Genomic DNA, 114,576 nt, shown 5'->3' on the forward strand with positions numbered 1-114,576 from the left:
CCAAGTCGCGCCACCGACTAGCGTGGTGTCCGTGTTTCGTGCCGCGGCCCTGGTGCCCTCCCCACCGTTGCTCGTCCCCGAACTGACGGGCTCCAGTGCTGCCGAGACGGCCGATCTTCGTGCCGCCGCGGTCGAGGCGGTAACGCAGCTGACGTCGAAGGTCGACCGGTGGATGTCGATCGGTGTCGATCGGACCGAAGGAACGTACGACGCGACCACGGTCGGTACGTTTCGCGGCTTCGGCGTCGACGTCGTGGTGCGACTGTCCGATCGACCGTCGTCGACTGCGCCGGACCCGGAACTGCCGTTGTCCGTCCTGATCGCCGGTTGGTTGCGCGGAACGAGCGATCCCGGCTCTGCGGTCGAGGTCCGGACGGTCCCCGCGGACGCGAGCGCCCAGAGGTGCGCGACACTCGGTGCGGAGCTGCGGCGCGAACTCGACGCGTCCTTCGAGAGCTGGGGCATTCTGGTGCTGGCAGACGGCGCGAACACGCTGACGGCGAAGGCGCCGGGCTCGTTCGACGAGCGGGCCGAAGCGGTTCAGCAAGGGATCGACGACGCCCTCGCCGCGGCCGACGTCGATTCGCTGGCGAACCTCGACGCGGACCTGTGCGCGGCGGTCGGCGTAAGCGGACGGGCGGCATGGCAGGTACTGGCGGCTGCGGTCGGCCCGGACATCATCGCAGGTACCGAGCTGTATCGCCGGGCTCCCTTCGGAGTCGGGTACTACGTCGGAACGTGGTCCCGTGTCTGAGGAACCCGGCTCGTACGACCCGGCCACGACCCCGATCGCGGTGATCGGACCGACGGCCACGGGCAAGTCCGATCTGGCACTGGATCTGGCCGAGACACTGAGCGGCGAGGTCGTCAACATCGACGCGATGCAGCAGTACCGGGGGATGGACATCGGGACCGCGAAACTTCCGATGGCTGAGCGTCGCGGCATACCGCACCACCAATTGGATGTGCTCGAGGTCACCGATATCGCGACCGTTGCGCGCTACCAGGCCGCTGCCGTGTCGGACGTCGACGACATCCGATCTCGAGGTCGGCGACCGATCATCGTCGGCGGATCGATGATGTACGTGCAGTCGCTGCTCGACGAGTGGGCCTTTCCGGCCACGGATCCGGTCGTCCGCAAGAAATGGGAAGACGTGCTCGAACGCGACGGGGTCGAGGAGATCCATCGCGCGTTGACGGCGGCCGATCCCGAGGCCGCGGCGTCCATTCTGCCCACCGACGGTCGTCGTATGGTCCGCGCGCTGGAGGTGGTGGAGCTGACCGGGAAACCGTTCGCTGCGTCGGCACCCAGGATCGGTGAACCACGTTGGGGCACAATCATAGTGGGGGTCGATCGCGACACTGCCGAACTGGACGAGCGAATCGATACCCGCACCCGACTGATGTTCGACACCGGACTGCTCGACGAGGTGGAAGGTCTGCTCGAGCTCGGATTGCGTGACGGGGTCACGGCGTCGCGGGCGATCGGGTACGCGCAGGCTCTCGAGGTGTTGGCGGGGGACTACGACATCGAGCATGCCCGCGAGCGCACGTTCATCGGTACCAGGCGTTACGTGCGACGGCAGCGTTCCTGGTTCCGCCGCGACGACCGGGTGCGCTGGCTCGACGGTGCGTCGCCCACGTTGACCTCGGACGCTCTGGCTGTCATCGACCCCCCGTAGACTCGGCAGCATGGAATTCGCCAAAGGCCATGGAACCCAGAACGACTTCGTCGTACTGCCGGATCCGTCAGCCGAGCTCCAACTCACCAGGTCGGCGGTCGCGGTGTTGTGCGATCGACGCCAGGGCATCGGTGCCGATGGCATTCTGCGCGTGTCCAGAGCCGGTGTGCTTCGAGATGCGGGTGTGCTCGATCGACTTCCGTCGGGTGTCGAGCCCGACGACTGGTTCATGGACTATCGCAACGGCGACGGCACGATAGCCGAGATGTGCGGCAACGGTGTTCGCGTGTTCGCCCACTATCTGCGCGTACACGACCTCGAACATCGCGATCAGTTCGTGGTGGGTTCGCGGGCCGGTGCCCGCGCGGTGACGGTGCACTCGTTCGACGACACCGACGCCGATGTCACGGTCGCGATGGGCGATGTCACGTTGATGGGCTCGAGTTCGGTGACCATTGCGGGTGGCTCGTACGAGGGCGTCGGGATCGATGTCGGCAACCCGCATCTGGCCTGCGTCGACGGCACACTGACCCGTGCGACTCTCGGCGCGCTGGACTTGTCCGCACCGCCCACACTGGACTCCGAATTCTTTCCCCGCGGTGCGAACGTGGAGCTGCTGACCAGGCTGGACGACGGCGGCGTCGAGATGCGGGTGTTCGAACGTGGCGTCGGCGAGACTCGGTCGTGTGGCACCGGGACGGTGGCAGCAGCCGCAGCGGCTTTGTCCTACGAGGGCCTCGAGACCGGTGAGGTGAGCGTCGGCGTACTGGGGGGCCGGGTTCGCGTGAACATCGACCATGTCGGTGCGACCCTCCGCGGACCCTCGGTCCTGCTCGCCCGCGGCGAGATCGACGACCGATGGTTCGAGGCCCAGAACTGACGTCTCCGCCGGTCTCTGTGTGGCTGGAGCCGAAACCCGCGTGCACACGCTGGGCTTTTCGTGGATCATGGGAGATGTATGACGAACTCACATGAAACATCACCTGCGGGCGAACCGATCGACGAGAATGCCGACGGTTCACCCGACACCGCATCTGCATGGACCCGCGAAGAGTCCGACGCATGGTCGAGGCGGCTGGCCCGTTCTCCGCTGAACGACGACGACTCTCCGTCCTCGGGCGACATGCAGCTCGAAGAACGTACGGCCCTACGACGAGTGGCCGGACTGTCCACCGAGCTGACCGACGTCACCGAGGTCGAGTATCGACAGTTGCGCCTCGAACGTGTCGTGCTGGTCGGAGTGTGGACCACCGGTACGGCCGCGCAGGCGGAGTCCAGCATGACCGAACTTGCGGCGCTGGCCGAGACGGCAGGCTCGGAGGTACTCGAAGCGTTGATGCAACGACGCGACAAGCCCGACGCTGCGACGTACATCGGTTCCGGTAAGGCAAAAGAGGTCCGTGACATCGTGCTCGCGACCGGAGCCGACACGGTGATCTGCGACGGCGAACTGACCCCCGCTCAGCTCAATGCGCTGGAGAAGGTCGTCAAGGTCAAGGTCATCGACCGGACCGCATTGATCCTCGACATCTTCGCTCAGCATGCCACGTCGCGAGAAGGCAAGGCGCAGGTCGCGTTCGCGCAGATGGAGTACATGTTGCCCAGGCTTCGCGGCTGGGGTGAATCGATGTCGCGTCAGGCCGGTGGACGCGCGGGCAGCAACGGCGGTGTCGGTCTGCGCGGACCGGGCGAAACGAAGATCGAAACCGACCGCCGACGTATCCGTGAGCGAATGGCCAAGCTGCGCCGCGAGATCAAGGGGATGAAGCAGGCCCGCGACACCAAACGGGAACAGCGGCTGAGCGGCACGGTGCCGTCCATCGCGATCGTCGGTTATACCAACGCGGGCAAATCGAGTCTGCTCAACGCGTTGACCGGTTCCGGTGTGCTGGTTCAGAATGCGCTGTTCGCCACCCTCGATCCCACGACGCGTAAGTCGACTCTCGAGGATGGCCGCGCGATCGTGCTGACCGATACCGTCGGCTTCGTTCGGCATCTCCCGACTCAATTGGTCGAGGCCTTCCGCTCGACGCTCGAGGAGGTCACCGACGCCGATCTGCTGCTGCACGTGGTCGACGGATCGGATCCGCTCCCGCTCGATCAGATCAAGGCCGTCCGTGAAGTGATCACCGACGTGGTTCGCGAGCAGGATGCGAAGATGCCGCCGGAATTGTTGGTCGTCAACAAGATCGACGCTGCCGACCCCGTGCAGCTCACGCAGTTGCGCGGCCTGCTCGACGGCGCACGGTTCGTCTCGGCCAAGACCGGTGAGGGTATCGACGCACTGCGCGATCACCTCGGCGAGATTCTGTCCGAGCCCGACGTACTGGTGGACGTCCTCGTGCCGTACACCCGCGGCGATCTGGTTGCGCGGATCCACACCGACGGTCGAATCGTGCAGTCCACGCACGAGGAGGACGGCACTCGCGTCGAAGCTCGGGTGCCGCAGTCTCTGGCAGCTGCGCTCGTCGAGTTCACGGCTGTCGTCCCCAGCGCCTGACGTCGATGCGGTCGTGGTTGCTGGTAGGTAGTGCTGCTGTGTTTGCCACCACGTTCTCCGGAACGGCGTTCGCTGCTCCGATCGGCCCGGAAACGTACTGTCTTCCCACCGATCCCGGGCTCGCGGAACTCTCCGGGCTGACGTCGATCGACGGTGTCCTCTACGCGATCGGAGACAGCGGAGCCGACGATCGGGTCGCGGTGCTCGACGCGAACTGTGCTGTGGATCGGTGGATCGATGTACCCGTCGACCCGTACGACGTCGAGGACATGACCGCGTACGACGGCTCGCTGTGGTTGGCCGACATCGGCGACAACCAGATGCGCCGCGACACAGTGGCATTGACGCGAATGAACCCGACGACAGGCGTGGGTGAACTGCACCGGCTCACCTACCCCGACGGTGCGCACGATGCCGAGACGGTGTTGATCGAACCCGGCGGCCGACCGGTGATCGTCACCAAGGAACTCTCGGGCGTCAGCGGGGTGTACGTACCGACCGGCGACGAATCCGTCACCGAACTGAGCAGTCCGGGACCGACGGCCCTCCGCAAGGTCGGCGACATGGCGTTCTCCGCTACCGGGACTGTCGGTGGTCCACCGTTCGTGGTCGGATCGATTCTGGCGACCGGGGGAGCGGTGAGCGCCGACGGCACCGTCGCCGCGGTGCGCACGTATACCGATGCGTACCTGTTTCATCCGTCCGATGGCGACATCGCGTCCGCGTTGGTGGACCCGAACGCGCCACGTGCAGCGGTCGCGCTACCCGATCAACCACAGGGCGAGGCACTGACGTTCCTGGACGACGGAAGTCTGCTCCTGGGATCGGAAGCGGGATTCGGTCCGACGGACGGAACGCTGCCACCGATCCTTCGCCTTCCCGATGCACAGTTCGTCGAGCTTGCTGGCCCCGAACCCGCTGCGCGGGAGTCGGTATCGCCGACACCGAGCGCAGATCGGTCCTCGGATACGCCGGCAGCGACGGACTCGGAATGGGGATTCCGAGCGGCCGTCGCTGCCGGGGTGGTGCTGATCGCCGGAGCGGTGGGATTCACCGTCCGGCGATCGATGCGTTCGCGTTAGAAGTCGAGCTTCAGGCGTCCAGATCGGCTTCGACGAGTGCGACCACCTTGTCGAGGGCTGCCTGGTCGTCACTGGTGACGGTGACTTCGGTGCCCTTGGTGGCTCCGAGCGTCATGATCATCAGGGCCGAACCTGCGTCCACCGGCTCCGAATCGGCCACTGCGAGGGTGACGTCCACGCCTGCTTCGGCGACGGCGTCGGCGATCAGTGCTGCGGGACGAGCGTGCAGACCGATCGAGGATCCGACGGCGACTGTGGTGCTGGGCATGTGCTGCTCCTTCGTAGTGGGTTCGTTGCGATCGTAGCGAGTGTCAGACGGTGGCGAGTGCCGGATCGATTTCGGCCTCGGTCGGGGCGTTCTTGCCCTTGATGAACTGCTTGGCCGAGACCACCAGGAACGCCGAGACGATGGTGCCGACAGCGAGAGACACGACGAACCAGATCAGGTTTCCGATGGCGAAGAATACGAAGATTCCGCCGTGGGGCGCGCTGAGGGTGACGTCGAAGGCCATGATCATGGCACCGGTGACTGCGCCACCGGCCATCATCGAGGGAATGACGCGGAGTGGGTCGGCCGCAGCGAACGGAATTGCGCCCTCGGAGATGAATGCTGCGCCGAGGAACCATGCAGCCTTGCCGTTCTCACGCTCGGCCTCGGTGAACAGACGCGAGCGAACGGTCGAGGCGAGTGCCATGGCCAGGGGCGGGACCATACCGGCAGCCATGACAGCGGCCATGATGCGCAGTGAGGCGGTGTCGGTGACCGACAGACCTGCAGTTGCGAATGCGTAGGCCGCCTTGTTGACCGGTCCGCCGAGGTCGAAGCACATCATCAGGCCGAGAATGATGCCTAGGATGATCACCGAGGAGCCGCTGAGGCCGTTGAGCCAGTTCGTCAGTCCGCTGGTGATGGCGGCGAGTGGCTTGCCGAGCAGCAGGAACATGATGGCGCCGACGATGAGTGTGGCGAACAGCGGGATGATGACGACGGGCATCAGACCACGAAGCACCGCGGGGATCTTCCACTTGCTGATCCACAGTGCGACGAAGCCTGCGATGAGACCACCGACGAGACCGCCGATGAAGCCGGCACCGACGAGTACCGCCACTGCACCTGCGGTGAAACCTGGAGCCAGACCTGGTCTGTCCGCGATGGCGTACGAGATGTAGCCCGCGAGCGCCGGGACCAGGAAGCTGAACGAGAGTGCGCCGATCTGGAACAGGACGGCACCGAGGTAGGCGAGGATGCCGCCGTCCGGCAGGGCGGTGAGCGAGTTGTTCACGACGATGTCTTCGGCGACATCCTTGATCTCGTAGCCACCGAGCAGGAAGCCGAGAGCAATCAGGAGGCCACCTGCAGCGACGAACGGAATCATGTAGCTGACGCCGGTCAGCAGGATCTGCCGAATGCGAGTGCCCCAGCCGAGTTCGCCGGCGGAGTCATTCGAACCCGCCGCAACCGCCGTGCCGCCGACGCGAGCCGAGTCCGGGTTCAGCGCTGCGCGCAGGGCTTCGGTGAGCATGACGTCGGGTTCGTTGATGGCGCGCTTGACGCCGGAGGAGATGACGGGCTTACCGGCGAATCGCTCGCGGCCCTTGACACCCACATCGGTGGCGAAGATGACGGCCTCGGCACCGGCGATGATTGCGGGGTCCAACGGGGTGCTGCCGCTCGATCCTTGGGTCTCGACGTGCACGGTGACTCCGGCACGCTCGCCGGCTGCAACGAGAGAATCGGCAGCCATGTAGGTGTGCGCAATTCCGGTGGGGCAGGCCGTAACCGCGACGATGTGCTTCGGGGCCGACGCCTCTGCCGGGGTGGCGGCCGCGCTGTGCTTGGCGGTGGACACCGTAGCTGCCGAAGCCGTTGCTGCCGTAGCCGCTACGGCGGGCTTTGCTGCGGGGTTGATGACACCGTCGACGAGCGAGACGATCTCTGCTGCCGAGGACGCGTTGCGCAGCGAAGTGACGAACTCCGGCTTCACCAGTGCTCGCGCCAGGCTAGAGAGCAGTTTCATGTGTGCCGAACCGGCACCGGCCGGAGCAGCGATCAGGAACACCAGATCTGCGGGGCCGTCGGGGGCCCCGAAATCGACCTTGGGGTTCAGGCGAGCGAAGCCGAGCGACGCGCTCGTCACCGACTCGGAACGGCAGTGCGGAATGGCGATGCCGCCGGGCAGGCCGGTGGCCGACTGTGCTTCGCGAGCGAGTGCTGCGTCGCGCAGGGCGTCGGTGTCGGTTGCGCGACCCGCAGCTGCCAGGACGCCTGCCAGGCGTTCGATGACGGCAGCTTTGGATTCGCCCAGATCGGCGTCGAGGAGGATCAGATCCTCGGCGATGATCGGCTGATCTTCGGTGGGGCTGGACATGTGAGGGCTCCTAGATACGGTTCGAAGAAGGGGAGAGCGTGGACGGGGTGACGGACGTGGAGATGTCGAGCGCGCGAACCGTCACCGATGTCGGGTGGGTCTGCTCGGGCAAGGGAAGCGTGGTGCCTGGAAGTGCGGTGGCGGCCGTTCCGTAGGCGACGGCGCGGCGAAGTTTGTCTGCGTCGGAGCAGTTTTCGGCATCGGCGAGGATGTAGCCGGCGAGCGAGGAATCACCTGCACCGACCGTACTGACCGCGGTGATCGGGGGCGGGCTGGCGTACCAGGCACCGACGGGGGTCACCAAAACGGCTCCGGCGCTGCCGAGCGTGGCCAGCACTGCGCCGACTCCTCGGCCGAGAAGGATCGAGCTGGCGGCGATTGCCGCAGTGGGGTCACCCTGTGCTGCAGCACTTTCCAGCTCCTCGGAATCGTACCCGGTCAGTTGGGCCAGCTCCTCGGAATTGGGTTTGATGAGGTCCGGCGCCGACGCCGGAAACGCTGCTGCGAGAGCAAGCAGGGGTTCGTCGGACGTGTCGACGGCGACCTTCGCAGAGGTGGCCCGCAGTGCAACCACGAGCTCGGCGTACCAGTCGACGGGCAGTCCGGGCGGGAGGGAACCCGACAGTACGACCCATTCGGCGTTCGTTGCGAGCGAGAGGATCCGCTCACGCAGCTCGGCACGGGTCTGCTCCGACACCGTGGCGCCCGGCTCGTTGATCTTGGTGGTGGTACCACCGATTTCGCTGACCGTGATGTTGGTTCGGGCGGGCCCCGACGTCGGAACCGCAGAGAACTGCACTCCTTTCGCGTCCATCGCGTCGAGCAGTGGGTCGCCGACGTTTGCCGGGAGAACCGCCAACGCCTCGACTCCGGAGCCGCCGAGGACACGAGCGACGTTGACGCCCTTACCGCCCGGGTCGGTGGCCGACGTCGATGCCCGGTGCACGCCACCGCGGACGAGCGGTGCGTCGAGTGTGACCGTGCGGTCCATACTCGGGTTGGCCGTGAGAGTGACCATCATGCGATCACCACCTCGATTCCTTTGTCGCTGAGATTTTTACGGTCGATGTGCGTGATGTCGCTGTCGGTGACGATGACGTCGATGGACTCCACTCGGGCGAAACTCACCAGGTGCTCGCGGCCGATTTTCGACGAATCTGCCAGTACGACAACATGATTTGCGGCGTCGACCATCGCGCGCTTGACTGCGGCCTCGTCACTGTCCGGGGTGGACAGTCCGTGCCCGACGCTGATGGCGTTGGTGCCGATGAACGCGACGTCCACCCGCAGCCATTCGAGGGCTCGCAAGGCTTCGTCGCCGACGGCCGCCTGAGTGGTTCCGCGTACGCGTCCGCCGAGCAGACGAAGATTGATGCTCGGCATGGTTGCGGCCCGAGCGGCAATCGGCACCGAGTTTGTCACGAGCGTCAGCTCGCGATCGTGGGGTAGTAGCCCCGCCAGCCGGCCCGTGGTGGTGCCGGCGTCGAACACGGCGCTGCCGCCCACCGGCGGCAGGAAGGACAATGCCGCGGCTGCGATTGCGTCCTTCTGGTCTGCCCGAGTGAATTCGCGCTCGGAGACTCCGGGCTCGAGTGTGGTCAGTGTGGACGCGGGTACTGCTCCACCGTGGACGCGGCGCACGACTCCCATGCGGTCGAGAGTGGCGAGGTCGCGTCGCACGGTTTCGGTGGTGACGCCGTACGTGGCAGAAAGATCGTTGACGGAGACGCGGCCGTGCGTACTGATCAGTTCGGCAATCGCGTGCTGTCGTTCTTCGGCGTACACCTGCGTCTCCTTCCCGGTTGATGTTGCTTTATGTTGTTTTACGCCCGTGTGTGTTGACATGTCAAGGCTTTGGAGTAATCTCGGTCACAACACAGGTAAGCAATTGAGTTCGCCACAGCTCGCCGAACAGTACGAAGACCTTTTGTTCACGCAGGATTCGAGGAGGACCACATGACGGGATCGGTTAGCACCGCGTCGACCGGACACGCAGACACGACAGTCGATGCTGCCGGAACCGGAGCAGCGGAGACGACACTGCGCGGGACGCCCGTGGTGCCCGGTGTCGGATACGGTCCCGTCATTCGCCCCGGTGCCCGTCCGTCCATTCCGGCCGACACCGGCGAGGTGGCCGAGGCCGATCGGGAGTCCGAGAAGGCCGTGTTCGATGCCGCAGCGAATGCCGTCGCCGCTCGACTGCGCGGTCGTGCGGAGCTCGCGACGGGAGCGGCGTCGGAGGTTCTGTCGGCAAATGCTGCAATGGCGACCGATCGCGGATGGCTCGGTGCCGCTCGCTCCTCGATCGCCAAGGGCAGTTCTGCCGTCACTGCGACGGCCGCGGCCACGGAGAAGTTCGCCGCCATGTTCACTCAGCTCGGCGGTCTGATGGCCGAGCGAGTGACCGACCTACGCGACATCCGCGACCGCGTGATCGCCGAAATTCTCGGTGTTCCGGAGCCCGGTGTTCCCGTGCCGGCCGAGCCGTCGATCCTGTTCGCCGACGACCTGGCTCCGGCCGACACCGCGGGCCTCGACCCCACCCTGATCGTCGGACTTGCGACCTCACTCGGGGGTCCGACCAGCCACACCGCGATCATCGCCCGCCAGCTCGGTATCCCGTGCATCGTCGCCGTGGCAGGCCTCGATGACGTCGCCGCAGGCACGAACGCATCTGTCGACGGAACCAGCGGCCGCATCGACCTCGAACCCGACGCCGACGCGGCCCGCTCTGCGGTGGTCTCCGCCCGCGACGAACTCGACAGAGTGTCGCAGTGGGTCGGCCCCGGCAGGACTGCCGACGGGCACGCGGTCGACATCCTCGCCAATGTGCAGGACGGTGCGGGTGCCCGTGCGGCGCGATCGAGTGCGGCGGACGGTGTCGGTCTGTTCCGCACCGAACTGTGCTTCCTGGATCGCGATTCCGAACCCACTGTCGACGAGCAGGCCGAGATCTACGCCCAGGTGCTCGACGCCTTCGAGGGCAAGAAGGTCGTCGTGCGCACCCTCGACGCCGGCTCGGACAAACCGCTGAGGTTCGCCACTCATCCCGACGAGGCCAACCCGGCACTGGGCATTCGTGGCATTCGCATCGCCGAGGCCGATCGCGGCATTCTGTATCGCCAGCTCGACGGGATCGCTGCGGCAGCGAAGGCAACCGACTCCTCCCCGTGGGTGATGGCCCCGATGATCGCGACCGCGCAGGAAGCGAAGGACTTCGCCGCCGACGTTCGTGAGCGTGGGCTGACGCCCGGCGTGATGATCGAGGTGCCCGCTGCGGCACTGCTCGCCGAACACATCCTCGAGCACGTGGACTTTCTGTCCATCGGCACCAACGACCTGGCTCAGTACACGATGGCCGCAGACCGCATGTCTGCTCAGCTCGCCGGTCTGACCGATCCGTGGCAGCCCGCGGTATTGGCCCTGGTCGCGCACACTGCCGCCGCCGGTGCCAAGGCCGGTAAGCCGGTCGGAGTCTGCGGCGAGGCCGCGGCCGATCCGCTGCTGGCCTGCGTGCTGGTCGGACTCGGCATCACCTCTCTGTCTGCTGCGTCGGCGGCCGTCGCGCACGTGGGTTCCAAGCTGGCCACGGTGACGCTCGATCAGTGCAAGGCCGCAGCTGCGGCTGCCTTGAAGACCGACAGCACTGCCGCCGCCCGAGAGGCAGTGAGCGCGATCCTCGGCTGACGCAATAGTCTTTTCCCATCATGAGAAATCTGGGTTGGACGCTGCACGGAAACGGAAGAACCGTCGAGGCCGGGGCGGTGGTGGCACCGGACGAGCGGCTGTCGTGGCCGCGCACCATCGGTATCGGGATGCAGCACGTCGTCGCCATGTTCGGTGCAACGCTGCTCGTTCCGACGATCACCGGCTTCCCGGTCTCCACGACGCTGTTGTTCTCGGGCATCGGAACGGTGCTGTTTCTCGTCATCACCAGAGGCCGCGTGCCCAGCTACCTGGGGTCGTCCTTCGCATTCCTGGCTCCACTCGGTGCCACCCAGGCCAACGGCCCGGCCGCGCAACTCGGCGCCGTGCTGTGTGTCGGTGTCGTGCTTGCGGCCATCGGCTTCGTGGTCAAGTTCGCCGGTCGGCGAGTTCTGGACGCCGCGATGCCGCCGGTGGTGACCGGCGCAGTGGTCGTGTTGATCGGACTCAATCTGGCCCCGGCCGCAACGACGTCGTTCGAGGCGCAGCCCTTGATCGCTGCCGTGACGCTGGTTGCCATTCTGCTGGCCACAGCCGTGGGACCCGGACTGCTGGGCCGGCTCGGGATTCTGCTCGGCGTCGTGGTCGGCTGGGTCTTCGCGGCCGTCACCGGGGGAATTTCGCAACTACGCCTGGATGCCTTGAGCGCCGCGAGCTGGATCGGCTTGCCCGAGTTTCGTGGACCGTCGTTCGAGCTGTCGGTGATCCTGGTGGCGTTGCCCGTAGTCATCGTCCTCGTGGCCGAGAACGTCGGACACGTCAAAGCAGTCGCGGCGATGACCGGCAAGAACCTCGACGACGTCGCCGGTGACGCGCTGATTGCCGACGGGTTGGCGACCACCCTGGCCGGTGCTGCCGGCGGCTCGGGTACCACCACGTACGCGGAGAACATCGGGGTCATGGCCGCCACCCGCGTCTACTCCACGGCCGCGTACTGGGTCGCGGCCTTCACCGCGATAGTGCTCGCGTTCTCGCCCAAGTTCGGTGCCCTCATCTTCACCGTTCCCGACGGGGTCATCGGCGGGGCAACACTGGTTCTGTACGGACTCATCGGGCTGCTGGGCGTTCGCATCTGGACCGACGCCAAGGTGGACTTCGCCGATCCGGTCAACCTGATCGTCGTTGCCGCGGCACTGGTCGCGGGTATCGGCGACCTCACGCTGTCGGTCGGTTCGGTCGAACTCGGCGGAATCGCGTGGGGTTCGCTCGGCATTCTGGTCGGTTATCCGATCGTTTCGGCGCTCGCGAAAAGTACCGCGTCTCGGCGGACGTAGCGGGGGCGGTCACGGATCGCGCACGTTTTGGTCATCGACCCCCGGTGCACCGCGAAAGTAGTCTTGAACGGTGACGTCAGTCGCACCGACGACCGCGCTGTGACACCCCTTTCTCGCGGTCGACGACGGTGCGCACCGAACAAGGAGATCTGCGTGGAACGCACACTTTTCGAGCCCGAGCACGAACTGTTCCGGGAGTCGTACCGGAAGTTTCTCGAACAGCACGTAGCCCCCAATCACGCGAAGTGGGAAGAGCAGAACATCGTCGACCGCGGCGTCTGGGTCGAGGCCGGCAAGCAGGGCTTCCTCGGAACGGCCGCACCGGAGGAGTTCGGTGGCGGTGGCGTCAAGGACTTCCGCTACAACGCAATCGTCACCGAGGAAACCACCCGCGGCGGCTACAGCGGCATCGGCTTCACCCTGCACAACGACGTCGTCGCGCCGTACTTCATCGAGTTGGCGAACGACGAACAGAAGCAGCGCTGGCTCCCCGGATTCTGCTCGGGTGAGCTGATCACCGCGATTGCCATGACCGAGCCGGGCACCGGAAGCGACCTGCAGGGCATCAAGACCAAGGCCGTTCGCGACGGCGACGACTGGGTACTGAACGGATCGAAAACGTTCATTACTAACGGAATCAACGCCGATCTGATCATCGTCGTGGCGTGCACCGACCCCGAGAAGGGTGCCCAGGGCTTCAGCCTGCTGGTCGTGGAGCGCGACATGCCAGGTTTCGAGCGCGGCCGCAATCTCGACAAGATCGGGATGAAGGCCCAGGACACCGCCGAACTCAGCTTCACGGACGTTCGCGTGCCCGCAGCCAATCTGCTCGGTGAAGAAGGCATGGGCTTCATCTACCTCATGCAGAATCTTCCGCAGGAACGGCTCTCGATCGCTGTTGTCGCCGCCGCGGCCATGGAATCGGCCCTGGACATGACCATCCAGTACTGCCGAGATCGCAAGGCCTTCGGTAAGTCGATCGGCAAGTTCCAGAACACCCGCTTCGTGTTGGCGGAGTTGGCCACCGAAACCACCGCCACCCGCATCATGGTCGACAAGTTCATCGAACTGCTCAACGATGGCAAGTTGACCGTGCAGGAAGCCGCCATGGCGAAATGGTGGACCACCGAGAACCAGGTCAAGCTGATCGACCGGTGCCTGCAGTTGCACGGCGGCTACGGCTACATGAAGGAATATCCGATCGCCAAGGCCTACATGGATTCTCGGGTGCAGACCATCTACGGTGGCACGACCGAAATCATGAAAGAGATCATCGGCCGCGGATTGAATCTATGATCCGCTGATCCGAAAAGCACGAGGGCCGCAGCACACTGTGCTGCGGCCCTTCGCGTTTCGGTGCTGTTCTCTACAGCTTGCGCATCACGGTGACGACCTTGCCGAGGATGGCAGCGTTGTTTCCCGGAATCGGCTCGAACAGCGGGTTGTGCGGCAGCAGCCACACCTCGCCCTTCGACCGCTTGAACGTCTTGACGGTCGCTTCACCGTCGATCATCGCCGCCACGATGTCTCCGTTGTCTGCCACGGATTGCTGACGAACCACCACCCAGTCGCCGTCACAGATGGCTGCATCGATCATCGACTCGCCCACGACCTTGAGCAGGAACAGCGAACCCTGACCGACCAGCTCGCGGGGGAGCGGAAACACGTCCTCGACGGCTTCCTCGGCCAGGATCGGTCCACCGGCGGCAATTCGTCCCAGAACCGGCACGAACGTCGGCGTCGGCAAGCGATCCTGTTCCTCGGACGATCCGTCGACCGCGGCAGCAGCCTGATCGGCCTGTACCTCGTCGAGTCCGCGGACGTCGACCGCGCGAGGGCGGTTGGCGTCGCGCCGCAGGAATCCTTTTCGCTCCAGAGTGCGCAACTGATGGGCAACGGACGACGTCGACGTCAGGCCGACGGCATCACCGATCTCACGAATGCTGGGCGGGTAGCCGCGCTCGGTCACCGAAGCTCGGATGACCTCGAGCACCTTTCGCTGTCGCTCCGTCAGGCCGGCGCTGATGTCGGTGCCGACTTCCATGGCCTTGGGCGTCGGTTCCGCGGCAGGCTTCCCTGCGGCGGCCTTCGTAGGCACGGACGTGGTCGCCTTGGAACCGGTCGTCTTGGAACCCGTGGTCGACCTCGTCGAGGTCTGGTCCTTCATGCTGTCGGCCTCCTGCTGGTGTCCTGGATCCGGTCTGCGTGGTTCGGTCTGCGCGGACTGGAGTTGATGGTGTCGACTCGTGTGGCGTGTGGTTTCTGACACGAATCTAGCGTGTATCAGCTGTTGAATCAAACATCTGTTCGACTCGTGTCGCGTTTTCTGCAGACTTTGTCGGAGGCTCGTGATAGAACTTCGAACAAGCGTCCATCGAACGCCTGATCGAACAATCGATCCAACGAGCGAAGACGAGGTTCCGATGACCATCATCACCGATCGCCCCACCACCGCAGGTGTCCGTAGCCGGTCCACTGTCGTCGAACGTCGTCGCCGTGCTCGTCCTGCGTTGCGGAGCTCCATCGCGATGCGCGGTGCGTACACGACTCCGTGCCTGCCGGTTCTGGAGTCGTCCTGGACCGATGTCACCGACCGCGAGGCAGCCGATCGCGACTTCGACGAGACCTCGGCGCACTTCGCCGGTCAGCCGGTCCGGCTGCGATCGCTGGTGCTGTGGGTGCTCGCAGCCGTCGTCGTTGCCGGTGGCCTGATCGGCATCGCGAACCTACGAGCCGATGCGCCCGGCGCTGGGGTGCAGCCCGCAGGCGTCGTCGAGGTTCACGACGGTGCCGTGGTCGAGTACGCGCCCGGCAGATGACCACCGGCCCCATCGCACACGCCGATGACTGAGTATCCTCGACTGATTGCTCCGACACGCATGTTCGATGTCGGCGCATCGGCTACGACGGAGGCTCCTTCATGCATTGCCCGTTCTGCAGGCATCCCGACTCACGCGTGGTCGATTCGCGTGAGATGGACGAGGGGCAGGCAATTCGGCGTCGTCGCTCCTGCCCGGAATGCGGTCGGCGATTCACCACCGTCGAGGCCGCCGTGCTCGCAGTCGTGAAGCGGAGCGGAGTGACCGAACCGTTCAGCCGTGAAAAAGTCGTCAAAGGAGTGCGCAGGGCCTGCCAGGGCAGAGATGTCGACAACGACGCGCTGAATCTCTTGGCTCAGCAGGTGGAAGACGCCATTCGTGCCGCCGGCTCCGCCGAAATTCCCAGTAACGAGGTGGGGTTGGCCATTCTCGGTCCGCTACGCGACCTCGACGAGGTCGCGTATCTGCGATTTGCGTCCGTGTATCGCTCGTTCAGTTCGGCCGAGGATTTCGAGAAAGAAATCCACGAACTGCGCAAGCACCGCGAATCTGCGGACATCGACTGACGGTTCGACCTTCAGCGGGCCTCATCCGCGATTGCCTTCTCGATGCGTTTCTCCGAGACCGGATACGCAGTCCGAATTCCTTGCGCGAACAGCCCTACCCGCAATTCTTCGATCATCCAGAACAGCTCCTGCACGCCAGCGCTGTTCTTTCGGCCCTCCGGAAGCGAATCCAGCAGCCGCCCATACGAGGCGTAGACGCGGTCGAGTACGTCCATCGCGGCCGCATCACGGCCTGCGCTGCTCGGAAGTGTGGCCAACCTCTTGGTCGCCGCAGCGAGGTATCGCGGCAGGTCTGCCAGCCTGCGTGAACCGAATTCGGTGACGAACCCGCGAAAGATCAAGCCGTCGAGCTGTTCCCGAACATCGTCGGCGGGCTCACCCGAGGACACCTGTAGCTGCGCCGACAGCGCGAGAGCTGCCGTCAGCACGGGACGCACCAGGGCCAGCACCGCGGCGGTGCGCTGTGGCACCTCGGCATTGACCGATGCGCGAAGTTTCTCGAAAGCCTCCGGATCTCGGACCGGTCCACCGTGTGCGTCCATTGCTTCCTCGACCGCAAGGACTCGACACTCCTCGAGGAGCGCATCGACTCCGCCGTACGGATTCTGGCCGAGCGCAAGACGTTCCGCGGTCGGCAGGCCGGCCAGCAGAGCTTTGGTTCCTTTCGGTGCCGTCGACAACAGTAGGGCCCGAGTTCCGGAGCGCATGGCTGCTCGCTGCTGGGCGGGCGTGCTCAGGACTCGAACCGCAACGCCGGGTCCTTCCGGCACCAACGCCGGGTAGCCGGTGACCTTCTGTCCGCCCACATCACGGGTGACGGTCGACTCGAGTCGGCCCAGAGTGCCCGAGGTCCACGCGAGAGTAGGCGCGCGCTCGGCGTCGCCGACCGCACTCGCGACCTGACGACCGACTTCGCCGGACAGGCTGGTGCGCAGAACCGTCAAATCCTTGTTGCTACCCAACACCTTTCCGGCCGGGTCGACGGCTGCGAACGTCATCTTCAGGTGGTCGGGCAGACCCGCGGCGTCGAAGTCCTTCGCGGTGATGTGGCACTGGGCAGCCCGCGACAGCTCGCGTGCCAGTGCCGTCACCAGAGTCTCCGCGCGAGGCTTCATGACCGCCAAGGCCGCGGCGGCGAAATCGGGGGCGGGAACAACGTTGCGGCGTAAAGCTTTCGGCAGCGATTTGATCAAGGCCGTCACCAACTCCGCGCGCATTCCCGGAACCAGCCAGTCGAATCCGACCGGTTGTACCTGTGCGAGAAGAGCGATGGGAATTCGTGCGGTGACTCCGTCGGCGGCCGTACCCGGCTCGAACTGGTAGGTCAGCGGAAACTGGATCTCACCCTGTCGCCACGCATCGGGATACGCACCGGTGAGCACCGAGGCCGCGTCGGAGTTGACGACTGTGTCCGTTGTGAAATCCAGCAGGGACGAGTCCTGTCGACGGGCCTTCTTCCACCACGTGTCGAAGTGTCTCGCGGACACTGCTTCCGGGGCGATACGGGCATCGTAGAAGTCGAACAGTGCGTCGTCGTCCACGACGATGTCTCGCCGCCGAGCACGATGCTCGAGTTCACCCACGTCGTCGAGCAGAGCCCTGTTCTTGTGGAAGAACGCGTGCTGTGTCTTCCATTCACCCTCTACCAGTGCATGTCTGATGAACAACTCTCGGGACGCCTCGGCGTCGATGCGGTGGTAGTTCACCGGTCGCTGCGTGACCAGAGGAATGCCGTACAGCGTCACCCGCTCGTAGGCCATCGCGGATTCGCGCTTGATGGACCAGTGTGGTTCCGAGTACGTCCGCTTGACCAGGTGCGGTGCGAGCCGCTCGGCCCATTCGGGTTCGATGCGAGCGGCCATCCGGCCCCACAGGCGACCGGTCTCCACCAGCTCGGCGGCCATGACCCAACGCGGGGGCTTCTTGAACAGCCCGGATCCGGGGAAGATAGCAAAGTGCGCTCCTCGTGCGCCCAGGAACTCGCGCTTGTCACCCTCCCGGAGTCCGACGTGGGAGAGCAGCCCCGACAGCAATGATTGATGGAGCGCAGTCTCGGTGGAATCTGCATCCGGCACCGTCCAGCCGAGCCCGCGAGTGATCTGGCGGAGCTGGCCGTGTAGATCCTGCCACTCGCGAATTCGCAGGTAGTGCAGAAATTCGGTGCGGCACATGCGTCGGAACTGGTTGGACGACAGCTCGTTCCGTTGTTCGCGCAGGTACGTCCATAGCTTGACGTACGCCAGGAAGTCGGAGTTCTCGACTGCGAAGCGGGCGTGTTTTTCGTCCGCCGCCTGCTGATGCTCGGCGGGTCGTTCCCGAACGTCCTGAATCGACAGGGCCGCCACCACCACCAACGCGTCTCGCAGCGAGCCGTTGCCGTTGGCCTCGACCAACATCCGGGCCATTCGTGGATCGACCGGCAGCGCCGAGAGTTCCCGGCCGATGGGGGTGAGTTCTGCGGTGCCGTCCTTGGTGGCCGGCTTCAGCGCCCCCAGTTCTTCGAGTAGGCCGATGCCGTCCCGAATGCTGCGAGGGTCAGGCGGCTCGACGAAGGGAAAGGCATCGATCTTGCCCAGCCCGAGTGCGGTCATCTGCAGGATCACCGATGCCAGGTTGGTACGCAGAATCTCCGGCTCGGTGAACTGCGGCCGCGACTCGAAGTCCTCCTCCGAATACAGCCGGATGCAGATGCCGTCGGCGACGCGACCACAACGCCCGGCCCGCTGCCGCGCCGATGCCTGAGAGATCGGCTCGATGGGCAGTCGTTGAACCTTGGTGCGCAACGAGTATCGCGAGATTCGGGCCGTACCCGGGTCCACCACGTAGCGGATGCCGGGGACCGTCAACGATGTCTCCGCAACGTTGGTCGAGAGCACCACGCGCCTGCCCGAGTGCGGAGAGAACACTCGATGCTGTTCCGCCGCAGAGAGTCTCGCGTACAATGGAACGATCTCGGTGTTGCGCAGATTGCGGTCGTTCAATGCGTCTGCCGTATCGCGGATCTCGCGTTCACCGGACAGGAAGACCAGAATGTCGCCATCGCCCTCGGCCATCAGTTCGTCGACAGCCTGGCAGGTGGCATCGACAGGATCGAGGTCGATCGTGGTGTCACCCGCGTCGACAGTCAGTGGCCGGTAGCGCATTTCGACCGGGAACGTGCGGCCGGACACCTCGATGATCGGCGCGGGCACGCCATCGCGGGCGAAGTGTTGGGCAAATCGTTCCGGATCGATCGTCGCCGAGGTGATGATGATCTTCAGATCGGGTCGCCGGGGGAGTAGCTGCGCGAGGTAACCCAGGATGAAGTCGATATTGAGGCTGCGCTCGTGGGCCTCGTCGATGATGAGGGTGTCGTACTGGCGAAGCAGCCTGTCTCGCTGGATCTCGGCCAGCAGAATGCCGTCGGTCATCAGCTTGACGAGGGTCGAATCCGACGACTGATCGGTGAATCTCACCTTGTAGCCGATGGATTCGCCCAATGGTTCACCGACTTCCTCGGCGATGCGCTCGGCCACCGTGCGAGCGGCGAGCCGGCGCGGTTGAGTGTGACCGATCGACCCACGAATTCCGCGACCGAGTGCAAGACAGATCTTCGGAATCTGAGTCGTCTTACCCGAGCCGGTTTCACCCGCGACGATCACGACCTGATGCTCGGCGATGGCGGCAGAGATGTCGTCCTTGCGGAGACTGACCGGAAGAGACTCGGGGAAATCGAGCGTGGGGACCGCGGCTCTACGATGGGCGACCACCGCTTCGGCGCGAGCGACATCGCGCTCGAGCGCGGCGAACGCGTCGTCGGTGCGGGCCTTGTCCAGTCGCCGCCGCAACCGGTTCTCGTCGCGGATGGTGACGTCTGCCAGACGTAGGGCGAGAGATTTTCGCTGACCGGACGGATTCGAGGTAGACATACTCACACCAGGATATCCGTATCGACGCAACCTTCGTGAATGCCGGCCGCGACTGTGCCAGGATCGCCGCATGAGCATCTCGCACGATGTGACCGCGGAGCCGCGCACGCCGGTACCGATCAGGACGCTGCGGGTGTTGTTCGCGGCCCTCACCGCCGCGGCGCTCGTCTCGATCATCGTGAACAAGCTCGGCTCTCCGACGTTCTCGTTGGTCAACTACTTCAGCTACTTCACCGTGATCAGCAACGTCCTGACGGTGCTCGTACTCGTCGTGGGCGGCGTGATCGATCCGCGGTCTTCGGGTTGGCAGCTCTGTCGCGGAGCAGTGACGCTGTACATGGTGATCACCGGCATCATCTACGCAGTCCTTCTCGCGAACATCGATGTCGGCGTCGCGGATCCGTGGACCAACAACGTGGTGCATCGCATCATGCCCGTGATCTTTCTGCTCGACTGGATACTCGCTCCACCGCGGCGGCAGATCTCCGAGTCGCGCAGTCTGACGTGGTTGCTGTTCCCGCTGATCTACGGGGTCTACACCTTGGTCCGTGGACCCGTCGTCGACTGGTACCCCTATCCGTTCCTCGATCCGCGCAGTCAGGGATACCTCGCGCTGGCCGTCGGGCTGGTCGTTCTCACCGTCGCCTTTGCGTTGATGGCCCTGGCGGTGAATGCCGTCGGGCGGCTCGCAGGACGGTGGAGGTACGGATCGGACTCGATCGAAGCGGACTCCACTACTGTGTAGCGCATGTCTTCCGACCTGGATCCAGCCGCCACCACACACTCCTCTGCGCTGTGGCACGGCTTCGCCGACATGGGCAACGTCACCGCCAACGGGCCGTTCGTCGTGTCGCGAGGCGAGGGCGCGTACATCTTCGACAACAAGGGAACGAAGTATCTCGACGCGACTGCCGGTCTGTGGTTCACCAACGTCGGGCACGGACGTCGGGAGATCGCCGACGCCGTCGCCACGCAGCTGAGCTCGATTGCCCACTACTCGAACTTCGGCGACTTCGTTCCAGAGACCACGCTGGCTCTGGCCGATCGCCTCGCTGCCATCGCACCGGTTCCCGGCAGCAAGATCTTCTTCACCTCGGGTGGATCGGACTCGATCGACACCGCCGCGAAGCTTGCACGCCGCTACTGGGTGGAAATGGGACAGCCGTCCAAGAAGCTGATCGTCGGTCGGCAGAAGGCGTACCACGGCATGCACGTTGCGGGCACCTCGCTGGCCGGCATCCCGGTCAACAAGGAGAACTACGGCGAGCTCATGGCCGACGCCAGGACGGTTTCGTGGGACGACGCGAAGTCACTGCTCGCGCTGATCGAGGAGGTCGGTGCCGAGAACGTGGCTGCGTTCTTCTGCGAGCCGGTGATCGGAGCAGGCGGAATCTACCTGCCGCCGGAGGGCTACCTGCGCGAGGTTCGGCAGATCTGCCGCGACAACGACGTCCTGTTCGTGGCCGACGAAGTGGTCACCGGGTTCGGACGCATCGGCGGTAGCTGGTTCGCGTCGACGAGTTTCGAGCTCGAACCCGATCTGATGACGACCGCCAAGGGGCTGACGTCGGGATACGTGCCCATGGGTGCGGTGTTCATTGCTCCGAAGATTGCCGAACCGTTCTTCGCAGGCGGAGTCTGGTGGCGTCACGGCTACACCTACGGCGGCCACGCAGGCGCGGCTGCCGCAGCGATGGCCAACCTCGACATCATCGAGCGAGAAGAACTGCTGACGCACTCCAAGCGCATCGAAGCCGCACTGCACACGCACCTCGCGCCGCTGGCCGAACACGAACGGGTCTCGGAGATCCGCAGCGGTATCGGCGCAGTTGCCGCAGTGCAACTCGCCGACCCGGGCGAGGCGCTGCCGTTCGTCAAGACTCTTCGTGCGCATGGGGTTTCGGGCCGAGCGGCCGGTCAGGGCGCGATGCAGATATCGCCCGCGTTCGTCATGACGGACGCCGAGATCGAAGAGATGGCCGCGCGAATCCTCAGCGCGCTCGGCTGAACCGGAGCCTGTCGCGCAGCTGCCGACCCCGCGAGGGCGGGGGAGCAGCTGCTGGCTCCGGTTCGCTCGACAGTGCCGCGAACCGCTGGTGTAGCTGATCGCGTACTTCGTCGGGGGCATAGGCACGCCGCTTACGCTCGGACCGCACCACCAGCGCCCCCGTAGCTGCGACGCCGGCCATCCCGGCGAGGCCGAGAGCTTTCCACACGTTCATTCGGCAACCGTACCGTCATGACGTGCGGTCTCCGGTGCGCCAAGACCTAGGGTGAGAGTCATGAACCCGTCTCGAATCAGCCTCGATACCGCCGTCGATGCCACCAGGACGGGCGACATCTGGATCTTCCGTGGAGAGTCGACGGCCGACCGGGCAATTCAGGCGTTGACCAACAGTCCGGTCAATCATGTCGGAATGGCCGTCGTGATCGACGACCTGCCGCCGCTGATGTGGCACGCAGAACTGGGAAGGTCGTTGCAGGACATGTGGACCGGCAAGTTCCAGCGCGGCGTGCAGCTCCACGATCTGCGCGCGGCCGTCACCCAGTGGGCCACGAAGTACCAACAGCGTTGCTGGCTGCGGCAATTGGACGAACCAGTAACGAAAGAGCAGGAAGATGCCCTGCTGCGCACGATAGCTCGCATGGACGGAACAGCGTTTCCCACCACCGCCGCGCTCGCCGGTCGGTGGTTCCGGGGGCGGGTGCCGACGCTGCGGCGACAACGAGAGCAGGATGGAGCCACCCTCGAAACCGCCTACTGCGCAGAGGTGGTCGCCATGACCTACGACTCGATGGGATTGCTCACCGGCAACAAGAAGGCCAACTGGTTCGACCCGGGAAAGTTCTGGAGCGGTGATCGACTCCCTCTGGCTGCGGGCGTCCGGCTGGGCGAGGAAATCGAGGTGGACGTGCCGCTCACACCGTGATCGGCGCGTCGGTCACGGTGCGTCCGCCCAGTTCGACCCAGCCGCTTTCGTCGAAGGTCGTGCGTAGCTGCGAGCCTGCGCCTTGCACGATGTGCAGGCCGCGGCCGAGTTCCCCGGTGAGCCGGACGGCGGCGGCACCGGTTGCCTCGTCCTCGGCGATGCCCATCATGGGGGCGAACATGCGTGATCGCAGCGCCCCGTTCTCCTCGTCGGTCCACGCCCAGACGTAGTGGTGCCCACTGTCGTAGGCGCTGGGATCGGCCGAGGCTACCTCGGCTGCATCGCGAACCTGATGCAAGGTGAAGTCCGGTGCCCAGTCGGCGCGGGCGCGAACCCAGGTGGAATCGTTGTCGTAGCGGATTCTCAACGGTGCGGCAGGGACGGTGAGCACATCGACCGAGTGTCCCTGATCGCGAAGCCACCACGAGAGTCCGACGGTGGGGTGACCTGCGAAGGGGAGCTCCACCGCGGGGGTATAGATGGTCGCCGAGGCCGTACCCGGCTCGGTGCGATCCACGAACACCGTCTCGCTGAAGCCGAGATCGGTGGCGAACTGCTGTCGGTCTACCTCGTCGACGTCGCCCGCGGCCACGATGCCCAGCGGGTTGCCGAACCTGCCGTCGGCGTCGGTGAACACTCGGACGACGGACACCTCGGTAGCCATGCCCGGACGTTATCAGCCGGCCGTGATCACGATCTCGTCGAATACGATCTCGCCTGCCGCATCGGATTCCGGGACGTCGACGACCCCGTCCAGCGACCAACCGTGGTCTCCGTCCGGATCCTCGAGTACCTGACGCACCGTGGTGGATTCCGCACCGATATTCAGGGTGAACAGCGCAGGACCACGGGCCGAGGGGCCGGTTCCGATCTCGCCGTACTCGGCGAAGAACGGATCCAGCTCGGTCTCCCAATCCGGACCGTCGTCCAGTTCGTCGAGCGCATTCCACTGGCGCCGCGCCGCCAGATCCACCCGGCGGAAGATCGCGTTACGGGCCAACACCCGAAATGCTCTGGGATTGGCCGAGATCGGACGCGGCGCGTCGGATCCGTAGGCCTCGACGAGGGCCTCGGGCTCGGCACCGGGGTCGGTCAGGTTCTCCCACTCGTCGAGCAGGCTCGAATCCACCTGTCGGACGAGTTCGCCCAGCCATTCGGTGATGTCCTGAACCTCTTCGGTTCGAGATTCCGGCGGAACCGTCTGGCGCAGTGTGCGATACGCGTCGGCGAGATAGCGCAGCACCAGTCCCTCCGATCGCATCAAACCGTAGTGACTGATCAGCTCGGCGAAGGTCATCGCTCGCTCGACCATGTCGCGTACGACGGATTTGGGCGACAGTCCGATCTCGGAGAGCCAGGGGTGGGTGCCGCGGTAGATCTCGAACGCCGGAACCAGGAGTTCTGCAAGAGGTTTCGGCCAGGTGACCTCCTCGAGCAACTCCATTCTCTCGTCGTACTCGATGCCGTCTGCCTTCATCTGTGAGACCGCCTCACCGCGCGCGGCATGCTGCTGAGCCATCAGGATCTGGCGAGGATCGTCGAGCGTCGATTCGATGATCGACACCACGTCGAGTGCGTGGGAGGGGGATTCGACATCGAGCAGCTCGAAGGATGCGACCGCGAAGGTGGACAGCGGCTGGTTGAGCGCGAAATCCGGCTGTAGGTCCACGGTCAGTCGAGCGTGTCGGCCGTCGGCGTCCGGTTCCTCGAGCTGCTCGACGATGCCCGCGTCGACCAATCCGCGGTACAGCGAGAGCGCACGCAGGATGTGTTTGCGTTGAGCGGCCCGAGTTTCGTGGTTGTCTTCGAGCAGGTGGCGCATTGCGTAGAAGCAATTGCCAGGCCGCGCAATGACATTGAGCAGCATGGCGTTGCTGACCGAGAATCGAGAGGTGAGCGGCTCGGGGCTCGCTGCGATGATCCGCTCGAATGTCGGCTCACCCCACGAGACGAAACCGTCGGGTGCCTTCTTGCGCTGCACTCGCTTGAGCTTCTTGGGATCGTCGCCGGCCTTGGCCACCAGCCGTGCATTCTCGATATCGTGCTCCGGGGCCTCGACGACGACCGTGCCGAGCGTGTCGTATCCCGCCCGGCCCGCGCGTCCGGCGATCTGATGGAACTCGCGGGCTCGGAGCTTGCGGGTCCTGATGCCGTCGTATTTCGTGAGTCCGGTGAACAGCACGGTCCTGATGGGAACGTTGATACCCACGCCCAGGGTGTCGGTACCACAGATCACCTTGAGCAGGCCGTCCTGCGCGAGCTTCTCGACCAAGCGCCGATACTTGGGCAGCATGCCTGCGTGGTGCACGCCGATGCCGTGTCGAACCAGCCTCGACAGAGTCTTGCCGAATCCGGTGGTGAACCGAAAGTTTCCGATGGCCTCGGCGATCTCGGCTTTCTCCTGTTTGGACGCGACGTTGACGCTCGTCAACGCCTGAGCGCGTTCGAGAGCCGAGGCCTGCGTGAAATGCACCACGTACACCGGCGCGAGGTGCGTCTGCACCAGTTCTTCGATGGTCTCGCTGATCGGTGTCGTCACGTAGGAGAACATCAACGGAACCGGACGCTCGGTGCCGGAGACGACCGTTGTGGTTCGGCCGGTGCGCCTGGTCAGATCGTCTCGGAAGAACGACACGTCGCCCAGCGTCGCCGACATCAGCAGGAACTGAGCGTGCGGCAGCTCGATCAACGGAACCTGCCAGGCCCACCCGCGATCGGGTTCCGAGTAATAGTGGAATTCATCCATGATCACCTGGCCGATGTCCGAACCGGCACCCTGGCGCAGGGCGAGGTTCGCCACGATCTCGGCGGTGGCGCAGATGATCGGGGCTCCGGAGTTGACGGACGCGTCGCCGGTCATCATGCCGACGTTCTGAGCACCGAAGATCTCGCAGAGTGCGAAGAACTTCTCACTGACGAGTGCCTTGATCGGCGCGGTGTAGAAACTGCGGATGCCCGCGGCCATCGCGGCGTAATGGGCCCCGATGGCCACCATCGACTTGCCGGACCCGGTGGGGGTGGCGAGGATGACATTGGAGCCGGAGACCAGCTCGATGAGAGCTTCTTCTTGCGCGGGATAGAGCGTCAGACCGCGATCGGCGGTCCAGGTGGTGAAGGTGTCGAACAGGACGTCCGGGTCGACGCCGTCGGAATTCTCGGCGGAGACATCGGGAATCAGTTCGGTGAGGAGCACCTCTACAGGCTATGTGGGATATGCCGTCGGTCCCGCATCGACACCGACCATCGGTGGCCGAGACGACGCGTCAGGTCGCGCTGCGCTCGTCCGATCCCATGGCACCGAGAACGGCCATCCGGGTGCTGGCGCTTCCGCTGATCATGTCCTCACCGACGCCGGTGATGAGCAGGTTCCGCCACCGCACCTCGTCGAAGGTCAGCGATGGGGTCGAGTCGATGAAGTCCTCCACGACCTGTAGAAAGCGCATGGGGTCGTCACGGAACGGAAAATGTCCGGAGTTCTCGAACACCTCGAGCGTCGATCCCGGCATGGCCGAGTGAGCGAGCCGCGCATGGCTGACCGGAATGACGGAATCCTGATCACCCCAGACGAGCAGGACGGGCAGGTTTTCGGTGAGGTAGCAGCGGTCCAGCATCGTGACCACCTGACCGCGCCAGTCCACCACCGCGCGCAAGGTCCGCAGATACGCCTCGTACGTGGTCGGTGCCGGCAGCTCGCTCAACACCCGAATCAGGTCCGGGGTGTCGTGCAGCAGCGAACCGGGTCGCAGCGGTGAGCTGTGCAGCTTGCTCAGTATCCCGCCGGCCAGCTTGACCGCGGGAATCGCGCCCGGCAGGCGAAGTAGTTTGACCGCCTCGCTCAGGAACGGCATCGACGCGAGCCGAAGAATGGGGTGCACGTCCTTGGTGACGCCACCGGATGACACCAGCGCCAATCTGTCGACCATGTTGGGAAACTGATAGGCGAACTGCATCGCAACGCCACCACCGAGTGAATGACCGATGACGGTGACGTGCTCGATGCCGAGAACCGAGAGCAGGTCGCGCATACCGTTCGCATACGCGGCGACGGAGTAATCCGCGCGGGGTTTGTCCGAGCGTCCGTGCCCGAGAAGGTCCGGTGCAATCACCGTGTAGTTCTTCGCGAGGTGTGGAATCACCTCGCTCCAGGTCTCGGAGTTGTCGCCGATCCCATGGATCAGCAACACCACTGGGCCCTCACCGGCCATGCGGAACGCTCGACGGTATCCGTGAATGGTCCGGAAGATCAGCCGTGGTTCTTGATCGGGAACCGGGCGGAGCTTGCGACTGCGCGGACTGGTAGCCATCTGCGCCTCCTGACATTCCCTGGTGTGCCGCACGTGCGACGCAGTACGGCGTGGCCGTGTACGAGTGTGTTGACGGTACATACCGGAGTACGTGTCGCTACGACTCTCGCACGAGATGACGTTCAGGGCAGAACATCGAGCGTATTTGCGGTTACAGGTATGTTTCGATCCGCTCCCGCTGTCCGATCCTACCGTTGCTACGACTCGTCGCTGTGACTACTCACACTGTCGGAGGGGTGCCTTCTCAATTCGGGTCGGTGTCGTCGCCCTCGTCGAGCCCGGCTTGCTCGGCAAGGAAACGCTCGAATTCGGCACCCAGTTCGTCCCCGCTCGGCAGCGGCTCGTCACCGGCCAGCAATGTCGACTGTTGCTCCTGTGCGGCCACGTACGTGTCGTACTGACGCTCGAGCGCCTGCACCACCGATTGCACCTCGTCGTTTCCGGTGATGTGCTCGTTCACCTGCTCGCGCACTCGCGCCGCGGCCTCGCCGAGCGCAGCGAGCGGAAGATCGAGCTCGGCGGCTTCACCGACGTTCTCGAGCAGAGTTTCGGCTGCGCCCGGGTAGTCCGTCTGAGCGAGGTAATGCGGAACGTGCACCGAGAAGCCCATCGACTCGTGGCCGTGCTGAGCCATCCGAAGCTCGAGCAGCGAGGACGCACTTCCTGGCACCTGCAGGTCGCCGGCCCAGCTGTTGCCTTCCTTGACCAGCTCCCGGTCGCTGGCATGCGCTGTGACCCCGAGCGGGCGCGTATGCGGAATAGCCATCGGGATGGATCCGAGACCGATGGTGCGCCGCACACCGAGCTGCTCGGCGAGAAGGCGGACCGCGGTGGTGAACTTCTCCCACCGCAGATCCGGCTCCATGCCGGCCAGCAGCAGGAAGGGCGTGCCGGCTCGGTCCTTGACTGCATAGAGATTCAACTCGGGTGCGTCGTAATCCGAGAAATGATCGGATTTGAACGTCATCGTCGGCCGACGGGACCGGTAATCGATCAACTCGTCGACGTCGAACGACGCCACCAGTTCGGATTCGAGGCTCTCGCGCAGGTGAGTCGTCGCCAACTTCACGGCGTGACCGGCGTCGGAGAATCCCTCCAAGCCGTGCACGAGGACGGGTCCGACGCCGTCGTCGGAGAAGATTTGCGGTGCCGGAAATTCCAGCTCGTACATCTTCGACTGTTCGGTCATGGCCGGGCCCCTTTCGGATCGACTCGTCGGTACTTCGATGCGAGATTCGGGTCAGAATACGCCGACCCTTCGTATGCACCGCGTACGCGCCGACGTCGAACGTGGCGAATCACTGATGAAAAGAACAACTGGATGGCCGTCGTTCATTCCCCAGTGGTCGTCGGGCATCGAGGGACGCTCGTCACCGGTCGAAGTTGGCCAACGCGCGGATCTTGTTGGTGACATCCAGCGCGGCAACCTTGTACGCCTCGGACAGCGTCGGGTAGTTGAAGACGGCGTCGACGAGGTAATCGACGGTACCGCCGCATCCCATGACCGCCTGTCCGATGTGCACCAGATCCGTCGCACCGGACCCGAAGATGTGCACTCCGAGAATGGACCGGTCTTCGGTGGAGACGAGCAACTTCAACATTCCGTACGAATCGCCCGCAATCTGGCCGCGCGCCAGTTCGCGATACCGCGACACTCCTACCTCGTACGGGATCGACCCCTTCGTCAGATCGACCTCCGTCGCACCGACGTAGGACACCTCCGGGATCGAGTAGATGCCGATGGGCTGGAGATCGGTCAGTTTCGCGCTGGACTCACCGAATGCGTGATAAGCCGCCAGTCTGCCCTGATCCATCGACGTCGCGGCCAGCGCCGGGAATCCGATGACGTCGCCGACGGCGTAGATGTGATCGACCTTGGTCTGGAAATGCTCGTCGACGAAGATGCGGCCGCGCGCGTCCGCCTCGAGTCCTGCGTTCTCGAGGTCGAGTGCCGTGGTCAGGCCCTGCCGGCCGGCCGAGTACATCACCGTCTCCGCCGGAATGCGCTTCCCGCTCGCGAGCGTGGTGACCGTTCCGTTCGGTCCGACGTCGACCGCGGTGACGGCCTCACCGAATCGGAACGTCACGGCGAGATCGCGAAGATGGAACTGCAGCGACTCGATGATCTCGCGGTCGCAGAAGTCGAGCATCGAATCTCGCTTTTCGACGACCGTGACCTTGGTACCGAGGGCCGCGAACATCGATGCGTACTCGATTCCGATGACGCCCGCCCCGACGACCACCATCGATGCCGGGATGAACTCGAGGTTCAGGATGCCGTCGGAGTCCAACACCCGGTAGTCGTCGAATGCGACGTCCGCGGGACGCGCCGGCGCGGTTCCGGTGGCGATCACCACGTTGGCGGCAGTCACGGTGATGCGCTCACCGCGTGACTCGTCCTCGATCGCAATGGTGTGCGCGTCGACGAACCTGCCGATACCGGTGATCAGTTCGATGCGGTTGCGCAGCAACTGCGAGCGCACCGTCTCGATCTCCCTGCCGATGACGTGCTGGGTGCGAGCGAGGAGATCGGCGGGAGTGATGTCTGCCTTGACTCGATAGCTCGCCCCGTACAGCTCGCGCTGGTTCATACCGGTGAGGTAGAGAACGGCCTCACGCAGCGTCTTGGACGGGATGGTCCCGGTATTGACGCACACTCCGCCGAGCATGTGTCCCTTCTCCACGATGGCGACTCGCTTGCCGAGCTTCGCAGCCGCGATGGCCGCCTTCTGGCCGCCGGGGCCGGAGCCGATGACCACCAGGTCGTACTCCATGGGTTCAGACATTGCTCATAGGTACCGGGCGCACGCAAAGACTGCGTGCCCACTCGGTCACAACCTTGTGAACTCCGCGGTTCGGTACGCCGAACCCATGCAGATGTCGCCACGTGCTGATGCGTTGTGCGAGGCTGGACCGAGCCCGCAACACACGATTTTCAGTGGAGGAACACATGCCGCAGCAGGTCCGCGCCGTCGTCGCCAAGAGCAAGGGCGCACCCGTCTCCATCGAGACGATCACCATTCCCGACCCCGGCCCGAACGAGGTCGTCGTGAAGATCCAGGCGTGCGGGGTGTGCCACACCGACCTGCATTACCGCGAGGGCGGCATCAACGACGAGTTCCCGTTCCTGCTCGGACACGAAGCCGCCGGCATCGTCGAGACCATCGGAGATCGCGTCGAGCACGTCGAGGTCGGCGACTTCGTCGTCCTGAACTGGCGCGCGGTCTGCGGGGAATGCCGGGCCTGCAAACGCGGCACCCCCTGGTACTGCTTCGACACCCACAACGCCGCCCAGAAGATGACCCTCGACGACGGCACCGAACTGACCCCGGCGTTGGGGATCGGCGCGTTCGCCGAGAAGACCCTCGTCCACGAAGGCCAGTGCACCAAGGTCGCCGCCGACGCCGATCCCGCCGTCGTCGGACTGCTCGGCTGCGGGGTGATGGCCGGGCTCGGGGCCGCGATGAACACCGGCCACGTCTCCCGCGGGGATTCGGTGGCGGTGATCGGCTGCGGCGGTGTCGGTGACGCCGCGATCGCCGGAGCGCGCCTGGCCGGGGCGTCGACGATCATCGCCGTCGACCGCGACAAAGGAAAACTCGACTGGGCTCTCGACCTCGGTGCCACCCACACCGTCGACGCCTCCGCCGTCGACGCGGTCGAGGCCATTCAGGAGTTGACCGGCGGGTTCGGTGCCGATGTCGTCATCGACGCCGTCGGCCGACCGGAAACGTGGAAGCAGGCCTTCTACGCCCGTGATCTGGCCGGCACCGTGGTCCTCGTCGGGGTGCCGACCCCGGAGATGACCCTCGAGATGCCGCTCATCGATTTCTTCTCCCGCGGCGGATCGCTGAAGTCGTCCTGGTACGGCGACTGCCTGCCCGAGCGCGACTTCCCGCAGTTGGTGGATCTGTACCAGCAGGGCCGGTTGCCGCTCGAGAAGTTCGTCTCCGAACGCATCGGCATCGACGACGTCGAGGCCGCGTTCGACAAGATGCATCAGGGCACCGTGCTGCGGTCGGTCGTGGTCCTGTGAGCGGGACCTTCCGAGTCCAGAACGTCGTCACCTCCGGGACGTTCGCTCTCGACGGCGGCGAGTGGGATGTGGACAACAACATCTGGCTGGTCGGCGACGACGACGAGGTAGTCATCGTCGACGCCGCCCACACAGCCGCACCGATCGTCGACGCCGTCGCCGGCCGCACCGTGCGCGCGATCGTGTGCACCCACGGTCACAACGACCACGTCACCGTCGCCCCGCAACTCTCGACCGAGTTGGATGCGCCGATTCTGCTGCATAACGCCGACGACATGCTGTGGGAGCAGACCCATCCCGGCGTCGGGCACATGCTCCTCGAGGACGGCCAGCGGATCACCGTCGCCGGAACCGACATCCTGGCGCTGCATACCCCCGGGCATTCACCCGGCTCGACGTGCCTGTACCTACCCGAAGCAGGGGAGTTGTTCTCCGGCGACACCCTCTTCTCGGGCGGCCCGGGAGCCACCGGACGCTCGTTCTCGGATTTCCCGACCATCATCGGATCCATCCGCGATCGGCTCTTCGCTCTACCCGTCGACACCCGCGTCAACACGGGCCACGGTGACGGGACGCGCATCGGCGACGAAGCACCGCACCTCGAGGAGTGGATCGCCCGCGGGAGCTGAATTCGCGACACTGCGGCGGGTCGCCTGCCGCGTTCGAGGTAATCGGAATGAGACAGTGGTGGGGCGCCGGAGCGTGTGCTGCGGCGTCCCACCGACTCGAAGAGGACGTCTTGTGAGCCCCGCCGCACGCAGAACCCGCCTGTCCATCGCCGCGACCCCGGCAGCGATCGCAGCTCTCGTGCTGGTCGGCTGCAGCTCCACCGTTACCGGCACTCCCGAGCCCAGCGCGGGTGCCCCCACCTCGTCGTCGCAGTCCGGAGTGGACCTGGACACGTTGCTGATCGACCCGTCCAGCTTCCCGGCACCGTACGCCGCCCTGGTGCTGCCCCAGCAAGCGATCTCGCAGGCGGCACCCGATCTCAGCGGTATACCTGCCGGTGCCGAGGTCAGCCCAGCTGGATGCAAACCTGCCGATCAGGATTTCGGCCCTACCGGTACGGCCATGATCGTCGGCACCGACAACGACAGCCGGTCGACCATCTCGATCGAATTGACCGCAGTGGACGAACCGCTCTCGGCGCGCAAGGAGCAGCTCGAACAGTGCGGCGAGGTAACGGCAACCAAATCGGGCGCAACCTCGACGGTGACCTCCACATTGACCCCTGCACCCCCGATCGATGCGGACGACACCTTGGCCGTCCGTCAGACGGTGGCGTCGGGAGCCGGTGGCGACGCGGTCACGCAGTCGATGCTGACGCTCATGGCACAGATCGACAACGTCCGGGTGTCGGCGACCTTCATGTCGTTCGGTTCCGAGACGCCCGACGCGATGACGCTCGACGAGCTCTTCACTGCGGCGGTGCAGAAGGTCAAACAAAGCTGATGCGCGCCTAGCAGAAGTGGCCGACAGACAACGGTCGACAACTGCGCGTGCGGCACGGTTCGTGCACAGGAGGCCGGTGCTCCACAGGGCAGTACGGAGGCCCAGCTCACGCCGAATTCTACGAAGCCGGTGCCGCAAGAATTTCGGTTCATGAACACACCGATGAATTCTCACGACAATGTCCACTCTCGCCGCCACGTCCGACTCGGCGACGCCGGCGATCTGATGGCGGCGGTACCGGCCATGCTCGGCTTTCATCCCCACCGTTCGATCGTGCTCATCGCGGTCGAGGACGGTGGCGCGGGCGTCGGACCCACGATGCGCCACGACTTGGTGCTGGCAGGTGAGCACATCGATCGTCGCGCCGGCAGCGGCACTCGTACGACCCCGGAGATGCTCGACGTCATCGGCTATCTCGCGGGCTATTGCGCGTCGGAGAACATCCCGGCCGTCATTGCGGTGTTCGTCGACGACCGGCTCGATCGGGCCGTCCGCGGTGTCCATCTGCTCGATGTCGAGGCCGTGGTGGGGGAGCTCGTCACCACTCTTGCATCGTTCGGGATAGAGCTCAGTTGCGCCCTCGCGACGGCGGAGATCGCCGACTCCGCGGTGTGGTGGTCGCTGTCCGGGCCCCAGCGGCACGGCCGGATGTCCGATCCGTCGACGTCGCCGCTGACCGTCGCCCGCGTACTCGACGGCTACTCGGTACGACGGTCGAGGCGAGAGCTGGCCGAGACCATCGCGCCGGGCCCCGAGGGCACAGTACGGGCCGTGGCCGCCGAAATCTCGCGGCTCGGTCGAAGCGGACGTTCTCGCAGCGACGAGTTGACGGCTGTCCTGTCCTACGTTGCGCGGGCCCCGTACGACACCGAATTGGACCCGGTCGACATTGCTCGGATCGCTGTCGCGATTCGTGTGGTTCAGGTTCGCGACGCGCTGCTTGCCTTGACGCTCGGCGACGATGCGGGGTTCGTCGAGGAGTTCTGGGCGATGATCTCCCGTGTGCTGCCCAGGCGCGAACGAGCGATTGCTGCAACGCTTCTGGCGTTCAGCGCGTATGTGCGCGGCGACGGACCGATGGCCCGTATCGCGATCGATGCGGCCCTGGAAGCGGATGAGAAGTACAGCCTGGCGCTCTTGCTGGACAGATCCCTCAGTGTCGGTGCCGGCCCGGAACTCGTTCGCGAAGTCGCCGAAAGTGGATTCGCCTGTGCACGTGCGTGCGGCGTTCGGCTACCCGGCGATCCGTTCGGCCGACGCTGATCGCGCTGCGAGCGCGTCAGTGTGCGGCGTGGGAACGATCGCCGAGTTGCTGCAGAAAGGCCCAGGCGTCGGCCACGATCCGATCGAGATCGGTGAGCTCGGGCGACCACTTCAGCTCCTCCATCGCTCGTGCGCTGGAGGCGATGAGAACGGCAGGATCGCCCGCGCGACGGGGAGCGTGTTCGACGGTGATGGGCAGCCCGGTGACCCTTTCGCAGGACGAGATCACCTCGTGCACAGAGAATCCGGTACCGCTACCGAGGTTGTAGACGGTGTGCTCACCCGGTTGCGCCGCGTCGACCGCAAGAATGTGCGCTTCGGCGAGATCAGCGACGTGTATGTAGTCGCGGACGGCCGTGCCGTCGGGAGTGGGCCAGTCCGTGCCGAATACCGAGATCTTCTCGCGCTGCCCGAGCGCAACCTGCAGCACGAGCGGGATCAGATGGGTTTCGACGACACGATTCTCACCGAAACCGTTGTACGCACCGGCGACGTTGAAATAGCGGAGGCTTGTGGCGGCCAGACTGTACGCCGACGCATAGGACGTGATCGCATGGTCGATCGCGAGTTTGGTGGCACCGTAAGGATTGGTAGGCCGGGTAGGAGCATCCTCGGTGATCGGCGTCTTCTCGGGTTCGCCGTACGTGGCAGCGGTCGAGGAGAACACCAGTTTCGGAGTGCCGGAGGCACGCATCGCGTCGAGCAGGGCCAGCGTGGTGACCACATTCCCGCTCCAGTACTTGTCGGGTGCGACCACCGACTCGCCCACGAGCGACTGCGCGGCAAAATGCAGAACGGCATCGAACCCGCCGCCGCTCAGCACCTCCGCAGCCACATCTCTGACGTCACCCTCGACGAACGTGGCACCATCGGGCACAGCGTCCCGGTTCCCGGTGGACAGGTTGTCCACGACGACGACGTCGTGGCCGCGCTCGAGGAGCACGGCTGCACACACACTGCCGACGTACCCCGCACCACCGGTAACCAGAAGCTTCACTGTTCGCTCTCCCTCACACGCTCGCGGCGCAGCCGGCAGTGTGAGGTCAGACCCTCTTCACCTGGACGGCATGCGCCATTTCGTCGGATATGTCGACACCGCTGTGTCCTGGCACGGTGATCGTGACGGACCCGGGCTTGGCCTCGACTGTAACCCGCGCGTCGGGAACGACGCCCGCTTCACGAAGCTGGGCGATCACTTCGGGATCGGACTGAACGTGCTCGGCCAGACGGCGTACGACCACTGCGGTCGGCTGGCCGACCGGCACATCGGTGAGACGGATGAGGGCCTCGGGTGCAAGGGTCGACTGACCGAGACCGAGCTCGGCCAACCCGGGGATGGGGTTCCCGTACGGCGATGTGGTCGGGTTGTTCAGCACGGCGACCAGACGACGCTCGACTTCCTCGCTCATCACGTGCTCCCAACGGCACGCCTCGGCGTGTACGTCTTCCCAACGCAGACCGATGATGTCCACCAGCAGCCGTTCCGCCAAGCGGTGTTTACGCATGACGGCAACTGCCAGACTGCGACCTTTCTCGGTCAGCTCGAGGTGCCGATCTCCTGCGACGGACAGCAGGCCGTCGCGCTCCATTCGCGCAACGGTTTGGCTGACGGTGGGACCACTTTGTTCTAGCCGTTCGGCGATTCGCGCGCGAAGCGGAATCACACCCTCTTCTTCCAAATCGTAGATCGTCCGGAGGTACATCTCCGTGGTGTCGACCAGATCCTTCACACTCAACCCCTTCGTCGGGCTCGATCCTACCGTCAGCGCCCCGAAATCGGCGCTGCACCCAACTGGCACGGGCGCGGCGCACCACAACGGTGCTCGTCGTTTCCCGTGGCTTCTCACAGGGGGACATGAAGGACAACACCGGAACCGTGCCACACCATCCCACCCGACAACGTAGTTTTGTCCGTATGTCTGACAAGGCGACACGCGCCGCCGAGTACATCCCGAACGACCCCGCGGACATCGTCGTGTGGAGCAAGGATTATCTCGGCTACCGGTGGAGCGACGACCACCCGATGAATCCCACTCGACTCGATCTGACCATGGCACTGGCCACCGACATCGGAGTGCTCGCGGGAGTCGAACTCGTCGAACCCTCGGCCGCCCCGGATTCCGAGCTGCTCCGATTTCACACCAGCGCCTACATCGAGGCGGTCAAACGAGCACCGTCGCAGGGCCCGGCCCTTCGTGATCCCGACGACGTCGTCCATGGGCTCGGTTCCGACGACAATCCGGTGTTTCCGCAGATGCACGAGGCCAGCGCAATGCTCGCCGGTGGATCCCTCGCCGCAGCGCGCGAGATCGCGTCGGGTCGTGCTCGCCGCGCGGTGAGTATCGGTGGCGGCATGCACCATGCCATGGCGGACTGGGCCTCGGGCTTCTGCGTCTACAACGACGCCGCGATTGCCATCTCGTGGTTGCTGGACAACGGATTCGACAGAATTGCGTACATCGACGTCGACGCCCATCACGGTGACGGCGTCCAGGCAGCGTTTCTCGGCGACCCCCGCGTACTCACCGTCTCCCTGCACCAACATCCGGCGACACTGTGGCCGAACACCGGTTGGTCTACCGAGGTGGGAACCGAAGGCGGTGAAGGAACCTCGATCAACGTCCCGTTGCTGCCGGGCACCGCAGATCGGTTGTGGTTGCGTGCGTTCCACGCGATCGTCCCCGGCGCCATAGGGGCGTTCAAGCCCCAGATCATCGTCAGTCAATGCGGTGTCGACAGTCACCGCGAGGATCCCCTCGCGGATCTCGCCCTGACCGTCGACGGCCAGAATGCCGCATTCCTGGCCATGCGCGATCTCGCCGACAAGCACTCCGAGGGCAGATGGTTGGCCGTCGGCGGCGGCGGATACGGCCTCGTGCGTGTGGTCCCGCGCTCGTGGACGTACCTCATCGCCGCTGCGCTCGGCTGCGAGATCGATCCGACATCAGCGCTGCCGGACACCTGGCGTGAGCGAGTGCGGACGATGGCACCGAGTGTCGACCTCCCCCAGACCATGGGTGACGGGGGAGATGTGGACTATCCCGCCTGGGACGGACCCGGTGGGTCGCTCGCCGGAACCGACGGCACCGACAGGGCGCTCGAACGCGTCGACTCGGCGATCACAGCCACCCGTCGAGCAGTGTTTCCGCTGCTCGGACTCGATCCGGAGGACCCGCGTGACTGATCCGACCGGCACCTCGTCGCCGGATTCCCCGTCCGACGAACCTGCCGCTGAGCCCAGCGCACACGACCTGGCACGAGAGCGCGCGGAAACGTCGTTCCCGCGCCATTGGGTTGCCGACGTACTGACGTCCGACGGTGGCGTCGTGCATCTTCGTCCCATCGTCCCGTCGGACTCCGAGCGCATCGTCGCCTTCCACGGGCGACTCTCCGAGCGGACCAGGTACCTCCGGTACTTCGGTCCCTACCCCACCATGCCCCAGCGCGACGTGCTCAACTTCACCACCGTCGATCACCACGACCGGGTTGCGTTCGTCGCCGTGCTCGGTGACGACATCATCGCGGTCGGCCGGTACGAACGTCTGCCCGAGGGCGACGGCAACTCGGCCGAAGTGGCCTTCGTCGTCGCCGACGCACACCAGGGCCGCGGACTCGGACCGATTCTGCTCGAACATCTCGCAGGGGCTGCGGCCGAGAACGGCGTCGACATGTTCGTGGCAGAGGTGCTCGCCGAGAACCGGAACATGGTCACGGTCTTCCGGGAGGCGGGCTACCAGGTCAGCAGGTCCTTCGAGGGCGGCGTGCTGCGGCTGGAATTTGCGATCGATCCGAGCGAGGCACTGCTGTCGGTGCGCAATTCACGTGAGCGCGCCGCCGAGGCCCGCAGCGTCCGCAACGTGCTCAGTCCCCGTTCGGTGGCCGTGATCGGAGCATCGACGGACAGCTCGAAGGTGGGCAATGCAGTGCTCGCGAATCTGTTGGCCGGCAACTTCACCGGCCCCGTCTATCCGGTCAACGCAGACCACCGATCGGTCCGCGGCGTTCGTGCCTACGCCACGGTGCACGACATTCCCGACCCCGTGGATCTCGCGATCGCCGCGGTTCCGGCCGACGCCATCGACGCAGTACTCGACGACTGTCTCGACAAAGGTGTGAAAGCACTGTTGGTGGTCTCGGGCGGATTCGGCGAGACCGGTCCTGCGGGGCAGGAGAGCGAGCGCCGACTGGTGCTCGCAGCGCGGGCGCACGGGATGCGATTGATCGGGCCCAACGCGCTCGGAGTGGCGAACACCGACCCCGAGTTCGGTTTGAACGCCACGCTCGCTCCGCATCTGCCGACGCCCGGCAACGTCGGTTTCTTCTGTCAGTCCGGCGCTCTCGGCATCGCGATCCTGGACGAGGCGGCCAACCGCAGGCTCGGTCTTTCCACATTCGTCTCGGCAGGCAACCGCGCCGACGTGTCCGGCAACGATCTGCTGCAGTACTGGGACTCGGACCCGGCTACCGAGGTGATACTGCTGTACCTCGAGAGCTTCGGTAACCCCAGAAAGTTCACCAGAATCGCCCGACGGGTGGCGCGCAGCAAGCCCATCATCGCCGTCAAGAGTGGACGCGGAGCCGTTCCGCCCGCACATGCGATCGGTGCCGACATCGACGATTCGATCGTCCGCGCTCTGTTCGCACAGGCCGGAGTCATCCAGGTCGACACGATCTCCGAGTTGTTCGACTGCGCCGTCCTGTTCGGTAATCAGCCTCTCCCGGTCGGGCCGAGAGTCGCAGTCGTCGGGAACTCGACGGCACTCGGCGTGCTGGCGGTCGATGCTGCGCGGGCCAAGGGATTGCACGCGAGTACACCCATCGATGTGGGGCCTCAAGCCGGTCCCGAGAATTTCGCCGAGGCCGTCTCGTCGACGCTGGCCGCGTCGGACATCGACGCTGTCATCGTCGTGTTCGTGCCCCCTGTTGCCGTCGAGGTCGAACCGTTCGCGGCGGCCCTGGGAAACGCAGTCCGGGGATCCGACAAGCCCGTGCTGTCCACGTTCCTCGCCACCGAGGGTATTCCCGACGTACTGGCCGTACGAGGGCCGAGCGGTCATCCGATTCGTGGTTCGGTTCCCTCGTACTCGAGCCCGGAGCGGGCGGTTGCTGCTCTCGCCGCGGCATGGCGCTACTCCTCGTGGCGTTCGCGACCGGTGTCGAACCTGGTTCGGCCCAAGAGCATCGATTCCGAGGGTGCGAAGAACCTGGTCGAGCGATGGCGTTCGGCCGGTGATCGTGGACGCTGGCTCTCGGATGTCGAGACCGCAGAACTGCTTGCCTGCTACGGGTTGGAGGTGGTGCCGTTCCGCGTCGTGACCGACGAGGACGAGGCCGTTGCCGCAGCCGACGAGCTGGGCTACCCGGTAGCGGTCAAGGCGACGGGGGAACGGTGGCGGCACCGACCCGATCTCGGGGGAGTGCGGCTGGACATGGCGGACGCTTCCGCAGTTCGGGTGGCGTACCGCAATCTGGCAGCCGATTCGGGCGAACCACTGCTGCACGTGCAGCGGATGGCGGTCAAGGGAATCGGCTGCGTCGTACGGGTTCAGGACGACCCGTCGTTCGGCTCGCTCATCTCGTTCGGTCTGGCCGGAGTCATCTCGGACCTGTTGGGCGACCGGGCGTTTCGGGTCCTTCCGTTGACCGAGGACGAAGCTGCCCAGTTGATCGACGCGCCCAAGGCTGCGCCGCTGCTGTCCGGGTATCGCAATGCGGTGCCTGTCGACAAGAAGGCCTTGATCGACCTGGTTCAGCGGATATCCGCACTCGCAGAGGACATCCCCGACATTCGGGATATTTCGTGCGAGCCGGTGCTGGCGTCCGCCGAAGGCGCGCACATCACCGATGCGCGCGTGCGCATAGGGCCAGAACCGACCAAGGCAGATCTCGGCCCACGTCGGCTGCGCTGACCGAGACCGGCTTCGAAACGGCGGAAGCCGAGTCGACGTCCCCGGGTGGGGAATGTCGACTCGGCTACCGCATGCGTCGGCTGGAACCGGGATGGTTACCGCTGCCCCACCGGTCGGTGGCTGCGGTCAGCTGGCGTAGGACCGCAGCTTCTCGGCGCGATCGCCCTGCCGCAGCTTGACCATCACCTCGCGCTCGATCTGACGAACACGCTCGCGGGAGAGCCCGAACAGCTTGCCGATCTGGTCGAGGGTGCGGGGCTGCCCGTCGTCCAGGCCGTAACGAAGCCGAATGACCTGCTGCTCACGCTCATCGAGCGTGCCGAGTACTACTCGAACATCGCTGTGCAGCAAACCGGCGATGACGGCATTCTCGGCAGACGTCGCTTCCGAGTCCTCGATGAAGTCGCCGAGTGGCGCTTCCTCGTCGCTGCCGACCGGCATGTCCAGGCTCACCGGATCGCGGCTGTGGTCGAGCAGGTCGGCGATCTTCTCGACCGCGATGCCCGATTCGCTGGACAGCTCCTCGTCGGTCGCCTCACGGCCGAGTTGCTGATGTAGCTCACGCTTGATTCTGGCCAGCTTGTTGACCTGTTCCACCAAGTGGACAGGTAGCCGGATCGTGCGACTCTGATCTGCCATGCCGCGGGTGATGGCCTGCCGGATCCACCAGGTGGCGTACGTGGAGAACTTGAATCCCTTGGCGTAGTCGAACTTCTCCATCGCACGAATCAGGCCCAGGTTGCCTTCCTGGATCAAATCGAGCAGAGGCATACCGCGACCGGTGTACCGCTTGGCAAGGGAGACGACCAGGCGCAGATTGGCCTCCAGCAAGTGGCTGCGAGCGGCGCTTCCGTCGCGAACGATGATGGCGAGGTTGCGCTTCTTGACCGCGCTCAGACGCTTGGTATTTTCGAGGACCTGCTTGGCATACAGACCAGCCTCGATCCTCTTGGCAAGATCGACTTCTTCGGCAGCCGTCAGCAGTGCCGTGCGACCGATGCCGTTGAGGTACACGCGAACGAGATCGGCTGCCGGGCTCTGGGCGTCCAGATCGGCATCGGTGGGCCGTGGACGAATCGTGGTGCTGGGGCTGGTCATGACTTGCCTCCTGGTCGGTGGTGTCTCACAGGGTTCAACGCTCGGGAGACTCCGATAAGTTCCCACGCCGATCCTTCTGATACCCGCGTGACCAGGGATTACGTCATGGTTGTCCTGAGAAGTTGCTGAGAACTGACACCGGTGGGAACGGTGACTCGCCGGCGGCGCTCCGCGGCGGTCTCATCGAACCGGCAGAACCAGTCCGTGCCGCACCAGCCCCTGCATCATCGTCACAGCATGCGCAGCCAGATCGTCGGGGTCCTCGTCGTGCGCAGCAGCGAGCAGCTCGACCAATTCACCGACCGGCAGGCCATCGGGTCGAAGCCCGGCGAGCAGTGCTGCACCGAGTTCGTCGACGTCGTGCTGCCACTGCGGGCCGTTGCCTCGGTGAACTCGCACCGCCACCTGAGCCCAACCCTCGTCGCCGGGTAGATAGACGCGTTCGAGTGCCGTGTGCGGGTCAAGGGTGAGCACCGAATCGAGAATGTCGTTCTCGCGCAGCCAGTCCAACCGCGCGAAGTACTCGACCGATTCGTTGCCGAGTGGGTCGGTGAAGCCATGAGTGAGTTCCTCGGCCAGAAGATCGGTCGGTGTGTCGGTACTGCGGAGGTAGACGAAGCCGAATCCGATTCCCTCCACGTCGGCGGCAGCGAAATGGTCCAGCCAGGACTGCGCAACTGCGGCGGCGTCGGGATCGCGGGGGTCGAGACCACCGTCGCGCATCCAGGTGCCGACGTAGAGAGCGGGATCGGCGACGTCGCGTTCGACTACCCAGGCGTCGACCCCGTGCGCAGGCAGCCACGACGCGACCCGTGTGCGCCAGTCCTCACCTCGAACATGGACCCAGGACGCCAAGATGGCAGCCGTGCCACCCGGGGCAAGGTGTGCCGGGGCCTGCCCGATCATCAGCGCGCTTGCACCGTCGAGATCGAGGCCGGAATCACGATAGGAATGCTGCACCTCGGCGCGCCCGACGACGAACGGTGGATTGGCCACGATGCGATCGAACCTGCGCCCCGCCACCGGCTCGAACCACGACCCGTGGAGCAGCTCGACCTGAAGGCCGTTGAGCGCCATCGTCGCTGCGGCGAGATCCATGGATCGTGGGCTGATGTCGGTTGCAGTCACCTGCTCGGCATAATCGCAGGCGTGGACGGCTTGGACGCCGCAGCCGGTGCCGACGTCCAGAACGGTCGAGACCGGAGCCGTGGGCGTCCCCCGCAGCAGTGACAGGGAGGCCTGGCCGACGCCCAACACGTGGTCGGCTGCGGTCTCGGCTGCTCGCATGCTGCCGTCCGGATCCGAGACGATCCACCGCGTGCCGTGGCCGGCATCGAGCGGTCGAATGTCGAGCAATGTCCGCACCGTAGACCCGGTTCGGTCGAGAATGCCCGCCTCGATCGCGGCGCGGACCGTCAGGGGCGCAATGGCGTCCGCGACGTCCGATTCGGGACAATCGTCCACGAGAAGGAACAGGCGCACCAGAACGCCCAGCGGGCCGCCGCCCTGGCTGGCGTTGCGAACCGGCACCGGCTCACTGCGCCCCAGAGCGGCATGCGCGTCATCTCCCAGCAGCGCCAGAACGCCATCGGCGTCGTAACCGGTCCGCTCGAAGGCCTGCCTGAGTTCGACGGCTGCGGCGGCGAGCAAGGATCTGGAGTTCGATGCGGTCACGGGGCAAGTGTCGCATCGAGTATCGCCGAGGTGTCAGTCGTCGCCTGGTTCGATCACGCGGTGGTTGCTCGACTCCAACTGCGGCGCGTCGATGGTTCGGTAGTCGTACCGGCTCATTTCGTCCTTCGTGCGCGGCGGTCGATCGTTGGCGATCAACACCGCCATCCACGGCAGCGGAATGGACACGCCGACTATCGCCATGGAGATCCACGGATTCATCCACATTCCGTAGGCGAGGGCAGCCAACACCAACGCCGGGATGCGGAAGGACATGATGAACATGTACTTGCGTACACGCTTCTTGTGTTGCTCTTCGACCGACTGCTGTGCCTCGGTGATCAGGACAGGCCCATCCGGCGAGTCGCTGTACGCGCTGCCGTCGAACCCTGGGGTTCTTGTCATAACTCCACTGTGGCACTACTGCTCACAGAATGCTTGCGACGAGCGTGTGCAACCGGTTACCCCTCGCTGGATCGACGGATTAATCTGTGTCCATGAGCACTCAGACGAAGGATCGTCCCGATATCGCACCGGACGAAACCACCGAGGACGACCGGCCGAAGTTCTTCCACTACGTCAAGAAGAACAAGATCGCCGAGAGCGCGGTCATGGGTACGCACGTCGTCGCTCTGTGCGGTGAGGTGTTTCCCGTCACCAAGTCCGCGAAGCCCGGTTCTCCCGTGTGTCCCGACTGCAAGAAGATCTACGAGGGCTTGAAGAAAGGCGAGTGACGACCTATTCGGCTGTGGTTCCGGGGCGATCCGGCCGAACTCTGTCTCCCGCCAGCTTGATCGGACCCGTGGCGAGCCGTCGAGCAACGGCTGTCACCGGTCCCGACGGCTTTTCGTCGGTGGCTGCCTGCGCCGCGATCCATTCGCGCATCTGATCCATCCGAGTTGCCCGAGCCGGCCAGAACTCCTGGATAGTGGCGTTGAACTCGGCTCCGAGAACCACGGCGAAGCCGAGGAAGAACGTGAACAGCAAGAATGCGATCGGCGTGGCCAGCGCGCCGTAGGTGTACCCCGTGCTGGTCACCCAGGTGAGGTATCGGCGGAGCACTGCACTGGCGATCATGAAGAACACGCCGGCGAGCAGAGCTCCACCGAGCAGTCGATGCCACGGCAACGAGGTGTGCAGCGCGAGCTTGTACAACGTGGTCAGACCCACGATCAGCAGCAGCCCGACCGCCGGGTAGTAGAAGAAGTCGATCAGCTCGCTCCCGAAAGTGATCCACGAATCGGGCAATATCTGCTGGACGTAGACCGGCCCCAGTGCGACGAGCGGGAGCACGAACACCGCAATGATCAGAAAGCCGACGTACAGCAGCAGCGCAAAGAACCTTTGCCAGACGGGGTTTCGCGCGTCGGCCTGCCCGTGCGCTTCGACGATCGAGTCCACGAACGTCGATATCGCCGACGAGCCGGCCCACAGTGAGAGCAGGAAGCCGACCGAGACGATCTCGCCGCTACCCTGCGCGAGGACGTCTCGGACGGTCGGAGCGATGATCTGATCGACGACACTGCTGCTGAAGAGCGTGTTGCTGAAGGTGATGATCTTGGACTCGATGATGTCGACGGTGTTGGGGCCGAACCACCCGCCGACGAATCCCAGGCTCCCCAGTACGCCGAGAAGGAGGGGCGGCAGCGAGAGGGTCTGCCAGAATGCTGCCGTCGCGGCCTTGCTGAAGATCGAGTCGTCCCACGCTTTGCTCAGGGTGCGCAGCGTCACTTTCCACACCGCACGTATCGGCTTTCTCGCCGACAACCGTTCCGGTGTCGGCGTTTCGCCTGCTGACTGATTCATGGTCACTCCAGCATTCCTGACGAAAGGCATCTTCGCCTAACGACCGACCCGCCGTGTCGCGTCCGGTTCACCCCAGCGATGCGGGATCGGTCGGTGGGGAGCGATAGGCTCCTCGGCGGACACTGCAGGGCTACCGAGAGCGCGAGGAATTACATCGATGCCAGGAACCGGCGGCCAGTGAGCGCTGACATGTTCGATCCCACACCACGATCCGAGCAGGTGGCCGCCCCCGTGAGCGGGGGAGCGCCGCTGCGCGCATGGCAGCGGCGTGCGCTGACGAAGTACCTGGTGGCATCACCGAAGGACTTCCTGGCCGTGGCGACACCCGGTGCTGGTAAGACGACGTTCGCTCTGCGCGTGGCTGCGGAGTTGCTGGCCCATCGCACGGTCGATCAGGTGACCGTCGTAGCGCCCACCGAGCACCTCAAGCATCAGTGGGCGGAGTCGGCGGCGAGGGTCGGGATCGCTCTGGACTCACGCTTCTCGAACTCGACCGGGCAGACCTCCAGCGACTATCACGGCGTGGTCGTGACGTACGCACAGATTGCCTCGCATCCCTTCAAGCATCGGGTACGGACCGAGGCGCGCAAGACTCTCGTGATCCTCGACGAGATTCACCACGGCGGCGACGCGAAGAGCTGGGGTGAGGGCATCCGTGAGGCTTTCGGCGACGCCACCCGACGTCTCGCACTGACCGGTACGCCGTTCCGTAGCGACGACAGTCCCATCCCGTTCGTCAACTACGAACCGGACCAGGACGGGTTGATGCGGTCCAAGGCGGACCACTCGTACGGGTACTCCGACGCATTGGCCGACGGCGTCGTCCGGCCGGTGGTCTTTCTCGCGTATTCGGGTGAGGCGCGCTGGCGAGACAGTGCGGGTGAGGAATACACCGCCCGACTGGGCGAGCCGCTCAGCGCCGAGCAGACCGCACGGGCGTGGCGCACCGCGCTCGACCCGCAGGGCGACTGGATGCCTGCCGTGTTGTTGGCTGCCAACACACGTTTGGCTCAGCTGCGTGCGGGCGGAATGCCCGACGCGGGCGGGCTCGTGATCGCCACCGATCAGACGGTGGCGCGGGCGTACGCGAAGCTCATCGAGGTGATCACGGGGGAGACGCCGGCCATCGTCCTCTCGGACGATCCGACATCCTCGGCCCGCATCGCCGAGTTCGGCAAGAGCGATCAGCGGTGGATGGTTGCCGTTCGCATGGTGTCCGAGGGCGTCGACGTTCCGCGTCTGGCCGTCGGCGTGTACGCAACCAGTGCGTCGACTCCGCTGTACTTCGCGCAGGCGATCGGTCGATTCGTGCGTTCACGTCGGAAAGGTGAGACGGCGAGTGTCTTCCTGCCGTCGGTACCGGTGCTGTTGGATCTGGCGTCGCAGCTCGAGGCGCAACGCGATCACATTCTCGGCAAGCCGCACCGTGAGAAGGACGGATTCGACGACGAGCTTCTGGCCGATGCGAACAAGCAGAAGGACGAACTCGGCGAGGAGGAGAAGGCGTACACCTCGTTGGGCGCGGACGCCGAACTCGACCAGGTCATCTACGACGGTTCCTCGTTCGGAACCGCCACGTTCTCGGGTAGCGACGAGGAAGCGGACTATCTCGGGTTGCCCGGTTTGCTCGACGCCACGCAGATGCGCGATCTGCTGCGTCAGCGCCAGCAGGAACAGATCGACAAGCCCGCGGCCGGCCCTGCCGTTCCGGCTCCTCCCGTCGTCAACGACAGGGCCGCCAGTGCGGGCCAGCTGGCCGGACTGAGGCGTGAACTGAACAGTTTGGTCGCGGTGTACCACCATCGCACCGGAAAGCCGCACGGTGTCATTCACGGCGATCTGCGACGCATCTGTGGTGGCCCGCCGACGGCCATGGCGTCGGCGGATCAGTTGGGTGAGCGGATCGCCCAGTTGCGAAAGATGTAGAGCTCGATTGCGAAAAATGTGTCGCCGACACGAAAAAACGGACGGTCTGCAGACCGTCCGTTTTTTCGTGAGATTCGATCGTGGCGAACCTGTGTCCCCCGACGTCTCGGTGGGTTACACCGTGGAGTCCGATTCGGTCATCACCGTTGCGTTCACTTCACGCAGACGGGCTTCGTGCTCGGCGGCGTGGTGACCGCAGAAGAGAAGTTCTCCACCGGTCGAGAGCACGACTCGCGCGCGGGCCCCTGCACCGCACCGGTCGCACCGGTCCGCTGCTGTCAATTGTGGGCTGGTCAATGTTCCGGGCATGACTCCTCCGTACTGGCTTGCGGGTTGTCCCGTTCGCCTGGGGCCGGTCCGCCGCGTCGGTATGGCGCGGTTCGTTCACTCTGTCAGACGTATGGCGGTCACGCGTTGTTCCCGAGCGCGTTTTCTTGTGTTGTCACTAACACGAAACATGCCTCACGAGCTGGAACGTCGTGAAATCTGTTCGCTGAGAGCAGACACGGCTCGCAGCGAGCCGCGGCAGTAGGGTCGCCTGTGTGGCTTCGACTTCTCCTTCGCTCTCCGGCGCATCGAAGCTGGGTATTCCGTCGCTGTTCGTGATCGGCGCGGTGTGCATGTACGTCGGTGCGGCGATCGGTGTATTCCTGTTCGACACCGTCGACCCGGCCGCGGTGGCATGGCTGCGTGGTTTCGGCGCGGCTCTGGTGTTGGTGATCTGGCGGCGGCCCTGGCGGCACCGCGCGGGTGCGGGCGGCACGTGGTCCGGGCGGCGACTGTGCACGGCAGCCGCGTTCGGCGGTGCGACGATCGGCATGAACGCGATGTTCTACGAGGCCATTGCCCGGCTGCCACTGGGCGCGGCCGTAGCGATCGAGTTTCTCGGGCCCATCGCGGTCGCAGCAGCCGGGTCGAGGAAGCCGGCCGACGTCTGTGCGCTTCTTCTGGTCGTCGGGGGCGTCGGTGCCATTGCCTCGGCGCAGTTCGAGGGCGGTGAAGTGGGCCTCGTCGGAATCGCCTTCGCGCTGGGCTCGGCGGCGCTGTGGGCCGCCTACATCGTCCTGGGCAAGTCCGTTGCCGATGCGGGTCAGGGTCTCGACGACATGGCGGCCGGGTTCGGCATCGCCTCGCTGGTCCTGGCCGTGCCGTTGTTCGGTCCGTTTGCGCTGGCGCATGCCGATGCCCTGGGTGACTGGCGAATCTGGGTTCTGGGGTTGGGCGTCGGTCTACTGTCGAGTGTGGTTCCGTACGTTCTCGATCAGTACGTCCTGGTGCGAGTCGGGAGGGCGCGATTCGCTCTGCTGCTGGCGCTTCTACCGGCGACGGCCACGGTGGTCGGTGCCGTGGTGCTGACTCAGATTCCCACGACCCTCGAGGCCGTCGGAATCGTGGCTGTCATCGCGGCGGTGGTGGTCGGTGGCCTCCCATCCGGCAGAGATCGAGGCGTTGTCGACGTTCCACCGCCCTGACAGGGGCGCCACCCGGCAGAATGAAACGGTGACAAGTAAGCAGGACGACCTCGTTCACATCTGCACCGCAGGGGAGTGGCTGTCGATGCGGGGGCAGTCCGAATACGTGCCGGACTCGTACGGGGAGGTAGGTTTCGTTCACCTGTCGACGCCCCAGCAGGTGCATCTGCCTGCAAATCGACTGTTCCAGGGGCGAGAGGATCTCGTTCTGCTTCGTCTGGATCCGACTCGACTTAATGCACCCGTTCGATGGGAACCCGGCGTGCCGTCCGATCCGGAGTCCATGCGCTTTCCACATCTGTACGGGCCGCTACCGATCGCGGCCGTCACGGCGGTGCTGGACTACCGGCCCGGACCGGACGGGACATTCGTGGAACCATCGATCTGACGACGCCGAATGGGAGGCGACACCGCCGACACCCGCATACCGTCCCCCCGAAAACGACGACGACCGCCGATCTCGAGGATCGACGGTCGGCGTTCGGTGAATCGGGTCACTCAGTCCAGGTAGTCGCGGAGAACCTGGGAACGGGATGGGTGACGCAGCTTGGACATCGTCTTGGATTCGATCTGGCGAATTCGCTCACGGGTGACCCCGTACACCTGGCCGATCTCGTCGAGGGTGCGCGGCTGGCCGTCGGTGAGGCCGAACCGTAGACGAACCACGCCGGCTTCGCGCTCGGACAGGGTCTCGAGAACGGACTGGAGCTGGTCCTGCAGCAGCGTGAACGAGACTGCGTCGACGGCGACGACAGCTTCGGAGTCCTCGATGAAGTCACCGAGCTGGCTGTCGCCCTCGTCACCGATGGTCTGGTCGAGGGAGATCGGCTCACGCGCGTACTGCTGGATCTCCAGCACCTTTTCGGGCGTGATGTCCATTTCCTTCGCGAGCTCTTCCGGAGTGGGCTCGCGACCCAGATCCTGAAGCAATTCGCGTTGGATGCGGCCGAGCTTGTTGATGACCTCGACCATGTGAACCGGGATACGGATGGTGCGGGCCTGATCGGCCATGGCCCGAGTGATGGCCTGTCGGATCCACCAGGTGGCGTACGTGGAGAACTTGTAGCCCTTGGTGTAGTCGAACTTCTCGACCGCGCGAATGAGACCGAGGTTGCCCTCCTGAATGAGGTCCAGGAAAGCCATGCCGCGACCGGTGTAGCGCTTGGCCAGGGAGACGACGAGTCGAAGATTGGCCTCGAGCAGGTGGTTCTTGGCGCGGTTGCCATCACGGCAGATCCACGTCATGTCTCGACGCTGCGCGACGGGGAGCTTCTCGCCCTTCTCCGCGGACTCGCGCATCTTCTCGACTGCGAACAGGCCCGCCTCGATGCGCTTGGCCAGTTCGACCTCTTCCTCCGCGTTGAGTAGGGCGACCTTGCCGATCTGCTTGAGGTACGCACGGACCGAGTCCGCCGACGCGGTGAGCTCGGCATCCTTACGAGCCTGACGCAGGGCCTCGGATTCCTCCTCGTCCCATACGAAGTCGCCCGACGCCTTGTCCTCGGCGGTCGGCTCGCTGGTGGCGTCCTCTTCGGTGTCGTCACCCGCTGCAACGACCTCGACCACATCGTTGGCGGCAGCAGCCAGATCGCCTTCGGAGATGTCGATGTCCTCGATTCCGGGTGCGCTCTCGTCGGCGTCGTCCCCGGAAGCGGGAGATGTTGCTGTCTTCTTCGCTGCGGCCTTCTTCGCCGGTGCCTTCTTGGCCGCGGCGCGCTTCGCCGGAGCCTTCTTTGCCGGTGCCTTCGCAGCGGGTGCCTTGACAGCAGGTGCAGGTGCCGCAGACTCGGTCTCGGAATCTACGGTCTGACGGATATCGGTGGCTGCCACGTACGCCCTTTCGTGACGAAGTCGTGCGGCGTCACGCCAGAGTTGTTTCCGGCGGAGAGGTCTTCGGATTCTGGCCGGCTGCGTACCGGCACACACCATTGTAACGACCTCTCAGGAGTTTGTTACCGACCCTCGTCCTACGCGAGTGGCGACGCCGCGTGTCAGTGGGCCGATCCAGCGGATGTGCCGGTCTCTGCAGACGGCACGGCGCTGTCCGCTGCGAGGGCGGCACCGACGATCCCGGCAGTGTTCAGCAGGGTTGCGGGCACCACGGGAGTGCGGTTCGTCAGGTGCGGAATCCACTTCTCGCTCTTGCGACTGATGCCGCCGCCGGCAATGAACAAATCCGGCCACAGCAGCGCCTCGAACGTCTGCAGAACCTTCGAGACTTCCTTGGCCCATTCCTTGTACGACAACCCTTGATTTTCCTTCACCGACGACGCTGCCCGGTGCTCGGCTTCCTTGCCGTCGATCTCCATGTGTCCGAATTCGGTGTTGGGCAGCAGCACCCCGTTGTGCAGCACCGCCGAACCGATCCCGGTGCCGAATGTCAGGAGCACGACGACACCGTCCTTGCCCTTGCCGCCGCCGTACTTGTCCTCGGCGATTCCGGCCGCATCGGCGTCGTTGAGCACGGTGATCTTCTCTGTTCCGATGGCCTCGGCGAACAGTGCTCGGGCGTCGGTGTCGATCCAGGACTTGTCGATGTTGGCCGCTGAACGAGCCACGCCGTTGGTCACCACGGCGGGAAGTGTGACTCCTACCGGACCGGTCCACTCGAAGTGCGCGGCGATCTCCGCGACGGTACGAGCGACGGCATCCGGGGTGGACGGCTGGGGAGTCTCGATCTTGTAGCGGTCGCCGACGAGGTCCCCGGTGCTCAGGTCGACGATCCCGCCTTTGATGCCGCTGCCGCCGACGTCGACGCCGAATCCGTGGCGTGCTGCCCCGCCGAGGGGGTTGTCCGAACCTGCCTGTGTCATGTGGATGCCGCTCCTGGCCTGATCGAATCCGTGTGGTGCCGTCGCTTCCGAACAATAGTGCCGTTTCGTACTTCGCGGAACGTCGACGTGTCCGGTGAGTCGCTGCAGTGGTGCTCGGCCGTCGGTGTGTGTTGCGATGTACGTGTGCCGAAATCAGACGGATCGCAGAACGACACCGCCAGTACACAATTGCCCGGCACGACGGTGCCGCCGGGAGGGCCGGACACCGAATCGAACACGCGAGACGTGGACGTATTGCGCGAGGTTGCCGAACGCGTCGCGACGCGTGCCGCCGAGCACGTGCGATTGCGGCGACCGCAGGTGTTCGGTGACGGTTCGAGCGCCGATGACGACGCAGTGCAGTCCAAGAGCACGCCGACCGATCCGGTGACCGTCGTGGACACCGAGACCGAGCGTGTGCTGCGGGAGTTGCTGGCGCAGCTGCGGCCGTCGGATTCGATTCTGGGGGAAGAGGAAGGGAGCGAGAGCGAGTCGCTCGACGGTGTGCGGTGGGTACTGGACCCGATCGACGGGACCGTGAATTTCATGTACGGAATCCCGGCCTACGCGGTGTCGGTCGCCGTTCAGATCGACGGCGTCAGTGTGGCGGGGGCTGTGGTCGACGTTGCTCGCGATCTCGTCTACTCCGCGGCGAAAGGTCGCGGTGCCACCGTACGGGGGCCCGACGGCACACTGGAGCAACTGCGATGCTCGGACGTGGCCGAATTGTCGATGACGTTGTTGGCCACCGGATTCGGCTACGGGTCGGGTCGTCGTGCCGTACAGGGCGCGATCATCTCCGAATTGTTGCCTCAGGTACGCGACATCCGCCGGATCGGATCGGCAGCATTGGATCTGTGCATGGTCGCGTCCGGAGCGGTCGACGCCCATTTCGAACACGGGCTCAGTCCGTGGGACTGGGCCGCTGGTGCGCTGATCGCGGCAGAGGCCGGAGCAGTGGTGCGGCTGCCCGCTGCCAACTCGACGAGTGCGCACGGCTCTGCGACCGTGGCTATGGCACCCGGAATATCCAACGCGTTCCTGGCCGCGTTGCGCAGCGCAGGCGCGCTCGATCCGATTCCTGGTTGAGGAGTCGCGTCGACGTCAGCAGCGCGATTCGCGCGCTGCGGAGAGTAGGTCGGCATCGAGCGGCTGCGGCTCGGCATTCGGTGCTGTACCGGCAAGTGTGCGCAGCACTTCTTCGGCGTCGTCGTTGGGCTGGATCGCGCTGAAGTAGGTACCGAGAGCGAGATCGACCGAGTCGTCGGTGCGGGCATCCTCGATGAGCTCGGCGCAGGGCGCGACGAGCCACACCGCACTCGCCGCGGCCACTCCGGCTGCACCGAAGCGAATCTGGCCCTGGCACTGCATGTTCTGATCGACATAGACCGGATCGTTGCCCACCTGAACGTCCGGTGCGCTTGCGAAACCGTAATCGACGAGCTGGGCCGCCACCAGAGCTGCCTGGCCGCGCTCACCGTTGGCGTTGAAGACACGCACCTTCGATGCGGACAGAGCCGCCGGCGCGACGTCGAGCAGCGTGTCGGGGTCTACTTCGTCACCCAGGGGTGCGGGCTGCGTGCCGTCGGTGGCCGCCGTCGTGGTCGGCGTATTGCACTCGGCGGTTGCCGAGGTGGCCTCAGATGTGGTGAACACCTTGACCCAGACGAGCACGCCGAGGAGTGCCAACACCGTGAACACGGCGATGATGGGAAATGCCCGGCGGCGACGGAACGGACGACCTCGATCGTCGGTCGAACGGCCTTCGGTGATCAGAGAAACCACAGTTGATCTTCGCCTTTCCTTCGGCTGCCGCCGACACCGGTCACTGGGTCGGTTCAACCGACGCGTGCCTACTGTAGATGCCCGCGCTGCCGGGCGGCGGCACACTCGGCCCAGCCTGTTCCGGATACGGAGCGCAACTCCCGTTCAGGAGCTGAAAACCCGCACTGGGAAGCCTTCGGTGGACCGCGGAATGAAGACGGCCGCCTCGGTGTTGTTGCGGCGTGCATGCAGGTGAAGGACTGACCGGCGATTCGGTTTCGAGTTTGTGACCGGCTTCGGCTATTGTCTGGCGGCCGCGGTGCTTCGAGAAACGGACGCCGGTGCACCATCGATCTGGTGAGCGAGGTCTCGATCGGGTTTCAACCGGCGAGTTTTGGGAACTACCCGGTGTAGTTTCGGGCACCGCGCGACGACGAACGATTCGATCAGTTACGAACAATCGGTGGGAGTGAGCAAGCGCCCTCTTCACAGCCGACGGCCACAAGCCGACCACAACGGCAGCTCCCACCACACACACGCACGAAGATGAGGGGTACGAGAACAATGGCAACCGACTACGACGCACCGAGAAGAACAGAATCCGACGACGTCTCGGAGGATTCGCTCGAAGAACTGAAAGCTCGGCGCAACGAGGCCCAGTCCGCAGTGGTCGACGTGGACGAATCCGATACCGCGGAGTCGTTCGAGCTCCCGGGTGCAGACCTGTCCGGTGAGGAGCTCTCGGTTCGAGTGGTTCCCAAGCAGGCGGACGAGTTCACCTGTTCGAGCTGCTTCCTGGTTCACCACCGAAGCCGGCTGGCCAGCGACGCCAACGGCGTGCTGATGTGCCGCGACTGCGCGGCGTGATCTTCTCCGCACAGACCTGATCAGCTGCTCGGGTCTGTGCGTCGGTTCCCCGGCAGTCGGTCGGGTAGGAGGTCAGCGTGCCTCGACACCGTGAGCGGACAGCACCGCAAGTAGCGCCTCGGGGCGTTTGGTGCTGATCAACCAGTACGGTGTCGGGTCGTCCGGATCGTCGAGAACCACGATCACCATCTGCTTCACCCAGGTGCGGTGCTGAACGAAAGCCAGCGGATCGAGCTGTCTCCCCAGTGCCGCACTTTTTGCTGTTCCAGGGACGATTGCTGCTTTGGCCGCAACAGCGAGTGGCAGGTGTGCTTTCCCTACCCGCAATTCGACGTCGGTCGAACCTGTTTCGGCCACCACCTCGACGCGCAGTCTGCTGAAGGCGAACAGCGCCCAGGCGACCAGTGGCAGCAACACGACGTACGGCAACCATGCCCGGATTCCCGGTGCACCCATATGGATCTCTGCCGCCAGCAACACCGCTACCCCGGCCCCCGCCGCCCACCACCAGATCGGCACCCAGAGCCGCTCGGAGTAGAGCACCGAGTCGGTGGGCCCGCTGCTGGGAGTGGAGTTGCCGGACTCGGAGTTCGCGGGTTCGGTCTGTCGATCTGCAGTCACGAGCACCAGGGTAGTCGCCACATCGAGACACGAGCGGGCCAGCGTAGTCTCGTTCGACGTGAGCGACGAAGTCCCCGAGGCAGGCAAGGATCCCTCCGCAGACCCGAACCCGAATCCGGTGTGGCCTGCATCTCCGCTGACCGAGGTGCGGGTTCGCCGACTCGACCCCGAGTTACCGATTCCCGCCCGTGCGCACGAGGGTGACGCGGGTGTGGATCTGCGGATCACAGCTCCGGTCACGATCGCGCCGGGCGAACGAGTGCTGGTGGGAACCGGTATCGCGGTCGCTCTTCCGCTGGGAACCGTCGGGCTGATTCATCCGCGCTCGGGCCTGGCGGCGAAATCGGGTCTGTCGGTCGTCAACACCCCGGGCACGATCGATGCCGGATACCGCGGCGAGATCAAGGTCTGTCTGATCAACCACGACCTGCATTCCCCGATCGTGCTCGACCGGGGTGACCGGGTCGCGCAGCTGATCGTCCAGCGGGTCGAGCTGGTGACGTTCGTCGAGGTCGACGAGCTGGACGACACGGTTCGGGGGGCCGGTGGTCACGGGTCGACCGGCGGTCATGCGAGTCTGAAGCAGTGAGTTCCGCCGCGGCGTCGGTCGGTGGCAGGCACCAAGGAAGCAATCGAGAAGAAGAGAGCTGAACATGTTCGGACGGCGTAAGAAGAACGACGCCGGCAGTGCCTCCGCACCCGATGCGGAGTCATTCGTCGATGGAGTCGAGGACGAGCAGCCCGCGGACACCAGCGCCGATGGGCCCCACGATCTGGAGGACCTCGACGACGATCGCGAGACCGTGGCAAAGACGCGTCTCGACCTCGGCTCGGTGTTGATTCCGCTTCCGGAAGGCGGCCAGCTTCAGGTCGAAATGTCCCAGGCGGGCAGCCCGCAGGCGGTGCACATCGTCACCCAGTTCGGTCGTATCACCATCGCTGCGTATGCGGCGCCCAAATCGCCCGGTCAGTGGCGCGAGGTGGCAGCAGACCTGGCGACATCGCTTCGCAACGACAAGGCCGAGACCACGGTCGAGACGGGCCCCTGGGGACGGGAGCTGCACGGCGTCACCGCCAATGCCGATCTTCGATTCATCGGAGTCGACGGCTATCGGTGGATGGTGCGATGTGTGCTCGCCGGGCCGTCGGGTGCCGTGGGTGAAGGGCAGCCCCTCGTCCAACTCGCACATACGATTCTTCGGCAGACCGTGGTCGACCGCGGAACCGATCCGCATCCCGTTCGAACACCGCTGCCGGTGGTGCTGCCACGAATCCTGGCCGAGCAACTTGCTGCTGCCGCGCAACAGCAGGCGGCGGCACAACAATCGCCACCGCCCCAGGCCGTGGAAACCGAACCCGCTGCGCCGCAGCAGAACTCGGTACCGCAGCAGAACTCGGTACCGCAGCAGAGTTCGGTACCGGAGCCGACGGCGGCGGAGCGCGACCGAGCACCGCGTCGAGGAGCGTCGGGATCGGCCATTCAGCAACTGGGCGGTTGAGGCGACCGTAGGTCGAGGCCCTCGACAGCCGCACGGCCCAGACATCCTGCGTCGTGGCCGATCATGTCCAGCGTCACCGTTCTGAGCGCGCAGTTCGGTAACGCCCGCGCCCAGTTCCGCGCCACGTCGATCGGATGTACCGCGTCGTCCACCGCGCCCACTACGACCGTCGGCAGCTCGATCCGCGCCAGCTGGTCCAGCTCGAGGCTTCGGTGTTGCGCCGCCTCGTCCAAGGCGTCGGGAAGGGCCGGCCACTGAGCGGCCCAGGATCGACTCAAGGTGCGAGCAAGCCATGCGGGGCTCGACGACGTCATGGCCGCGGTGACGGCATCGAGCCCCACCTCGCGCAGCGATCGAGCGGTGAACTGTGCGCTGAGGGCTGCAGGAGAGCCGGCCGGGTCGCCTGTCCATGCCGGTAGAACGAGCGCCAGTGCTGCGGTGTTCGACGCGTTGGTCGCGGCCCATCGTGCCGCGACCGCGGCACCGAGGGAAATTCCCGCAACAACGATTCGACCGTGCCGACGCGTGGCGGCGTTCAGCGCGCCGACGTAGCTCTCGACCACACCGGTGGGATCGGGTTCGACTGCGATGGTGGTCAATCCCACACCGGCGAACGCTGCCGAGAATGCGTCGTAGGCAAACCGGGCGTCCGATCCCGTACCAGGTAGAACGACCGCGGCGAGGGTGTCGAATCGGCTGTGCACGACACGATTGTGCACGGCTTCGGTTCCGGGCGTGGCGTTGGTTGGTCAGTGTGACACTTCGGGTCTACAGTGGCGAAGTACCCGCCCTGACGAGGCAAACCCCCACGTCGCCGCAGTTGCTTCAGTGAGTGGAGCCTGCGGAACGACTCACACCGCTGGAGCGCACAATGGCACCCGCTGCCGCAGGATACTTTCGCCGGTTGACGCGAAAGTTGACCGAGGACATCGATCAGCTCGACGCTGAGGAGATGGCCGAATCTTCCGAAGCGTCCGGTGCCCGACGTGCATGTGACTGCTCGCGCGGCGAGGAAGTCACGATGTTGGGTCGGTTGCGCAGCGTGGAAGCGTGTTCCAAGGCCGCCAACGCAAACATCGAGGCGGAGTTCTTCGATGGCACCGATGCGGTGACCCTCGTGTGGATCGGCAGGCGAAAGATTGCGGGTATCGAGCCCGGTAAGACCGTGCTCGTTCGTGGACGCGTCGGCGAGCGCGATGGACGCAAGATCGTCTACAACCCGTACTACGAACTGCGCGACGACAGCTGACCGTCGCAGGTATGGCACTCTCGTTGTCGTGACCAACAGTGACGATGCCGTACCACCTCCCGCGACGCCGGAACCCGCGACCGATGCGACGACGTCGGAGAGCGTCGAGAAGGTGGCCCCGACCGTACTGGAACAGCTCGGCGGTCTGAGCGGGCTCGTCTATTCCACGTTGCCGGTCATCGTGTTCGTTCCGGCGAACAGTTTCTTCGGGCTCGGCGTCGCCTTGTGGTCCGCACTCGGGGTCGCCGCTGCAGTTCTGGTGTGGCGTCTGATTCAGCGCACACCCATTCAGCCCGCGATCTCGGGCTTCTTCGGCGTCGGCATCTGTGCGTTCATCGCGTACCGAACCGGAGATGCCAAGGGCTACTTCCTGTTCGGCATCTACACATCGCTGGTCTACGGCGGGGCCTTCGTGTTGTCGGTGCTCGCCCGCTGGCCGCTGGTCGGAGTCATCTGGGGCTACCTCAACGGCAAGGGAACCACGTGGCGTCGCAACCGCTCGGCTGTGCGTTTCTACGACGTGGCGACGATCGCGTGGGCAGCGGTGTTCGCTGCCCGATACGTCGTCCAGTCGCAGCTCTACGATTCGGATCAGACCGGCTGGCTGGCCGTTGCACGAATCGGGATGGGTTGGCCGCTCACCGGAGTGGCGCTGCTGGTCACGCTCTGGGCTGTGCGACGGGCCGATCACACGCTCGAGGTTGCCTCGAGTGTGGATCGGACCGACGGAACCCTGCCGTCAGATCAGGCCGACCGCAGCACGTAGTTCGTTCTCCACTTCTTTGGCCGCGACGAACAGTAGTTCGTCGCCGCCCTCGAGTGGATCGTCGTGCTGCGGCACGATCACCCGGCCGCCGCGCAGAATCGTCACCAAGGCGGCGTCCCTGGGCAATTGGAGCTTCCGGACCGGCTTTCCTGCGAGCGGAGTGTTCTCCGGGAGCGTGATCTCGACGAGGTTCGCCTGGCCCTTTCGGAACGTCATCAGATGCACGAGGTCTCCGACCGAGACTGCCTCTTCGACCAGCGACGCGAGCATCCGCGGCGTCGATACCGCGACGTCGACGCCCCATGCGGAATCGAACAGCCACTCGTTGCGTGGGTCGTTGACTCGGGCGACGACACGATCGACACCGAACTCGGTTTTGGCCAGCAGGCTGAGCACCAGGTTGGCCTTGTCGTCGCCGGTAGCAGCGATCACCACGTCGTAGTTCTCGAGATGAGCGGCTTCGAGCAGGCTCAGCTCGCATGCATCGGCCAGCACCCATTCGGCTTCCGGCACTGCTGCTTGATCGACGTGGTCGAGTTTGCGTTCGAGGAGCATCACGTCGTGTTCGCTGCGGATGAGCTCGCGTGCGATGGACCTGCCGACTGCGCCGGCACCGGCGATGGCGACTTTCATGGCTTCCCGTTCGGGTCGGTGGGGGAGATGAGGTACGTGCGGGTGTGCATCAGTCGTCCGACGGCGGCGGGTTGCCCGCCAACGCGATGGCCTCGGCGACGGTGCCTGAGACAGCGGCGACGTAGACCTCGTCACCGGCCTGGATGACGGTGCGCTTGTCCGGTAGCAATCCGACGCCGAAGCGGATGACGAATGCCGCCCGCGACCGCGTCGACTCTTCGAGGACCGAGAGCTTCTTGCCGATCCAGGCGTCGTGGAAGTCGAGGAGCACAACGGCCACGCTGCCGGACGGATCGCGCCATTTCGTGGTCGGGTCGTCACGAAGCAGGTTGTGCAGAAATCGGTCGGTCGCCCACGGCACCGTGGCCACCGTAGGGATGCCGAGGCGTTCGTAGACGGCGGCGCGTTTGGCGTCGTAGATCCTCGCGACCACTTTGTCCACGCCGAACGTCTCGCGCGCGACGCGGGCGGAGATGATGTTCGAGTTGTCGCCCGAGGACACGGCGGCGAACGCCTCGGCCTTCTCGATTCCCGCACTCACCAACACATCTCGGTCGAACCCCATGCCGACGACGCGATGTCCAGCGAAGTCCGGGTCCAGGCGCAGAAAGGCTGTTTCGTCGCGGTCGATGATCGCTACCTCGTGGCCGATGCGCTCGAGCGCCCCGGCCAGCGAGGCGCCGACGCGGCCACATCCCATCACAACTACGTACAACGCCCAGCTCCGTCCCGATCTCGATGGTCGACCACTGTCGACCGACACTGCCACTACGGGCAGGCGTGCACCAACGTATCGGGGATTCGTCACCGGATCGACCGAGGGTCGGTTTCGACGCAGTTTCGGGCGCGTGGTTGAGACGTCCGCAGGCGGACGGCCTACGCTTCTGTCCGTGTCCAAGGTCTCGACTGCCGCCAAGCGGCTAGTGCTCGGTAAGCCGTTCCGTAGCGACAAGCTCGGTCATACGTTGCTTCCCAAGCGGATCGCGTTGCCGGTGTTCGCCTCGGACGCCATGTCGTCGGTGGCCTATGCACCGGAAGAGATCTTCCTGGTGCTGTCGGTGGCGGGCATTTCGGCGCTCACGTTCACTCCGTGGATCGGTCTCGCAGTGTGCGTGGTGATGGCCGTCGTCGTGGCCAGCTACCGACAGAACGTGCACGCCTACCCTTCCGGCGGCGGTGACTACGAGGTTGCGACCACCAACCTCGGGCCGGCCGCCGGTCTGACGGTCGGCAGCGCGCTGATGGTCGACTATGTGCTGACCGTGGCGGTGTCGATCTCGGCGGCCGCGTCCAACATCGGGTCGGCGGTGCCCTTCGTGGCCGAGCACAAGGTGCTGTTCGCAGTGGTGGCCATCGTCTTGGTCACCTCTGTCAACCTCCGCGGCATCCGGGAATCAGGCACGGCGTTCGCGATTCCGACGTACGCCTTCATGGGCGGCATGTTCTTGATGCTGGGGTGGGGCCTGTTTCGGGTCTACGTTCTCGGCGACGACATCCATGCCGAATCGGCGGCCTTCGATCTGAAGGCCGAGGATTCGCACCTGTACGGCATTGCGTTCGCGTTCCTGGTAGCGCGTGCGTTCTCGTCCGGTTGTGCGGCACTGACCGGTGTGGAGGCGATCAGCAACGGGGTACCGGCCTTCGAGAAGCCGAAGTCGCGCAACGCAGCCACGACGCTGCTTCTGCTCGGCGTGATCGGCATCACGCTGCTGATGGGCATCATCGTGCTCGCGCAGAAGATCGGTATCAAGTACGCCATGGACCCCGACTACCAATTGGTCGGCGCGCCGGAGGGCTACGAACAGAAGACGCTCATCGCTCAGTTGGCGGAGGCGGTCTTCAGCGGATTCCCCATCGGATTCTTCTTCATCACCACCGTCACCGCCCTCATCCTCGTTCTTGCGGCCAATACGGCGTTCAACGGTTTCCCGGTACTCGGCTCGGTGCTGGCGCAGGATCGCTACCTCCCGCGGCAGCTGCACACACGCGGTGACCGCCTGGCCTTCAGCAACGGCATCCTCTTCCTGTCCGGAGCCGCGATCGTCTTCGTCGTCGTGTTCGGTGCCGAGGTCACCAAGCTCATTCAGCTCTACATCGTCGGCGTGTTCGTGTCCTTCACCCTCAGTCAGACCGGGATGGTTCGGCACTGGACCCGATTGTTGTCGACCGAGACCGATCCCGAGCAGCGCCGCCGCATGCAACGGTCACGAGTGGTCAACGGTGTGGGTCTGGGAATGACCGGCACCGTCCTCGTCATCGTGCTGATCACCAAGTTCGCGGCGGGCGCATGGATCGCGATCGTCGCCATGGTGGCGATCTTCATCCTGATGCGCATGATCAGGAAGCACTACGACACCGTGGCGCGCGAGCTCGAGAACGAGGAATGGGACGGAGTTCTCCCCAGCCGAACCCACTCGATCGTGTTGGTGTCGAAACTGCACATGCCGACACTGCGAGCGTTGGCGTACGCGCGGGCGACCAGGCCCGACAACCTCGAAGCAGTAACCGTCAACGTCGATGAGGCCGACACCCGTGCGCTGGTGCGCGAATGGGAAGCAAGCGACGTATCGGTGCCGCTCAAGGTCGTCGAGTCGCCCTATCGAGAGGTGACCAAACCGGTTCTGGACTACGTCAAGCGTGTTCGACGCGACTCACCGCGTGATGTCGTCACCGTCTTCATCCCCGAATACGTCGTGGGTCACTGGTGGGAGCAGGTCCTGCACAACCAGAGTGCGCTGCGACTGAAGTCCCGCCTGCTGTTTCAACCCGGAGTGATGGTCACCAGCGTGCCCTGGCAGTTGCGTTCGTCCGAGAAGGCCAAGCGCGAGGTGCTCGGCAACGCACCGGGTGCGTCGCGTCGCGGCTACGAGCCCCCGGCGGGCAAGTGACCGAGAGCTGGTTCGGCCTGCTGCTCGAGGTCGAAGTCGGTGCGCCGGGCCACGGTGGGTTCTGCGTGGCTCGCCACGAAGGTCGAGTCGTGTTCGTTCGTCATGGGCTGCCCGGTGAGCGGGTGGTGGCCCGGGTGACCGAGGACCGAGGCGGATCGTTCTGTCGAGCCGATGCCGTCGAGATCCTGTCGGCGTCCGCGGACCGGGTGGACACGCGCTGTCCCATCGCCGGACCGGGCGGCTCCGGCTGCTGCGATTACTCCCACGCGACTGCCGATGCGGGTCGTCGGATGAAGTCGTTCGTCGTCGCCGAGCAACTTCGACGCGTCGCCGGTCTCGAGCGCGAGGTGCGCGTCGAGGAATTGCCGCGGACCGGCGACGGCACCGGGTGGCGCACCCGCGTTCGACTTGCCGTCGATTCCGGCGGGCGGCCGGGCTACCACCGCTATCGCAGTAGTTCGATCGTCAACGCATTATCTTGTCCGCAAATGGATTCCGCAGCGTTCGAGGGATTGTCGGACCAGCAGTGGCGGCCGGGTGCCGAACTGCAAGTGGTGCTCGACGGAGCCGGTACGCGGCACGTCGTAGAGATCGCACCGGCTCAGCTGTCGACCACCGGGCGCAGATCCCCGGGTCGCCGCGGGGCATCGGCCCGTCGGGCAGCGTCGTCTCGGGCGCGAGCGGAGAAGGCCGTGATCGGGTCGGGCCGGGTGACGGAATACGTCTCGGACAGGGCCTGGACCCTCGACGCCACCGGCTTCTGGCAAGCCCATCGAGGTGCTGCCCAGGTCTACACGGACGTGGTGGCGGAATGGGCGGACACGTCTCCGGGCGACGGTGCTTGGGACCTGTACGGCGGTGTCGGGGTGTTCGCGGCGTCTCTCGCCGAGGGGGTAGGGCCGGAAGGGCACGTGACCAGCGTCGAGTTCTCCCGCCGGGCGGCCGAGGACGGGCGTTCGGCTCTGGCCGACCTCACGCAGGTCTCGTTCGTGCCGGGACGCGTTGAGCGTTCGATGGATGCGTTGGCCGAACCCGTGGCGGTAGCGGTGCTCGATCCACCTCGCGCGGGAGCTGGACGCGAGGTGATCGACGCCCTCGCAGCCAGAGGTCCTCGTTCGGTGGTACACGTCGGCTGTGACCCCGCGTCGTTCGCTCGAGATGTGAGCCTGTACCGCGGTGCGGGATACGAGCTCACCGACATCCGTGCCTTCGACGCGTTCCCGCTGACCAGTCATGTGGAGTGCATCGGACGTTTCGTCAAAAAATAGGGTTGCTTACCGATGAAAAGGTCGGTGTCGTGCCGACCCGGTGATCGCGAGGTCCTACGCGACCAACTCGGCATTGTCGATCGGTTACGCCCTCGACACCGTGGTGCCCGAGGTGGCGCGCACTCTGCAGTGATCGGTCAGGCATGACGGGCAACCTCGGCGACGGGTGCGAAGCTCTCGGTGGGGACCGAGACGATGCGCTGGGCTCCGCATCGGCAGCCCTGGTATCCGACGAGACCCTCGCTCGTGGGGTGGGTGGAGTGGGTGGTCCAGGTGTGTTCGGTGTGCATGCGTCCACTGTGATGTAATGGTCTTGTGCATATCAACCCTTACGGCGAATACGCGGTGAAACTCGGTATCGACCTGCTCAACGCGCCGCCCACCACGGCGACCGAACTGGGCGAACGCTGCGTCGATGCGGGCCTGGTTCCCGATTGGACGGCGACCGACGCCGATCTGGCCGACACGCTGGACTTCCTGGGCCAGTGGGCGCGTGTCGTGGACGCGGACACAGAGACCGACCGGGCCGAGGCGCTCAACGTCCTACTGGCGCAGGCGGCCGCGTACCCGAGGTTGACCGACCACGCGGGAGACGGTTGGCACATGCACTATCGCGATCCCAATATCGCCCTCGGCGGGGTCATCCGGGCTCTGGTGAGCGTCGGCACCGCGTTGCATCTGACGGGGCGCGGCATGTCCCGCCTCTCTCGCTGCGCCGCGACCGACTGCTCGCTCGCATTTGCCGACACGTCGCGAACGGGCACGCAGCGGTACTGCGGAACGGTGTGTTCCAACCGCGACGCGGTGCGCCGGCATCGAGCGCGCGCAGCGTCCTGACCGGCTGAGATGTCGAACTGCCGCGTCAGGACTTTCTGTTGTACAGCCGCATCGTGATCGGTCCGAACACCGCCAGCAGAACGGCGCACAGCACCAGTGTCACTCCCAACTGGCCCGTGTCGAGATCGCCCTGCATCAAGCCGCGCAGAGACGTCACCAAGAAGCTGACCGGGTTGACGTCCACGAACGCACGCAGCCAACCCGGCATCGTGTTGGGGTCGACGAAGATGTTGCTCGCGAATGTGAGCGGGAACAGGATGAACATCGACACACCCATCACTGCCGCCTCGGTGCGCACGATCATGGCGATCATCGTCCAGATCCAGGACAGACAGAACGAGAACATCAGCAGTAGAGCTATCGAGGCGACGATGCCGACCAGGCCACCCTGCGGCCTGAACCCGAGGACGAAGCCCAGGATCAGCACGATCACCGAGGCGAGCGTATAGCGCACCACGTCGCCGAGCAGCGCGCCGACCAACGGTGACGGACGCCAGATCGGCAACGAGCGGAAACGATCGAACACGCCCTTCTCGATGTCCTTGTTCATCGTGACGCCGGTGTACATCGTGATCATCACCACGGTCTGCACCAGAATGCCGGGAAGCAGGAACTGAATGTATGCGTCGGTCGAGCCGGCGAGTGCGCCGCCGAACAAGTACGTGAACAGCAGCGTGAACATGATCGGGAAGGCCGTCACGTCGAACAACTGCTCGGGCACGTGCTTGATCTTGAGCAGGGCCCGCCACCCGAAGCTCAACGACGTGGACAGCGACGAGGGCCGCGGGGGACGGGGCCCACCGGCACCGAGCACGTCGATGATGGTCGAGGCCTTCGGAGTCGACTGCTGCGCTTCGGCGGTCACGACGCCACCTCTCGGTCGAGTTCGGTTGCAGGCTCCACTCCCGCCTGATGGGTCGTTCCTGCAGGCTCCACTCCCGCCCGATGGGTCGTTCCTGCAGGCTCCACTCCCGCCTCATGCCCGGTGAGGGCAAGGAACACCTCGTCCAAGCTCGGTTGGCCGAGTGTGAAGGACGCGACGGAAATTCCCGCCGTCTCGAGTGCAGGCAACACGGGCGCGGCCTGTGCCGGGTTGTCGAGACGCGCCGTGACTGTCGACGGATCCAGATCCTCCGTGACGGTGCCGCCGAGCAGATCTCGCAGGATCTGCGCGGCCGCAGTTCGTTGCGCGGCATCGAGAACACGGAGGTGAAGCGAGTTCGATCCCACCGATGCTTTCAACTCGCCGGTCGTACCTTCCGCGATGACCTTGCCGTGGTCGATGACCGCGACACGCCCGGCCAATTGATCGGCCTCGTCGAGATACTGGGTTGTCAGAAGCACCGTCGTCCCGCCCGCCACCAATGCACGGATGATCTCCCACACGTGGTTTCGGCTGCGTGGATCGAGTCCGGTGGTGGGTTCGTCCAGAAATATCAGCTCGGGAGTGACGATGATGCTGGCGGCGATGTCGATGCGTCGGCGCATTCCGCCGGAGTAGGTTTTGACCTGCCTCGGCCCGGCGTCGGCAATGTCGAACGCGGCCAGCAACTGCTCGGCCCGCGACCGGGCGGCTGGTCGTGAATATCCGAGCAATCGGGCGAGCAGAACCAGATTCTCCGTACCGGTCAGATCCTCGTCCAACGAGGCGAATTGGCCTGTCAGAGCGACCTTCTGCCGAACGGCCTCGGGTTCGCTCGCCACGTCGTGCCCCAAGACGCGCGCGCTACCGCCGTCGATCGGGAGCAGGGTGGCAAGCATTCGGATGGTCGTGGTCTTGCCTGCACCGTTGGGCCCGAGGACGCCGTAGACCCCACCGGACGGGATGGACAGATCGACGCCGTCGACGGCGACGTTCGCCCCGAAACGCTTGACCAGACCGCGTGTCTCGATGGCCGCCATGTCTCTCGATTCCTCCGGTGGGCCGATCGCCCGATTACCCACGATTGTCCGATTCTCCACCAAGGATGAATCGCGGTCCAGTTCGGTGCAAACGAATTTGTGTACCCGAACCATCCTTCGGCCGGTTTGTTCCGAATATGTACCGCGGCGGGAAAACGCGGAGGTTTCGATATGAGAGCACTATGACCACTAGTGTCGTGTTCGATGAACTCGATCATGAACCCGTCTGTTGGGACGACCTTTCGATGAGCGCGCCGTTGTCCGGATCGTCGGATGCCGGCCGTGACCGGTTGCCCGACGCTGCCGAGGGCTATACGGACGACAGCGCCGTCTGCGCCGTACCCAGTCCACAGTTGAAGAATCTGCGAGCCGACGAGACGGACCGTCTTCGGCGGTTGATGGCATCGGTTGCCCAGGGTGATCGAGCGGCATTCGCAGATTTGTACGACGCCACGTCCGCGCGCGTCTACGGCATGGTGCTGCGAGTGCTTCGCGACCCGGGATACAGCGAGGAGACCGCGCAGGAGGTGTTCCTCCAGATCTGGCGCGCAGCACCGAATTACGACCCGAATCAGGGGAGTCCACTCGCCTGGATCATGACGCTGGCTCATCGCCGCGCCGTCGATCGAGTTCGCAGCGAGCAGTCGGGTACCGACCGTGAGGCGGCGTACGGCGCAGTGAGCCACACACCCGAACACGACGAAGTGCTCGAGACGGTGACGCAACGGCTCGAATCGGAGGCCGTGGTGGCCTGCCTCGAAACTCTGACCGATACGCAGAGCGAGTCGGTACGAATGGCTTACTACAGCGGTTACACCTATCGCGAAGTTGCGGAACGGCTCGGGGTCGCCGTTCCTACCATCAAGTCGCGCATACGAGACGGATTGATCAAATTGAAGAATTGCCTGGGGGTGATCCCGCAATGAGCGAATCGTCACGGCAACGACTCCTCGACGACGCGGAGGTCTATGCCCTGTACGCGACCACCGAAGCCGAGCGACGCGATATCGAAACCGAACGGCTGCGCGTCGACGACACCGCACGCGCTCAGTTCGACGTTCTCGTCACCGAGATCCACGAGACTTTGGCGTTGGCCGCCGCGGTCGACGCGGCACCTGCCCCGGCCCGACTACGTAGCGACGTGCTCGCTCGAGTTGCCTCGAGCGGTCAGGAACCCACGGTTCGTGAGCTCCCGCCGAATGTCACTCCGCTGCACCGGCATCGACGTGAGAGCTCGAAATCCTGGCGCTATTCGATGATGTCGGCTGCTGCCGCCGTGGTTGTCGCTGTCGGCGGCGTGGTGGTCGTCACGCAGACGATGGGTAACGATGCCCAGCCGTCGCAGGCCGATCAGATCGTGGCTGCGCCCGATGCGCGTCAGGCGTCGGCGGAGTTCCCCGGTGGCGGCTCGGCAACCGTGTCGTACTCGCTCTCCCAGGATGCTGTCGTCGTCGATCTCGACAGAGTTCCGCAGCCACCGCCCGGCCGCGTCTACCAAATGTGGTTCGTGGACGGTTCACCGAGATCCGCCGGTGTGGTGAGCGAGGATCAGCTCACCTCCGAGAACGGCACGGTGGTCGACGGTCTCGGATCATCGACGAACTTCGCCTTCTCCCTCGAGCCGGTAGGTGGCTCCCCGCAGCCCACCGAAGTGCTCACCATGCTGACGCTGGGTGCCTGACCGACATCAGGCGCATTCCGGGCGGTTCGGCCTTCGGTCTCACATGCCGAAGTCGAACCGCCCGAGCGTTTTGATCACCGCGGCCATCTGGCCGTACGCACCGGTGGCGAGATTTTCCAACAGAGACAGTTTGACCTCGGGCGCGTCGCGAGTGAGTGCCTCGAAGTGCCGGACCGAGACCACCACCAGATCGACCGGTGTATCCGCGACCATATCGAGAAGAAACGGCACGGCCATCAGTAACGGCATCTCGCCGAAGCTCATTCCGGGCGACAGCGTGGTGATTCGATGTGTGCCGCCGTCGGCCGCCAGGGCCGTGGACGTCACTTCGCCGCGCAGCATGAGGAACAGGCCGGCGGCAGCGTCGCCCCGCCGTACGATGACGTCACCGCGGGAATAGTGCCGCTTCTCCAAATACGGTGTCACCGCTTCCAGCTGAACATCCGACAGTCCGGCCAGCAGCGGGTGTTCGGCGGCTGTGATCTGGGTCGGCTGTCGCAGACCTGCGCAGTGCCGATCCAGCAGGAGGTTCTCGGCCCACTGGATGGCCGAACCCAGGCTCGAATAGACCCGGCCCGCCGGATCGGCCGGGTCGAGACTCGAGCTGGTGTGTCCCATGATCGCCCTCGGATCCACCAGACACACCACGCAGCCGTGTTCGGCGAGATCCTGGCGCAGATCCTCGAACATCGTGCGCGCGATGTCACTGACCTCGTCGACACCACGCACATCGATCACGAGGGCGTCGAGTTCTCGGTCCAGGTCGCCGATCTCCCGCACGGCGGTCTCGGCACCGGAGAACAACAGATCTCCGTGCAGCTCGTACACGCGGGCGCGGTCTCCCACTGCGGCCAAGGCGGCTTGTTCGACGTCGGAACGCCGCTTTCGCGACGGTGCCTCGGTGAGTACGTACCTGCGGCGAATCGACGACTTCGCCGCACGTGTGACATGAAGAAAGTGCAGTTCGAGGCGGTTCGACAATTCCCGGCAGGCGGCGACACCGCGAACGCTGTTCCCGTGGGAGTCGAGTCGCGGTGAGTAGACGGCGATGCCCATCTGTCCCGGGAGCACCGCGAGGATCCCGCCCCCGACACCGCTCTTGGCGGGCATTCCCACTCGGGCCACCCAGTCGCCCGCGCCGTCGTACATCCCGCACGTCGTCATCACCGACAACACCCGTTCGACGAGAACCGGTGCCAGCGCGCGTTCTCGAGTCCGTGGATTGACACCGTTGTTGGCCATGGTGGCCGCCATCATCGCGAGGTCCGCCGCGGTCACGTCGATCGAACACTGGCGAAAGTAGAGGTCGACGGCCGCGTCCGGGTCGTGATCGATGATGTCGAACGAACGGAGCATGTATCCGATCGCCCGGTTCCGATTACCGGTTCGCGCCTCCGAACGGTAGACGGCGTCGTTGAAGCTGAGGGATCTCCCGGCATATCGCGAGTACGAGGCGCGGATACGCTCGAAGCGATCCTGCGGTGTCCGGCCTGCGATGAGAGATGCCGACGTGATGGCACCCGCGTTGATCATCGGGTTTCGCGGTCGCTCGGTGACGGGGTCGAGGCTGATCTCGTTGAACGGCTCACCCGACGGCTCGATGTCGATCTTGTTCGCGACGGCGTGGAGCCCGCGGTCGGCCAACGCCAGCGCATAGGTGAACGGCTTGGAAATCGATTGGATCGTGAAGGGGAGTCGAGTGTCTCCGACCTCGTAGACGTAACCGTCGGTGGTGGTCAGTGCTATTCCGAAGCCGTCCGGCGTGACGGCGGCGAGCTCGGGGATGTAATCCGCTACCTGACCGGTCGTGTCGTCTCTGCACATTTCGTGAACTCGGCACAGGATGGCATCGACGACGTTGCTCATGGTCGTCACTGTATGTGGTGTCCTGTGGATCACCGTCGAGGTTAGGGGCGGCTGATCTGGGGCACCTCGGAGTTCGACGGTAGTGTCACCGACACCACGCTGGGCGGAGCGGCGCGGGGACGACAACTCCGTAGACTGAATTGTCCAGTGTTTTTTCGGCCGGAGGGAGCGATCTCGTTGGGTGTCCTAGCGCGAATTCAGACGCCCGAGGACTTGCGCGACCTCGGTAGTACAGAGCTGGCCGAGTTGGCCCGCGAGATCCGCGCATTTCTCGTGGAGAAGGTGTCTGCCACGGGTGGCCACCTCGGGCCGAATCTGGGCGTGGTGGAGCTGACGTTGGCGATCCACCGCATCTTCGATTCACCGCGTGATCCCGTCATCTTCGACACCGGTCACCAGGCCTACGTTCACAAGATGCTCACCGGGCGGACCGGCTTGTTCGACACACTCCGCAAGCAGGGTGGTCTGTCGGGCTATCCGTCCCGGACCGAGAGCGAACACGACTGGGTCGAGTCCTCGCACGCGTCGGCCTCCCTGTCCTACGCCGACGGGTTGGCCAAGGCGTTCGCGCTCAAAGGCGAGACCGATCGGCACGTGGTCGCCGTTGTCGGCGACGGCGCTCTCACCGGCGGCATGTGCTGGGAAGCGCTGAACAACATCGCAGCCGGGCACAATCGATCGTTGGTCATCGTCGTCAACGACAACGGCCGCTCCTACGCCCCGACCATCGGCGGACTTGCCGATCATCTCGCGGCGCTACGACTGCAGCCCGAGTACGAGAAAATGCTGGACAACGGGCGCCGTATCGTGCGCAAGATGCCGGTAGTCGGGCCCACCGCGTACCGGATGCTGCACGGCGTGAAAGCCGGCGTGAAGGACGCCCTCAGTCCCCAGGTGATGTTCACCGATCTCGGCATCAAGTACCTGGGCCCGGTCGACGGCCACGATCAGCACGCAATGGAATCCGCTCTGCGCCGAGCCAAGGCGTACGGCGGACCGGTCATCGTTCACGCAGTGACGCGCAAGGGTATGGGCTACGTCCATGCCGAGAACGACGTCGCCGATCAGATGCACGCCACCGGAGTCATCGATCCGGCGACCGGACTTGCTCGATCGAAATCGGCTCCGGACTGGACCTCGGTGTTCTCCGCAGCGCTCATCGAGCAGGGTGAGCAGAACGAGGACGTCGTTGCGATCACCGCGGCAATGGCCGCGCCGACCGGGCTCGCTGCGTTCGGCGTTCGATTCCCCGACCGATTGTTCGATGTCGGAATCGCCGAGCAGCATGCAATGACATCGGCTGCCGGGCTCGCACTCGGTGGGATGCATCCAGTGGTCGCCATCTACTCGACATTCCTCAATCGCGCGTTCGATCAGTTGCTGATGGATGTGGCCTTGCTCGGACTTCCGGTCACTGTGGTGCTGGACCGTGCGGGAGTCACCGGTGCCGACGGTGCCAGCCACAACGGCATGTGGGACATGTCTCTGCTCGGCATCGTTCCCGGAATGAAAGTAGCGGCACCGCGTGACGCCGAGACTCTGCGCGAAGAGCTTGCCGAGGCGATCGCTACGTCCGACGGACCCACTGCACTGCGGTTTCCGAAAGGTGCTGTCACCGAGACCGTCTCGGCCGTCCGGCGACTGGACGGAATCGTCGACGTATTGGCCGAGCCAGCGGATGCGACCGGCGACGTCTTGATCGTTGCGGTCGGTGTGTTCGGTTCACTCGCCCTCGAGGCTGCGAAGAAACTTCGGCACGACGGTCTGTCGGTGGCCGTCGTCGATCCACGCTGGGTGCTCCCGATTGCGCAGTCGCTGCTGAAGCTGGCCGAGGACTACCGACTGGTCGTGACCATCGAGGACAGCGGTCTGCACGGGGGCATCGGATCTGCCCTCTCGGCGGCTCTGCGAGGAGCAGGCGTCGACACTCCGTGCCGCGATCTCGGTGTGCCACAACGATTCTTGGATCACGCGTCGCGTGAACAACTGCACCACGAACTCGGTTTGACGTGTGAGGACGTCGTGCAGCGGGTTTCGGATTGGGCCAAGAGTCTTTGATTGCCGGCGACGGGCTATGCGCCCGTCGCCCATTCGCTGACGCGAACGTGCTCGATGAGATGCGCGAGTGCGAACGGGTCGTGTGCGAACATGCGTTCCACGCTTTCCTTGTCCGTACCCTCGACGATCATCGTTGCGCCACTGTGATCGGCGCGTGGGCTCGACGATCGAAGGATCTTGCGACGCTCCAGTTCTCGTAACCAGGCGCGGTGGTCGGTCCGGTGATCGTCACGGCCGGAGGATGTGTCGGGTGCGTAGTCGTATTCGACGACGAACGTAGGCATGTCAGATCACCATGTCCTCGAGCTCCATGCCCTTGGTCTCCCTTATCTTGTACTTGACGAAGAAGAACGACAGGATCGCAAAGAACGCGAAGAACGAATAAATGAATCCGAGTCCGATGGTGTCGGACAACGGGGGGAATGCCAGGGTGATGGCGAAGTTCGCAACCCAATTTGCCGCGGTACTGATGCCGAGTGCGACGGCACGCATTCGGTTGGGGAACATTTCGCCGAGCATCACCCACATGATCGGACCCCAGGTAGCGGCGAAGAAGACGACGAACAAGTTCGCCCCCACCAGGGCGACGGGACCCCACGGCGACGGCAACTCCAGCTGGTCACCGCTGCCCACTGCCTGAGTGAACGACACGGCTGCCAGTACCAGGCCCACGAACATTCCGATCGAGCCGATCATCAAGAGGTTCCGGCGTCCGAATCGATCGACGAACAAGATGGCGACGAACGTCATCGAGACGTTGATGACGGAGGTGATGACCGAGGTGACGAACGACTGATTCTCACTGAATCCCACGGACTTCCACAGTGTCGTCGAGTAATAGAAGATTGCGTTGATACCGACGAACTGTTGCAGTATCGCCATCGTGATGCCGACCCAGACGATGGGTTGCAGACCGAATTTGGGTCCGCGGATATCGCCGAACGACGACGTGGACTCGCGGCGCAAGGTCAGTCGGATTTCTTTGACCCGCTCGTTCGGATTCACTTCTCCGGAGATTTCACCGAGGATGCGTGCCGCCTCCTCGTCGAGGTGCTTGCCGACGAGGTATCTGGGCGACTCGGGGATGAGGGTGGCGAGAAAGCCGTAGACGAGAGCGGGTGCCACTCCGACCAGGAACATCCATCGCCAGGCTTCGAGGCCGAACCACAGATCGTTCGACGGACCGCCGGCCGCGTTCTGCAGCACCGCATCCGAGAGGAGAGCGGCGAAGATGCCGATTGTGATCGCGAGCTGCTGCAACGATGCCAATCCGCCGCGATAACGAGCCGGCGCTATTTCCGAGATGTAAGCGGGTGCGATCACCGACGCGATGCCGATGCCCAGTCCGCCGAGCACTCGCCAGAGCATCAGATCCGGGACGCTGAAGGCGAACCCGGATCCCACGGACGAGATGGTGAACAGGGCGGAACCGAGCAGCATCACTTTCTTGCGGCCCCAGCTGTCGGCGAGCCGGCCGGCGAACCAGGCACCGACCGCACAGCCGAGGAGCGCGATGGCTACCGCGAAGCCGGTGACGAACGACGACAGGGCGAAGTTTTCCTGAATGGAATCGACCGCACCGTTGACCACGGACGAATCGAATCCGAACAGGAAGCCGCCGACGGCCGCGGCAATGGTGACTCCGATAACTTTGGCGGTGTACCGATCTGTTGATTGCGTCATCGCACGACCCAGCTTTCGAGGTAAACCAGCGTCCATGGTGGTCGTTCGCCATCATCGTCCTCGCGTCTGAGCCATGGGAGCGAAATGGGCCTCCATTTCCACTTCGGTCGGTCTGGGTTCACGAAAAGGGTGAATTGTCCGATATCGATCCGCCGAACTCGAAATTATGGACGGTAATTCACTGAAATCCGTTCACAACGTCGAGTTCGGCGGCACGATCATTGTTCTCGAGCGGCCAACCATTGGTCGAAGGTCTGTCGACCGTGATCCGAATCGGTTGTGGTGACCAGGGTTCCGTCGCGCATGGCGCGACCGTACGCGCCGGGAATCGGAAGCTCGAGCACCAGACCTCGGGCACCGATCGTCCGTGCGTACCTACGAACCATCTCTGCCATTCGTTCTTCCCGCGGTCCACCGAGGTCGGCGACTCGGCCGGCCGGGGACTTCTCTGCCAAATCGATCAATCGCTCGGCTACCTCTCGCGCGGCGATCGGCTGGGAGACCATCTTCGGAATGATGCTCACCGGACCGAACGACATCTGCGAGCGGATCTGGCCGGCGAATTCGTGGAACTGAGTGGCCCGGAGAATTGTCCACGGCACTGTCCCGGCGCGAATAATGCGTTCCTGCTTCACCTTTCCGGCGTAGTACGCATGCGGAGCCTTGTCTATCCCCACGATGGACAGCGCCAGGTGATGGCCGACACCGGCTTCGATCTCCGCCGCCAGCAAATTGCCGGTAACGGCATCGAAGAACGCCGTCGACTCCTTCGCGGAGACGTTCTGCGTCGACGCGACATCGATCACCGCGTCGACGCCGGACAATGCGCCGCACAGTCCTGAGCCGTCGACCAGATCCACACCCGCTGATCGGGACAGAACGACGACCTCGTGTCCGCGTTCGTGAGCGACATCGACGACATGCACTCCTACGGTTCCTGTTCCACCTGCTATGGCTAGCTTCATCACGTCTCCACCTGTTCGTCGAATCGGTCCAGGACCCGACGAGTGGCGGGTCTCGACTGTATGACGACGCAGCGGGCACAGATGTTTGGCAGCGATCAGGTCCAGTGCCGGAGCTTGTCCGGGTTGAGCACGATCCAGACGTCGACCACCACACCGTTCAGGACGTCGAAGCCGATGACGCCGAACACCTGGCCGTCACGTCGAATCACGATGCCGGCCATGGAGTTGACCGGTTCGATGTTCCAGTCCATGCCGGCTGCCTTGGCGGCGATGCCGCGGACGAAGCGAGCGACTCTGTCCGAGCCCACCACAGCATTGCGCGCCGCAGAGACGCGGCCGCCCCCATCGCTGATCAGGGTGACGTCGGGTGCGAGCACCGAGACAAGCGACGTGAGGTCTCCGCTGCCCGAGGCGGACGCGAACGCGCGGACGACGTGATCGTGCTCGATGGGGTCGGCTGAGGTGAGGTGGCGGCTGTGCACCTGTTTTCGGGCAGCCGACGCGAGCTGGCGGCATGCTGCAGGGGAGCGGTCGAGCACGGCTGCGATCTCGTCGAACGGCAAGGCGAACGCGTCGTGCAGGACGAATGCGACTCGCTGCGCCGGAGAGAGCGATTCGAGAACGACAAGAAGCGCGAGTGTCACCGATTCCTGTTGCGTCACTCGATCGGCCGGATCCGTGGCACCCTCGGGGGCGATGGTCTCCACGGGCTCAGGTAGCCACTGACCGACATAGTTCTCGCGTCGCACGCGGGCCGATCCGAGGACATCGAGACAGATGCGGCTCACAACGCGGGTGAGCCACGCTGCGGGAACGTCGATGGCGTCCCGTTCGACATCGGTGAGTCGGTACCACCGGACCAAAGCCTCGGACGCAGCGTCTTCGGCGTCGCTGTAGGACCCCAGCATTCGATAGCCGATGCCGATCAGCCGACTGCGTTCGTTGTTCATCGGATCGCACCCTAGCGCGAGCGAGCACTGCCGAGTTCGAGGTTATGGACGAAAATCCGGAGAAATCCGTCCACAACCTCGAACTCGGCGGGAAAAGCTAGACGCTGGCTACCCCGGGCGCAAGGAAGCGCTGGCCGGTTGCGGCCTCGGAAGCGCCGCTGCGATCCAGGTACGGGGTGATGCCGCCGTTCCAGAATCCGAAGCCGCCGCCCAGGAGCAGGCAGAGGTCGATGTCCTCGGCCGCCGCGACGACGCCTTCGTCGAGCATGATCCGAATTTCGTCGGCGAACGCGTTGCGGGTGCGCTCGAGAACCTGCTCGGCCGTCGACGGCGAATCACCCTGCGGCCACAGGGCAGCGACCTCGGGATCGACGACCTGGCCCTCCGGGCCGTACGTCCAGACGCCGGGCTTCTTCGCCTCGACGAGCGCACGGAATCCGGGGGAGTCCTTGAACCGCTCCGGGTATGCCTCGCCGAGGGTTTCGGCGGTGTGCAGAGCGACCGCCGGGCCGACGAGCGCAAGCAGGGTTAGCGGGCTCATCGGCATTCCGAGTTCGCCCACAGCGCCGTCGGCGACATCGAACGGTGTGCCCTCGTCGATGGCACTGATGATCTCGTTCGACGCGCGCGTGACGAGACGGTTGAAGACGAATCCGGGGAGATCTGCCGACAACACGGCCGACTTCTTCAGGGTCTTGGCCGTCGCGAATGCCGTTGCGAGGGTGGCATCGTCGGTCTTCTCGCCCTTGACGACCTCGAGCAGCGGAAGAACGGCCACAGGGTTGAAGAAGTGGAAGCCCACGACCCGCTCGGGGTGCTTCAGGTCCGCAGCCATCTTCGTGATCGACAACGAAGACGTGTTGGTCGCGAGAATCGTTTCGGCAGAGACGAATTCCTCGACCTCGGCAAACACCTTCTTCTTGACGTCGAGGTTCTCGAACACGGCCTCGATGACGAAGTCGGTGTTCGCGAAGGCGGATTTGTCGATCGAGCCGGATACCAACGCCTTCAATCGATTTGCGGCATCGGGGGACAGGCGCTTCTTGCCGAGAAGCTTGTCGATCTCGCCGTGGACGTAGCCGACACCCTTGTCGATGCGCTCCTGATCGATGTCGGTGAGGATCACCGGCACCTTCAACTGGCGCACGAACAGCAGTGCCAGCTGGCTGGCCATCAAGCCGGCACCGACGATGCCGACGCCGGAGATCTTGCGTGCCAACGACTTGTCGGGTGCACCGGCGGGACGCTTCGCGCGCTTCTGCACCAGATCGAAGGCGTACAGGCCGGCACGGAGCTCGTCCTTGACCAGCAGCGTGGACAGGGCCTCGTCCTCGGCCGCGAAGGCCTTGTCGAGCGAGGCCGAGTCGGTGATGTCGGTGCTCTTGGCGAGCTCGAGCAGCTCCACCGCGGCGACGGGGCCGGGGGCGAAGTTGTTGGTCTTGCCGGCCACGATTCCCTTGGCTCGGGCGATGGCGTCGTCCCAGGCCTGGCCGCGGTCGATCTCGGGACGGTTGGGGACGATCTCACCCTTGATCACCTGAGCGGCCCACGCCAGGGACTGCTCCAGGAAATCGGCTCCGCCGAAGAGGGCGTCGGCGATGCCGAGGTCGAGTGCCTGCTGGGGCTTGAGTACGCGGTTCTGGTTCAGCGCGTTCTCGATGACGACGGTGACGGCGTTCGAGGCACCGATGATGTTGGGCAGCAACTGAGTTCCGCCCCATCCCGGTACCAGGCCGAGGAAGGCCTCGGGCAGGCCGAGGGCAGCGGCATTCTCCGCGACCGTCCGGTAGTGCGAGTGCAGTCCCACTTCGAGGCCGCCGCCGAGCGCGGCACCGTTGATGAACGCGAACGTCGGAATCGTCGACTCGCGCAGGCGGCGGAAGACCTTGTGGCCGAGCTGCCCGATCTGGAGCGCCTCATCCTTGGTCTTGATGTTCGGCACACCGTTGAGGTCGGCACCCACGGCGAAGATGAACGGCTTACCGGTGACGGCGATGGCCACCGGGTTCGCTGCGAATGCCTCGTCCAGTGCGGCGTCGAACTTGGCGAGTCCGCCGGGACCGAAGGTCGACGGCTTGGTGTGATCGAAGCCGTTGTCCAGGGTCACCAGTGCGATGGAGCCGTCGAGCCCCGGTACGGACACGATCTTGGTGAAGGCGTTCGTGACTACCTCGTCGGTGAACGCTGTGGTGATGTCGCTCATGCCTTCGCTCCTGAGTAGTCAGCGTGGTTGGGGTTCTCCCAGATGACGGTGCCGCCCATGCCGAGACCGATGCACATGGTCGTCAGGCCGTAACGGACGTCGGGCTGCTGAGCGAACTGGCGGCTCAGCTGGGTCATCAGGCGGACGCCCGAGGATGCCAGGGGGTGGCCACATGCGATGGCGCCTCCCCACTGGTTGACGCGGGGATCGTCGTCGGCGATGCCGTAGTGCTCGAGAAATGCGAGAACCTGGATGGCGAAGGCCTCGTTGATCTCGAAGAGGCCGATGTCGTCGATACTCAATCCGGTTCGGCCGAGCAACTTTTCGGTGGCGGGAACCGGGCCGATGCCCATGACGGCCGGGTCGACGCCGGCGAAGCTGAAGCCGACCATTCGCATACCGATGTTCAGGCCGAGCTCGTGCGCCGTGTCCTCACCGGCGAGGATCGCGGCGGTGGCACCGTCGTTGAGTCCCGCGGCGTTGCCAGCGGTGACGCGACCGGCAGGACGGAACGGAGTCTTGAGCTTCGCGAGATCTTCCAGCGAGGTGCCGGGACGAGGCGGTTCGTCCTCGGTGGCCAGGCCCCACCCTGCGGCGGACTTGGTGGCGACGGGCACGAGGGTGTCGGCGATGTAGCCGGCCTTCTTCGCTGCTTCGTACTTGTTCTGACTCGCGACGGCATAGGCGTCGGTGCGGTCCTTGGTGATGCTCGGGAACCGGTCGTGCAGGTTCTCGGCGGTGTTACCCATCACCAGGGCACTGGGATCGACGAGCTTGTCGGCGAGGAAGCGCGGGTTGGGATCGACACCCTCACCCATCGGGTGGCGGCCCATGTGCTCGACGCCACCGGCGATGACGACGTCGTACTGGCCGAAGCCGATGCCCGAACCCGTGGTGGTCACCGAGGTCATCGCACCCGCGCACATGCGGTCGATGGCGAATCCGGGGACGCTGCGGGGGAGTCCGGCCAGCAGTGCGGACGTGCGGCCGATGGTCAGCCCCTGGTCGCCGGTCTGCGTGGTCGCGGCGATGGCGACCTCGTCGATGCGCTCGGGAGGAAGGTTGGGGTTCTTGCGAAGGAGTTCGCGGATTGCCTTGACGACGAGGTCGTCTGCGCGAGTGTCGGCGTACATGCCCTTGGGGCCTGCTTTGCCGAACGGGGTACGGATGCCGTCGACGAAGACAACATTCCTCTGTGAGCTGGTGGACGCGGGTACAGACACGCTTTTCGATCCTCCCGACAGATGCGGACGACTCGCCCGGGTGCCCGGACGCGCCACCTACTGTAGCGGGTATTACCCGTCGGTAACTTCGGAAGGGTGCAGTGCCTTTGCCAGAACCGGTACCACCAGCGACCGTTGCCAGGGGCGAGCGTGTCCCTCGGTCAACCGGGCATCGATCGTCTCTTCGGAATCGGCCCCTTCGTCCTCGGGAGTCCGCCAATCCCACACCAATCGGCGCAGCAGGTCCGGCATCAGGAGGTTTTCGACCGGAACCGACACCGACTCGCTGAGCTCGGTCATCGCCGCTCGTACCTCGGCCAGCCGGGCCGCCGCGTCGGGATCGCGGCGCGCCCATCGGTTGACCGGGGGCGGGCCGTCGAAAGATGCTGCCATGGAGGGCAACTCGGAGGTCGGGAGGGCCCGTGCACGTGTGAGCGCCGAGGCCCACAGCCGGGACGATCGACGCTGGCGAGGGCCGCCGAAGACAGGCAGTTGCTCGAGCTCGCGAGAGGTCTTCGGGTCCGCTGTCGCGGCGGCCACGATCGCCGAGTCCGGCAGCACACGGCTCGGTGCCACGTCACGTTTGGCCGCCAGTTCGTCTCGGGTGGTCCACAATTCGCGAACCGCAGCGAGCGTGCGGGGAGACTTGATCGCGTGAATCCCCGAGGTCCGACGCCACCTGTCGGTCTTGGGTTTGGGTGGTCCGAGAGCGAGGATGTGGGCGAATTCCTGTGCCGCCCAGTCCGTTTTGCCTTGTCTTTCGAGCTCCGCGGCCATCTCGTCGCGAAGCTCGAGCAGAACTTCGACGTCGAGCGCGGCGTAGTTGAGCCAGGTGTCGGGCAGGGGACGAGTGGACCAGTCGGCAGCGCCATGACCCTTCTGCAGCGCCAGCCCCAGGGTGCGTTCGACGATGGCACCGAGCCCGACGCGTTCGAAACCGGCGAGACGGCCGGCGAGCTCGGTGTCGTAGAGCGTCGCAGGGACCAGACCGAGTTCGGCCAGTCCTGGGAGGTCCTGATCTGCGGAGTGCAGCACCCATTCGAGCGGGTTGATCACCTCGGCGAGTGGACCGAGATCTCCGGTGACCGGGATCGGGTCGAGCAGAACGGTGCCGGCTCCACGCCGCCGAAACTGCAGCAGGTAGGCGCGCTGGGAGTATCGAAAGCCCGACGCGCGTTCGGCATCGACGGCGAGAGGCCCGTGACCTGCGGCGAGGAGCTTCGCAGCGGCGAGAACGGCGTCCGGTGTGTCCACGACATCGGGCACGCCGTCGGCCGGGGCGAGCAACGGAACGGCGACCGGCTCGTTGACCTGCTCGTCCGACGTGGCGTCGTCCGACGTGGTGTCGGTGGAACTATCGGCTGACATGGACAGTGACTCTAAGCCCTACGGTCGGTGGGTCCGGAGACTATGTCCGGCTGGAACTGCGTTGACCGAGGGTGGTGATGCCTGCCGGTGGCAGTCCCGCCGCGTACGCGAGAACCTCACAGAAGGCCTCGACGTGCGTCGAGAGGTCCTCGGACGTCGCTGTCCAGGACGCGCGAAGTTCGAGCTGATGGGCCTTGGGGGGACCGGCGATGTCGCCGTACCGCACCGAGCTGGTCGAGGTGACGGTCCCGCCGAGTGCATTGAGTGGTTCGGCGCGCGACTCCAATGCGTCCACCAGCCAGCTCCACCCGACCTCGGGAAGCATGGGATCCTCGGCGAGCGATTCGTCGACGTCCGCTTGTATGTAGGCGACCAGTCGAAGCGTCCCGTTCCAGGCTTCTGCACCGTCGGGGTCGTACAGGAGAATCAGGCGGCCGAACGCGTCGCCATCGCTCTGTTCGTCGACCTGCTCGGAATCAGGGTGCTTCACCTCGGCCCCGATCGCGTAGCTGTACGGCGCGAGTCGTTGCGGCGGCCGGATCGGACCGATTTCGATCGCCGGGTGTACCTGGGCCCGATGCATCGCGTCGATGGCGGCGCGGAAAGGCGCAGGTTCGGCGGTGGATTCGGGTTCGGTCACGTGATCGGACGTTAGACGCGTCACGTTGTACTGCGGCGGAGGCGCGCCGAGCCGTGATGGAACCGAAGTGGGTGTGTTGCCCTTGGTGGCAGGAACCTTCCTGACGCGTGGCAGCATGGAACCCGATGAACGCCGAAGCGCAGACCACAGCCCCCGCCCGTCGAGAACTCCCGGACGCGCCGTTCTTGGCCGCGATCGCCGGCAAAGAGCCCTCGCGTCGGCCGGTGTGGTTCATGCGCCAGGCCGGCAGGTCGCTCCCCGAATACCGAAAGATCCGCGCCGGCATCGGCATGCTGGATTCGTGCTTCCGCCCGGATCTGGTGGCCGAGATCACGCTGCAACCGGTCCGTCGACACGATGTGGACGCGGCAATCCTGTTCTCGGACATCGTGGTTCCACTCAAGGCTGCCGGAATCGATCTCGACATCGTGGCCGGCACCGGTCCCGTCGTGGCTCAGCCGGTGCGTTCGGCTGCCGATGTCGCGGCGCTCCCCGTACTGACCGCCGATCAGGTCGAGCCGGTAGCCGACGCGGTGCGGATCCTCACCCGGGAGCTCGCGAACACGCCGCTCATCGGGTTCGCCGGGGCACCGTTCACCCTTGCGTCCTACCTGGTCGAGGGTGGCCCCAGTCGGAATCACGAGAAGACCAAGGCGCTGATGCGCTCCGACCCGGCGACGTGGCATGCCTTGCTCGACGCGCTGGCCACCACGACGATCACGTTCCTGCAAGCTCAGTTGGCTGCCGGAGTGGACGCGGTGCAGGTGTTCGACTCGTGGGCGGGTGCGCTGTCGCTGGCCGACTACCGCGAGTACGTGCTGCCGCACTCGACGCGTGTGTTCGACGCCGTGTCCTCGGCCGGCGTGCCCAAGATCCATTTCGGGGTCGGTACCGGCGAGTTGCTCGGTGCGATGGGTGAGGCCGGTGCCGACGTGGTCGGTGTCGACTGGCGGATTCCGCTCGACGACGCCGTGCACCGGGTCGGCGGCGGCAAGGTGCTGCAGGGAAATCTCGATCCCGCGGTGCTGTTCGCCGGCTGGGATGCCGTCGAGGCCGAAGTTCGTCGCATCGCCGCCGAAGCGGACCGCGCGGTGGCGGCCGGTGCGCGCGGGCATGTGTTCAACCTCGGTCACGGAGTGCTCCCCGACACCGATCCAGAGATTCTGACCCGAGTGGTCTCGCTGGTGCATTCGTTGTGACGGCGCGGCGGTACGCCGTGGTCGGCGGCGGAATCTCCGGCCTCGTCGCGGCTTATCGCCTTCGACAGTCCTGTGGTCCCGACGCGGACATCACTCTCGTCGAGGCATCCCCTCGACTCGGTGGCACGCTGCGGACCACCGAGGTCGGTGCCGAGTCGCTCGATGTCGGCGCGGAAGCGTTCATCGGTCGTCGTCCGGAAGTACCGGCTCTGCTCGCCGAGCTCGGCCTGTCGGATCAACTGGTGCACCCGTCGTCGGCGCGTCCACTGGTCTACTCGGGCGGTCGGACTCACTCGCTTCCGCTCGGCACCTTGATGGGCATACCGTCCTCCGCCGACTCGGTGCGGGATCTGGTGGACCCAGAAGAACTGCACCTCATCGAGACCGAAACAACACGGCCGTTCACGTGGAACGCGGGCTCGGATGTCAGCGTGGCCGATCTCGTGGGCAGCCGGTTCGGCTCCCAGGTCGTGAGTCGTTCGGTCGACCCGTTACTCGGCGGTGTGTACTCCGGCTCGGCGAGTTCGATCGGGGTCCGGGCTGCATTGCCGACATTGGCAGCTGCATTGGACGCCGGTGCCGCGAACCTGACCGAGGCAGTGCTGGGCGCGCTGCCCACGCCGTCCCCGGGACCGGTGTTCGGCGGGCTGCGCGACGGCTATGCGGTGCTGCTCGACGCTCTGATCGCCGCGACCGATGCCCGAACGATCGTCGGAGCAGGCATCGACGAGGTACGCCATGAGGCGAGCGGCTGGTACGTCGATCGCGTGGGTGTAGTCGACGGCGTGGTCCTGGCGGTACCCGCGCCGGTCCTCGGCCATCTCATCGCCGCGGTAGCACCCGAGGCGTCGCGGGCCGCGCGCAGTATCGAGTTGGCGTCGTCTGTCGTCGTCGCGCTGGCTTTTCCGAAAGCGACCGAGCTGCCACAGAATTCGGGCATTCTCGTGGCGACGGACGCAGGCCTGGATGTCAAGGCATTCACGTTGTCGAGTCGGAAGTGGCCACACCTGGGGGAGCGTGACGCGGTACTGCTGCGGGCCTCGCTCGGCCGGTTCGGCGACTCCACGGCCACGGACCGATCCGACGAGGAGACCGTCGACACCGCGTTGAGGGATCTGCGAACGGTAGCCGGCATCGACGTGCGACCGCTGGCCGCGACCGTCCAGCGCTGGCCGGGCGGCTTGCCTCAGTACGCGCCCGGACACCTCGATCGCGTCGCCGCCGTCGAGTGCGGCGTCGCCGATCTACCCGGGCTCGAGGTCACCGGAGCCTGGCAGCGCGGCGTCGGTGTGCCCGCATGTATTGCGTCCGCCACCACCGCTGCCGCCCGTCTGGTCGAGGTGGCACGATAGGGGCCATGGCACGCCTCGATTACTCAGCGCTCAACTCGACTCTTCGCTACTTGATGTTCTCGGTCTACAAGGTCACGCCTGGTCTGCTGGGCGACGATCGGGCCGAGGCAGCCAAGGAAGCGAAAGTCTTCTTCGAAAGCCGTGAAGACAAGGGCGTCGCAGTGCGCGGTGTCTACGACATCGCAGGCATGCGCGCGGACGCCGATTTCATGGTCTGGACACACGCCGAGCGCATCGAGGACCTCCAGGCCACCTATTCCGATTTCCGGCGCACCACCGCTTTGGGCAAGGCAAGCACGCCGGTCTGGAGCAACACCGCTCTGCACCGTCCGGCCGAGTTCAACAAGAGTCACGTCCCGGCCTTCATCGCGGGCGAGGACCCCGGTGCGTACATCTGCGTCTACCCGTTCGTCCGGTCGATCGACTGGTATCTGCTGCCGGACGACGAGCGCCGCACAATGCTCGCCGATCACGGTAAGGCCGCCCGCGACTACAAGGACGTGCGCGCGAACACCGTGCCCTCGTTCGCACTGGGCGACTACGAGTGGATTCTGGCGTTCGAGGCTCCCGAACTCGATCGCATCGTGGATCTGATGCGTGACCTGCGTGCCACCGAAGCGCGCCGGCACGTGCGCGAGGAGACCCCGTTCTTCACCGGCCCCCGGGTCGAGGTGGACGCACTCGTCGAATCACTGCCGTGACGACATCGGGCAGCCAGACCATCGAGGCCGTCCTGTTCGACTTCTCGGGCACGCTGTTTCGGCTGGAGGAGCACCCGACCTGGTTCGACGGCATCCACGACGCAGACGGCACCCCGGTCGACGGTGCAGGCGCTGCGGAGCTCATGCGACGCATGACCGCGCCGGTGGGCGAAACAGTCGAGTTCGACGATGCAACGCGTCATGCCTGGCGAAACCGGGACCTCGATCCGGCACTGCACCGGCAAGCATATCTCCATGTGCTCGAGCAATCCGGGGTCACGGTTCCGGCGCAGGCGGAATCGGTCTACGGGCGCGTGATCGACGCCGATTCGTGGACGCCGTATCCCGATACCGAATCGGCCCTGAAAAAGCTTGCCACCGAGTCCATTCGGGTCGGTGTACTCAGTAATATCGCGTTCGACATCCGCCCCGCGTTCGCCGATCGCGATCTCGATCGGTACGTCGACGAGTTCGTGCTCTCGTTCGAGGTGGGCCACGTCAAACCGCAACCGGAATTCTTCCGCCATGCCGTCGCCGCCTTGGGTGTCGATCCGTCGCGGACGCTGATGGTGGGCGACAGCGCCGAGGCCGACGGCGCGGCGCAGGAGATCGGGTGCCGCTTCGCGCTCGTGGATCCGGTGCCGACGGTCGAGCGGCCGGATGGATTGTTGGCAGCGTTGAGCGCGTTCGGCATTCGATGACCGAGGTAGTTCGATGACCGCAGTGCCCGGCGTCCAGCACATGGGCCACTGGGGCATGTTTCGTGCCGAGTCGGACGGACGTGATGTCACAGCGGTCCATCCGCAGGCGTCGGACAGTAATCCGTCTCCGGTACTGGGCAACATCGTCGGTTCGGTGACCCATCGATCCCGCGTCACCGCACCGGCGGTGCGCCGAGGTTGGCTGGAGAACGGTCCCGGTCCGACCGGCAGTCGCGGCAGCGACGAGTTCGTCGACGTCTCCTGGGACGAGCTGACCCATCTGCTGTCGTCCGAATTGCGCAGAGTGGTGGGCACATTCGGCAACAACGCCATCTACGGCGGATCCTACGGATGGGCGAGTGCCGGACGCTTTCATCATGCCCAGAGCCAGGTGCACCGCTTTCTCAACTGCATCGGCGGGTACACCAGGTCTGTGCACAGCTACTCCCTGGGTGCGACCGGCGTCATCATGCCGCACGTGCTCGGTGCACATTGGAAGATGTTCTCGCGCTCCACGTCCTGGAACGTGATCGCCGCACACACCGAATTATTGGTGGCGTTCGGCGGAGTTCCGGTCAAGAACACCGGTATCAATCACGGCGGTACGTCGGATCATCCGACGGTCGACTCGCTCGACGCGATGCGTGCCCGCGGTGGGCAGATCGTCACCGTGAGTCCGCTACGAAACGACATGAGTGGCGACGCTCGATGGATCGCTCCGCAGCCCGGTACCGACGTGGCAATGATGTTGGCTCTCGCGTTCGTGCTCGCCGACGAGAAGCTGCACGACACAGCATTCCTCGACAGGTATTGCCAGGGCTACCCCGAATTCGAGCGGTACCTGCTCGGCGTCTCGGACGGCACACCCAAGACCCCACAGTGGGCGTCGACGATCTGCGGCATCGAGCCCTCGGTCATCGCGGATCTGGCGCGGGAGATGGCGTCGAAACGCACGATGGTGACGGTCACCTGGTCGTTGCAGCGGACGCGACACGGCGAGCAGGCCCCATGGATGGGCGTCACCCTGGCAGCGATGCTGGGTGGGATCGGCGTTCCAGGAGCGGGATTCGGTCACGGGTACGGGTCCATGAACGAGCCCGGTCTGGCCCCGGTGCCGTATCCGTTGCCGACTCTGCCACAGGGAATCAATCCCGTTCCCGACCTGATTCCCGTAGCGGCGGTCTCGGAGATGTTGCTGAACCCGGGTTCTGAATTCGACTACGACGGTAGAAGATTGACCTACCCAAACATCAAGGTCGTCTACTGGGCCGGTGGCAATCCGTTCCACCACCACCAGGATCTCGGACGGCTTCGTCGTGCCCTCGGTAGACCCGACACCATCGTGGTGCACGATCCCTACTGGACACCGATGGCCAAGCATGCCGACATCGTCGTCCCGTCGACGACGTCACTGGAACGATCGGACCTGAGCTGCACGCGCAACGATCCGTTGCTCGTCGCCATGGAGCCGGCCGCCGCCCGGTACGCGGATGCTCGCGACGACTACGACACGTTCGCCGACCTGGCCACGCAACTCGGTGTGGGGGAGCAGTTCACCGAGGGACGAACCTCGGAGCAGTGGCTCGAGCATCTGTACGGGCAGTGGCGCGGATATCTGCGCGCGGGTGGCGTCGAGACTCCGGAATTCGATGCCTTCCGCCGCGAGGGTTCGTTCCGGATGCAGACCGAAGACGATCTGACGTTCTTCGAGGACTTCAGACGCGATCCGGTCGGGAACGCGCTGCGCACCCCGAGCGGCAAAATCGAGATCTTCTCGGCAACGGTGGCGGGCTTCGACTACGACGACTGCCGAGGGCATCCGATGTGGTTCGAGCCGCAGGAGTGGCTCGGCGGGTCACGCGCCCAGCAGTTTCCGTTGCACCTGATCGCCAATCAGCCACGTACCAGGCTGCACAGTCAGCTCGATCACGGTGCGGTGAGCCGAAACTCGAAGATTCAGGGCCGCGAGCCGCTACGCATGCACCCGTCTGCGGCCGCGGCCAGGGGAGTATCCGACGGCGACGTCGTGCGGGTGTTCAACGACCGCGGTTCGTGCCTGGCGGGCGTTGTCGTCGACGACGCGATGCTGGAATCGGTGGTTCAGTTGTCGACCGGGGCCTGGTACGACCCGCTCGATCCGGCCGATCCCGGCTCGATGTGCAAGCACGGCAGCGTGAATGTGCTGACCGCAGACGAGGGTTCGTCGGCGCTGTCGCGTGGATGCACCGGCCAGCATGTATTGGTGGAGATCGAACGCTACGAGGAAGCGCTGCCGCCGATCACAGCGTTCGATCCACCTGTGCGTAAGAGGGTCAGAACACCACCCGAGAGATGATCTCGGCGACGAGGGCCGGCTTGTCCTCGCCCTCGATCTGCAATGTTCCGGCTGTCACGATCTGGAGAGCCCCGCCGGATACCTCTTCGACCGAGACGAGGGTGGTCTGCAGGCGGACGTGGGCTCCGACCTTGACCGGGTTGATGAAGCGAACCTTGTTGGAGCCGTAATTGATTCCGAGCTTGGTGTTCTCGATGGTGTAGATCTGCCAGTTGAGCATCGACACCAGGGACAGGCTCAGGAATCCGTGGGCGATCGGAGCCCCGAACGGGCTTTCCTTCTTCGCCCGCTCGACGTCCACGTGGATCCATTGGTGATCGCCGGTGGCGTCGGCGAAGGTGTTGACCCGTTCCTGGGTGATCTGCAGCCAGTCACTGGTGCCGAGGTCTTCGCCGACTGCCGCTTTGATCTGCTCTGGTGAGGTGAAAGTGCGCATGCTCACAGTATGGACGAAGCAGCGCCGATCAGGATGCAGGCTTGAGTACCAACGAGATCGAGTTGATGCAGTAGCGCTGGTCGGTCGGTGTCGGGTAGCCCTCGCCCTCGAAGACGTGGCCCAGGTGACTGTGGCAGTTGCGGCAGACGACCTCGACTCGGCGCATTCCGAGCGTGGTGTCCTCTTTGAGGATGACGGCGTCACTGTCGGCCGGGTCGAAGAACGACGGCCAGCCGCAGTGGGACTCGAACTTCTCGGTGCTGCGGAACAACTCGGCTCCGCAGGCGCGGCATTCGTAGATGCCTTCGGTGGTGGTGTCGGTGTACTCGCCGACGCCCGGGCGTTCGGTGCCTGCTTGACGGAGCACCGCGTATTCCTCGGGGGTCAGCTTCTCGCGCCACTGTGCGTCGGTGAGCTGGACGGCGGGAGCGGAGTTGTTGTCGGTTGCTGAACTCATGCTCACACGCTAATACGATTTGTCGGGCTACGCCGTTTTCGCTGGTGGCGCGCTCGGCAGCAGATAGCTCGGTTCGATTCCGTCGTCGAGTCGTCCTTCGCTTCGAGCGGCGAAATAACGCCCGATGAGAACACCGAAGATGACGACGATCAGCAACGCCCACCCGAACGTGGTCCGGAGGTAGTCCAAGGCGCGGCCGGTTTCGATCCACCGTCCGGACAGCCATCGGTCGTAGTTCATGAACCCGTAGATCGCCAGCCAGGCGGGCCAGTTGCGAAGTAGCGAGTTCTTCAAGACCACGGTCATGAGCAGCGGGAACAGCATCATCGAGTAGTACATCTGGCCCAGTGAGCCCAGCAACCAATGCGCGGTGAGGATCAATCCCGAGGTGGTCGCGAAGAAGAACAGACGGTCTTCGCGGCAGTACCGATACAGCAGCCACAGTGACACCAGAACCATGATCCCCAGAACCGCGCGGATGCCGAGGGTGAGCAGTTCGGGCACTCCGTAGTAGCGACCGTTACCCACGACAGCACTGTTGAAGTAGTCGCGAGTCTGCAGCAGGTACGGCAGCGTCCGGTCGATGAAGTTCATGGGGTCGACCGACAGAGGCCACGCGATGGCCATCATCACCACTGGGATCGCGATCGAAGTGATAAAGACCTTCCATTGACGCGTCATCAGAGGTAGTAGCAGCAGCGGCGCAAGCATCGGCTTGACCGCCAGAGTCAGACCCATGGCAACACCCGCCGACAGGTCTTTGCGCTGGAGGAGAAATCCGAGGAACGCTACTTCGCCGAAGAGTACGAAGCCGTTGAAGTTGGTGAACACCAATGTGTTCGTCACCGTTTCGCTGACGAATGCGGCGAGGAGCAGTGCGGGAGCGGCGACCGAATCGAGCCGGAATCCGAAGATGCGGAGCAGTATGTACAACGCCGCGAGAATTGCGATGGTGCTGGCGATGATGAACAACCAGCGAGATCGCTCCGGGTCGATGATGGCTATGGGGGAGAGCAACATCGTCGCGCTCGGTTGATACAGGTAGTGCGGGTCGACGGAGTCGAAGTTCGCCGTGTAGACCGGCTGTCGATTCAAGAACGCCAGGGCTGCGCTGTACACGGGATTGAAGTCGTTGGTGATATCACCGTTGACCGCCTTGATGACCACCCGATGGATCACGGTCATGATGGCGATGGGCCACAGGGCGTACTTGATTACCTCGGCGGTCGTCCGCCCTGAACGCGGCTCCAGAAAGCTAAGTGACACCCGCGAACGGTACCCGAGCCGCACCGGAGGAAAGACACCCCGCGCCGAAATCCGGTACCGCAATCAGGCGGGACAGACGGTGCCATCGGTCGGAAGCGCAGTATCGAGCGCGTACTTCACCGCAGCGCTCTGCAGACATTGTGATCCACCGAGGCTCGGATGTCCGCTGCCCTGCCACGCAGCCGACGCCACGGCCGCGCCGGTTGCCCCGACCAGTCCGGTGACCGAGGACAGGCCTCCGTTGCCGACGATCGGGTCACCCGCGTTCGACAGAACCAACACCGGAACGTCCAACGAAGTGGGTAGGGGAATCGACGGTGCTGTCGGCCAAGAGGAGCACAGCAATGCGGTCAAGGCGGCATCGGTGCCGTAGACCGGATAGCGGTCGGTCCATTGCGACGAAAGGTCACGCACGCCCTGCGGAGACGGCCACTGTTGGCCGTCCGTGCAGCGGGAAACGAACTGTCCGTCGGTGCCGTAGGCATTTCGACCTCGTTCGGCGAGGGCGACCAGAGCCGCGGTGTCGGATCCAGCCGCTGCGGACAAGGTGGCGGACAGGTCGGTGGCCCGAGACGACGCATCCCCGGCTGTCGATGCGAGCGCGAAGGTGATGCCGTCGAGAATTTCGTGAGTGGACAGCGGCGCGAACTCGCCACCGGCGGCGCGTCGGAGCAACTGCTCCACCGCAGCCGTCGGGTCGGCCCCGAGAGAGCAGTTCAGCGCGACGCATCGTTGGGCGAACGCTGCGAAGGCGGCCTCCTTGCCCTGTGTCCGTTGCTCGGCCAGCGTGATCTGATCGGTGTTGACGCCGGGCGGCGAGTCGAGAATCAGACGCGAGACGTTGTCCGGGAACTTCGCCGCGTAGGCCAACGCGGTGAGCGCGCCGTTTCCCGATCCGATCACACCGATCTGGTTCACGCCCCAGAGCTGCCGCAGACGGTCGAGATCGTCCGCCGCGTAGGTGGTTCCGAAGGCGAGTTCCTGCGGCTGCAGTGTGTCGGTGCACTCGATAGTGGCGTCCCGGCCTGCGTCGACCGCGCGGTCCACGGCGTCGGCATCGGACCTGGTGAACTGTCCCAGGGCATCGACTGCAGCCTTGGTGGGGGACTGGAGTGTGTCGTCGATGCAGTCCACCGCGGTGGATCGGCCGATCCCGCGTCGATCCACGGCGACGATGGGGTGAGCTGCGAGCAGAGTCGAGAGCGGACCGGCCGCCATCGTCGCCAGTGTGGCGATCGAGGATCGATCTGAGCCGGAGGTGAAGACCAACGGACCCGCATCGGCCGGCGTTCCATCGAGCCGGGCGCGCAGTGCGCCGACGGCGAACGTGCCGAACATCTGCCCGCTGGCATCGACGTCCGCCTCGTACTCCGCGCACTCCAGTGTCAGACCGGGCGTGGTGGAGGTGAGCCCGAATGTCCCGAGAGTGGCGGCGGTGCAGTCGGCCCAGTCGAGGTCGGTTGCCGGCACGGCGAGTTCAGCCGGTTCCGGTGGAGCCTCTGTGGACGGCTCGCCGGGTTGGCCGGGGGATTGTTGTTCCACCGCGACATCGGGCCGGAACGACGGCCCAGCGCCGCAGGCCGCGCACATCGTGGCCAGGACGAGGGCGGCGGCGAGCAACGAACGTTTCTGCGTCACCGTGCGAGGCTATCGACTTTTCGATCGATGCCGCGCCGCTCGGTGCTCATGGCCGACGCACCCAGCGTGTGAGCAGTGTGCCGTCCGCGTCGGCGAGGACGTGCGCGCGCTGCATCGGTGTGTCGGAGGCACCGGCGGAGTGGGCGATGCGGCCCGCATCTCCGGCGACGAGCATGGGTGAGATCGTCAGGCACAGATCGTCCGCCGCCCCGTCCGATGCGAGTTGCCCGAACAGCCCTGGCCCGCCCTCGCACAGGATGCGACGAAATCCGAGGTCGCTCAGCGTCTTCACGATGTCCTCGGTCGAGACCGATTCACCGGCCACCTCGATCACCGTTGCGCCCGCGGAACGCAGTGCCGCCACCTTCGAGCTGTCCGCTGCCGCCGAGGTCAGTACCACCGGCTGCACCTCGGCGTCGGTGACGAGCCGAGAATCGGCGTCGATCGAACCAGAGGCGGTCACCACCACGATCGTGGGAATCGGTGCCAGCCCGTTCGCTACTCGACGTGCCTTCACCTCGGCGGACAGCGAGACGCCGCCGTAGTTCTCGGCGCGAGCCGTTCCGGCTCCGACGAGAACCGCGTCGCACAGTTCTCGCAGAATTCCGAACAGTCGGCCGTCCGCTGGGGTCCCCAGGCCTGCCGACTTACCGTCGGCGGTCACGGATCCGTCGATGCTGGCGACGAAGTTCGTGCGGATCCACGGTCGGCCCAGGTCTGCGGGGTAGGCGTACAGGTCGCGAACGGCGTTGTCGTCGAGTACCGATCCGACGGGCGCGGACTCGGCTGCCTGCTCTGATGTGAAGTAGGTCCCAATATCGAGAAGCTGCATGAGAGAGATCAGACCACGTCGTTACGCTCGACGAATGCCCGCACGCCTTGTCGACCGAAATCCCGTGGTCCCCTCCGATCAGCTGATCGCTCAGATGGTGCCGCCGGCGATGTTCGACGACGTCAGCTTCTCCTCGTACATTCCCGACCCCAAGGAGCCGACGCAGGCTGCTGCGGTCGCGAAGGCCGAGGAGTTCGCGAACAAGGTGCAGAAGATCCGTGGCAAGGGCAAGCGTGGGCTCTTCGGCAAGAAGACCCCGGCCACCGGCGCGGGCCTGTACCTCGACGGCGGCTTCGGTGTCGGTAAGACCCACTTGTTGGCGTCGATCTACCACAGCGTTCCCGAGCCCAAGGCGTTCGGCACGTTCGTCGAGCTGACCCACGTCGTCGGCGCACTCGGCTTCAACAAGGCACTGGAAGAACTCTCGAACCACAGCGTGCTGTGCATCGACGAGTTCGAACTCGACGATCCCGGCGACACGATGCTGGTATCGCGGCTGCTGTCCGAGCTGTCTCAGCGTGGAGTGTCCATCGTCGCGACGTCGAACACTCTGCCCGGTCAGCTCGGCGAGGGGCGCTTCGCTGCCGAGGACTTCCTGCGGGAGATCAAGAAGCTCGGTTCGATCTTCGAGTCCGTCCGCGTCGACGGTCCCGACTACCGACACCGCGATCTGCCCCCGGCTCCGGAGCCTACGTCCGAATCCGAGTTGATCGAGCGCGCGGAGACCGTCGACGGCGCAACCCTGGACGATTTCGACGAGCTGCTGAAGCATCTGAGCACGCTGCACCCGTCGCGCTACGGCAAGTTGCTCGACGGTGTCCCTGCAGTGTTCCTGAAGAACGTGCACCCGGCATCGGACCAGGCTATTGCCCTACGCCTGGTGGTACTCGCCGACCGTCTGTACGACGCGGGCATTCCGGTGACGGCCTCGGGCGGCAAGCTCGACGAGATCTTCACCGAGGAGATGTTGGCAGGCGGCTACCGCAAGAAGTACCTGCGCGCCACCTCGCGCCTGCTCGCACTGTCGCGTTTCGCCGCCGTCGGCTGAGTCGGCGTCAGAGCCGTACCTGCATGACGTAGTCGTCGTGTGTCTGCACGCCGACAACGAATGTCTTGGTGCCGACGATCTCGAATCCGTGCTTGGCGTAGAACTTCTGGGCGCGCGCGTTGAGTTGATTGACGCCGAGCCATGCTCCTGCGCAACCGGATTCACGCGCATGGGTCAATGCGAACGAGATCAGCCGCGCTGCAACTTCGCCGCCGTGCTCGGCCGGCCGCACGTACAGTTTGCTGATTTCCAGCGTCGGATGGTGAGACAGTGCGGCTCGGATGTCCGGGTCGGCTGGACTGCCCGACACGAGCATCGCGTACCCGACCACCTCGCCGGTGGGTGTTTCGTCGACCAGAACGGTTCGGTTGGGGTCGGCGACGTAACCCTGGAAATTGTTGACCGACAACACGTTCGAGACGAACTGTTCGATGTCCTCGGTGCGAGTACCCGGTGGGCAGGCGAGTGGAAAGGTCTGCGCGGCCAATTCGGCAACGTTGGGTACATCGGCATCCGTCGCCATCCGCACACTCACAGCAGATCCACCGCGTTCTTCGCCTCCCGCAACGACAAGCCGGTTCGGTCGCGCAACAGTTTGATGGCCGAGATGGCCTTGCCCTCCGACTTCAGGGACTGCAACCGCGGGATGAGATCGTCCCAGGGTGTCGGACCGGACCGAGCCGCGTCGACGATGGTGGACGAGGACGGAAACGGTTCGCCTCGTTGAACGCCTTCGATCGTGTTCTTCGCGTCGAGGAGACCGGCACCTGTCCGTTCGCGAAAGATCTTGATGGCCTGGATCTTCTTGTTCGCCGCCAACAACTGATGAATATCTGCACGGGCGGTGTCGTCGAGGCCGATCAGCCCGATGCTGCGCGATGTCTCCGGGCTCGAGCCGGGCTTCTTTCGGGCCAACAACCACGCTGCAAGTACCGCGGCATCGACGAGGACCAGAGCAACGATGAACCATCCCCAGGTCGGCATGCCTTAGTAGACCACTTCAGCGCAACGGGTCGAAGAGCGGGACGACTACCGAAGATTCGGCGAACAACGAGACTGCGCCCGCGAGGGTTTTCTTCGCCGCGTCGTACTTGACGGGAGCGAGGTCGTGGCCCGCGCCCTCGATGTCGACGAGCAGGGTGGCGGCCGGGACGAGTGCGAGCGCCGCGCTCAGTTCGGCAGTGGTGCCGAACGGGTCTTTCGTGCCGTGTAGCACCACCGTCGGTGTTCGCAGTTCGGGAAGGTGCTGGGTACGAGCCTTGTCCGGCTTGCCCGGAGGGTGCAGGGGATAGGAGGTCAGCACGAGGCCATCGACGAGACCCGGGCGTTCGGCAGCGATCATCGACCCCTGTCTGCCACCGTAGGAATGCCCACCGAATGCGATGAAGCCCGTGGTCTCGGCGCGGAGGCGGTCGATCGCTGCGGCGATGCCCAGTCGATCCTCGGCCGACCGAGAAGGGTGCGGCGGGCCCTTGGGTTTGCGTACTCGAAACGGGAGATCGAACCGCAGCACCGTGAACCCGGCCGCCGCCCACACTTCGGCAATGCGCAGCAGCAGCAGCGACTCGCAGTTGCCGCCCGCGCCGTGGGTGAGGGCGAGCCCGCCCCGTGACGGTGCGGACGGCGTGTGCAGATGGGCGACGCCCCCGCCGAGTTCGATGTCGGCGGGGGCGTCGGGACCATCGAGTTCAGGCATCGTTCGAGGACGTTACCTTTTCGTCGGTGTCGGCGTGATCGGTGTCGGTGGACCCGTCCGAGTCCGGGGAGTCCTGGTCCTCGGCGTCCACCATCTCACCGTTGTCGTCGACCATGTCGGCGAAGGCGGTGCCGGCAACCGTGCCGTTCGTTCCTGGTAGCGCCACGGTGGGCCGGGCACCGGGTCGATAGCGATCGTCGAGCCCTTCGACGGATTTCTTCGCATCCTCGAGGGTTGCGTCGTCGACTGTGGGTTCGCTCTGAGCATCGTCCGACACGTGAGTGTCCTTCCATCGAAGTGTGTGCGTCATCTCCACTGTGCACTTCTATGGCGTGAATCACCACAATTGATTCGTGAAGCACAAAAAAGACCCCCTCGAAAGGGGGCCTGATTTGTCTGACTGTGGTGCGCGATACTGGGATTGAACCAGTGACCTCTTCCGTGTCAGGGAAGCGCTCTCCCGCTGAGCTAATCGCGCATGTCCTCGCACCGATTCTGCAACCGATGCACTAGCGAGGTGGAGACGGGAATCGAACCCGTGTGCACGGCTTTGCAGGCCGTTGCCTCACCACTCGGCCACTCCACCATGGGTCGAGACCCTCGAGCGGATGACGGGATTCGAACCCGCGACCCTCACCTTGGCAAGGTGATGCGCTACCACTGCGCCACATCCGCATACCCCGGAGGCGTTCACTGCTGAGCAGTTGCTGTCTCCGTGGTGCGGGGAAAACATTAACCCAACGGGAGTGAAACTCACAAATCTGGTGGTCAGCTGGGGAATTCGAACGATTCGCGCATGTGAAAGATGTGAAAGCAGAGACGAGAGCAGCCCTGTGGAGGCAGTCCGGCGACGTATTCGGTGATCGGGCGGGCGATTCGGTTCGCCGCGGCACCTCGTGTTAATGTTTTGCCTCGTTCGGTCCCGTGGCTCAGTGGGAGAGCGTCCGCTTCACACGCGGAAGGTCGCTGGTTCGATCCCAGCCGGGACCACAGAAAAGAAGGCCCACACCGCCCGTCGGTGTGGGCCTTCTTGCGTTCGAGGCCGGTAACCTGAGCCGGTGAGCACCGAACAATCGAAGCCCGACGCCGTCGACGACCAGAATCCGGTGGACAAGGCGAAGGTGAAACACCGGCGCTTCCGGGCGCGTATCGCCGAGAACAAGTCTCTCGATCTCGGCTACCGAATCACGGTCGGTGTCGTCGGAACCATCGTGCTCATCGTGGGTGTGCTCGCCATTCCGTACCCCGGGCCGGGTTGGCTGATCGTGTTCGCGGGACTGGGCATCCTGGCGTCGGAATTCGCGTGGGCCAAGAGTGCACTCCGATTCGTCCGCAAGAGGTACGACGCTTTCACGGCCTGGTTCTCGAAGCAGTCGATGTTCGTCAAGGGTCTGGGCGTGCTGTTCACCACGATCGTCGTGCTCGCAACCCTGTGGCTGCTCGGAACTTTCGCGCTGGTCGGCGGCTGGTTCGGCCTCGACTGGACCTGGCTCGAAAGTCCGATCTGACTTGCCTCGCCGCGCTGAGGGCCGACGAGGGGCCCGATGCCGATAGGCTGTCGGAGGCCTTCCTGGCCCGAAGAACCGATCGAGGAGTACATCGCCGTGAGCATGCCCGTTGTCGCCGCAGTTCCACCCGCCCGCATCATGGTGCCGGCAGGAACGACGGCAGGTACGGCGCTGCGCGACACCGGCCTGCCGAACAAGGGACCCGACGCCATCGTCGTCGTGCGTGATCCCGGCGGCAAGCTCCGTGACCTGTCCTGGGCACCGGAGGGCGACATCGAGGTCGAGCCCGTTCCGGCGAACACCGAGGACGGGCGAAGCGTCATCAGGCATTCGGCTGCACACGTGCTGGCGCAGGCCGTTCAGGATCTCTTTCCCGACGCCAAACTGGGCATCGGACCGTTCATCAAGGACGGCTTCTACTACGACTTCGACGTGAAGCAGCCTTTCACTCCCGAGGATCTGACCGCACTCGAGAAGAAGATGAAGCAGATCGTCAAAGCCGGACAGCGGTTCTCGCGTCGGGTGTACGAATCGGTCGAGCAGGCCCGCGAGGAGCTGGCGACCGAGCCGTACAAGCTCGAGCTGATCGACGACAAGTCCGGCATCGACGATCCCGAGGTCATGGAGGTCGGCGGGGGAGAGCTGACCGCCTACGACAACCTCAATCCTCGTACCGGCGAGCGCATTTGGGGCGATCTGTGCCGCGGCCCGCATATCCCCACCACCAAATACGTGCCGGCGTTCAAGCTGACCCGCAGTTCGGCTGCGTACTGGCGCGGTAACCAGGACAACGCAGATCTGCAGCGCATCTACGGAACCGCATGGGAGTCCACCGAGGCGCTCGATGCGCATCTCGAATTGCTGGCCGAGGCCGAGCGTCGCGATCACCGCAAACTAGGATCCGAGCTGGACCTGTTCAGCTTCCCCGATGAACTGGGCTCCGGTCTTCCGGTGTTCCATCCGAAGGGTGGTGTGATCCGCAACGAGCTCGAGAACTACTCCCGGCAGCGGCACATCGAAGAGGGCTACGAGTTCGTCAACACCCCGCACATCACGAAGGGCCATCTCTACGAGGTGTCCGGCCACCTCGACTGGTACCGGGACGGCATGTTCCCCGCCATGCATCTCGACGCCGAACTCGACGAGAACGGTGACGTGCGCAAGCCCGGCCAGGACTACTACCTCAAGCCGATGAACTGCCCGATGCACAATCTCATTTTCCGCTCCCGCGGTCGCTCGTACCGTGAGTTGCCGTTGCGGCTCTTCGAGTTCGGTTCCGTGTACCGGTACGAGAAGTCCGGCGTCATTCACGGTCTCACTCGGGTACGGGGCATGACCCAGGACGATGCGCACATCTTCTGCACGCGTGAGCAGATGCGCGGAGAGCTCACCAGCACACTCGAGTTCGTCCTCGGGCTGCTCAAGGACTACGGACTCGACGATTTCTACCTCGAGCTCTCCACCCGCAATCCGGAGAAGTCGGTCGGCAGCGACGAGGTCTGGGAAGAGGCGACCAATACGCTCGCCGAGGTCGCGGCAGCGTCGGGTCTGGATCTGGTGCCCGATCCGGGCGGTGCGGCGTTCTATGGACCCAAGATCTCGGTGCAGGCCAAGGATGCCTTGGGCCGTACCTGGCAGATGTCCACCATCCAGCTCGACTTCAACCTGCCCGAGCGGTTCGAGCTGGAATACACCGCCTCGGGCGGAGTCAAGGAACGCCCGGTGATGATTCACCGCGCACTGTTCGGTTCGATCGAGCGATTCTTCGGTGTACTCACCGAGCACTACGCCGGTGCTTTCCCGGCGTGGCTCGCACCGGTTCAGGTTGTGGGCATCCCGGTTGCCGAGGTGCACCAGGATCACCTGTTCTCGGTGGTGAAGGAGCTCAAGAAGCTCGGGGTGCGCGCCGAGGTCGATGCTAGCGACGATCGGATGCAGAAGAAGATCTTCAATCAGACTGCACAGAAGATCCCCTTCATGCTTCTCGCCGGCGAACGCGACGTGGAGGCCGGTGCCGTCAGCTTCCGATTCCGTGACGGAACCCAGGTGAACGGTGTTCCGGTTGCGGAGGCAGTAGCAACGATCACCGACTGGATCTCCCAGCGCAACAACGCATCACCGACCGCCGAACTCGTGCAGACGAGTACCGCAGGAGTGAGTTGACATGCCCGATCAGGACGAGTCGATCGTCGCCACCGGTGCCGGTGAGCCCGATCGATTGCAGCGACTGTGGACCCCACATCGGATGTCGTACATAGCCGAGGCCCCGCAGGCCTCGGCCAAGTCGAGTGAGCCGTTCTCCGACATCCCGAAGATGAGCGACGAGGACGGGCTGGTGGTCGCGCGGGGTGAATCGGTCTACGCGGTACTCAACCTGTATCCGTACAACCCCGGCCACACGATGATCGTCCCGTACCGCCGAGTGGCGGCACTCGAAGATCTCACGCCCGCCGAGAGTGCCGAGTTGATGGCATTCACCCAGCAGATGATTCGCGTCATCAAGACGGTGTCGCGCCCGCACGGTTTCAACGTGGGCCTCAATCTCGGTGCCGCAGCAGGCGGATCCCTGGCCGAACATCTGCACCAACACATCGTCCCGCGTTGGGGCGGCGATGCAAACTTCATCACGGTGATAGGCGGAGCGAAGGTGATGCCGCAGTTGCTCCGCGACACTCGGGCCCTGCTCGCGTCGGCCTGGAACGAATGAACCACACGCGAGAGGAGCACGCGCCGTGCTGAGTATTTTCGGCCGTGCGCCGGTGTCGAAGGTGACCGCCCCGCTCGGACGGGCCCTCAACAGCACCGGACTGACCCCCGACTCGGTGACCCTCATCGGCACTGTCGTCACCGTCACGGCAGCAGTGACGATGTTCCCCGCGGGCTACCTGTGGTGGGGTTCGATCGTCATCACGCTGTTCGTTCTCTTCGACATGCTCGATGGAGCCATGGCACGGGCCAGGGGCGGAGGCACCAAGTACGGGGCCGTCCTGGATGCGACGTGCGATCGAGTGGCCGACGGCGCGATCTTCGGTGGCCTGGCCTGGTGGGCCGTGTATTCCGAGCAGAACAAGCCCCTGCTCGTGGCCACGTTGATCTGCCTGGTCACCTCACAGGTGATCTCGTACGCCAAAGCGCGGGCCGAGGCCAGCGGACTCTCGGCCGACGGTGGTTGGATCGAGCGCCCGGACCGCCTCGTCATCGTTCTCGTCGGAGCCGGATTCACCGGCGTGGGTAGGCATTTCGATATCCCGTGGTTGGACAGCCTCATCTACCCCGCAATGTGGGTGCTCGCAGCCCTGAGCATCGTGACGGTATTCCAACGTGTGCTGGCCGTCCGCGGGTCGGACGGGGCCCGCGACATCATCGTGCCCCCGACCCCCACCCCCGGCGACGGTGACGTGGCTGCGTCGTGAACGTCTCCGACAGAGCCAGCGACCTCGGGTACGCAGCCGGGTGGCGCCTGGTCCGATCGCTGCCGGAGGGTGTGGCGCGAGGTCTCTTCGATCGCGGTGCAGATATCGCGGCCACCCGAAACGGTGGCCCGAACCAGTTGCGGCTCAATCTCGCTCGTGTCCTCGGAACCACCCCCGGCGAAGTGCCCGATGAATTGATTCGCGACAGCGTCCGCTCGTACGCCCGCTACTGGCGCGAGGCATTTCGGCTGCCGTCGATGGATCTTGCCGCTCAGGCCGCCGTCATCGACCGGTGTGTGAACGGACAGGAGCATCTCGAGGCCGCCCTCGCCTCGGGCAAGGGTGCCGTGCTGGCGCTACCGCACAGTGGCAATTGGGACATGGCCGGAATGTGGCTGGTGCGCAAGCACGGTGGTCTCTCGACTGTTGCCGAACGGCTGAAACCCGAATCGCTGTACCAGCGGTTCGTTGCGTATCGCGAGAGCCTGGGTTTCGAGATCTTTCCGCTCAGCGGAGGTGAGCAACCGCCTCTGCAGGCGCTGAGCGAGCGCCTGCGCGAGAACAAGGTGGTCTGCCTCCTCGGTGAACGAGACCTCGCCAAGCATGGCGTTCCGGTGACGTTCTTCGGTGAACCGACCCGTATGCCTGCGGGGGCCGCGAAGCTGGCGATCGACACCGGGGCGACGTTGCTGCCGGTGCACGGTTACTTCGACGGTGACGGGTGGGGCTTCGACATCTCCCCGGCAGTGGATGTCTCGCAGGGAATCGATGTCGCCACACAAGCATTGGCGGATCACTTCGCTGCAGGCATTCGGGCGCACCCGGCCGATTGGCACATGCTGCAACCACTGTGGATGAGCGACTGGTCGGCCGAACGGCGCGCCCGAATCGAGGGCGAGTGAAGATCGGTATGGTCTGCCCGTACTCGTTCGATGTTCCCGGCGGGGTGCAGGCGCACGTCCAGCAGTTGGCGGAGGTGTTCATCGAGCGCGGGCATCGGGTGAGCGTGCTGGCACCGGCGTCGGACGACGTCGAGCTGCCGGAGTTCGTGGTGTCGGCGGGGGAGGCGCTCGCCATTCCCTACAACGGATCGGTCGCGCGTCTCCGGTTCGGGCCGGTGACGTATTCCCGGATCCGAAAGTGGATCTCGGACAACGATTTCGACGTTCTCCACATTCACGAACCGAACGCTCCCAGTCTGTCGATGCTCGCTCTCAAGGCCGCGGACGGTCCGATCGTGGCAACGTTCCATACCTCCACCACGAAGTCTTTGGTGCTCAGCACCTTCCAGGGCGTCCTGCGTCCGTACCACGAGAAGATCAGCGGCCGGATCGCCGTCTCGGAGCTGGCTCGACGTTGGCAGGTCGAGGCACTCGGATCCGATGCCGTGGAGATTCCCAACGGCGTCGACGTGCCCGCGTTCGCCGATGCCGCTGTGCTGGAAGGCTATCCGCGGGTCGGCCGTACGGTGCTCTTTCTCGGCCGATTCGACGAACCGCGCAAGGGAATGGCCGTTCTGCTCGGTGCGCTGCCGGCCCTGGTCGAGTCCCATCCCGACATCGAGATCCTCGTCGTCGGCCGCGGCGACGAGGACAAGCTCCGCAAGGATGCAGGCGCCCTGGCGTCACACCTGACCTTCCTGGGGCAGGTGGACGATGCGACGAAGGCCTCCGCAATGCGCAGTGCCGACGTCTACTGCGCCCCGAATCTCGGCGGCGAAAGCTTCGGTATCGTGCTCGTCGAGGCGATGGCCGCCGGAACACCGGTCGTGGCAAGCGAACTCGACGCCTTTCGCCGGGTGCTGAAGGACGGCACCTGCGGACTGCTGGTTCCGATCGACGACTCCGATGCCCTCGCCGTAGCCGTCACCTCGATCCTCTCCGACGAGTCCGTCCGAGACCGGCTGGTCGACGCCGCGTCGGTCGCTGTGTCCGCCTACGACTGGCCCGTCGTCGCCGAGCAGATTCTGCGGGTCTACGAGACCGTCACTCTCGGCGGGCAGAAAGTGCGAGCGTCGACCTGATGACCCTCTCTGCCGTCACCATCCTGGTGCTGGGGCTGATTGCAGTCCTGATTCTCGTTGTCGGTCTGTGGGCCTACGGGACGGCGAATCGACTCGATCGCCTGCATGTTCGTACCGACCTCGCCTGGCAGTCTCTCGACGCTGCCCTCGCGCGCCGTGCCGTCGTCGCGCGTGCAGTGTCCGCCGCTACCCGCGACTCGGCACCGTCGAGCAGAGAACTTGCTGCGTTGGCCGATCGAGCCGAGCGTGCCGACCGGTCGGAGCGGGAAGAAGCCGAGAACGCGGTGTCCATGGCTCTCGCGGTCGTCGAACCGGATGCGCTTCCCCCGCAATTGGTTGCGGAACTGGCCGACGCCGAAGCGCGAGTTCTGATTGCGCGGCGCTTTCACAACGATGCCGTCCGCGACACTCTGGCGTTGCGTGTTCGTCGACCGGTCCGGTGGTTGCATCTCGGCGGAACTGCCGCGCTGCCGTCGTACTTCGAGATCGCGGAGCGCTCTGCCGCCGCTGCGTTCGGCAGCGCGAATCGGGCTACTCCGCGAACCTCGGCACGAGTGGTGTTGCTCGACGAGCGCGGCCGAGTTCTGCTGCTGCGCGGGCACGATCCGACAGTGCCCGACATCTTCTTCTGGTTCACGATCGGTGGAGCTGTGGAGAAGGGAGAATCACTGCGCGAGGCAGCTGTGCGAGAAGTGCACGAGGAAACGGGATTGCGCGTCGACGCCGCCGATCTACGCGGTCCGCTGTGGCGGCGAGTTGCCACGTTCCCATTCAATGGAACCCTGATCAGGTCCGAGGAACTGTTCTTCGCGCACCGTACGCAGGAGTTCGAGCCGGAGAGCGCCGGCTTCACCGATTTCGAGCGACGGACCGTGACCGGGCATCAATGGTGCACCGAGTCCGACATCCGGGCTCTCAGCGCGCTCGGCGAGAATGTCTATCCCCAGGACTTGGCGGAACTTCTCGACGAGGTGAACGTGGCTCTCGCTCGACGCGGCGACCCGGACGTGCGCGCCATTCGGTAGTCATCTGGACCCTTTCGAGCAGTCCAGCAATCTTCAAGTGGTTATGGGAATCGAACTTCCGAAGGCCTACTGTTCTGGGCGCGACATCGCGCCGCGCGCGATCGCACCTATCAGCCCGTAGCGCCGCAACAGCGTTGAAGAACACAGGAGTTTCCCTTGACTACCCCACAGTCCTCGAACACGCCCGCCGCATCGGTCGACGGTGGATCCGTCGAGAACGGAGTCGGCACCGCGCGCGTCAAGCGGGGTATGGCCGAGATGCTCAAGGGCGGCGTCATCATGGACGTGGTCACCGCCGATCAGGCCAAGATCGCCGAAGACGCCGGAGCCGTCGCCGTCATGGCTCTCGAGCGCGTTCCCGCCGACATCCGCGCCCAGGGTGGGGTGTCGCGCATGAGCGATCCCGACATGATCGACAGCATCATTTCTTCGGTGAGTATCCCGGTGATGGCCAAGGCGCGCATCGGCCACTTCGTCGAGGCCCAGATCCTGCAGAGCCTGGGCGTCGACTACATCGACGAGTCCGAGGTGCTCACCCCGGCCGACTACGCCAATCACATCGACAAGTGGAACTTCACCGCTCCGTTCGTGTGCGGTGCCACCAACCTGGGTGAGGCTCTGCGCCGAATCACCGAGGGCGCGGCCATGATTCGCTCCAAGGGTGAGGCCGGCACCGGTGACGTCTCGAACGCGACGACACACATGCGCAAGATCCGCGACGAGATTCGCCGACTCACCTCGATGCCCGAGGACGAGCTGTACGTGGCGGCAAAGGAACTGCAGGCACCGTACGACCTCGTAGTCGAGATTGCCAGGGCAGGCAAGCTGCCTGTCACGCTGTTCACGGCCGGCGGTATCGCCACTCCCGCAGACGCGGCGATGATGATGCAACTCGGTGCCGAGGGAGTGTTCGTCGGATCCGGAATCTTCAAGTCCGGCAACCCGAAGGAACGCGCCGAGGCAATCGTCAAGGCGACCACGTTCTTCGACGACCCCGACGTTCTTGCGAAGGTCTCGCGTGGGCTCGGTGAGGCGATGGTCGGCATCAATGTCGACGACCTTCCCGTCGGACACCGGCTCGCCGAGCGCGGTTGGTGACTCGTATCTAGGGTCGGCGTTCCAAGGCCGGGCGGTCCGGATGGTCCCATCGGACCGAGAAATCCGGCCGGCCTGTGGAACGGTCCAACCGATCCAGGCTGTCGTAGTAGGTGATCAACGGCTCGCAGGTCCACTCTTCGGCCGGGTCGGTTCTACGTCGCAGCGCAGTCTCGGACAATCGAAGGTGCACCGACAGATCGACGTCCAAGGCTCGCCCGAGCAGCATGGGACCGGCAATCAGCACGATCTCGTTCGGCGCGGCCGGCACGCTGCGGGCGCGAGCAGATCGATCGGTTGCCTCATTCCACAGACGAGGCAGGAAGTGACCTCGGCCACCGGGCCGCAGCGGCGCGATGACCTCCCGAGATATGGCCTCGTAGTCGAACCACAGTGTGCGATAACTCAATTCGTCGTGGCGTGAATACTCGAATCGGATCGACGCTGGTCGGACGTAGTCGTGCAGATCCACCACGGTTGCCGGACGTCCGCCGGATCGGGCGTGTTCTGCTGTGCGCGAGGCGAACTCGACCGGCCGTGCAGCATCGGCACCGTCGATCACGACGATCGTTCGTACGTCGGCCGGACAGGATTCGACGATCGATTCGACGAGAAGATCGGGAAAGATCGGTACAGGTTGACCCACACCGACCATCTTGCCTGGTCGATCCATTGTTAGCCTGATCCACTGGAGAAAGGTGGGCATCAGCCATGGCCAGTATCGAGGACATTCTCGAATTGGAACGGATCGAGAACGACATCTATCGGGGACGGACGTTCCCCAGTCGTCTTCCCCGGACGTTCGGCGGCCAGGTTGCAGGCCAGGCGCTCGTCGCGGCGGTGCGTACGGTGGCACCCGAATTTCGCGTGCACTCGCTGCACGGCTACTTCCTGCGGCCGGGCAACCCCAACGAGCCGGCGGTCTTCATGGTCGATCGCGTCCGTGACGGACGGTCGTTCTGCACGCGCCGAGTCACCGGAATTCAGCACGGCAAAGCAATATTCACGATGTCCGCGTCGTTTCACGGCGACGACGACGGTATTTCTCACCAGGACCTGATGCCCGACGTCGTCGGCCCGGAGACTCTGCCCGACCCCACCACCCTCGCCGAGTACGACAGCTCGTACTACAAGGAGTGGTCGGAATGGGACATCCGTCTCATTCCTGATGGCCAGACCGTCAAGCATCCGAATTTTGCCGCGCAGCAACGTGTTTGGTTCCGCTATCGCGACACGTTGCCCGACGATCAGGTCTTCCATGTCTGCGCCCTCGCCTACATGAGCGACATGACGCTGTTGGGTTCGGCCAAGGTGCCGCACCCGGACGCCGTCACTCAGACCGCCTCCCTGGACCATGCACTGTGGTTCCTCCGCCCCTTCCGCGCGGACGAGTGGTTGTTGTACGACCAGACGTCACCGTCCGCAGATTTCGGCCGGGCACTGACGCAGGGGCGAATCTTTGACACTTCCGGACGCATGGTCGCCGCGGTAGTGCAGGAGGGGCTGATGCGGTACGAGCGAGACACCAGCAAATCCAACGTCGATCCCTTCGGCTTGAAATGACCTCTCCGACCATCGGAGTTCTGGCACTGCAGGGGGATGTTCGCGAACATCTGGCAGCACTCGAGTCGAGTGGGGCGCACGGCGTCACGGTCCGGCGTGCATCCGAACTCGAACGGATCGACGGGCTGATCATCCCAGGTGGCGAATCGACGACCATGAGCAACCTGCTCGGGGTGTTCGACCTTCTCGAGCCGCTGCGTGCTCGATTGGCCGAGGGCATGCCCGCCTACGGATCGTGCGCGGGAATGATCTTGTTGGCGTCCGAGATTCTCGATACCAGACCCGACGCGCGGCATCTGGACTCCCTCGATATCACTGTGCGGCGCAATGCTTTCGGTCGTCAGGTCGACTCGTTCGAGACCGATCTCGACGTCGTCGACATCGACGGTGGCCCGGTGCGAGCGGTGTTCATCAGGGCACCCTGGGTCGAGCGTGTGGGCGAACACGTCGAGGTCCTCGCCACCGTGCCGCACGGACCGGCCGCGGGGCGTGTGGTGGCCGTTCGGCAGAACTCGGTGCTGGCAACGAGCTTCCATCCCGAGGTCACCGGGGACGATCGTGTGCACCGACTGTTCGTCGACATGGTGCGCCGTAGTCGGTGACGGTGTGCGGGTCGTGGGACCGGCCGGAGCCGGTCGGTCCCGAGCGCGGTACCGGGCGAGTAAAGTCGACAACACTGATTTCGAGCAGGAAGGGGCTCTATCGCATGAGCGGCCACTCAAAATGGGCCACCACCAAGCACAAGAAGGCGGTGATCGACGCCCGACGCGGCAAGTCTTTCGCCAAACTCATCAAGAACATCGAGGTGGCGGCCCGCACGGGTGGCGGTGACCCCACGGGCAATCCGACTCTCTTCGATGCCATCCAGAAGGCGAAGAAGACCTCGGTTCCGATCGACAACATCGAGCGGGCCCGCAAGCGAGGAGCAGGCGAAGAGACCGGTGGAGCCGATTGGCAAACCATCATGTACGAGGGTTACGGCCCCAACGGCGTGGCGATTCTCATCGAATGCCTCACCGACAACCGCAACCGCGCCGCCGGCGAGGTACGCGTAGCGATGACGCGCAACGGCGGAAACATGGCAGACCCGGGATCGGTGTCGTACCTGTTCTCGCGCAAGGGCGTGGTGACGCTCGAAAAGAACGGTCAGAGTGAGGACGACGTTCTGATGGCGGTCCTCGAAGCCGGTGCCGAAGAAGTGAACGACAACGGCGACACGTTCGAGATCGTCAGCGAACCCACGGACCTGATCGCAGTGCGCACCGCACTGCAGGAGGCCGGATTCGACTACGACTCGGCCGAGGCGAGCTTCCAGGCCTCGGTCAACGTTCCGGTGGACGCGGACGGCGCACGCAAGGTGTTCAAGCTCATCGACGCGCTGGAAGACAGCGACGACGTGCAGAACGTGTGGTCCAATGTGGACCTGTCCGACGAGGTCATGGCCGAGCTCGACGCAGAGGACTGACCTTCTCGGTTCGATCGAACCAACAGGCCGGGTGTCGTATCCCTGATCCGTCGGTGCGCTCCGCTACGCTATCGAACAACAGTTCGTAAGCGGAAGGTGTGGTGGCGTGCGGGTGATGGGTGTCGACCCCGGCCTGACCAGGTGTGGGCTCAGTCTGATCGAGGGTGGCGTGGGTCGATCGGTGGTTGCTCTCGACGTGGATGTGGTGCGTACGCCCGCGGACATGGATCTTGCGCAGCGGTTGCTGCGTATCTCCGAGGCGGCCGAATACTGGCTCGATACCCACAAGCCCTCGGTGGTGGCGATCGAGCGAGTGTTCGCGCAGCACAACGTGCGCACTGCCATGGGTACCGCGCAAGCCGGTGGAGTGATCGCGCTGGCGGCTGCCCGGCGCGGAGTGGATGTCTGCTTCCACACTCCCAGTGAAGTCAAGGCCGCGGTCACCGGCAACGGTTCGGCCGACAAGGCCCAGGTCACCGCGATGGTCATGCGCATCCTCGGTCTGCAAACGGCCCCGACCCCCGCGGATGCCGCCGACGCACTCGCACTCGGGATCTGTCATTGCTGGCGAGCTCCGATGATCGCGCGGATGGCGAAAGCAGAAGCAATGGCGGCAGAACAGAAGCGCAAGTACGACGCGCGTTTGGCCGAGGAACGTAAGGCTCGCGCCATCGTTGCACGCAGAATCGAGAAGTTGGCCAAGAAAGAGGCGGGCGCACGATGATCGCATCGATCCGAGGCTCGGTGATCGACATTGCGCTCGATCACGCCGTGCTCGAGGCTGCAGGCGTCGGCTATCGCATCAGCGCCACCCCGGCGACGCTGGCCACGCTGCACCGCGGAAGTGAATCGACGCTCCTGACAACGATGATCGTGCGCGAGGACTCGCAGACGCTGTACGGATTCCCGGACAAGGAGTCGCGCGAGCTCTTCGAGTTGCTTCTCACCGTATCGGGCGTCGGGCCGCGGATCGCAATGGCCACGCTCGCCGTCCACGAACCGGACGCGCTGCGAACAGCGTTGGCGGACAGTGATATCGGAGCGCTGACGCGGGTTCCCGGAATCGGCAAGCGGGGCGCAGAGAGAATGGTCGTCGAACTACGGGACAAGGTGGACGCAGTGGTCGGACGCGCAGGTACGTCCGTTCTACCGGGGTCGGGTGCCGTAAACTCGATGCGCGACCAAATCGTCGAGGCGCTGATCGGACTCGGCTTCCCAGCGAAGCAGGCCGAGGAGGCCACCGACGCGGTACTCGCCCAGCAGCCCGAGGCCACGACGTCGATTGCCCTGAGGTCGGCGCTCGCGTACCTCGGGAAGTCCAGGTAGGCCGGCGTGGACGAGGACGACCAGTTCGCCGAATCTCAGGTGGGCGCGGACGCCATGTCCGACGACCTGGATGTCGAGACGAGCCTGCGTCCGAAGAACCTCACCGATTTCATCGGCCAGCCTCGGGTACGTGAGCAACTCCAGCTCGTACTGTCCGGTGCAAAGATGCGCGGCGGTACTCCCGACCACATTCTGATGTCCGGGCCTCCAGGGCTCGGCAAGACGAGTATGGCGATGATCATCGCCGCCGAGCTGGGAACCTCGCTGCGGCTCACGTCCGGGCCGGCGCTCGAGCGGGCCGGGGATCTGGCCGCGATGCTCAGCAACCTGGTCGAGGGAGACGTGCTGTTCATCGACGAGATCCACCGCATCGCCCGTCCGGCCGAGGAGATGCTGTACCTGGCGATGGAGGACTTTCGCGTCGACGTCATCGTCGGTAAGGGGCCGGGAGCGACGTCGATTCCGCTCGAGGTGGCTCCGTTCACGCTCGTCGGAGCGACCACCAGGTCGGGTGCACTCACCGGTCCGCTGCGTGACCGGTTCGGATTCGTGGCGCACATGGACTTCTACGAGCCGAGCGAGCTCGAACGCATTCTCATGCGGTCGGCGGGGATCCTGGGGGTGCCGATCGACCGAGACGGCTGTGCCGAGATCGCCGGCCGTTCGCGTGGCACACCGCGTATTGCGAACCGATTGCTCCGGCGTGTGCGCGACTACGCCGATGTGCGGGGCGACGGCACCGTCACCCGGGAGACGGCAAAAGCCGCTCTGGTGGTGTACGACGTCGACAAACTCGGCCTCGACCGACTGGACCGGGCCGTCCTCAGCGCGCTCATCCGCAGCTTCGGTGGGGGACCGGTCGGTGTATCGACGCTGGCCGTCGCCGTCGGTGAAGAACCATCGACGGTCGAGGAAGTCTGCGAACCGTTCCTGGTGCGAGCAGGCATGATCGCCCGTACACCGCGAGGTCGCGTCGCAACTGCCACCGCGTGGCAACATCTCGGACTGACCCCGCCGCCGGACCTCGCAGTAGGGGGAATTTCGGTCCGATCCTCCGAGGCTGCGCAGGGATTATTCGACTGAATCGAGCAGAACAGGACACGAAGGGACCGGACCGGTTCCCGGTGATGGCACACTGGGTAGCTGCGAGGCCCACACCCACGGCGTTCTCGCACGAGACAATGACGATTTTCGACCCGAACTTCGAGGACTGACCTTCCGATGGATTTGCTGTTTCCGCTGCTGATCGTGGCCCTTCTGGTACCGCTGTTTCTGAACGCGCGTCGACAGAAGAAGGTGCTGGCCAAAACCACGGAGATGCAGGACTCGCTGAAGGTCGGCGACGAGGTCGTCACCACGGCGGGCCTGTACGCCCGCGTCGTTCTGGTCGAGGACGACACGATCGACCTCGAGATCGCGGACGGCGTCATCACCACCTGGTCTCGCGCGGTGGTGCGCGAGGTACTGCCCGATGGCTCCGAATTCGACGACACCGAGTTCGAGACCACCACCGACGCGGACGTCTCGGCAATCGACTCGAGCACGACTGCAGGGCCGTCGTTGCACAAGACCGACGTCAGCGGGCCCGACGAGACCGTGGAACAGACGTCGAAGCGGCTCGAAAAAGAGTGAACGGCCGTTGATCCGAACCGCTGTCGGAGAGAGAATCCGGCAGCGGTTTCGTCTGCAGTGACCGATGTGGTGCACAATCGCACCGCCCGCCGCTGACGCATCGAGCCGGCAGGCCCCGCAGGAACCGACACTTTCATCGCCTCAGAGGAGAAACACAGACCGTGGCAGCTTCCAGCGGACCGGTGCGTCCCGCGCGCTATCTCGCCGTTTTCGCGGTGCTGATTGCAGCGGTGTACGCCATGGTCTTCTTCACCGGAGACAAAGATCCCTCGCCGAAGTTGGGAATCGACCTGCAGGGTGGCACGCGTGTGACTCTCACCGCGCGCACCCCCGACGGCAACGCGCCGACACAGGACAGCCTGAAGCAGGCTCAGCAGATCATCGAGACTCGCGTCAACGGTCTCGGTGTCTCCGGGTCCGAGGTGGTCATCGACGGTGACAACCTGGTCATCACGGTGCCCGGTGACGACAGCTCGCAGGCGAGAACCCTCGGCCAGACCGCGCGTTTGTTCATCCGCCCTGTCGTGGGGTCGGTGGCCCCGTCGGCGGGCCAGGGTGCCACTGGTTCGGAGCAAGCGCCGGTGGATCCGGCCGCACCGGCTGATCCGGCCGTCCCTGCGGATCCTGCCGCGCCTGCGGCACCACAGAGTCGAGTGTTCCCAGCTCAGGATCCGACCACGGTCGATCCGACTCCGGCACCCGCCACGGAAGCACCCGCCACGGAGGCACCTGCCACGGACGCGCCCGCTGCGGAGGACCCTGCGACCGACGCGTCGTTGTCCGATGCCGATCGCGCTGCCCAGGAGATCGCAGACGCCAAGACCTTGCGACAGAGCGAGGATCCACAGATTCAGCAGCTGGCGATGCAGTCTCTCGATTGCAACGCGGCCGACCCCCTCGCAGGCAACGACGATCCGGCTCTGCCGCTCGTCGCGTGCTCCACCGACGGGACGGCCGTCTACCTCCTCGGCCCGACGATCATCGACGGTCAGCAGATCGCCGACGCCACCTCCGGATTCGACAGTCAGCAGGCTCAGTTCCAGGTGAGCCTGACGTTCGACTCGGACGGCTCGAACACCTGGGCGCAATTCACCGCGGCGAACCTGCAGAAGCAGGCAGCATTCGTGCTGGACTCGAAGGTGATCAGCGCGCCGGTCATCCAGGGTGCTACCCCCGCGGGCAGCGCTACCTCGATCACCGGCAACTTCAACGCACAGAGCGCCTCGGAGCTGGCCAACACCCTCAAGTACGGCTCGCTGCCGCTGTCCTTCGTCTCCTCCGAGGCCGAAACCGTCTCGGCCACGCTCGGGTTGGCTTCGCTGGAAGCCGGTCTCATCGCCGGAGCCATCGGACTGGCGCTGGTGCTCGTCTACTGCCTTCTCTACTACCGCGCCCTGGGTCTGCTCACGGCCCTGTCGTTGGCACTGGCGGGTCTCGTCGTCTACGGCATCATCGTTCTGTTGGGCAGGTGGATCAGCTTCACCCTCGATCTCGCAGGCATCGCCGGACTCATCATCGGCATCGGTATGACCGCCGACTCGTTCGTGGTGTTCTTCGAACGAATCAAGGACGAAATTCGCGAGGGTCGAAGTTTCCGGTCGGCGGTACCGCGAGGTTGGGCTCGTGCACGCAAGACGATCCTGTCCGGTAACGCGGTCAGCTTCATTGCGGCCGCCGTGCTCTACGTACTCGCGGTGGGGCAGGTCCGTGGATTCGCCTTCACCCTCGGTCTGACGACGATCCTCGACATCATCGTCGTGGTCTTGGTCACCTGGCCACTGGTGTACCTGGCGTCCAAGTCGAAGTTCTGGTCCAAGCCGTCCGTCAACGGTCTCGGTGCCGTCCAGCAGATCGCGCTCGAACGCAAACGTGCAGCCAACAAGGCGCTCGCCGTGAAGACCGGCATCACGCCGTCGAAGGAGGCATGACATGTCGGATACGACCACGTCGACCCCATCGCCCCTCGACGACTCGGGTGTCGATCAATCGACTCAGCCCAAGCACAGCTGGCTGTCCAGGCTCTACACCGGAACCGGTGCTTTCGACATCGTCGGGCGTCGCCGCTTCTACTACATCCTCACCGGTGTCATCGTGTTGGTGTGCCTGCTGAGCTTCCTCGTGCGCGGCTTCACGCTCGGCATCGATTTCGAGGGCGGGACTCGGATCGCTCTGCCGGCCGCGGACAACATCTCCACCGAGCAGGTCGAGACCGTCTACGACGACTCGCTGGGTATGCCCCCGGTGTCGGTGCAGACGGTCGGCTCGGGTGCGGCAGCAACGGTGCAGATTCGTTCCGAAGCTCTCGACCCCGGTCAAGTGGACAGCTTGCGTCAGGCGTTGTTCGAGGCGTTCCAACCCCAGGACAACAGCGGCACTGCAACTCCCAACGCGATCAGCGTGTCCGACGTCAGCGAGACCTGGGGCGGCCAGATCACTCAGAAGGCGTTGATCGCCCTGGCTGTGTTCCTGGTCATCGTCAGCATCTACATCGCTGTCCGATACGAACGGGACATGGCCTTGGCAGCGCTGGCCGCTCTGGGCTTCGACCTCGTCGTGACGGCAGGTGTGTATTCGCTCGTCGGATTCGAGGTGACTCCGGCGACAGTGATCGGGCTGCTGACGATCCTCGGTTTCTCGCTGTACGACTCGGTGGTGGTGTTCGACAAGGTCGAGGAGAACACTCGCGGCATCTTGAACCTGCATCGCAAGACGTTCGCGGAGCAGGCGAACCTGGCCGTCAACCAGACCTTGATGCGCTCGATCAACACGACCGTCATCGGTGTCCTGCCCGTGATCGCGCTCATGATCGTGGCTGTGTGGCTGCTCGGCGTCGGCACACTCAAGGACCTGGCGCTGGTGCAGCTCGTCGGCATGATCGTCGGTGCCTACTCGTCCATCTTCTTCGCTACTCCGCTGCTGGTGACGCTCAAGGAGAAATGGGGACCGGTCGCTGTGCACACACGCAAGGTCCACTCCAAGCGGGCCGATGCCGCCGCCCGCGCGGCAGGTCTCGCTCCCGAACCGGTGGCCGTCGGAGTGTCCACCACCAAAGCGTCGACTCCGCAGCCGGGTAATCGGCCCACCGGAAAGCGAAACAAGAAGCGACGGTAGGCATGCACGCTCGACCGGAACGGAGAGTGCACGTGAAACGCAGGTGGAGCGCGGCACTGGTGGCAGCTGGTGTCGCTGCGGTGTCCATCACCGCGTGTTCGGCACCCGAGGACAAGGTTCCCTCGATCGGCTACTCGTTCGACAACGTCGTCGACACGTACAACGCACGAACGGTCGACGGCGCGGCGTCGGGAGCCCGACAGGCGTTCACCCGGGTGCAGGTGGGCTTCAGCTACCTCGGGCCCGAGGGAGATGCATTGTCGGACAACGATATCGGTACAACGGCCATCGTTCCCGGTGACACGTTGACCGTGCAGTACTCCATTGCCCCGGCAGCGAAGTACTCCGACGGTGCACCGATGGCCTGCGACGACCTCGTGTTGGCCTGGGCAGCGAACAGCGGCCGATTCGCCGCCGACGGTCCTGTGTTCGACGCGGCGTCCTCGGCCGGGTACTCGGACATCCAACGCATCGACTGCGTACCGGGGGCCAAGGAGGCCACGGTCGTGTTCGCTCCGGGGCGGAGTTACCAGAATTGGCGCGCCCTGTTCGGTGCCACCGATCTGTTGCCTGCGCACGTGGCTGCCCGGGCTGCCGGGGTACCGAACGTCGTCGATCCCATCCTGGCCGGTGACAATGATGTTGTCGGCCGGATCGCCGAGTTCTGGAACACGGGGTGGACCCTGACTCCGGGCGCGATCGATACCTCGTTGCTGCCCTCGGCGGGGCCGTACCGCGTCGAGTCGTACACCGTCGACGGAGGTCTCGTTCTCGTCGCGAACGAGGCCTGGTGGGGGATTCCGCCCGAGACCGAGCAGGTCGTCGTCTGGCCCAAGGGCACCGACCTGGCTGCGAAGGTGGCGGACGGCTCGCTCGACGTAGTCGACCACGGTGCTGGTGCCGTCGATCTCGGCTCGACCGAGGGATTCGCCACCAGCGAGGAACCGTCACGAGGCCTCGAACAGCTGACCTTCGCAACGCAAGGGGTGCTGGCCGACGCGAGCGCGCGACGCGCGGTGGCCGCGTGCATCCCGAGATCTGATCTGTTCGACACGCTCGGGCATCCGGGATCGGACGCACCGGAGGCAGGGCTCGGCTCGGGCATTGTCGATGCTCGACTCGTTCAGTTGGACACCCTCGAATATCCGGCGGTCGCCACGGTGGTCGGCGATCGGTATCGGCGCTCGGACCTGGATCAGGCAGGGAAGGAACTTGCAGCTGCCGGCGAGAGCGCCCTCACCGTTCGCGTCGGCTACCGGGGACCGGATGCTCGCCGCGCACAGGAAGTCGGCCGCATGGCTGCCGACTGTGCCGCTGCCGGTATCACCATTGTGGATGCGAGCTCGCCGGAGTTCACGCCGTCCGCTCTGGGCGACGGAGCCGTCGACGCGGTTCTGGGCAGCAGTGGCTCTCTGCCCGGGCCATCGGGGTCTGCAGGTGGAGCCGTCGCACGCTATGCGCTGAGGACGGGAATCGGACTGAACGTCGGCGGCTACAGCAACGGCAGGATCGATTCCATCGTCGACCAGCTGGCGGTGACCGATGACCCGGAACGGATATTGGCTCTCGCCACGGAGGGTGAGAACATCCTGTGGAACGACATGCCGTCGCTTCCCCTGTACAACGAGCCGCGCACCACCGTCGTCAGCGACGGTATGCAGGACGTGGTGCCCAACCCCACGGCCGCTGGTGCCGGATGGAACATGGATCGGTGGGTTCTTCTTCGATGAACGACGCAGGTGATCGGACGGACGCAGTCGCTGCCGTGGCTCGGCTGACGCGGTGGGTCGACGACTTTCCCGTTCCTGGAGTGCGTTTCGGCGATCTGACGCCGGTGTTCGCAGACGGCAGTGCGTTACGCAGCGTCGTGTCGGAGTTGGCGGAGGGTCAACACGACGTCGACCTGGTTGCGGGAATCGACGCGCGCGGCTTTCTGCTGGGGGCTGGTGTGGCTCTGGAGCTGGGCTGCGGTGTGCTGGCGGTGCGCAAGGCGGGCAAGCTGCCGCCACCGGTGCATTCGCGGTCCTACGACCTCGAATACGGCACCGCCGAGTTGCAGATTCCGACGGCGATCGATGTTGCTGGACGGCGGGTGTTGGTGATCGACGACGTGCTCGCGACGGGCGGTACCGTCGACGCAACCGCACGGTTGTTGGCCGATCAGGGTGCGGTGATAGTCGGTGCCGCCGTCGTTCTCGAGATCACAGCCTTGCGTGGGCGCGAAAGGTGCACTGACTACCCGCTTGCCTGCTTGGTTCGAGTATGAGGACTAAAGTCTCAACGTAATGCGTTCTCCGGATGCGTCCGGCGACAGCGTGGAGCGCGTGGCAGGAGGTGATGAGAGTGACCCGATACATCGATCAGCCCTTGCCGGATGGGTCGGCCGTCCCCGACAGGCCCGACGTTCCCGATCGGACCGAAGTCGACGTGGTGCCCACGGGCGAGACCGGTTCCGGTGATACCGGCCCCGGTGCCGAGTCCACAGTTACTCCCGGCCCCGTCAACCCTGGTGTTGCGCAGAACGACGCCCAGGCTCCGTCCGGTACGCGCAATTCGGCACCGGTGCCGACATCGGCGTCGCGACGGGTGAGGGCCCGTCTTGCGCGCCGCATCACCGCCGGACGCAGCGCTGCCGTCAAGCCGGTGCTCGAACCTCTCGTCAGCCTGCACCGCGAGCTCTATCCCAAGGCCGATCTCGCGTTGTTGCAGCGGGCCTACGACGTCGCCGACGAGTTGCATGCCACGCAGATGCGTAAGTCGGGCGATCCTTACATCACCCATCCACTCGCCGTGGCGAACATCCTGGCCGAACTGGGGATGGACACCACGACGTTGGTGGCGGCGCTGTTGCACGACACGGTCGAGGACACCGGGTATTCACTCGCCAAGTTGACCGAGGAATTCGGCGAGGAGGTATCCCATCTCGTCGACGGGGTCACCAAACTCGACAAGGTGGTTCTCGGAACCGCAGCCGAAGGCGAGACCATTCGCAAGATGATCATCGCGATGGCGCGAGATCCGCGAGTGCTCGTCATCAAGGTGGCAGACCGACTGCACAACATGCGCACCATGCGGTTTTTGCCGCCGGAGAAGCAAGCCCGTAAGGCCAAAGAAACGCTCGAAGTCATTGCGCCGCTTGCCCATCGGCTCGGAATGGCCACGGTCAAGTGGGAGCTCGAAGACCTGGCGTTCGCAATTCTTCATCCCAAGAAGTACGACGAGATCGTGCGTCTCGTCG

General features: G+C 64.8%; 109 protein-coding genes and 4 tRNA genes (1 of these 113 running past the window's edge). 62 read left to right on the forward strand and 51 right to left on the reverse strand.

Going from position 1 to position 114,576, the window contains the following annotated elements; all coding sequences use genetic code 11:
* Nucleotides 1–31 precede the first annotated feature (31 nt).
* The 5 genes from AC5WEY_RS13650 to AC5WEY_RS13670 all read left to right on the forward strand — a co-directional run bounded on the left by AC5WEY_RS13650 (nt 32) and on the right by AC5WEY_RS13670 (nt 5,264).
* Nucleotides 32–754 (forward strand): class III extradiol dioxygenase subunit B-like domain-containing protein, encoded by a 723-nt coding sequence (locus tag AC5WEY_RS13650; RefSeq protein ID WP_495646243.1) that lies wholly within the window; start codon nt 32–34, stop codon nt 752–754.
* On the forward strand, nt 747–1,682 hold the full coding sequence (miaA, locus tag AC5WEY_RS13655) for a tRNA (adenosine(37)-N6)-dimethylallyltransferase MiaA (RefSeq protein WP_495646244.1): 936 nt from the start codon (nt 747–749) through the stop codon (nt 1,680–1,682). The genes AC5WEY_RS13650 and miaA overlap by 8 nt, the downstream gene beginning before the upstream one ends.
* Before the next feature lie 10 nt (nt 1,683–1,692).
* On the forward strand, nt 1,693–2,562 hold the full coding sequence (gene dapF, locus AC5WEY_RS13660; RefSeq protein ID WP_495646245.1) for a diaminopimelate epimerase: 870 nt from the start codon (nt 1,693–1,695) through the stop codon (nt 2,560–2,562).
* Nucleotides 2,563–2,640: 78 nt separating this feature from the next.
* Nucleotides 2,641–4,182, forward strand: a complete 1,542-nt coding sequence (hflX, locus tag AC5WEY_RS13665; RefSeq protein ID WP_235581664.1) for a GTPase HflX — start codon at nt 2,641–2,643, stop codon at nt 4,180–4,182.
* A 38-nt stretch (nt 4,183–4,220) separates the two neighbouring features.
* Nucleotides 4,221–5,264, forward strand: coding sequence for a hypothetical protein (locus AC5WEY_RS13670; protein WP_495646246.1), 1,044 nt, complete (start codon nt 4,221–4,223; stop codon nt 5,262–5,264).
* A 10-nt stretch (nt 5,265–5,274) separates the two neighbouring features.
* Here the strand turns inward: AC5WEY_RS13670 and AC5WEY_RS13675 are convergent, their stop codons facing one another.
* From AC5WEY_RS13675 to AC5WEY_RS13690, 4 genes are read right to left on the reverse strand one after another with little or no spacing between them, the layout of a single operon-like run.
* A complete protein-coding gene (locus tag AC5WEY_RS13675) occupies nt 5,275–5,532 on the reverse strand; it encodes an HPr family phosphocarrier protein (protein WP_032377711.1) in 258 nt (85 codons plus the stop codon).
* A 43-nt stretch (nt 5,533–5,575) separates the two neighbouring features.
* Nucleotides 5,576–7,633, reverse strand: a complete 2,058-nt coding sequence (locus AC5WEY_RS13680; protein ID WP_495646247.1) for a PTS fructose transporter subunit IIABC — start codon at nt 7,631–7,633, stop codon at nt 5,576–5,578.
* Between the two features lie 10 nt (nt 7,634–7,643).
* Complete coding sequence (locus tag AC5WEY_RS13685) at nt 7,644–8,654, reverse strand: 1-phosphofructokinase family hexose kinase (protein WP_495646248.1); 1,011 nt, start codon at nt 8,652–8,654, stop codon at nt 7,644–7,646.
* Nucleotides 8,651–9,418 (reverse strand): DeoR/GlpR family DNA-binding transcription regulator, encoded by a 768-nt coding sequence (locus AC5WEY_RS13690; RefSeq protein ID WP_057477719.1) that lies wholly within the window; start codon nt 9,416–9,418, stop codon nt 8,651–8,653. Before AC5WEY_RS13690 ends, AC5WEY_RS13685 begins: the two co-directional genes overlap by 4 nt.
* 171 nt (nt 9,419–9,589) lie before the next feature.
* Here AC5WEY_RS13690 and ptsP point away from each other — a divergent pair, with 171 nt between their 5' ends.
* The 3 genes from ptsP (at nt 9,590) to AC5WEY_RS13705 (ending at nt 13,908) form a co-directional block, all read left to right on the forward strand.
* Entirely contained in the window at nt 9,590–11,320 is a 1,731-nt protein-coding gene (gene ptsP, locus AC5WEY_RS13695) for a phosphoenolpyruvate--protein phosphotransferase (protein WP_495646249.1), read from the forward strand.
* Between the two features lie 20 nt (nt 11,321–11,340).
* On the forward strand, nt 11,341–12,612 hold the full coding sequence (locus AC5WEY_RS13700) for a uracil-xanthine permease family protein (protein ID WP_495646250.1): 1,272 nt from the start codon (nt 11,341–11,343) through the stop codon (nt 12,610–12,612).
* 153 nt (nt 12,613–12,765) lie between these two features.
* Entirely contained in the window at nt 12,766–13,908 is a 1,143-nt protein-coding gene (locus AC5WEY_RS13705; protein WP_057477810.1) for an acyl-CoA dehydrogenase family protein, read from the forward strand.
* Between the two features lie 70 nt (nt 13,909–13,978).
* Here the strand turns inward: AC5WEY_RS13705 and lexA are convergent, their stop codons facing one another.
* A complete protein-coding gene (gene lexA / locus AC5WEY_RS13710; RefSeq protein ID WP_032377716.1) occupies nt 13,979–14,656 on the reverse strand; it encodes a transcriptional repressor LexA in 678 nt (225 codons plus the stop codon).
* 379 nt (nt 14,657–15,035) lie between these two features.
* On the opposite strand from lexA, the gene AC5WEY_RS13715 reads away from it, so the two are divergent.
* A complete protein-coding gene (locus AC5WEY_RS13715; protein WP_495646251.1) occupies nt 15,036–15,431 on the forward strand; it encodes a hypothetical protein in 396 nt (131 codons plus the stop codon).
* A gap of 101 nt (nt 15,432–15,532) precedes the next feature.
* Complete coding sequence (gene nrdR, locus AC5WEY_RS13720; RefSeq protein ID WP_008716872.1) at nt 15,533–15,997, forward strand: transcriptional regulator NrdR; 465 nt, start codon at nt 15,533–15,535, stop codon at nt 15,995–15,997.
* 11 nt (nt 15,998–16,008) lie between these two features.
* Here the strand turns inward: nrdR and hrpA are convergent, their stop codons facing one another.
* On the reverse strand, nt 16,009–19,905 hold the full coding sequence (gene hrpA / locus AC5WEY_RS13725) for an ATP-dependent RNA helicase HrpA (RefSeq protein ID WP_495646252.1): 3,897 nt from the start codon (nt 19,903–19,905) through the stop codon (nt 16,009–16,011).
* Between the two features lie 70 nt (nt 19,906–19,975).
* Between hrpA and AC5WEY_RS13730 the strand changes: the two genes are divergently transcribed.
* Nucleotides 19,976–20,650 (forward strand): Pr6Pr family membrane protein, encoded by a 675-nt coding sequence (locus AC5WEY_RS13730; protein WP_495646253.1) that lies wholly within the window; start codon nt 19,976–19,978, stop codon nt 20,648–20,650.
* 3 nt (nt 20,651–20,653) lie between these two features.
* A complete protein-coding gene (locus AC5WEY_RS13735; protein ID WP_495646254.1) occupies nt 20,654–21,913 on the forward strand; it encodes an aminotransferase family protein in 1,260 nt (419 codons plus the stop codon).
* Here the strand turns inward: AC5WEY_RS13735 and AC5WEY_RS13740 are convergent.
* Entirely contained in the window at nt 21,897–22,127 is a 231-nt protein-coding gene (locus AC5WEY_RS13740; protein WP_057477725.1) for a hypothetical protein, read from the reverse strand. The genes AC5WEY_RS13735 and AC5WEY_RS13740 overlap by 17 nt on opposite strands.
* Before the next feature lie 60 nt (nt 22,128–22,187).
* On the opposite strand from AC5WEY_RS13740, the gene AC5WEY_RS13745 reads away from it, so the two are divergent.
* Nucleotides 22,188–22,835, forward strand: a complete 648-nt coding sequence (locus AC5WEY_RS13745) for a hypothetical protein (RefSeq protein WP_495646255.1) — start codon at nt 22,188–22,190, stop codon at nt 22,833–22,835.
* Here AC5WEY_RS13745 and AC5WEY_RS13750 read toward each other — a convergent pair.
* From AC5WEY_RS13750 to sthA, 5 genes are all read right to left on the reverse strand, one after another.
* On the reverse strand, nt 22,825–23,499 hold the full coding sequence (locus AC5WEY_RS13750) for a PhzF family phenazine biosynthesis protein (protein WP_495646256.1): 675 nt from the start codon (nt 23,497–23,499) through the stop codon (nt 22,825–22,827). The two genes, AC5WEY_RS13745 and AC5WEY_RS13750, sit on opposite strands and share 11 nt — an antisense overlap.
* 12 nt (nt 23,500–23,511) lie before the next feature.
* Complete coding sequence (locus tag AC5WEY_RS13755) at nt 23,512–26,028, reverse strand: DEAD/DEAH box helicase (protein WP_495646257.1); 2,517 nt, start codon at nt 26,026–26,028, stop codon at nt 23,512–23,514.
* 70 nt (nt 26,029–26,098) lie between these two features.
* On the reverse strand, nt 26,099–27,139 hold the full coding sequence (locus tag AC5WEY_RS13760) for an alpha/beta fold hydrolase (protein ID WP_057477729.1): 1,041 nt from the start codon (nt 27,137–27,139) through the stop codon (nt 26,099–26,101).
* A gap of 244 nt (nt 27,140–27,383) precedes the next feature.
* A complete protein-coding gene (locus AC5WEY_RS13765; RefSeq protein ID WP_495646258.1) occupies nt 27,384–28,328 on the reverse strand; it encodes a proteasome assembly chaperone family protein in 945 nt (314 codons plus the stop codon).
* A gap of 181 nt (nt 28,329–28,509) precedes the next feature.
* Nucleotides 28,510–29,925: a Si-specific NAD(P)(+) transhydrogenase gene (gene sthA, locus AC5WEY_RS13770; RefSeq protein WP_057477731.1), complete on the reverse strand. Its 1,416-nt coding sequence runs from the start codon at nt 29,923–29,925 to the stop codon at nt 28,510–28,512.
* A 164-nt stretch (nt 29,926–30,089) separates the two neighbouring features.
* Between sthA and AC5WEY_RS13775 the strand changes: the two genes are divergently transcribed.
* From AC5WEY_RS13775 to AC5WEY_RS13790, 4 genes are all read left to right on the forward strand, one after another.
* Nucleotides 30,090–31,175 (forward strand): S-(hydroxymethyl)mycothiol dehydrogenase, encoded by a 1,086-nt coding sequence (locus AC5WEY_RS13775; protein ID WP_495645071.1) that lies wholly within the window; start codon nt 30,090–30,092, stop codon nt 31,173–31,175.
* Nucleotides 31,172–31,804, forward strand: coding sequence for an MBL fold metallo-hydrolase (locus tag AC5WEY_RS13780; protein ID WP_495646259.1), 633 nt, complete (start codon nt 31,172–31,174; stop codon nt 31,802–31,804). The genes AC5WEY_RS13775 and AC5WEY_RS13780 overlap by 4 nt, the downstream gene beginning before the upstream one ends.
* 112 nt (nt 31,805–31,916) lie before the next feature.
* Nucleotides 31,917–32,627 carry a DUF5642 family protein gene (locus AC5WEY_RS13785; protein WP_495646260.1) on the forward strand — a complete coding sequence of 237 codons (711 nt, stop codon included), beginning with the start codon at nt 31,917–31,919 and terminating at the stop codon, nt 32,625–32,627.
* A gap of 150 nt (nt 32,628–32,777) precedes the next feature.
* Nucleotides 32,778–33,890, forward strand: coding sequence for a DUF4192 domain-containing protein (locus AC5WEY_RS13790; protein ID WP_495646261.1), 1,113 nt, complete (start codon nt 32,778–32,780; stop codon nt 33,888–33,890).
* A gap of 16 nt (nt 33,891–33,906) precedes the next feature.
* Here the strand turns inward: AC5WEY_RS13790 and galE are convergent, their stop codons facing one another.
* Both galE and AC5WEY_RS13800 read right to left on the reverse strand, forming a co-directional pair.
* Nucleotides 33,907–34,887, reverse strand: a complete 981-nt coding sequence (gene galE / locus AC5WEY_RS13795; RefSeq protein WP_495646262.1) for a UDP-glucose 4-epimerase GalE — start codon at nt 34,885–34,887, stop codon at nt 33,907–33,909.
* Between the two features lie 46 nt (nt 34,888–34,933).
* Nucleotides 34,934–35,620, reverse strand: coding sequence for an iron-dependent transcriptional repressor DtxR (locus AC5WEY_RS13800; protein ID WP_032377729.1), 687 nt, complete (start codon nt 35,618–35,620; stop codon nt 34,934–34,936).
* Nucleotides 35,621–35,805: 185 nt separating this feature from the next.
* On the opposite strand from AC5WEY_RS13800, the gene AC5WEY_RS13805 reads away from it, so the two are divergent.
* On the forward strand, nt 35,806–37,074 hold the full coding sequence (locus AC5WEY_RS13805; protein ID WP_495646263.1) for an acetoin utilization protein AcuC: 1,269 nt from the start codon (nt 35,806–35,808) through the stop codon (nt 37,072–37,074).
* A gap of 67 nt (nt 37,075–37,141) precedes the next feature.
* A complete protein-coding gene (locus tag AC5WEY_RS13810) occupies nt 37,142–39,799 on the forward strand; it encodes a bifunctional acetate--CoA ligase family protein/GNAT family N-acetyltransferase (protein ID WP_495646566.1) in 2,658 nt (885 codons plus the stop codon).
* Nucleotides 39,800–39,925: 126 nt separating this feature from the next.
* On the opposite strand, the gene AC5WEY_RS13815 is transcribed toward AC5WEY_RS13810, so the two are convergent.
* The 3 genes from AC5WEY_RS13815 to AC5WEY_RS13825 all read right to left on the reverse strand — a co-directional run bounded on the left by AC5WEY_RS13815 (nt 39,926) and on the right by AC5WEY_RS13825 (nt 42,973).
* A complete protein-coding gene (locus AC5WEY_RS13815) occupies nt 39,926–40,897 on the reverse strand; it encodes a sigma-70 family RNA polymerase sigma factor (RefSeq protein ID WP_032377730.1) in 972 nt (323 codons plus the stop codon).
* Nucleotides 40,898–41,077: 180 nt separating this feature from the next.
* Nucleotides 41,078–42,571 (reverse strand): DUF7782 domain-containing protein, encoded by a 1,494-nt coding sequence (locus AC5WEY_RS13820; protein ID WP_495646264.1) that lies wholly within the window; start codon nt 42,569–42,571, stop codon nt 41,078–41,080.
* A gap of 33 nt (nt 42,572–42,604) precedes the next feature.
* Nucleotides 42,605–42,973, reverse strand: a complete 369-nt coding sequence (locus tag AC5WEY_RS13825) for a DUF3099 domain-containing protein (protein WP_057478596.1) — start codon at nt 42,971–42,973, stop codon at nt 42,605–42,607.
* 92 nt (nt 42,974–43,065) lie between these two features.
* Here AC5WEY_RS13825 and AC5WEY_RS13830 point away from each other — a divergent pair, with 92 nt between their 5' ends.
* Nucleotides 43,066–43,302 (forward strand): DUF3039 domain-containing protein, encoded by a 237-nt coding sequence (locus tag AC5WEY_RS13830; protein WP_032378432.1) that lies wholly within the window; start codon nt 43,066–43,068, stop codon nt 43,300–43,302.
* A gap of 4 nt (nt 43,303–43,306) precedes the next feature.
* Here AC5WEY_RS13830 and AC5WEY_RS13835 read toward each other — a convergent pair whose 3' ends face one another.
* Nucleotides 43,307–44,374 (reverse strand): YihY/virulence factor BrkB family protein, encoded by a 1,068-nt coding sequence (locus AC5WEY_RS13835; protein WP_495646265.1) that lies wholly within the window; start codon nt 44,372–44,374, stop codon nt 43,307–43,309.
* Nucleotides 44,375–44,563: 189 nt separating this feature from the next.
* Here AC5WEY_RS13835 and AC5WEY_RS13840 point away from each other — a divergent pair, with 189 nt between their 5' ends.
* Nucleotides 44,564–46,300, forward strand: coding sequence for a DEAD/DEAH box helicase (locus AC5WEY_RS13840; RefSeq protein ID WP_057478597.1), 1,737 nt, complete (start codon nt 44,564–44,566; stop codon nt 46,298–46,300).
* A gap of 114 nt (nt 46,301–46,414) precedes the next feature.
* On the opposite strand, the gene AC5WEY_RS13845 is transcribed toward AC5WEY_RS13840, so the two are convergent.
* The gene (locus tag AC5WEY_RS13845; protein ID WP_032377734.1) at nt 46,415–46,609 is read right to left on the reverse strand and encodes a DUF7455 domain-containing protein; all 195 of its coding nucleotides are present in this window, start codon (nt 46,607–46,609) and stop codon (nt 46,415–46,417) included.
* A gap of 233 nt (nt 46,610–46,842) precedes the next feature.
* On the opposite strand from AC5WEY_RS13845, the gene AC5WEY_RS13850 reads away from it, so the two are divergent.
* The gene (locus AC5WEY_RS13850; protein ID WP_495646266.1) at nt 46,843–47,772 is read left to right on the forward strand and encodes an EamA family transporter; all 930 of its coding nucleotides are present in this window, start codon (nt 46,843–46,845) and stop codon (nt 47,770–47,772) included.
* 28 nt (nt 47,773–47,800) lie between these two features.
* Nucleotides 47,801–48,160, forward strand: a complete 360-nt coding sequence (locus tag AC5WEY_RS13855; protein WP_495646267.1) for a DUF952 domain-containing protein — start codon at nt 47,801–47,803, stop codon at nt 48,158–48,160.
* 110 nt (nt 48,161–48,270) lie between these two features.
* Here AC5WEY_RS13855 and AC5WEY_RS13860 read toward each other — a convergent pair whose 3' ends face one another.
* Together AC5WEY_RS13860 and ppgK are read right to left on the reverse strand one after the other, a co-directional pair.
* Nucleotides 48,271–49,602, reverse strand: a complete 1,332-nt coding sequence (locus AC5WEY_RS13860) for an RNA polymerase sigma factor (protein ID WP_057478600.1) — start codon at nt 49,600–49,602, stop codon at nt 48,271–48,273.
* A 161-nt stretch (nt 49,603–49,763) separates the two neighbouring features.
* Entirely contained in the window at nt 49,764–50,585 is an 822-nt protein-coding gene (gene ppgK / locus AC5WEY_RS13865) for a polyphosphate--glucose phosphotransferase (protein WP_495646268.1), read from the reverse strand.
* A 246-nt stretch (nt 50,586–50,831) separates the two neighbouring features.
* Between ppgK and AC5WEY_RS13870 the strand changes: the two genes are divergently transcribed.
* Complete coding sequence (locus AC5WEY_RS13870; protein ID WP_495646567.1) at nt 50,832–51,674, forward strand: inositol monophosphatase family protein; 843 nt, start codon at nt 50,832–50,834, stop codon at nt 51,672–51,674.
* Nucleotides 51,675–51,689: 15 nt separating this feature from the next.
* Here AC5WEY_RS13870 and cei read toward each other — a convergent pair whose 3' ends face one another.
* Entirely contained in the window at nt 51,690–52,370 is a 681-nt protein-coding gene (gene cei, locus AC5WEY_RS13875; RefSeq protein WP_495646269.1) for an envelope integrity protein Cei, read from the reverse strand.
* Between the two features lie 543 nt (nt 52,371–52,913).
* On the opposite strand from cei, the gene AC5WEY_RS13880 reads away from it, so the two are divergent.
* Nucleotides 52,914–53,216, forward strand: a complete 303-nt coding sequence (locus AC5WEY_RS13880) for a DUF4193 domain-containing protein (protein ID WP_027496891.1) — start codon at nt 52,914–52,916, stop codon at nt 53,214–53,216.
* 72 nt (nt 53,217–53,288) lie between these two features.
* Here AC5WEY_RS13880 and AC5WEY_RS13885 read toward each other — a convergent pair whose 3' ends face one another.
* Nucleotides 53,289–53,759 (reverse strand): DUF3093 domain-containing protein, encoded by a 471-nt coding sequence (locus AC5WEY_RS13885; protein ID WP_495646568.1) that lies wholly within the window; start codon nt 53,757–53,759, stop codon nt 53,289–53,291.
* Nucleotides 53,760–53,973: 214 nt separating this feature from the next.
* Here AC5WEY_RS13885 and dut point away from each other — a divergent pair, with 214 nt between their 5' ends.
* A complete protein-coding gene (gene dut, locus AC5WEY_RS13890) occupies nt 53,974–54,426 on the forward strand; it encodes a dUTP diphosphatase (protein ID WP_156399628.1) in 453 nt (150 codons plus the stop codon).
* 64 nt (nt 54,427–54,490) lie between these two features.
* Nucleotides 54,491–55,336, forward strand: coding sequence for a DUF3710 domain-containing protein (locus tag AC5WEY_RS13895; RefSeq protein ID WP_495646270.1), 846 nt, complete (start codon nt 54,491–54,493; stop codon nt 55,334–55,336).
* Here the strand turns inward: AC5WEY_RS13895 and AC5WEY_RS13900 are convergent.
* Nucleotides 55,318–56,040 carry an alpha/beta fold hydrolase gene (locus AC5WEY_RS13900; RefSeq protein WP_495646271.1) on the reverse strand — a complete coding sequence of 241 codons (723 nt, stop codon included), beginning with the start codon at nt 56,038–56,040 and terminating at the stop codon, nt 55,318–55,320. The two genes, AC5WEY_RS13895 and AC5WEY_RS13900, sit on opposite strands and share 19 nt — an antisense overlap.
* Nucleotides 56,041–56,207: 167 nt before the next feature.
* On the opposite strand from AC5WEY_RS13900, the gene AC5WEY_RS13905 reads away from it, so the two are divergent.
* Nucleotides 56,208–56,585 (forward strand): OB-fold nucleic acid binding domain-containing protein, encoded by a 378-nt coding sequence (locus tag AC5WEY_RS13905; protein WP_094680400.1) that lies wholly within the window; start codon nt 56,208–56,210, stop codon nt 56,583–56,585.
* 28 nt (nt 56,586–56,613) lie between these two features.
* Nucleotides 56,614–57,351, forward strand: coding sequence for a DUF3159 domain-containing protein (locus AC5WEY_RS13910; protein ID WP_495646272.1), 738 nt, complete (start codon nt 56,614–56,616; stop codon nt 57,349–57,351).
* Here AC5WEY_RS13910 and AC5WEY_RS13915 read toward each other — a convergent pair.
* The gene (locus AC5WEY_RS13915) at nt 57,325–57,984 is read right to left on the reverse strand and encodes a potassium channel family protein (RefSeq protein WP_032377739.1); all 660 of its coding nucleotides are present in this window, start codon (nt 57,982–57,984) and stop codon (nt 57,325–57,327) included. The two genes, AC5WEY_RS13910 and AC5WEY_RS13915, sit on opposite strands and share 27 nt — an antisense overlap.
* 49 nt (nt 57,985–58,033) lie before the next feature.
* Entirely contained in the window at nt 58,034–58,699 is a 666-nt protein-coding gene (locus AC5WEY_RS13920) for a potassium channel family protein (RefSeq protein ID WP_495646273.1), read from the reverse strand.
* A 175-nt stretch (nt 58,700–58,874) separates the two neighbouring features.
* Here AC5WEY_RS13920 and AC5WEY_RS13925 point away from each other — a divergent pair, with 175 nt between their 5' ends.
* Together AC5WEY_RS13925 and AC5WEY_RS13930 are read left to right on the forward strand one after the other, a co-directional pair.
* Nucleotides 58,875–60,872, forward strand: coding sequence for an APC family permease (locus AC5WEY_RS13925; RefSeq protein ID WP_495646274.1), 1,998 nt, complete (start codon nt 58,875–58,877; stop codon nt 60,870–60,872).
* Entirely contained in the window at nt 60,869–62,140 is a 1,272-nt protein-coding gene (locus tag AC5WEY_RS13930) for a class I SAM-dependent RNA methyltransferase (protein ID WP_495646275.1), read from the forward strand. Before AC5WEY_RS13925 ends, AC5WEY_RS13930 begins: the two co-directional genes overlap by 4 nt.
* A 137-nt stretch (nt 62,141–62,277) precedes the next feature.
* Here the strand turns inward: AC5WEY_RS13930 and AC5WEY_RS13935 are convergent, their stop codons facing one another.
* Complete coding sequence (locus tag AC5WEY_RS13935; protein WP_495646276.1) at nt 62,278–62,430, reverse strand: hypothetical protein; 153 nt, start codon at nt 62,428–62,430, stop codon at nt 62,278–62,280.
* 25 nt (nt 62,431–62,455) lie between these two features.
* On the opposite strand from AC5WEY_RS13935, the gene AC5WEY_RS13940 reads away from it, so the two are divergent.
* A complete protein-coding gene (locus AC5WEY_RS13940; protein ID WP_495646277.1) occupies nt 62,456–62,977 on the forward strand; it encodes a CGNR zinc finger domain-containing protein in 522 nt (173 codons plus the stop codon).
* A 25-nt stretch (nt 62,978–63,002) separates the two neighbouring features.
* Here AC5WEY_RS13940 and AC5WEY_RS13945 read toward each other — a convergent pair whose 3' ends face one another.
* Both AC5WEY_RS13945 and AC5WEY_RS13950 read right to left on the reverse strand, forming a co-directional pair.
* Nucleotides 63,003–63,842 (reverse strand): ABC transporter permease, encoded by an 840-nt coding sequence (locus tag AC5WEY_RS13945; protein WP_057478607.1) that lies wholly within the window; start codon nt 63,840–63,842, stop codon nt 63,003–63,005.
* A complete protein-coding gene (locus tag AC5WEY_RS13950; protein ID WP_495646278.1) occupies nt 63,839–64,879 on the reverse strand; it encodes an ATP-binding cassette domain-containing protein in 1,041 nt (346 codons plus the stop codon). The genes AC5WEY_RS13945 and AC5WEY_RS13950 overlap by 4 nt, the downstream gene beginning before the upstream one ends.
* A 182-nt stretch (nt 64,880–65,061) precedes the next feature.
* On the opposite strand from AC5WEY_RS13950, the gene AC5WEY_RS13955 reads away from it, so the two are divergent.
* Nucleotides 65,062–65,805 carry a sigma-70 family RNA polymerase sigma factor gene (locus AC5WEY_RS13955; RefSeq protein WP_495646279.1) on the forward strand — a complete coding sequence of 248 codons (744 nt, stop codon included), beginning with the start codon at nt 65,062–65,064 and terminating at the stop codon, nt 65,803–65,805.
* Nucleotides 65,802–66,560 carry an anti-sigma factor gene (locus tag AC5WEY_RS13960; RefSeq protein WP_495646280.1) on the forward strand — a complete coding sequence of 253 codons (759 nt, stop codon included), beginning with the start codon at nt 65,802–65,804 and terminating at the stop codon, nt 66,558–66,560. Before AC5WEY_RS13955 ends, AC5WEY_RS13960 begins: the two co-directional genes overlap by 4 nt.
* 39 nt (nt 66,561–66,599) lie before the next feature.
* Here AC5WEY_RS13960 and glsA read toward each other — a convergent pair whose 3' ends face one another.
* Complete coding sequence (gene glsA, locus AC5WEY_RS13965) at nt 66,600–68,426, reverse strand: glutaminase A (RefSeq protein WP_495646281.1); 1,827 nt, start codon at nt 68,424–68,426, stop codon at nt 66,600–66,602.
* Nucleotides 68,427–68,603: 177 nt separating this feature from the next.
* Here glsA and dxs point away from each other — a divergent pair, with 177 nt between their 5' ends.
* Nucleotides 68,604–70,484 carry a 1-deoxy-D-xylulose-5-phosphate synthase gene (gene dxs, locus AC5WEY_RS13970; RefSeq protein WP_495646282.1) on the forward strand — a complete coding sequence of 627 codons (1,881 nt, stop codon included), beginning with the start codon at nt 68,604–68,606 and terminating at the stop codon, nt 70,482–70,484.
* 14 nt (nt 70,485–70,498) lie between these two features.
* Here dxs and AC5WEY_RS13975 read toward each other — a convergent pair whose 3' ends face one another.
* From AC5WEY_RS13975 to AC5WEY_RS14010, 8 genes are all read right to left on the reverse strand, one after another.
* Nucleotides 70,499–70,768, reverse strand: coding sequence for a YciI family protein (locus tag AC5WEY_RS13975; RefSeq protein WP_495646283.1), 270 nt, complete (start codon nt 70,766–70,768; stop codon nt 70,499–70,501).
* Nucleotide 70,769: 1 nt separating this feature from the next.
* Nucleotides 70,770–72,167: a sugar porter family MFS transporter gene (locus AC5WEY_RS13980; protein ID WP_032377749.1), complete on the reverse strand. Its 1,398-nt coding sequence runs from the start codon at nt 72,165–72,167 to the stop codon at nt 70,770–70,772.
* A 218-nt stretch (nt 72,168–72,385) separates the two neighbouring features.
* Nucleotides 72,386–73,132: an SDR family oxidoreductase gene (locus AC5WEY_RS13985; RefSeq protein WP_495646284.1), complete on the reverse strand. Its 747-nt coding sequence runs from the start codon at nt 73,130–73,132 to the stop codon at nt 72,386–72,388.
* A gap of 95 nt (nt 73,133–73,227) precedes the next feature.
* Nucleotides 73,228–74,082 (reverse strand): RNA polymerase sigma factor SigJ, encoded by an 855-nt coding sequence (gene sigJ, locus AC5WEY_RS13990; RefSeq protein ID WP_495646285.1) that lies wholly within the window; start codon nt 74,080–74,082, stop codon nt 73,228–73,230.
* Nucleotides 74,083–74,179: 97 nt separating this feature from the next.
* Nucleotides 74,180–76,285 carry a 3-hydroxyacyl-CoA dehydrogenase NAD-binding domain-containing protein gene (locus AC5WEY_RS13995; RefSeq protein ID WP_495646286.1) on the reverse strand — a complete coding sequence of 702 codons (2,106 nt, stop codon included), beginning with the start codon at nt 76,283–76,285 and terminating at the stop codon, nt 74,180–74,182.
* Entirely contained in the window at nt 76,282–77,508 is a 1,227-nt protein-coding gene (locus AC5WEY_RS14000; protein WP_057478614.1) for a thiolase family protein, read from the reverse strand. The genes AC5WEY_RS13995 and AC5WEY_RS14000 overlap by 4 nt, the downstream gene beginning before the upstream one ends.
* Nucleotides 77,509–77,580: 72 nt before the next feature.
* A complete protein-coding gene (locus AC5WEY_RS14005; RefSeq protein WP_495646287.1) occupies nt 77,581–78,876 on the reverse strand; it encodes an HRDC domain-containing protein in 1,296 nt (431 codons plus the stop codon).
* 40 nt (nt 78,877–78,916) lie between these two features.
* Nucleotides 78,917–79,516: a DUF3000 domain-containing protein gene (locus tag AC5WEY_RS14010; protein ID WP_495646288.1), complete on the reverse strand. Its 600-nt coding sequence runs from the start codon at nt 79,514–79,516 to the stop codon at nt 78,917–78,919.
* A gap of 125 nt (nt 79,517–79,641) precedes the next feature.
* On the opposite strand from AC5WEY_RS14010, the gene hemE reads away from it, so the two are divergent.
* Genes hemE through AC5WEY_RS14035 form a run of 5 tightly spaced genes read left to right on the forward strand, consistent with a single transcriptional unit; the run spans nt 79,642 to nt 85,804 of the window.
* Nucleotides 79,642–80,715, forward strand: coding sequence for a uroporphyrinogen decarboxylase (gene hemE / locus AC5WEY_RS14015; protein ID WP_495646569.1), 1,074 nt, complete (start codon nt 79,642–79,644; stop codon nt 80,713–80,715).
* Nucleotides 80,712–82,067 (forward strand): protoporphyrinogen oxidase, encoded by a 1,356-nt coding sequence (locus AC5WEY_RS14020; protein ID WP_495646289.1) that lies wholly within the window; start codon nt 80,712–80,714, stop codon nt 82,065–82,067. Before hemE ends, AC5WEY_RS14020 begins: the two co-directional genes overlap by 4 nt.
* Nucleotides 82,068–82,072: 5 nt before the next feature.
* On the forward strand, nt 82,073–82,768 hold the full coding sequence (gene hemQ, locus AC5WEY_RS14025; RefSeq protein WP_057478618.1) for a hydrogen peroxide-dependent heme synthase: 696 nt from the start codon (nt 82,073–82,075) through the stop codon (nt 82,766–82,768).
* The gene (locus tag AC5WEY_RS14030) at nt 82,765–83,469 is read left to right on the forward strand and encodes an HAD family hydrolase (RefSeq protein ID WP_495646290.1); all 705 of its coding nucleotides are present in this window, start codon (nt 82,765–82,767) and stop codon (nt 83,467–83,469) included. Before hemQ ends, AC5WEY_RS14030 begins: the two co-directional genes overlap by 4 nt.
* A 13-nt stretch (nt 83,470–83,482) precedes the next feature.
* Nucleotides 83,483–85,804, forward strand: coding sequence for a molybdopterin-dependent oxidoreductase (locus tag AC5WEY_RS14035; RefSeq protein WP_495646291.1), 2,322 nt, complete (start codon nt 83,483–83,485; stop codon nt 85,802–85,804).
* On the opposite strand, the gene AC5WEY_RS14040 is transcribed toward AC5WEY_RS14035, so the two are convergent.
* The 5 genes from AC5WEY_RS14040 to AC5WEY_RS14060 form a co-directional block, all read right to left on the reverse strand.
* Nucleotides 85,782–86,240, reverse strand: coding sequence for a MaoC family dehydratase (locus AC5WEY_RS14040; RefSeq protein WP_170944821.1), 459 nt, complete (start codon nt 86,238–86,240; stop codon nt 85,782–85,784). The genes AC5WEY_RS14035 and AC5WEY_RS14040 overlap by 23 nt on opposite strands.
* A gap of 28 nt (nt 86,241–86,268) precedes the next feature.
* Nucleotides 86,269–86,697, reverse strand: coding sequence for a peptide-methionine (R)-S-oxide reductase MsrB (msrB, locus tag AC5WEY_RS14045; RefSeq protein ID WP_057478620.1), 429 nt, complete (start codon nt 86,695–86,697; stop codon nt 86,269–86,271).
* 27 nt (nt 86,698–86,724) lie between these two features.
* Entirely contained in the window at nt 86,725–87,963 is a 1,239-nt protein-coding gene (locus AC5WEY_RS14050; protein WP_495646292.1) for a glycosyltransferase family 87 protein, read from the reverse strand.
* A gap of 63 nt (nt 87,964–88,026) precedes the next feature.
* Nucleotides 88,027–89,601: an alpha/beta fold hydrolase gene (locus AC5WEY_RS14055; protein WP_495646293.1), complete on the reverse strand. Its 1,575-nt coding sequence runs from the start codon at nt 89,599–89,601 to the stop codon at nt 88,027–88,029.
* A 46-nt stretch (nt 89,602–89,647) separates the two neighbouring features.
* Nucleotides 89,648–90,433, reverse strand: a complete 786-nt coding sequence (locus AC5WEY_RS14060) for a pyrimidine reductase family protein (RefSeq protein WP_495646294.1) — start codon at nt 90,431–90,433, stop codon at nt 89,648–89,650.
* Nucleotides 90,434–90,467: 34 nt separating this feature from the next.
* Between AC5WEY_RS14060 and zapE the strand changes: the two genes are divergently transcribed.
* Entirely contained in the window at nt 90,468–91,481 is a 1,014-nt protein-coding gene (zapE, locus tag AC5WEY_RS14065; protein ID WP_495646295.1) for a cell division protein ZapE, read from the forward strand.
* A gap of 7 nt (nt 91,482–91,488) precedes the next feature.
* Here the strand turns inward: zapE and AC5WEY_RS14070 are convergent, their stop codons facing one another.
* From AC5WEY_RS14070 to AC5WEY_RS14100, 7 genes are all read right to left on the reverse strand, one after another.
* Nucleotides 91,489–92,004 carry a GNAT family N-acetyltransferase gene (locus AC5WEY_RS14070; RefSeq protein WP_495646570.1) on the reverse strand — a complete coding sequence of 172 codons (516 nt, stop codon included), beginning with the start codon at nt 92,002–92,004 and terminating at the stop codon, nt 91,489–91,491.
* A gap of 8 nt (nt 92,005–92,012) precedes the next feature.
* Complete coding sequence (locus AC5WEY_RS14075; protein ID WP_495646296.1) at nt 92,013–92,465, reverse strand: hypothetical protein; 453 nt, start codon at nt 92,463–92,465, stop codon at nt 92,013–92,015.
* Nucleotides 92,466–92,481: 16 nt separating this feature from the next.
* Entirely contained in the window at nt 92,482–93,177 is a 696-nt protein-coding gene (locus AC5WEY_RS14080) for an alpha/beta hydrolase family protein (protein ID WP_495646297.1), read from the reverse strand.
* The gene (locus AC5WEY_RS14085) at nt 93,170–93,454 is read right to left on the reverse strand and encodes a hypothetical protein (RefSeq protein ID WP_235581743.1); all 285 of its coding nucleotides are present in this window, start codon (nt 93,452–93,454) and stop codon (nt 93,170–93,172) included. The genes AC5WEY_RS14080 and AC5WEY_RS14085 overlap by 8 nt, the downstream gene beginning before the upstream one ends.
* A 126-nt stretch (nt 93,455–93,580) precedes the next feature.
* Nucleotides 93,581–93,655, reverse strand: a tRNA-Val gene (locus AC5WEY_RS14090).
* Between the two features lie 37 nt (nt 93,656–93,692).
* Nucleotides 93,693–93,763 (reverse strand) — tRNA-Cys (locus tag AC5WEY_RS14095).
* A gap of 17 nt (nt 93,764–93,780) precedes the next feature.
* Nucleotides 93,781–93,852 (reverse strand) — tRNA-Gly (locus tag AC5WEY_RS14100).
* A 243-nt stretch (nt 93,853–94,095) separates the two neighbouring features.
* Between AC5WEY_RS14100 and AC5WEY_RS14105 the strand changes: the two genes are divergently transcribed.
* The 9 genes from AC5WEY_RS14105 to pdxS all read left to right on the forward strand — a co-directional run bounded on the left by AC5WEY_RS14105 (nt 94,096) and on the right by pdxS (nt 102,244).
* Nucleotides 94,096–94,167, forward strand: a tRNA-Val gene (locus AC5WEY_RS14105).
* A 116-nt stretch (nt 94,168–94,283) separates the two neighbouring features.
* A complete protein-coding gene (locus AC5WEY_RS14110) occupies nt 94,284–94,685 on the forward strand; it encodes a TIGR02611 family protein (protein ID WP_495646571.1) in 402 nt (133 codons plus the stop codon).
* A gap of 102 nt (nt 94,686–94,787) precedes the next feature.
* A complete protein-coding gene (gene thrS, locus AC5WEY_RS14115; protein ID WP_495646572.1) occupies nt 94,788–96,848 on the forward strand; it encodes a threonine--tRNA ligase in 2,061 nt (686 codons plus the stop codon).
* 1 nt (nt 96,849) lies between these two features.
* On the forward strand, nt 96,850–97,392 hold the full coding sequence (locus AC5WEY_RS14120) for an ATP adenylyltransferase (RefSeq protein WP_057478628.1): 543 nt from the start codon (nt 96,850–96,852) through the stop codon (nt 97,390–97,392).
* Between the two features lie 25 nt (nt 97,393–97,417).
* Nucleotides 97,418–98,098, forward strand: coding sequence for a phosphatidylinositol phosphate synthase (gene pgsA, locus AC5WEY_RS14125; RefSeq protein ID WP_057478629.1), 681 nt, complete (start codon nt 97,418–97,420; stop codon nt 98,096–98,098).
* Nucleotides 98,095–99,000 carry a phosphatidylinositol mannoside acyltransferase gene (locus AC5WEY_RS14130; RefSeq protein WP_495646298.1) on the forward strand — a complete coding sequence of 302 codons (906 nt, stop codon included), beginning with the start codon at nt 98,095–98,097 and terminating at the stop codon, nt 98,998–99,000. The genes pgsA and AC5WEY_RS14130 overlap by 4 nt, the downstream gene beginning before the upstream one ends.
* Nucleotides 98,997–100,121 carry a glycosyltransferase family 4 protein gene (locus AC5WEY_RS14135; RefSeq protein ID WP_495646299.1) on the forward strand — a complete coding sequence of 375 codons (1,125 nt, stop codon included), beginning with the start codon at nt 98,997–98,999 and terminating at the stop codon, nt 100,119–100,121. The genes AC5WEY_RS14130 and AC5WEY_RS14135 overlap by 4 nt, the downstream gene beginning before the upstream one ends.
* The gene (locus AC5WEY_RS14140) at nt 100,121–101,146 is read left to right on the forward strand and encodes an NUDIX hydrolase (RefSeq protein ID WP_495646300.1); all 1,026 of its coding nucleotides are present in this window, start codon (nt 100,121–100,123) and stop codon (nt 101,144–101,146) included. Before AC5WEY_RS14135 ends, AC5WEY_RS14140 begins: the two co-directional genes overlap by 1 nt.
* 156 nt (nt 101,147–101,302) lie before the next feature.
* A complete protein-coding gene (gene pdxS, locus AC5WEY_RS14145) occupies nt 101,303–102,244 on the forward strand; it encodes a pyridoxal 5'-phosphate synthase lyase subunit PdxS (RefSeq protein WP_495646301.1) in 942 nt (313 codons plus the stop codon).
* Nucleotides 102,245–102,251: 7 nt separating this feature from the next.
* On the opposite strand, the gene AC5WEY_RS14150 is transcribed toward pdxS, so the two are convergent.
* Nucleotides 102,252–102,914, reverse strand: coding sequence for a nucleoside/nucleotide kinase family protein (locus tag AC5WEY_RS14150; RefSeq protein ID WP_495646302.1), 663 nt, complete (start codon nt 102,912–102,914; stop codon nt 102,252–102,254).
* Between the two features lie 38 nt (nt 102,915–102,952).
* On the opposite strand from AC5WEY_RS14150, the gene AC5WEY_RS14155 reads away from it, so the two are divergent.
* From AC5WEY_RS14155 to AC5WEY_RS14210, 12 genes are all read left to right on the forward strand, one after another.
* Entirely contained in the window at nt 102,953–103,804 is an 852-nt protein-coding gene (locus AC5WEY_RS14155) for an acyl-CoA thioesterase (RefSeq protein ID WP_495646303.1), read from the forward strand.
* Nucleotides 103,801–104,406, forward strand: a complete 606-nt coding sequence (pdxT, locus tag AC5WEY_RS14160; RefSeq protein ID WP_495646304.1) for a pyridoxal 5'-phosphate synthase glutaminase subunit PdxT — start codon at nt 103,801–103,803, stop codon at nt 104,404–104,406. The genes AC5WEY_RS14155 and pdxT overlap by 4 nt, the downstream gene beginning before the upstream one ends.
* 104 nt (nt 104,407–104,510) lie before the next feature.
* The gene (locus AC5WEY_RS14165) at nt 104,511–105,269 is read left to right on the forward strand and encodes a YebC/PmpR family DNA-binding transcriptional regulator (protein WP_057478636.1); all 759 of its coding nucleotides are present in this window, start codon (nt 104,511–104,513) and stop codon (nt 105,267–105,269) included.
* A 106-nt stretch (nt 105,270–105,375) separates the two neighbouring features.
* The gene (gene ruvC, locus AC5WEY_RS14170) at nt 105,376–105,993 is read left to right on the forward strand and encodes a crossover junction endodeoxyribonuclease RuvC (protein WP_495646305.1); all 618 of its coding nucleotides are present in this window, start codon (nt 105,376–105,378) and stop codon (nt 105,991–105,993) included.
* The gene (ruvA, locus tag AC5WEY_RS14175) at nt 105,990–106,595 is read left to right on the forward strand and encodes a Holliday junction branch migration protein RuvA (RefSeq protein WP_495646306.1); all 606 of its coding nucleotides are present in this window, start codon (nt 105,990–105,992) and stop codon (nt 106,593–106,595) included. The genes ruvC and ruvA overlap by 4 nt, the downstream gene beginning before the upstream one ends.
* A gap of 54 nt (nt 106,596–106,649) precedes the next feature.
* A complete protein-coding gene (ruvB, locus tag AC5WEY_RS14180; RefSeq protein WP_057478785.1) occupies nt 106,650–107,678 on the forward strand; it encodes a Holliday junction branch migration DNA helicase RuvB in 1,029 nt (342 codons plus the stop codon).
* A 138-nt stretch (nt 107,679–107,816) separates the two neighbouring features.
* Nucleotides 107,817–108,227, forward strand: a complete 411-nt coding sequence (gene yajC / locus AC5WEY_RS14185; RefSeq protein ID WP_495646307.1) for a preprotein translocase subunit YajC — start codon at nt 107,817–107,819, stop codon at nt 108,225–108,227.
* A 161-nt stretch (nt 108,228–108,388) separates the two neighbouring features.
* Nucleotides 108,389–110,155: a protein translocase subunit SecD gene (gene secD, locus AC5WEY_RS14190; protein WP_495646308.1), complete on the forward strand. Its 1,767-nt coding sequence runs from the start codon at nt 108,389–108,391 to the stop codon at nt 110,153–110,155.
* Between the two features lies 1 nt (nt 110,156).
* Nucleotides 110,157–111,338: a protein translocase subunit SecF gene (gene secF, locus AC5WEY_RS14195; RefSeq protein ID WP_057478640.1), complete on the forward strand. Its 1,182-nt coding sequence runs from the start codon at nt 110,157–110,159 to the stop codon at nt 111,336–111,338.
* A gap of 2 nt (nt 111,339–111,340) precedes the next feature.
* On the forward strand, nt 111,341–113,068 hold the full coding sequence (locus tag AC5WEY_RS14200) for an ABC transporter substrate-binding protein (protein WP_495646309.1): 1,728 nt from the start codon (nt 111,341–111,343) through the stop codon (nt 113,066–113,068).
* A complete protein-coding gene (locus AC5WEY_RS14205; RefSeq protein ID WP_495646310.1) occupies nt 113,065–113,604 on the forward strand; it encodes an adenine phosphoribosyltransferase in 540 nt (179 codons plus the stop codon). The genes AC5WEY_RS14200 and AC5WEY_RS14205 overlap by 4 nt, the downstream gene beginning before the upstream one ends.
* Nucleotides 113,605–113,675: 71 nt before the next feature.
* Nucleotides 113,676–114,576: the 5' portion of a RelA/SpoT family protein gene (locus AC5WEY_RS14210; RefSeq protein WP_495646311.1), read on the forward strand. 1,580 nt of this gene lie beyond the right edge of the window; the window shows 901 of its 2,481 coding nt (coding positions 1–901); its start codon is at nt 113,676–113,678; its stop codon lies off the right edge, out of view.

Source organism: Rhodococcoides sp. S146-33, from assembly GCF_059489205.1.

Coding starts and splice junctions, on each gene's coding strand:
- glsA (WP_495646281.1), bottom strand. CDS start 68,426: ATGAGCAACGTCGTCGATGCCATCCTGTGCCGAGTTCACGAAATGTGC.
- ptsP (WP_495646249.1), top strand. CDS start 9,590: ATGACGGGATCGGTTAGCACCGCGTCGACCGGACACGCAGACACGACA.
- AC5WEY_RS13775 (WP_495645071.1), top strand. CDS start 30,090: ATGCCGCAGCAGGTCCGCGCCGTCGTCGCCAAGAGCAAGGGCGCACCC.
- AC5WEY_RS13815 (WP_032377730.1), bottom strand. CDS start 40,897: ATGACCAGCCCCAGCACCACGATTCGTCCACGGCCCACCGATGCCGAT.
- AC5WEY_RS14140 (WP_495646300.1), top strand. CDS start 100,121: ATGACCCTCTCTGCCGTCACCATCCTGGTGCTGGGGCTGATTGCAGTC.
- AC5WEY_RS13825 (WP_057478596.1), bottom strand. CDS start 42,973: ATGACAAGAACCCCAGGGTTCGACGGCAGCGCGTACAGCGACTCGCCG.
- AC5WEY_RS13845 (WP_032377734.1), bottom strand. CDS start 46,609: ATGCCCGGAACATTGACCAGCCCACAATTGACAGCAGCGGACCGGTGC.
- AC5WEY_RS14155 (WP_495646303.1), top strand. CDS start 102,953: ATGGCCAGTATCGAGGACATTCTCGAATTGGAACGGATCGAGAACGAC.
- sigJ (WP_495646285.1), bottom strand. CDS start 74,082: ATGAACAACGAACGCAGTCGGCTGATCGGCATCGGCTATCGAATGCTG.
- AC5WEY_RS13740 (WP_057477725.1), bottom strand. CDS start 22,127: ATGAACGTGTGGAAAGCTCTCGGCCTCGCCGGGATGGCCGGCGTCGCA.
- AC5WEY_RS14070 (WP_495646570.1), bottom strand. CDS start 92,004: ATGGCGACGGATGCCGATGTACCCAACGTTGCCGAATTGGCCGCGCAG.
- AC5WEY_RS13830 (WP_032378432.1), top strand. CDS start 43,066: ATGAGCACTCAGACGAAGGATCGTCCCGATATCGCACCGGACGAAACC.
- dapF (WP_495646245.1), top strand. CDS start 1,693: ATGGAATTCGCCAAAGGCCATGGAACCCAGAACGACTTCGTCGTACTG.
- secF (WP_057478640.1), top strand. CDS start 110,157: ATGTCGGATACGACCACGTCGACCCCATCGCCCCTCGACGACTCGGGT.
- ruvA (WP_495646306.1), top strand. CDS start 105,990: ATGATCGCATCGATCCGAGGCTCGGTGATCGACATTGCGCTCGATCAC.
- AC5WEY_RS13915 (WP_032377739.1), bottom strand. CDS start 57,984: ATGAAAGTCGCCATCGCCGGTGCCGGCGCAGTCGGCAGGTCCATCGCA.
- AC5WEY_RS13835 (WP_495646265.1), bottom strand. CDS start 44,374: ATGAATCAGTCAGCAGGCGAAACGCCGACACCGGAACGGTTGTCGGCG.
- nrdR (WP_008716872.1), top strand. CDS start 15,533: ATGCATTGCCCGTTCTGCAGGCATCCCGACTCACGCGTGGTCGATTCG.
- AC5WEY_RS13895 (WP_495646270.1), top strand. CDS start 54,491: ATGTTCGGACGGCGTAAGAAGAACGACGCCGGCAGTGCCTCCGCACCC.
- AC5WEY_RS13975 (WP_495646283.1), bottom strand. CDS start 70,768: ATGCCTACGTTCGTCGTCGAATACGACTACGCACCCGACACATCCTCC.
- lexA (WP_032377716.1), bottom strand. CDS start 14,656: ATGGAAGTCGGCACCGACATCAGCGCCGGCCTGACGGAGCGACAGCGA.
- hrpA (WP_495646252.1), bottom strand. CDS start 19,905: ATGTCTACCTCGAATCCGTCCGGTCAGCGAAAATCTCTCGCCCTACGT.
- AC5WEY_RS13765 (WP_495646258.1), bottom strand. CDS start 28,328: ATGACCGAACAGTCGAAGATGTACGAGCTGGAATTTCCGGCACCGCAA.
- AC5WEY_RS14040 (WP_170944821.1), bottom strand. CDS start 86,240: ATGCGCACTTTCACCTCACCAGAGCAGATCAAAGCGGCAGTCGGCGAA.
- zapE (WP_495646295.1), top strand. CDS start 90,468: ATGCCCGCACGCCTTGTCGACCGAAATCCCGTGGTCCCCTCCGATCAG.
- AC5WEY_RS13995 (WP_495646286.1), bottom strand. CDS start 76,285: ATGAGCGACATCACCACAGCGTTCACCGACGAGGTAGTCACGAACGCC.
- AC5WEY_RS13985 (WP_495646284.1), bottom strand. CDS start 73,132: ATGAAGCTAGCCATAGCAGGTGGAACAGGAACCGTAGGAGTGCATGTC.
- AC5WEY_RS14120 (WP_057478628.1), top strand. CDS start 96,850: ATGCCCGATCAGGACGAGTCGATCGTCGCCACCGGTGCCGGTGAGCCC.
- hflX (WP_235581664.1), top strand. CDS start 2,641: ATGACGAACTCACATGAAACATCACCTGCGGGCGAACCGATCGACGAG.
- AC5WEY_RS13960 (WP_495646280.1), top strand. CDS start 65,802: ATGAGCGAATCGTCACGGCAACGACTCCTCGACGACGCGGAGGTCTAT.
- AC5WEY_RS14060 (WP_495646294.1), bottom strand. CDS start 90,433: ATGCAGCTTCTCGATATTGGGACCTACTTCACATCAGAGCAGGCAGCC.
- AC5WEY_RS14150 (WP_495646302.1), bottom strand. CDS start 102,914: ATGGATCGACCAGGCAAGATGGTCGGTGTGGGTCAACCTGTACCGATC.
- AC5WEY_RS13955 (WP_495646279.1), top strand. CDS start 65,062: ATGACCACTAGTGTCGTGTTCGATGAACTCGATCATGAACCCGTCTGT.
- AC5WEY_RS14165 (WP_057478636.1), top strand. CDS start 104,511: ATGAGCGGCCACTCAAAATGGGCCACCACCAAGCACAAGAAGGCGGTG.
- AC5WEY_RS13715 (WP_495646251.1), top strand. CDS start 15,036: ATGACCATCATCACCGATCGCCCCACCACCGCAGGTGTCCGTAGCCGG.
- ruvB (WP_057478785.1), top strand. CDS start 106,650: ATGTCCGACGACCTGGATGTCGAGACGAGCCTGCGTCCGAAGAACCTC.
- AC5WEY_RS13880 (WP_027496891.1), top strand. CDS start 52,914: ATGGCAACCGACTACGACGCACCGAGAAGAACAGAATCCGACGACGTC.
- AC5WEY_RS13980 (WP_032377749.1), bottom strand. CDS start 72,167: ATGACGCAATCAACAGATCGGTACACCGCCAAAGTTATCGGAGTCACC.
- AC5WEY_RS13905 (WP_094680400.1), top strand. CDS start 56,208: ATGGCACCCGCTGCCGCAGGATACTTTCGCCGGTTGACGCGAAAGTTG.
- AC5WEY_RS13750 (WP_495646256.1), bottom strand. CDS start 23,499: ATGGCTACCGAGGTGTCCGTCGTCCGAGTGTTCACCGACGCCGACGGC.
- AC5WEY_RS14035 (WP_495646291.1), top strand. CDS start 83,483: ATGACCGCAGTGCCCGGCGTCCAGCACATGGGCCACTGGGGCATGTTT.
- AC5WEY_RS14075 (WP_495646296.1), bottom strand. CDS start 92,465: ATGCCGACCTGGGGATGGTTCATCGTTGCTCTGGTCCTCGTCGATGCC.
- AC5WEY_RS14205 (WP_495646310.1), top strand. CDS start 113,065: ATGAACGACGCAGGTGATCGGACGGACGCAGTCGCTGCCGTGGCTCGG.
- AC5WEY_RS13840 (WP_057478597.1), top strand. CDS start 44,564: ATGTTCGATCCCACACCACGATCCGAGCAGGTGGCCGCCCCCGTGAGC.
- AC5WEY_RS14005 (WP_495646287.1), bottom strand. CDS start 78,876: ATGTCAGCCGATAGTTCCACCGACACCACGTCGGACGACGCCACGTCG.
- AC5WEY_RS14200 (WP_495646309.1), top strand. CDS start 111,341: ATGCACGCTCGACCGGAACGGAGAGTGCACGTGAAACGCAGGTGGAGC.
- ppgK (WP_495646268.1), bottom strand. CDS start 50,585: ATGACACAGGCAGGTTCGGACAACCCCCTCGGCGGGGCAGCACGCCAC.
- AC5WEY_RS13700 (WP_495646250.1), top strand. CDS start 11,341: ATGAGAAATCTGGGTTGGACGCTGCACGGAAACGGAAGAACCGTCGAG.
- hemQ (WP_057478618.1), top strand. CDS start 82,073: ATGGCACGCCTCGATTACTCAGCGCTCAACTCGACTCTTCGCTACTTG.
- AC5WEY_RS13790 (WP_495646261.1), top strand. CDS start 32,778: ATGAACACACCGATGAATTCTCACGACAATGTCCACTCTCGCCGCCAC.
- yajC (WP_495646307.1), top strand. CDS start 107,817: ATGGATTTGCTGTTTCCGCTGCTGATCGTGGCCCTTCTGGTACCGCTG.
- AC5WEY_RS13735 (WP_495646254.1), top strand. CDS start 20,654: ATGTCTTCCGACCTGGATCCAGCCGCCACCACACACTCCTCTGCGCTG.
- thrS (WP_495646572.1), top strand. CDS start 94,788: ATGCCCGTTGTCGCCGCAGTTCCACCCGCCCGCATCATGGTGCCGGCA.
- AC5WEY_RS13950 (WP_495646278.1), bottom strand. CDS start 64,879: ATGGCGGCCATCGAGACACGCGGTCTGGTCAAGCGTTTCGGGGCGAAC.
- msrB (WP_057478620.1), bottom strand. CDS start 86,697: ATGAGTTCAGCAACCGACAACAACTCCGCTCCCGCCGTCCAGCTCACC.
- AC5WEY_RS13805 (WP_495646263.1), top strand. CDS start 35,806: ATGTCTGACAAGGCGACACGCGCCGCCGAGTACATCCCGAACGACCCC.
- AC5WEY_RS13760 (WP_057477729.1), bottom strand. CDS start 27,139: ATGGCTACCAGTCCGCGCAGTCGCAAGCTCCGCCCGGTTCCCGATCAA.
- AC5WEY_RS13680 (WP_495646247.1), bottom strand. CDS start 7,633: ATGTCCAGCCCCACCGAAGATCAGCCGATCATCGCCGAGGATCTGATC.
- AC5WEY_RS13675 (WP_032377711.1), bottom strand. CDS start 5,532: ATGCCCAGCACCACAGTCGCCGTCGGATCCTCGATCGGTCTGCACGCT.
- AC5WEY_RS14080 (WP_495646297.1), bottom strand. CDS start 93,177: ATGCCTGAACTCGATGGTCCCGACGCCCCCGCCGACATCGAACTCGGC.
- AC5WEY_RS13935 (WP_495646276.1), bottom strand. CDS start 62,430: ATGCACACCGAACACACCTGGACCACCCACTCCACCCACCCCACGAGC.
- AC5WEY_RS13745 (WP_495646255.1), top strand. CDS start 22,188: ATGAACCCGTCTCGAATCAGCCTCGATACCGCCGTCGATGCCACCAGG.
- pdxT (WP_495646304.1), top strand. CDS start 103,801: ATGACCTCTCCGACCATCGGAGTTCTGGCACTGCAGGGGGATGTTCGC.
- sthA (WP_057477731.1), bottom strand. CDS start 29,925: ATGTCTGAACCCATGGAGTACGACCTGGTGGTCATCGGCTCCGGCCCC.
- hemE (WP_495646569.1), top strand. CDS start 79,642: ATGAACGCCGAAGCGCAGACCACAGCCCCCGCCCGTCGAGAACTCCCG.
- AC5WEY_RS13730 (WP_495646253.1), top strand. CDS start 19,976: ATGAGCATCTCGCACGATGTGACCGCGGAGCCGCGCACGCCGGTACCG.
- AC5WEY_RS13685 (WP_495646248.1), bottom strand. CDS start 8,654: ATGATGGTCACTCTCACGGCCAACCCGAGTATGGACCGCACGGTCACA.